This window comes from Pseudomonas sp. MNR3A (assembly GCF_009650575.1).
In the GTDB taxonomy this organism is placed as follows: Bacteria; Pseudomonadota; Gammaproteobacteria; order Pseudomonadales; family Pseudomonadaceae; genus Aquipseudomonas; species Aquipseudomonas machongensis.
The window spans coordinates 1-111,286 of the sequence record NZ_VZZS01000029.1; the positions used below are offsets into that span (position 1 = coordinate 1).

Annotated in this window: 106 protein-coding genes, 1 pseudogene and 1 riboswitch (1 of these 108 cut by a window edge); of the genes and pseudogenes, 61 read left to right on the forward strand and 46 right to left on the reverse strand. The window is 64.8% G+C overall.

The window, feature by feature from the left end:
* Positions 1-199 (forward strand): annotated as a pseudogene (locus tag F6X62_RS25235) (MFS transporter); the annotation flags it as partial.
* Positions 200-248: 49 nt separating this feature from the next.
* On the opposite strand, the gene F6X62_RS19115 reads toward F6X62_RS25235, so the two are convergent.
* The 5 genes from F6X62_RS19115 to F6X62_RS19135 form a co-directional block, all read right to left on the reverse strand.
* Positions 249-932 carry an OmpW family protein gene (locus F6X62_RS19115; protein ID WP_063542509.1) on the reverse strand — a complete coding sequence of 228 codons (684 nt, stop codon included), beginning with the start codon at positions 930-932 and terminating at the stop codon, positions 249-251.
* Between the two features lie 110 nt (positions 933-1,042).
* On the reverse strand, positions 1,043-1,609 hold the full coding sequence (locus F6X62_RS19120) for a DUF3299 domain-containing protein (RefSeq protein ID WP_054893588.1): 567 nt from the start codon (positions 1,607-1,609) through the stop codon (positions 1,043-1,045).
* 9 nt (positions 1,610-1,618) lie between these two features.
* A complete protein-coding gene (locus F6X62_RS19125) occupies positions 1,619-2,884 on the reverse strand; it encodes an ABC transporter permease (protein WP_153774416.1) in 1,266 nt (421 codons plus the stop codon).
* Positions 2,884-3,594, reverse strand: coding sequence for an ATP-binding cassette domain-containing protein (locus F6X62_RS19130; RefSeq protein ID WP_054893590.1), 711 nt, complete (start codon positions 3,592-3,594; stop codon positions 2,884-2,886). Before F6X62_RS19130 ends, F6X62_RS19125 begins: the two co-directional genes overlap by 1 nt.
* Positions 3,595-4,200: a DUF2796 domain-containing protein gene (locus F6X62_RS19135; RefSeq protein ID WP_153774417.1), complete on the reverse strand. Its 606-nt coding sequence runs from the start codon at positions 4,198-4,200 to the stop codon at positions 3,595-3,597. It lies immediately after the preceding gene.
* 133 nt (positions 4,201-4,333) lie between these two features.
* Between F6X62_RS19135 and F6X62_RS19140 the strand changes: the two genes are divergently transcribed.
* The gene (locus F6X62_RS19140; protein WP_153774418.1) at positions 4,334-4,681 is read left to right on the forward strand and encodes a hypothetical protein; all 348 of its coding nucleotides are present in this window, start codon (positions 4,334-4,336) and stop codon (positions 4,679-4,681) included.
* Positions 4,682-4,739: 58 nt separating this feature from the next.
* Here the strand turns inward: F6X62_RS19140 and trxA are convergent, their stop codons facing one another.
* The 3 genes from trxA to F6X62_RS19155 are packed head-to-tail and all read right to left on the reverse strand — an operon-like array spanning position 4,740 to position 6,780.
* Positions 4,740-5,627, reverse strand: coding sequence for a thioredoxin (trxA, locus tag F6X62_RS19145; protein ID WP_153774419.1), 888 nt, complete (start codon positions 5,625-5,627; stop codon positions 4,740-4,742).
* Positions 5,628-5,666: 39 nt separating this feature from the next.
* Complete coding sequence (locus F6X62_RS19150; RefSeq protein ID WP_065862365.1) at positions 5,667-6,326, reverse strand: methyltransferase; 660 nt, start codon at positions 6,324-6,326, stop codon at positions 5,667-5,669.
* Position 6,327: 1 nt separating this feature from the next.
* Entirely contained in the window at positions 6,328-6,780 is a 453-nt protein-coding gene (locus F6X62_RS19155) for a YbaY family lipoprotein (RefSeq protein WP_063542517.1), read from the reverse strand.
* Positions 6,781-6,885: 105 nt separating this feature from the next.
* Between F6X62_RS19155 and nrdR the strand changes: the two genes are divergently transcribed.
* From nrdR to F6X62_RS19215, 12 genes are all read left to right on the forward strand, one after another.
* On the forward strand, positions 6,886-7,350 hold the full coding sequence (gene nrdR, locus F6X62_RS19160; protein ID WP_054893595.1) for a transcriptional regulator NrdR: 465 nt from the start codon (positions 6,886-6,888) through the stop codon (positions 7,348-7,350).
* A gap of 2 nt (positions 7,351-7,352) precedes the next feature.
* Positions 7,353-8,483 carry a bifunctional diaminohydroxyphosphoribosylaminopyrimidine deaminase/5-amino-6-(5-phosphoribosylamino)uracil reductase RibD gene (gene ribD, locus F6X62_RS19165; protein ID WP_063542519.1) on the forward strand — a complete coding sequence of 377 codons (1,131 nt, stop codon included), beginning with the start codon at positions 7,353-7,355 and terminating at the stop codon, positions 8,481-8,483.
* Positions 8,484-8,525: 42 nt separating this feature from the next.
* Positions 8,526-9,191, forward strand: coding sequence for a riboflavin synthase (locus tag F6X62_RS19170; RefSeq protein WP_054893597.1), 666 nt, complete (start codon positions 8,526-8,528; stop codon positions 9,189-9,191).
* An 18-nt stretch (positions 9,192-9,209) separates the two neighbouring features.
* Positions 9,210-10,301 (forward strand): bifunctional 3,4-dihydroxy-2-butanone-4-phosphate synthase/GTP cyclohydrolase II, encoded by a 1,092-nt coding sequence (ribBA, locus tag F6X62_RS19175; RefSeq protein ID WP_054893598.1) that lies wholly within the window; start codon positions 9,210-9,212, stop codon positions 10,299-10,301.
* Positions 10,302-10,393: 92 nt separating this feature from the next.
* Positions 10,394-10,870, forward strand: coding sequence for a 6,7-dimethyl-8-ribityllumazine synthase (ribE, locus tag F6X62_RS19180; protein WP_054893599.1), 477 nt, complete (start codon positions 10,394-10,396; stop codon positions 10,868-10,870).
* Complete coding sequence (nusB, locus tag F6X62_RS19185) at positions 10,867-11,367, forward strand: transcription antitermination factor NusB (protein WP_054893600.1); 501 nt, start codon at positions 10,867-10,869, stop codon at positions 11,365-11,367. The genes ribE and nusB overlap by 4 nt, the downstream gene beginning before the upstream one ends.
* A gap of 18 nt (positions 11,368-11,385) precedes the next feature.
* A complete protein-coding gene (gene thiL, locus F6X62_RS19190) occupies positions 11,386-12,354 on the forward strand; it encodes a thiamine-phosphate kinase (RefSeq protein ID WP_153774420.1) in 969 nt (322 codons plus the stop codon).
* Positions 12,351-12,854 (forward strand): phosphatidylglycerophosphatase A, encoded by a 504-nt coding sequence (locus tag F6X62_RS19195; protein ID WP_054893602.1) that lies wholly within the window; start codon positions 12,351-12,353, stop codon positions 12,852-12,854. Before thiL ends, F6X62_RS19195 begins: the two co-directional genes overlap by 4 nt.
* Before the next feature lie 16 nt (positions 12,855-12,870).
* The gene (locus F6X62_RS19200; protein ID WP_153774421.1) at positions 12,871-13,614 is read left to right on the forward strand and encodes an ABC transporter substrate-binding protein; all 744 of its coding nucleotides are present in this window, start codon (positions 12,871-12,873) and stop codon (positions 13,612-13,614) included.
* 149 nt (positions 13,615-13,763) lie between these two features.
* Positions 13,764-14,381 carry a GTP cyclohydrolase II gene (gene ribA, locus F6X62_RS19205; protein ID WP_054893604.1) on the forward strand — a complete coding sequence of 206 codons (618 nt, stop codon included), beginning with the start codon at positions 13,764-13,766 and terminating at the stop codon, positions 14,379-14,381.
* Positions 14,378-14,797: an MFS transporter gene (locus F6X62_RS19210; protein ID WP_153774422.1), complete on the forward strand. Its 420-nt coding sequence runs from the start codon at positions 14,378-14,380 to the stop codon at positions 14,795-14,797. Before ribA ends, F6X62_RS19210 begins: the two co-directional genes overlap by 4 nt.
* Positions 14,797-15,606, forward strand: a complete 810-nt coding sequence (locus tag F6X62_RS19215) for a cobalamin-binding protein (RefSeq protein ID WP_153774423.1) — start codon at positions 14,797-14,799, stop codon at positions 15,604-15,606. The genes F6X62_RS19210 and F6X62_RS19215 overlap by 1 nt, the downstream gene beginning before the upstream one ends.
* On the opposite strand, the gene F6X62_RS19220 is transcribed toward F6X62_RS19215, so the two are convergent.
* The 4 genes from F6X62_RS19220 to F6X62_RS19235 all read right to left on the reverse strand — a co-directional run bounded on the left by F6X62_RS19220 (position 15,584) and on the right by F6X62_RS19235 (position 20,757).
* The gene (locus F6X62_RS19220) at positions 15,584-17,455 is read right to left on the reverse strand and encodes a TonB-dependent receptor domain-containing protein (protein ID WP_153774424.1); all 1,872 of its coding nucleotides are present in this window, start codon (positions 17,453-17,455) and stop codon (positions 15,584-15,586) included. The two genes, F6X62_RS19215 and F6X62_RS19220, sit on opposite strands and share 23 nt — an antisense overlap.
* A 104-nt stretch (positions 17,456-17,559) precedes the next feature.
* Positions 17,560-19,455 (reverse strand): 1-deoxy-D-xylulose-5-phosphate synthase, encoded by a 1,896-nt coding sequence (gene dxs, locus F6X62_RS19225; protein WP_153774425.1) that lies wholly within the window; start codon positions 19,453-19,455, stop codon positions 17,560-17,562.
* Positions 19,456-19,630: 175 nt separating this feature from the next.
* On the reverse strand, positions 19,631-20,518 hold the full coding sequence (gene ispA, locus F6X62_RS19230) for a (2E,6E)-farnesyl diphosphate synthase (protein ID WP_054892756.1): 888 nt from the start codon (positions 20,516-20,518) through the stop codon (positions 19,631-19,633).
* Positions 20,515-20,757 (reverse strand): exodeoxyribonuclease VII small subunit, encoded by a 243-nt coding sequence (locus F6X62_RS19235; protein WP_054892757.1) that lies wholly within the window; start codon positions 20,755-20,757, stop codon positions 20,515-20,517. Before F6X62_RS19235 ends, ispA begins: the two co-directional genes overlap by 4 nt.
* A gap of 255 nt (positions 20,758-21,012) precedes the next feature.
* Here F6X62_RS19235 and F6X62_RS19240 point away from each other — a divergent pair, with 255 nt between their 5' ends.
* The 3 genes from F6X62_RS19240 to F6X62_RS19250 are packed head-to-tail and all read left to right on the forward strand — an operon-like array spanning position 21,013 to position 24,731.
* Positions 21,013-22,416 carry an MBOAT family protein gene (locus tag F6X62_RS19240; RefSeq protein WP_153774426.1) on the forward strand — a complete coding sequence of 468 codons (1,404 nt, stop codon included), beginning with the start codon at positions 21,013-21,015 and terminating at the stop codon, positions 22,414-22,416.
* A complete protein-coding gene (locus F6X62_RS19245) occupies positions 22,403-23,539 on the forward strand; it encodes an SGNH family hydrolase (RefSeq protein WP_153774427.1) in 1,137 nt (378 codons plus the stop codon). The genes F6X62_RS19240 and F6X62_RS19245 overlap by 14 nt, the downstream gene beginning before the upstream one ends.
* A 1-nt stretch (position 23,540) precedes the next feature.
* Positions 23,541-24,731 carry an SGNH/GDSL hydrolase family protein gene (locus F6X62_RS19250; RefSeq protein ID WP_153774428.1) on the forward strand — a complete coding sequence of 397 codons (1,191 nt, stop codon included), beginning with the start codon at positions 23,541-23,543 and terminating at the stop codon, positions 24,729-24,731.
* Between the two features lie 57 nt (positions 24,732-24,788).
* Here F6X62_RS19250 and ribB read toward each other — a convergent pair whose 3' ends face one another.
* From ribB to rtcR, 3 genes are all read right to left on the reverse strand, one after another.
* Entirely contained in the window at positions 24,789-25,439 is a 651-nt protein-coding gene (ribB, locus tag F6X62_RS19255) for a 3,4-dihydroxy-2-butanone-4-phosphate synthase (RefSeq protein ID WP_054892761.1), read from the reverse strand.
* 79 nt (positions 25,440-25,518) lie between these two features.
* Positions 25,519-25,660, reverse strand: a riboswitch (FMN riboswitch).
* A gap of 265 nt (positions 25,661-25,925) precedes the next feature.
* The gene (locus tag F6X62_RS19260) at positions 25,926-26,198 is read right to left on the reverse strand and encodes a DUF3077 domain-containing protein (protein WP_082421015.1); all 273 of its coding nucleotides are present in this window, start codon (positions 26,196-26,198) and stop codon (positions 25,926-25,928) included.
* A 323-nt stretch (positions 26,199-26,521) separates the two neighbouring features.
* Positions 26,522-28,111 (reverse strand): RNA repair transcriptional activator RtcR, encoded by a 1,590-nt coding sequence (gene rtcR / locus F6X62_RS19265; protein ID WP_153774429.1) that lies wholly within the window; start codon positions 28,109-28,111, stop codon positions 26,522-26,524.
* 593 nt (positions 28,112-28,704) lie between these two features.
* Here rtcR and F6X62_RS19270 point away from each other — a divergent pair.
* The 3 genes from F6X62_RS19270 to F6X62_RS19280 are packed head-to-tail and all read left to right on the forward strand — an operon-like array spanning position 28,705 to position 31,908.
* Positions 28,705-29,835, forward strand: coding sequence for a slipin family protein (locus tag F6X62_RS19270; RefSeq protein WP_153774430.1), 1,131 nt, complete (start codon positions 28,705-28,707; stop codon positions 29,833-29,835).
* Between the two features lie 21 nt (positions 29,836-29,856).
* On the forward strand, positions 29,857-31,062 hold the full coding sequence (locus F6X62_RS19275) for an RtcB family protein (RefSeq protein WP_153774431.1): 1,206 nt from the start codon (positions 29,857-29,859) through the stop codon (positions 31,060-31,062).
* A gap of 36 nt (positions 31,063-31,098) precedes the next feature.
* Positions 31,099-31,908: a nucleotidyltransferase domain-containing protein gene (locus F6X62_RS19280; RefSeq protein WP_153774432.1), complete on the forward strand. Its 810-nt coding sequence runs from the start codon at positions 31,099-31,101 to the stop codon at positions 31,906-31,908.
* A 186-nt stretch (positions 31,909-32,094) separates the two neighbouring features.
* Here the strand turns inward: F6X62_RS19280 and F6X62_RS19285 are convergent, their stop codons facing one another.
* Positions 32,095-33,573: a serine hydrolase gene (locus F6X62_RS19285; RefSeq protein ID WP_153774433.1), complete on the reverse strand. Its 1,479-nt coding sequence runs from the start codon at positions 33,571-33,573 to the stop codon at positions 32,095-32,097.
* Between the two features lie 28 nt (positions 33,574-33,601).
* On the reverse strand, positions 33,602-34,519 hold the full coding sequence (locus F6X62_RS19290; protein ID WP_054892768.1) for a LysR family transcriptional regulator: 918 nt from the start codon (positions 34,517-34,519) through the stop codon (positions 33,602-33,604).
* Between the two features lie 416 nt (positions 34,520-34,935).
* On the opposite strand from F6X62_RS19290, the gene F6X62_RS19295 reads away from it, so the two are divergent.
* The 7 genes from F6X62_RS19295 to rocD all read left to right on the forward strand — a co-directional run bounded on the left by F6X62_RS19295 (position 34,936) and on the right by rocD (position 43,718).
* Positions 34,936-36,492: an ABC transporter substrate-binding protein gene (locus tag F6X62_RS19295; RefSeq protein WP_054892856.1), complete on the forward strand. Its 1,557-nt coding sequence runs from the start codon at positions 34,936-34,938 to the stop codon at positions 36,490-36,492.
* A 1-nt stretch (position 36,493) separates the two neighbouring features.
* Complete coding sequence (locus F6X62_RS19300) at positions 36,494-37,435, forward strand: ABC transporter permease (protein WP_153774434.1); 942 nt, start codon at positions 36,494-36,496, stop codon at positions 37,433-37,435.
* A complete protein-coding gene (locus tag F6X62_RS19305; RefSeq protein ID WP_081255193.1) occupies positions 37,432-38,322 on the forward strand; it encodes an ABC transporter permease in 891 nt (296 codons plus the stop codon). Before F6X62_RS19300 ends, F6X62_RS19305 begins: the two co-directional genes overlap by 4 nt.
* Positions 38,319-39,956, forward strand: coding sequence for an ABC transporter ATP-binding protein (locus F6X62_RS19310; RefSeq protein WP_125930873.1), 1,638 nt, complete (start codon positions 38,319-38,321; stop codon positions 39,954-39,956). The genes F6X62_RS19305 and F6X62_RS19310 overlap by 4 nt, the downstream gene beginning before the upstream one ends.
* A gap of 119 nt (positions 39,957-40,075) precedes the next feature.
* A complete protein-coding gene (locus tag F6X62_RS19315) occupies positions 40,076-41,323 on the forward strand; it encodes an OprD family porin (protein WP_153774435.1) in 1,248 nt (415 codons plus the stop codon).
* 73 nt (positions 41,324-41,396) lie between these two features.
* Entirely contained in the window at positions 41,397-42,515 is a 1,119-nt protein-coding gene (locus F6X62_RS19320; RefSeq protein ID WP_153774436.1) for a succinylglutamate desuccinylase/aspartoacylase family protein, read from the forward strand.
* A 12-nt stretch (positions 42,516-42,527) separates the two neighbouring features.
* A complete protein-coding gene (gene rocD / locus F6X62_RS19325) occupies positions 42,528-43,718 on the forward strand; it encodes an ornithine--oxo-acid transaminase (protein ID WP_153774437.1) in 1,191 nt (396 codons plus the stop codon).
* 81 nt (positions 43,719-43,799) lie between these two features.
* On the opposite strand, the gene F6X62_RS19330 is transcribed toward rocD, so the two are convergent.
* Positions 43,800-44,501 carry a response regulator gene (locus tag F6X62_RS19330; RefSeq protein ID WP_063542561.1) on the reverse strand — a complete coding sequence of 234 codons (702 nt, stop codon included), beginning with the start codon at positions 44,499-44,501 and terminating at the stop codon, positions 43,800-43,802.
* Positions 44,476-47,853, reverse strand: coding sequence for an ATP-binding protein (locus F6X62_RS19335; protein WP_153774438.1), 3,378 nt, complete (start codon positions 47,851-47,853; stop codon positions 44,476-44,478). The genes F6X62_RS19330 and F6X62_RS19335 overlap by 26 nt, the downstream gene beginning before the upstream one ends.
* Before the next feature lie 318 nt (positions 47,854-48,171).
* Here F6X62_RS19335 and urtA point away from each other — a divergent pair, with 318 nt between their 5' ends.
* From urtA to F6X62_RS19380, 9 genes are all read left to right on the forward strand, one after another.
* Positions 48,172-49,416 (forward strand): urea ABC transporter substrate-binding protein, encoded by a 1,245-nt coding sequence (gene urtA, locus F6X62_RS19340; RefSeq protein ID WP_153774439.1) that lies wholly within the window; start codon positions 48,172-48,174, stop codon positions 49,414-49,416.
* A gap of 66 nt (positions 49,417-49,482) precedes the next feature.
* Positions 49,483-50,400: an urea ABC transporter permease subunit UrtB gene (gene urtB, locus F6X62_RS19345; protein ID WP_054892777.1), complete on the forward strand. Its 918-nt coding sequence runs from the start codon at positions 49,483-49,485 to the stop codon at positions 50,398-50,400.
* 10 nt (positions 50,401-50,410) lie between these two features.
* Positions 50,411-51,598, forward strand: a complete 1,188-nt coding sequence (gene urtC, locus F6X62_RS19350) for an urea ABC transporter permease subunit UrtC (protein ID WP_153774440.1) — start codon at positions 50,411-50,413, stop codon at positions 51,596-51,598.
* Entirely contained in the window at positions 51,595-52,353 is a 759-nt protein-coding gene (gene urtD, locus F6X62_RS19355; RefSeq protein ID WP_153774441.1) for an urea ABC transporter ATP-binding protein UrtD, read from the forward strand. The genes urtC and urtD overlap by 4 nt, the downstream gene beginning before the upstream one ends.
* Before the next feature lie 10 nt (positions 52,354-52,363).
* Positions 52,364-53,053 carry an urea ABC transporter ATP-binding subunit UrtE gene (gene urtE / locus F6X62_RS19360; RefSeq protein ID WP_054892780.1) on the forward strand — a complete coding sequence of 230 codons (690 nt, stop codon included), beginning with the start codon at positions 52,364-52,366 and terminating at the stop codon, positions 53,051-53,053.
* A 94-nt stretch (positions 53,054-53,147) separates the two neighbouring features.
* Positions 53,148-54,377, forward strand: a complete 1,230-nt coding sequence (gene fmdA / locus F6X62_RS19365) for a formamidase (protein ID WP_063542572.1) — start codon at positions 53,148-53,150, stop codon at positions 54,375-54,377.
* A 12-nt stretch (positions 54,378-54,389) separates the two neighbouring features.
* Positions 54,390-54,734, forward strand: coding sequence for a zinc ribbon domain-containing protein (locus F6X62_RS19370; RefSeq protein WP_125930866.1), 345 nt, complete (start codon positions 54,390-54,392; stop codon positions 54,732-54,734).
* Between the two features lie 15 nt (positions 54,735-54,749).
* On the forward strand, positions 54,750-55,793 hold the full coding sequence (locus F6X62_RS19375; protein ID WP_054892783.1) for an aliphatic amidase: 1,044 nt from the start codon (positions 54,750-54,752) through the stop codon (positions 55,791-55,793).
* A gap of 3 nt (positions 55,794-55,796) precedes the next feature.
* The gene (locus F6X62_RS19380; protein WP_256674053.1) at positions 55,797-56,774 is read left to right on the forward strand and encodes an AAA family ATPase; all 978 of its coding nucleotides are present in this window, start codon (positions 55,797-55,799) and stop codon (positions 56,772-56,774) included.
* A gap of 309 nt (positions 56,775-57,083) precedes the next feature.
* Here the strand turns inward: F6X62_RS19380 and F6X62_RS19385 are convergent, their stop codons facing one another.
* The 9 genes from F6X62_RS19385 to F6X62_RS19425 form a co-directional block, all read right to left on the reverse strand.
* The gene (locus F6X62_RS19385) at positions 57,084-57,770 is read right to left on the reverse strand and encodes a S24 family peptidase (protein WP_112897234.1); all 687 of its coding nucleotides are present in this window, start codon (positions 57,768-57,770) and stop codon (positions 57,084-57,086) included.
* A gap of 223 nt (positions 57,771-57,993) precedes the next feature.
* Positions 57,994-58,521 carry an inorganic diphosphatase gene (gene ppa, locus F6X62_RS19390; protein ID WP_003255365.1) on the reverse strand — a complete coding sequence of 176 codons (528 nt, stop codon included), beginning with the start codon at positions 58,519-58,521 and terminating at the stop codon, positions 57,994-57,996.
* A 93-nt stretch (positions 58,522-58,614) separates the two neighbouring features.
* Positions 58,615-59,430, reverse strand: a complete 816-nt coding sequence (locus tag F6X62_RS19395) for a zinc-dependent peptidase (RefSeq protein ID WP_153774442.1) — start codon at positions 59,428-59,430, stop codon at positions 58,615-58,617.
* 6 nt (positions 59,431-59,436) lie between these two features.
* On the reverse strand, positions 59,437-60,084 hold the full coding sequence (locus tag F6X62_RS19400; protein ID WP_054892787.1) for a DedA family protein: 648 nt from the start codon (positions 60,082-60,084) through the stop codon (positions 59,437-59,439).
* Positions 60,085-60,363: 279 nt separating this feature from the next.
* Complete coding sequence (locus F6X62_RS19405; protein WP_054892789.1) at positions 60,364-60,822, reverse strand: GNAT family N-acetyltransferase; 459 nt, start codon at positions 60,820-60,822, stop codon at positions 60,364-60,366.
* Between the two features lie 107 nt (positions 60,823-60,929).
* Positions 60,930-61,748 (reverse strand): ethanolamine ammonia-lyase subunit EutC, encoded by an 819-nt coding sequence (gene eutC, locus F6X62_RS19410; RefSeq protein ID WP_153774443.1) that lies wholly within the window; start codon positions 61,746-61,748, stop codon positions 60,930-60,932.
* 8 nt (positions 61,749-61,756) lie between these two features.
* Positions 61,757-63,151, reverse strand: a complete 1,395-nt coding sequence (locus F6X62_RS19415; RefSeq protein ID WP_065861503.1) for an ethanolamine ammonia-lyase subunit EutB — start codon at positions 63,149-63,151, stop codon at positions 61,757-61,759.
* A gap of 49 nt (positions 63,152-63,200) precedes the next feature.
* Entirely contained in the window at positions 63,201-64,649 is a 1,449-nt protein-coding gene (gene eat, locus F6X62_RS19420) for an ethanolamine permease (RefSeq protein ID WP_054892792.1), read from the reverse strand.
* Positions 64,650-64,841: 192 nt separating this feature from the next.
* Entirely contained in the window at positions 64,842-66,362 is a 1,521-nt protein-coding gene (locus F6X62_RS19425) for an aldehyde dehydrogenase family protein (RefSeq protein WP_153774444.1), read from the reverse strand.
* A gap of 265 nt (positions 66,363-66,627) precedes the next feature.
* Here F6X62_RS19425 and F6X62_RS19430 point away from each other — a divergent pair, with 265 nt between their 5' ends.
* The 4 genes from F6X62_RS19430 (at position 66,628) to F6X62_RS19445 (ending at position 70,918) form a co-directional block, all read left to right on the forward strand.
* The gene (locus F6X62_RS19430; protein WP_153774445.1) at positions 66,628-68,592 is read left to right on the forward strand and encodes a sigma-54-dependent Fis family transcriptional regulator; all 1,965 of its coding nucleotides are present in this window, start codon (positions 66,628-66,630) and stop codon (positions 68,590-68,592) included.
* Positions 68,593-68,658: 66 nt separating this feature from the next.
* Complete coding sequence (gene mpl, locus F6X62_RS19435) at positions 68,659-70,008, forward strand: UDP-N-acetylmuramate:L-alanyl-gamma-D-glutamyl-meso-diaminopimelate ligase (protein ID WP_065861507.1); 1,350 nt, start codon at positions 68,659-68,661, stop codon at positions 70,006-70,008.
* A complete protein-coding gene (gene ubiX, locus F6X62_RS19440; protein WP_153774446.1) occupies positions 70,005-70,634 on the forward strand; it encodes a flavin prenyltransferase UbiX in 630 nt (209 codons plus the stop codon). Before mpl ends, ubiX begins: the two co-directional genes overlap by 4 nt.
* Entirely contained in the window at positions 70,631-70,918 is a 288-nt protein-coding gene (locus F6X62_RS19445) for a YceK/YidQ family lipoprotein (RefSeq protein ID WP_153774447.1), read from the forward strand. Before ubiX ends, F6X62_RS19445 begins: the two co-directional genes overlap by 4 nt.
* Before the next feature lie 107 nt (positions 70,919-71,025).
* Here F6X62_RS19445 and F6X62_RS19450 read toward each other — a convergent pair whose 3' ends face one another.
* From F6X62_RS19450 to F6X62_RS19460, 3 genes are all read right to left on the reverse strand, one after another.
* Positions 71,026-71,670 (reverse strand): oxidoreductase, encoded by a 645-nt coding sequence (locus tag F6X62_RS19450; RefSeq protein ID WP_054892798.1) that lies wholly within the window; start codon positions 71,668-71,670, stop codon positions 71,026-71,028.
* A 27-nt stretch (positions 71,671-71,697) separates the two neighbouring features.
* Positions 71,698-73,431: a C13 family peptidase gene (locus F6X62_RS19455; protein ID WP_153774448.1), complete on the reverse strand. Its 1,734-nt coding sequence runs from the start codon at positions 73,429-73,431 to the stop codon at positions 71,698-71,700.
* Positions 73,432-73,525: 94 nt separating this feature from the next.
* Positions 73,526-73,981 (reverse strand): MaoC family dehydratase, encoded by a 456-nt coding sequence (locus tag F6X62_RS19460; protein WP_054892800.1) that lies wholly within the window; start codon positions 73,979-73,981, stop codon positions 73,526-73,528.
* 148 nt (positions 73,982-74,129) lie between these two features.
* On the opposite strand from F6X62_RS19460, the gene F6X62_RS19465 reads away from it, so the two are divergent.
* The 3 genes from F6X62_RS19465 to F6X62_RS19475 are packed head-to-tail and all read left to right on the forward strand — an operon-like array spanning position 74,130 to position 75,805.
* The gene (locus F6X62_RS19465) at positions 74,130-74,492 is read left to right on the forward strand and encodes a CidA/LrgA family protein (RefSeq protein ID WP_054892801.1); all 363 of its coding nucleotides are present in this window, start codon (positions 74,130-74,132) and stop codon (positions 74,490-74,492) included.
* Positions 74,489-75,205, forward strand: coding sequence for an LrgB family protein (locus F6X62_RS19470; RefSeq protein WP_153774449.1), 717 nt, complete (start codon positions 74,489-74,491; stop codon positions 75,203-75,205). Before F6X62_RS19465 ends, F6X62_RS19470 begins: the two co-directional genes overlap by 4 nt.
* A gap of 9 nt (positions 75,206-75,214) precedes the next feature.
* Positions 75,215-75,805, forward strand: a complete 591-nt coding sequence (locus F6X62_RS19475) for an LON peptidase substrate-binding domain-containing protein (RefSeq protein ID WP_054892803.1) — start codon at positions 75,215-75,217, stop codon at positions 75,803-75,805.
* A 35-nt stretch (positions 75,806-75,840) separates the two neighbouring features.
* Here the strand turns inward: F6X62_RS19475 and F6X62_RS19480 are convergent, their stop codons facing one another.
* Complete coding sequence (locus F6X62_RS19480; RefSeq protein ID WP_054892804.1) at positions 75,841-77,157, reverse strand: bifunctional DedA family/phosphatase PAP2 family protein; 1,317 nt, start codon at positions 77,155-77,157, stop codon at positions 75,841-75,843.
* 4 nt (positions 77,158-77,161) lie between these two features.
* On the reverse strand, positions 77,162-77,848 hold the full coding sequence (locus F6X62_RS19485; RefSeq protein ID WP_153774450.1) for a DNA-3-methyladenine glycosylase: 687 nt from the start codon (positions 77,846-77,848) through the stop codon (positions 77,162-77,164).
* Between the two features lie 307 nt (positions 77,849-78,155).
* Here F6X62_RS19485 and F6X62_RS19490 point away from each other — a divergent pair, with 307 nt between their 5' ends.
* From F6X62_RS19490 to F6X62_RS19550, 13 genes are all read left to right on the forward strand, one after another.
* Positions 78,156-79,421, forward strand: a complete 1,266-nt coding sequence (locus tag F6X62_RS19490; protein ID WP_153774451.1) for a glutamate-5-semialdehyde dehydrogenase — start codon at positions 78,156-78,158, stop codon at positions 79,419-79,421.
* Between the two features lies 1 nt (position 79,422).
* Positions 79,423-80,082, forward strand: a complete 660-nt coding sequence (gene nadD / locus F6X62_RS19495; protein WP_153774452.1) for a nicotinate-nucleotide adenylyltransferase — start codon at positions 79,423-79,425, stop codon at positions 80,080-80,082.
* 45 nt (positions 80,083-80,127) lie between these two features.
* On the forward strand, positions 80,128-80,550 hold the full coding sequence (gene rsfS, locus F6X62_RS19500; protein WP_054892808.1) for a ribosome silencing factor: 423 nt from the start codon (positions 80,128-80,130) through the stop codon (positions 80,548-80,550).
* Between the two features lie 9 nt (positions 80,551-80,559).
* Complete coding sequence (gene rlmH / locus F6X62_RS19505) at positions 80,560-81,027, forward strand: 23S rRNA (pseudouridine(1915)-N(3))-methyltransferase RlmH (RefSeq protein ID WP_054892809.1); 468 nt, start codon at positions 80,560-80,562, stop codon at positions 81,025-81,027.
* 17 nt (positions 81,028-81,044) lie between these two features.
* Positions 81,045-82,940 (forward strand): penicillin-binding protein 2, encoded by a 1,896-nt coding sequence (gene mrdA / locus F6X62_RS19510; RefSeq protein WP_065861513.1) that lies wholly within the window; start codon positions 81,045-81,047, stop codon positions 82,938-82,940.
* Between the two features lie 38 nt (positions 82,941-82,978).
* A complete protein-coding gene (gene rodA, locus F6X62_RS19515; RefSeq protein ID WP_054892858.1) occupies positions 82,979-84,082 on the forward strand; it encodes a rod shape-determining protein RodA in 1,104 nt (367 codons plus the stop codon).
* A 17-nt stretch (positions 84,083-84,099) separates the two neighbouring features.
* Positions 84,100-85,110, forward strand: coding sequence for a lytic murein transglycosylase B (mltB, locus tag F6X62_RS19520; RefSeq protein WP_153774453.1), 1,011 nt, complete (start codon positions 84,100-84,102; stop codon positions 85,108-85,110).
* Positions 85,110-86,111, forward strand: a complete 1,002-nt coding sequence (locus F6X62_RS19525) for a septal ring lytic transglycosylase RlpA family protein (RefSeq protein ID WP_065861514.1) — start codon at positions 85,110-85,112, stop codon at positions 86,109-86,111. The genes mltB and F6X62_RS19525 overlap by 1 nt, the downstream gene beginning before the upstream one ends.
* Positions 86,112-86,312: 201 nt before the next feature.
* Complete coding sequence (locus tag F6X62_RS19530; RefSeq protein ID WP_054892812.1) at positions 86,313-87,473, forward strand: D-alanyl-D-alanine carboxypeptidase family protein; 1,161 nt, start codon at positions 86,313-86,315, stop codon at positions 87,471-87,473.
* Positions 87,474-87,548: 75 nt separating this feature from the next.
* Positions 87,549-87,824, forward strand: a complete 276-nt coding sequence (locus F6X62_RS19535; protein ID WP_054892813.1) for a DUF493 domain-containing protein — start codon at positions 87,549-87,551, stop codon at positions 87,822-87,824.
* Complete coding sequence (gene lipB / locus F6X62_RS19540) at positions 87,824-88,471, forward strand: lipoyl(octanoyl) transferase LipB (protein WP_153774454.1); 648 nt, start codon at positions 87,824-87,826, stop codon at positions 88,469-88,471. Before F6X62_RS19535 ends, lipB begins: the two co-directional genes overlap by 1 nt.
* A gap of 2 nt (positions 88,472-88,473) precedes the next feature.
* On the forward strand, positions 88,474-89,490 hold the full coding sequence (lipA, locus tag F6X62_RS19545) for a lipoyl synthase (protein WP_063542599.1): 1,017 nt from the start codon (positions 88,474-88,476) through the stop codon (positions 89,488-89,490).
* Between the two features lie 136 nt (positions 89,491-89,626).
* Complete coding sequence (locus F6X62_RS19550) at positions 89,627-90,565, forward strand: LD-carboxypeptidase (RefSeq protein WP_153774455.1); 939 nt, start codon at positions 89,627-89,629, stop codon at positions 90,563-90,565.
* A gap of 35 nt (positions 90,566-90,600) precedes the next feature.
* Here F6X62_RS19550 and F6X62_RS19555 read toward each other — a convergent pair whose 3' ends face one another.
* The 5 genes from F6X62_RS19555 to leuS all read right to left on the reverse strand — a co-directional run bounded on the left by F6X62_RS19555 (position 90,601) and on the right by leuS (position 96,698).
* The gene (locus F6X62_RS19555) at positions 90,601-91,914 is read right to left on the reverse strand and encodes a lytic murein transglycosylase (protein WP_153774456.1); all 1,314 of its coding nucleotides are present in this window, start codon (positions 91,912-91,914) and stop codon (positions 90,601-90,603) included.
* A gap of 54 nt (positions 91,915-91,968) precedes the next feature.
* Positions 91,969-92,133, reverse strand: a complete 165-nt coding sequence (gene arfA / locus F6X62_RS19560; RefSeq protein WP_039580593.1) for an alternative ribosome rescue factor ArfA — start codon at positions 92,131-92,133, stop codon at positions 91,969-91,971.
* A 218-nt stretch (positions 92,134-92,351) separates the two neighbouring features.
* A complete protein-coding gene (gene holA, locus F6X62_RS19565) occupies positions 92,352-93,389 on the reverse strand; it encodes a DNA polymerase III subunit delta (RefSeq protein WP_153774457.1) in 1,038 nt (345 codons plus the stop codon).
* 36 nt (positions 93,390-93,425) lie between these two features.
* Entirely contained in the window at positions 93,426-94,031 is a 606-nt protein-coding gene (gene lptE, locus F6X62_RS19570) for an LPS assembly lipoprotein LptE (protein WP_054892819.1), read from the reverse strand.
* Positions 94,032-94,091: 60 nt separating this feature from the next.
* Entirely contained in the window at positions 94,092-96,698 is a 2,607-nt protein-coding gene (leuS, locus tag F6X62_RS19575) for a leucine--tRNA ligase (RefSeq protein ID WP_153774458.1), read from the reverse strand.
* Between the two features lie 238 nt (positions 96,699-96,936).
* Here leuS and F6X62_RS19580 point away from each other — a divergent pair, with 238 nt between their 5' ends.
* Together F6X62_RS19580 and F6X62_RS19585 are read left to right on the forward strand one after the other, a co-directional pair.
* Positions 96,937-97,251 (forward strand): hypothetical protein, encoded by a 315-nt coding sequence (locus tag F6X62_RS19580; RefSeq protein ID WP_054892821.1) that lies wholly within the window; start codon positions 96,937-96,939, stop codon positions 97,249-97,251.
* Positions 97,252-97,381: 130 nt separating this feature from the next.
* On the forward strand, positions 97,382-98,143 hold the full coding sequence (locus F6X62_RS19585) for a YdcF family protein (protein WP_153774459.1): 762 nt from the start codon (positions 97,382-97,384) through the stop codon (positions 98,141-98,143).
* Between the two features lie 110 nt (positions 98,144-98,253).
* On the opposite strand, the gene lnt is transcribed toward F6X62_RS19585, so the two are convergent.
* The 8 genes from lnt to F6X62_RS19625 form a co-directional block, all read right to left on the reverse strand.
* Complete coding sequence (gene lnt / locus F6X62_RS19590) at positions 98,254-99,771, reverse strand: apolipoprotein N-acyltransferase (protein ID WP_153774460.1); 1,518 nt, start codon at positions 99,769-99,771, stop codon at positions 98,254-98,256.
* Between the two features lie 8 nt (positions 99,772-99,779).
* Positions 99,780-100,619: an HlyC/CorC family transporter gene (locus F6X62_RS19595; protein ID WP_054892824.1), complete on the reverse strand. Its 840-nt coding sequence runs from the start codon at positions 100,617-100,619 to the stop codon at positions 99,780-99,782.
* A 29-nt stretch (positions 100,620-100,648) separates the two neighbouring features.
* Positions 100,649-101,122, reverse strand: coding sequence for an rRNA maturation RNase YbeY (ybeY, locus tag F6X62_RS19600; protein WP_153774461.1), 474 nt, complete (start codon positions 101,120-101,122; stop codon positions 100,649-100,651).
* Positions 101,115-102,113: a PhoH family protein gene (locus F6X62_RS19605; RefSeq protein ID WP_063542619.1), complete on the reverse strand. Its 999-nt coding sequence runs from the start codon at positions 102,111-102,113 to the stop codon at positions 101,115-101,117. The genes ybeY and F6X62_RS19605 overlap by 8 nt, the downstream gene beginning before the upstream one ends.
* Before the next feature lie 131 nt (positions 102,114-102,244).
* Entirely contained in the window at positions 102,245-102,796 is a 552-nt protein-coding gene (locus F6X62_RS19610) for a tetratricopeptide repeat protein (RefSeq protein WP_153774462.1), read from the reverse strand.
* 232 nt (positions 102,797-103,028) lie between these two features.
* Positions 103,029-104,312 (reverse strand): glutamate-1-semialdehyde 2,1-aminomutase, encoded by a 1,284-nt coding sequence (hemL, locus tag F6X62_RS19615; RefSeq protein ID WP_054892828.1) that lies wholly within the window; start codon positions 104,310-104,312, stop codon positions 103,029-103,031.
* 17 nt (positions 104,313-104,329) lie between these two features.
* On the reverse strand, positions 104,330-104,953 hold the full coding sequence (gene thiE, locus F6X62_RS19620) for a thiamine phosphate synthase (RefSeq protein ID WP_153774463.1): 624 nt from the start codon (positions 104,951-104,953) through the stop codon (positions 104,330-104,332).
* A 14-nt stretch (positions 104,954-104,967) separates the two neighbouring features.
* Positions 104,968-105,765 (reverse strand): hydroxymethylpyrimidine/phosphomethylpyrimidine kinase, encoded by a 798-nt coding sequence (locus F6X62_RS19625; protein ID WP_065861613.1) that lies wholly within the window; start codon positions 105,763-105,765, stop codon positions 104,968-104,970.
* Between the two features lie 264 nt (positions 105,766-106,029).
* Here F6X62_RS19625 and F6X62_RS19630 point away from each other — a divergent pair, with 264 nt between their 5' ends.
* From F6X62_RS19630 to amn, 3 genes are all read left to right on the forward strand, one after another.
* Positions 106,030-108,018 carry a hybrid sensor histidine kinase/response regulator gene (locus tag F6X62_RS19630; protein ID WP_153774464.1) on the forward strand — a complete coding sequence of 663 codons (1,989 nt, stop codon included), beginning with the start codon at positions 106,030-106,032 and terminating at the stop codon, positions 108,016-108,018.
* Between the two features lie 99 nt (positions 108,019-108,117).
* The gene (locus F6X62_RS19635; RefSeq protein ID WP_153774465.1) at positions 108,118-109,761 is read left to right on the forward strand and encodes an acyl-CoA dehydrogenase family protein; all 1,644 of its coding nucleotides are present in this window, start codon (positions 108,118-108,120) and stop codon (positions 109,759-109,761) included.
* Between the two features lie 145 nt (positions 109,762-109,906).
* Positions 109,907-111,286, forward strand: partial view of an AMP nucleosidase gene (gene amn / locus F6X62_RS19640; RefSeq protein WP_178117571.1) — the 5' portion only. 123 nt of this gene lie beyond the right edge of the window; only the first 1,380 of its 1,503 coding nucleotides appear in the window; it begins with the start codon at positions 109,907-109,909; the stop codon falls past the right edge of the window.

Genomic DNA, 111,286 nt, shown 5'->3' on the forward strand with positions numbered 1-111,286 from the left:
GCTGCTGGCCGGGCGTGCCGAGATGGCCAGTCGTCTGATTGGCGCGTACATGTGCTGCTATTCGGTCGGTAGTGGGGCGGGGGCGGTGACGGCGAGCTGGGTCTACGGGGCGTGGGGGTGGGGCGCGGTGTGTGGGCTGGGGGCTGGAGTCAGCGCGTTGGCGTGGGGGTATTGGTGGTGGCTGCACCGCCAGGGCTGAGCGGCAGCCAGAGGCCCCGCTGTACGGCGGGGCCTGAGTGCGTTGCGTGTCAGAACTTGTAGCCGATACCGACCATGTAGACCCACGGATCGACATCGACGTTGACCTTGGTCTTGCCCACGCCCAGGGCGCTCGGACCGTCGATGGTGGCCTTGGTGTCGATGTCGACGTACCAGACCGCGGCGTTGACCAGCAGGTTGTCGGTCAGCATGTAGTCCATGCCCAACTGGCCAGCCAGGCCGATGGAGTCCTGCAGCTTCATGTTGCTGAAGCCCTGCTGCTTGCGGGCGCTGCTGAGGTCTTCATCGAAGAACAGCGTGTAGTTGATGCCGATACCGGCATAGGGCTGGAACTTCGACGAGGCTTCCATCGGGTAGTACTGCAGCGACAGGGTCGGTGGCAGTTGCTTGATGTCGGCCAGCTTGCCGTCGAGCCCGCCGCCCAGGCCCTTGACGCCCACGGTGTGCTTGAACGGCGTGGCAGCGAGCAGCTCGATGCCGACGTGGTCGGTGAGCATGTAGGCGAAGGCCAGGCCCAGCTGGGTGTCGCTGTCGAGGGTGGCTTTGGTGCCGGAGACCTTGGCGCCGTCGAGCTTGAGGTCACTGCTACTTTCGTTCGGCGCAGTGGTGATGGCGCCGGCACGCATGATGAAGTCACCCGCCTGGTGGGCGTGGGCAACGGGGGCTGCGAGCGCCAACGCGACGAGCGAGGCACCGAGCAATGTCTTGTTCATGGAAGCTCCCAAAGGACGTAAGTAATCGAGTAGTCCAATGGTAAGGAGCCGTCCAAACACATTGTTTGACTCAGCTCAACGAAGCGGGCTTCACACGGGCGACACAGTTCTCATTTCAGCTCATATGCGTAGATTTTCTCGGCTTCCATCTGGTAACCGGCGTCGGCCAGCTCGCTGCTGGTGTTCTTGACCTGCATGCGTCCCTCGATCCAGTAGGGCTGGTACAGGTCTTCGACGCGCACGCCCATCTCGCTGAAGATGTGCACGATCTGGTTGGACGGCGGCGGCGGCACGTGGATGCAAGCGCCGTAGTAGGGCACCAGGAGAAACTCGGTGGTGCGGCCTTCTTCGCTGACTTCCAGCGGCACGATGTAGCCGGGCAGTTTGACCTGCTGCCCGTCCAGCGCTTTCACCACGGGGGCGTCGGGCGCCTGCTGGCGGGCTGCCGGGGCAGACTCGGCCGCGAGCGCGTCGCCCAGCGAGTTGCCCATCTGCGAGAGGTCATGCAGCGGGGTGAGCTGTGGGGGGATGACTGGCGCGCCCTCGGGGATCAGTGCCGGCCAGTCCAGCTCGCGCGGCTCGTCCGCCCAGGCCGGGATGATCAGCACCAGCAGCAACAGCAGGAGGATCTGTAGTGCTCTCTTCGCGGGCAAGCCCGTTCCCACAGGGATCGACATGACAAACTCTCAGAGGTGGATCGACAGGCCATCGGCCAACGACTGCCGGTAGGCACGCCAGGCCGGAACACTGCCCATCAGCAGCGCCGCACCGAGGATGATCGCCAGCAACGTCCATTCGTGCGGGCTTGGCCAGGCCAGCGGCAGGAACAGCCCGTAGTTGGACTGTACCGCGTCCTGGGCCAAGGCGATTCCCCCATAGAGCAATCCCAGCCCGGCGACGATACCGCTGACCGACAGCGCCAGCGCTTCGAGCACCAGCAGCCCGGCGATATGCCAGGGGCGCGCACCCACCGAGCGGAGGATGGCCATTTCGCGTCGCCGTTCGTTGAGGCTGGTGAGAATCGCCGTGAGCATGCCGATCAAACCGGTCAGTACCACGAACAGCGACACCACGAACAACGCCTGCTCGGCGATGCCCATCATGCTCCACAGCTCTTGCAGGGCCACGCCCGGCAAGATCGCCAGCAGCGGCTCGCTGCGGAATTCGTTGATTTCGCGCTGCACGCTGAAGGTGGCGATCTTGCTGTTCAGGCCGAGCATGAAGGCCGTGATGGCGGTGGGCTGAAGGTCCATGGTGCGCGCCTGGTCGGCGCTGATGCGCGCGGCGCCGCGGGCCGGCACGCCGTTCTGCCAGTCGACGTGGATGGCTTCCATCCCCGCCAGGCTGATGTGCAGGGTGCGGTCCACGGGGGTGCCGGTGCGCTGCAGGATGCCGACCACGGTGAAGGGCTTGTCGTCGTGCTTGACCAGGCTGATGGTGGCGATGCCGTGGGCCAGCACCAGGCTGTCGCCGAGCTTGTAGTGCAGGGCTTCAGCCACTTCGGCGCCGAGCACCACTTCGAACGGGTCGTTGGCGAACTGGCGGCCCTGGCTCAGTTGCAGTTGCTGCTGGCGGCCGTACTGGTAGTGGGTGAAGTAATCGCTGTTGGTGCCCATCACCCGGTAGCCGCGGTGCGAGTCGCCCAGGGAGATCGGGATCGCCCACTTGACCCGCGGGTCCTTGGCGTAGTGCTCGAAGCTGTCCCAGCGGATGTTGTTGGTGGCGTTGCCGATACGGAACACCGAGTACAGCAGCAGGTTGACCGACCCCGAGCGCGCCCCGACGATCAGGTCGGTGCCGCTGATGGTGTTGGCGAAACTGGCGCGGGCTTCGGTACGCACGCGCTCCACGGCCAGCAGCAGGCACACCGACAAGGCGATGGCGAAGGCGGTGAGGAAGGCAGTGAAACGGCGGTTGGCCAGGCTGGCCAGGGCTAGACGGAGCAGGTACATCAGGCCTCCCGAGGCTTGGCGGCGCGGTTGAGCTCGGCCAACGACAGGTCGCGGTCGAACAGGGGCGCCAGGCTCTGGTCATGGCTGACGAACAGCAGGCTGGAGCCTGCGGCGCGGCATTCGTCGAACAGCAGGCGGATGAACACCTCGCGGGTGTCGGCGTCGAGCGCGGAGGTCGGCTCGTCGGCGATCACCAGTTCCGGTTGGCCGATCAGTGCACGCGCAGCGGCGACCCGCTGTTGCTGGCCGATCGACAGGGTGTCGGCGCGCCGGGCGAGCAGATCGGGGTCGCCCAGGCCCAGGTGGGCGAGCAACTGCGCCGCTGCCTGGTGGATGCTGCCATGGCGCTGCGCGGCGCGTTCGGCACGGCTGCGCGAAAAGCGGCAGGGCAACTCGACGTTTTCCTGCACGGAGAGAAACGGCAGCAGGTTGAACTGCTGGAAGATGTAGCCGGTGTGGTCGACACGGAAACGGTCGCGAGCGCCCTGGCCCAGCTCTGCCAGGTTCTGCCCGAGCAGCCGCACTTCGCCCTGGTCGGGCAGGTTGACCCCGCCCAGCAGGCCGAGCAGGGTGGTCTTGCCGCTGCCGCTGGGGCCTTTGAGGAACAGCGCCTCACCGGCCTCCAGGCGGAACTGGGGGATGTTCAGCAACGGCTGCTGGCCTGGCCAGGCAAAGACCAGGTCATGCAGTTCGATCAGCGGCTGGCTCATTCAGAACGCAACCACGGCCTTGGCCGGGGTGCTTTCGAAGCCCTTCTGGCCGTTCGGGCCGACCAACTGCACATTGATCTTCTGGGTTTGCGGGTACGCCTTGTACAGCGGCGACAGGTCGATCTGGGTCAGCTTGGCCGGAGCTGCGCAGGTCAGCTGGTAGTGCGCGTGGATCTCGCTGTGCTGGTGTTCATGCGCGTGGTCATGGTCATGGTCATGGTCGTGATCGTCGTCACCGTCGTCGTCCTTGGCCGATGGCTCGTCACCGAACAGCGGGCTTTCCAGCTCCTGCTGGTCTTCCTTGCAACCGGCCGCGCTGGCCAGGCCGAACAGCTTGAGCGGCTGTTCGAGCTGCTTGCGCACCGCCTCGACCTTGGCCTTGTCGGCATCGCTGCCAGGCATGTGCTCGAAACCGACCAGATTCATCGCCGGGCTCTCCAGCGCCAGCTCCAGGGTATTGCCATCCAGGCCGACGTTCAGACGTGCGACGCCGTGCTCGTGGGCAGGCAAGGTGCCGTGGGCATGATCGTGGTCGTGATCTTCATGGGCCTGGGCAACGGCCAGGGGCAGCAGGGCGAAGGGCAAGGCGAGGAGCAGGCGGCGCATGGACGACTCCGGAAGCGTACGGGAAAGATTTGGTAATGTTATAACAACTTTTCTTGTCGATGCCAGACGCTTGGCGCAGGTTTCATGTCGTGGGAGCATGCGCGTCATCGATCCGCGATTGAAGGAAGGCAGCGTGAGAATCCGAGGACAGATCGGCGACTGGCCGGTGGACCTGACCATCGAGCTGGATCCGGCGGAGTGGGCTCAGCTTGGGCGCAGGCTCGAAGAGGCGCCTGCGGTGACAGAGGTGGCGAGTGCGCCTGTGACTGCGCCAGCGCGGCAGGACGATAGCCAGTGGTCGGCGGCGCGCGAGGTGTTGCGTCAGGCCGGAGCGCTCAGTGGGCCTGAGTTGCTGGAGCGGCTGGAAGGGTTGGCCGGGAGTGTCGCGGCAGGCAAGCGGCTGCTGGTGCGTTTGCGCCACAGCAGTGAAGTGAAGGTGGAAAGCGGTGCGGATGCACCGGTATATCACTGGGTAGGCTAGTTGCCGGGGCCGGTGCGTGGCTGGATGCCACCTCCAGCAGGAGGTGGCGGCTTGGGGCTCAGAACATCGCCGAAGACAACCGGCGGCGGTACACGCCCACCAGCGGATGGTCGCCGCCGAGCAGGTCGAACACCTGCAGCATGGCTTTCTGCGGCAGGCCGTTGTCATAGGCGCGATTGCGCTGGAACAGCTTGAGCAGCCCGTCCAGCGCAGCTTCGTACTGCTGGCGCGCCAGTTGCTGGATGCACAACTGGTAAGCCGCTTCGTCATCCTGCGGGTTCTGCGCCAGGCGGCTCTTGAGCTCGGCAGCCTCCGGCAGGCTGGCGGCCTGGCGCAGGAAGGTCAGTTGCGCCTTGGCACCGGCGAGCGCGGCCTTGTGCTCATCGCTCTTGACTGCGTCCAGCACTTGCTGCGCTGCGTCCAGGTCGCCGCGCTCGGCCAGGCAGCGGCCATAGTAGATCAGCGCCTCGGCGTTGCTGTTGTCTTCACCGAGCAGCGCCTGCAGCAGCGCTTCGGCTTCGCTGAAACGGCTCTCGGCGAACAGCGCCTTGGCCTGCTCCAGCGGCGAAGCGGTCGGGGGGGCAGGCATCTGCACATGCGGCTCGAGCATGGCGCGAATCGCCGACTCCGGCTGGGCACCGGCAAAGCCGTCGACCGGCTGGCCATCCTTGAACAGCACCACGGTCGGCAGGCTGCGGATACCGAACTGGGCCACCACCTGCTGCTCGACATCGCAGTTGATCTTGGCCAGCAGCAGCTCGCCCTGGTAGCCCTCGGCGATCTTCGCCAGCATCGGCATCAGCGCCTTGCAGGGCGCGCACCACTCGGCCCAGAAGTCCACCAGCACGGGCTTGTGGAAGGAATTCTCGATCACCAGTTGCTGGAAGTTGGCATCGGTGGCGTCGAAGATGTAGGGCGTGGCGGTATTAGAAGAAGCTTGGCTCATCGCAACTCTCGCAGCTTTCGCACATTCGGAATGGCACCACTATAAAGGCTCGCGGCTGGCGTGGTACAGGCTGACCCGGCGGAATTCGTGCGGCTCGGCCAGGTCTGGCAGGGTCAGGGCGTCGAGCACGCCGAGCTGGCGATAGAGCGGGTGGCTGAAGTCGCGTACCCGCGAGTCGGCGACCAGTGCCTGGCGACCCCGGCCGAGAAAGGCATCGAGCAAGGGCAGGTTGGCGCGGTCGTACAGCACGTCGGCGACGAGGATCAGGTCGAAGCGGTCGGCTTCGGCGAAAAAATCCTCGCTGTAGCCCAGCGTCACGCCGTTGAGTGCAGCGTTGGCGCGGCATGCGTCCAGGGCCAGCGGGTCGAGGTCGCAGGCGACCACCTCGCGCGCACCGGCACGGGCTGCGGCGATGCCGGCGATCCCCGAACCTGCGCCGAAGTCCAGCACGCGCTTGTCACGTACCCATTCGGGGTGTTGGGCCAGGTAGCGGGCCATGGCCAGGCCGCTGGCCCAGCAGAAGCTCCAGTAGGGGGGCTCGTCGAGGATGCGCCGGGTCTCGTCGGGGCTGAATGCCCGGTCCATGTTCTCGGCGTCGATCAGCCACAGCTTGAGGTCGCAGCCCGGCAATTCGCTAATGACCAGGCGCGCTTCGCCAATCAGGCCGCTGAGGGCCTGTTGCAGGTGTAGCGGTGTCACGTTATGGCGCCTTCTCGAAACGCAGTGGGCCGGTGGTCTGGGTTTCGGCCTGGACGATGCGCTGCGGCGGCAGGTGCATGATCAGTTGGCCGGAGCGGCTGGCGCGCCCGCGCAGCTCGACCCGGGCGCCGGCAGGAAAGGCCTCGGGGTTGAAGCGTAGATGATACGGCAGGGCCTGGCCGGTGCCGGTCAGGTCGCTGCTGGCCAGCAGGCGTTGGGGGCGGCCGCGCTCGTCGATCACCAGCAGTGCCAGCTCGACTTCGGCGCCTGCGGGGATTTCCATCAGGGTGCCGCTGAGTTCGCGCTGGTAGGCCGGCAGCGGGCCCGGTTCGTCGCTCTTCTTGACCGTCTTGGGCGCGCTGGGCGCCACAGGCTGCTCGGGCTTCGGTCGGTCGCTGCCGCAGGCGGCGAGCAGGCCGGCCAGGCACAGGACGACGAGGGCTCGATGGTGCATGGGGTAATCCTTCACAGGCAGATTTCTCTGGATGGTAACCCCTTTGGCTTGTCTTGCCAGTGGGATGCGCTACCATGGCCCTCCCTTTTTTTGTTGCCTGCCACCATGCACTGTCCCTTTTGCGGTGCCAACGACACCAAGGTCATCGATTCGCGACTGGTCGCCGAGGGCGAACAGGTCCGCCGCCGCCGCGAATGCGTCGCCTGCGGCGAGCGCTTCACCACCTTCGAGACCGCCGAACTGGTCTTGCCCCGGCTGATCAAGCAGGACGGCACGCGCCAGCCCTTCGACGAAGACAAACTGCGTGCCGGCATGCAGCGGGCGCTGGAGAAGCGCCCTGTCGGCGTCGAGCGCCTGGAAGCGGCGCTGGCGCACATCAAGAGCCGCCTGCGGGCTACCGGCGAGCGCGAAGTGAAGTCGCTGGTGGTCGGCGAGCTGGTGATGTCCGAGCTGCGCAAGCTCGACGAAGTTGCCTACATCCGCTTCGCTTCGGTGTATCGGCGCTTCCAGGACCTCGACGAATTCCGTGAAGAAATCGACCGCCTGGCCCGTGAGCCAGCCAAAGAGTAAGCATGTCCAGCCAGACCGCGTTGCTTGACGCCCATTACATGGCCCGTGCCCTGGAACTGGCCCGCAAGGGCCTGTACACCACCCACCCCAACCCGCGGGTGGGCTGCGTGATCGTTCGCGACGGCGAAGTGGTCGGCGAGGGCTGGCACGTGCGTGCCGGCGAGCCGCATGCCGAAGTGCATGCCCTGCGCCAGGCCGGTGAGCGTGCGCGTGGCGCCTGCGCCTACGTCACCCTCGAGCCCTGCAGCCACCATGGCCGCACGCCACCGTGCGCCGAGGCGCTGGTCAAGGCAGGTGTGGCGCGGGTGGTGGCGGCGATGCAAGACCCCAACCCGCAGGTGGCCGGGCGTGGCCTGGGTCGGCTGGCCGAAGCCGGTATCGAGGTTGCCAGTGGCGTGCTCGAGGCCGAAGCCCGCGCACTCAACCCGGGCTTTCTCAAGCGCATGGAGCATGGGCTGCCCTTCGTTCGTGCCAAGCTGGCGATGAGCCTGGACGGCCGCACTGCCATGGCCAGCGGCGAGAGCCAGTGGATTACCGGCCCCGCTGCGCGCGCCGCGGTACAGCGCCTGCGCGCCCGCTCCAGCGTGGTGCTGACCAGTGCCCAGAGCGTGCTGGCCGACAACGCGCGGATGACCGTGCGCGCCGCCGAGCTTGGCCTGGACGACGAAATGACTGCGCTGGCCGTGTCGCGCCCGCCGCTGCGGGTGTTGATCGATGGCCGTCTGCGCCTGCCGCTGGACGCCCCGTTCTTTCAGGCCGGTCCGGCGCTGGTGGTCACCGCCGCCGCGCAGGACCCGCGCTACGCCGCCGCCGGCCACGAGTTGCTGGTGCTGCCCGGCAGCGACGGCCAGGTCGACTTGCCTGCGCTGCTGCGCCTGCTGGCCGAGCGCGGTGCCAGCGAGGTCCTGCTCGAAGCGGGCGCCGGTCTGGTCGGCGCCTTCGCTCGCCACGGCCTGATCGACGAATATCAGCTGTTCGTCGCCGGCACTTTCCTCGGTTCCCAGGCCCGCCCGTTGCTGGAGTGGCCGCTGGAGCACATGAGCGAAGCGCCGCGGCTGAAGATCATCGAAATGCGCGCCGTGGGCGATGACTGGCGAGTCACGGCCATCCCCTTGCCCGCGCCCGGCGTATAATGCCGGGCTTGCTTCGCGCAGCCCGTACCTGAGGAGAACACCATGTTCACCGGCATCATCGAATCCATCGGCACCATTCGCAGCATGACCCCCAAGGGCGGTGACGTGCGCGTCTACGTCGAAACCGGCAAGCTCGACCTGGGCGACGTCAAGCTCGGCGACAGTATCGCGGTCAACGGCGTGTGCCTGACCGCCGTGGAACTGCCAGGCGATGGCTTCTGGGCCGACGTCAGCGTCGAGACCCTCAAGCGCACCGCCATGGTCGAGCTCAAGAGCGGCAGCCGCGTCAATCTCGAAAAGGCCCTGACCCCCACCACCCGCCTGGGCGGCCACCTGGTCAGCGGCCATGTCGACGGTGTCGGCGAAATCGTCTCGCGCAGCGATAACGCCCGCGCCATCCAGTTCCGCGTACGCGCCCCGAAAGAGCTGGCCAAGTACATCGCCCACAAGGGCTCGATCACCGTCGATGGCACCAGCCTGACGGTCAATGAGGTCGATGGCGCTGAGTTCGAGCTGACCATCGTCCCGCACACCCTGTCCGAAACCATCATGGCCGACTACCGTGCAGGTCGTCGGGTGAACCTTGAGGTCGACCTGCTGGCCCGTTACCTGGAGCGTCTGCTGCTGGGCGACAAGGCTGCCGAGCCGAGCAAAGGCAGTGGCATCACCGAAAGCTTCCTGGCCGCCAACGGCTTCTTGAAATCCTGATTGAGAAGGGGGTGCCGCGTGGCGCTCAACAGCATCGAAGAACTGGTCGAAGACATCCGCCAGGGCAAAATGGTCATCCTCATGGATGACGAAGACCGCGAAAACGAAGGCGACATCATCATGGCAGCCGAGTGCTGCCTGCCCGAGCACATCAACTTCATGGCCAAGCACGCCCGTGGCCTGATCTGCATGCCGATGACCCGTGAGCGCTGCGAAACGCTCAAGCTGCCGCTGATGGCGCCGCGCAACGGCTCCGGCTTCGGCACCAAGTTCACCGTGTCGATCGAGGCCGCCGAGGGCGTCACCACCGGCATCTCCGCCGCCGACCGCGCCCGCACCGTCCAGGCTGCCGCCGCGAAGGACGCCAAGGCCGAGGATATCGTCAGCCCTGGCCACATCTTCCCGCTGATGGCTCAGCCTGGCGGCACCCTGGCCCGCGCCGGCCACACCGAAGCGGCCTGCGACCTGGCGCGCATGGCCGGTTTCGAGCCGAGTGGCGTCATCTGCGAAGTGATGAACGACGACGGCACCATGTCGCGCCGCGCCGAGCTGGAAGTGTTCGCCGCCGAGCACAACCTCAAGATCGGCACCATCGCCGACCTGATCCACTACCGCATGATCCACGAGCGCACCGTGCAGCGCGTCTCCGAACAGCCGGTCGAAAGCGAGCTGGGCCAGTTCAACCTGGTTACCTATCGTGACTCGGTGGAAGGCGACGTGCACATGGCGCTGACGCTGGGCAAGATCTGCGCCGAAGAGCCGACCCTGGTGCGCGTGCACAACATGGATCCGCTGCGTGACCTGCTGCTGGTCAAGCAGCCTGGCCGTTGGAGCCTGCGCGCGGCCATGGCCGCAGTGGCCGAGGCCGGCAGCGGCGTGGTGCTGCTGCTGGGCCACCCGCTGGACGGCGATGTGCTGCTGGCGCATATCCGCGAAAGCGCGGGCGATGTGCAGGCCAAGGTGCCCAGCACCTACAGCACCGTGGGTGCCGGTTCGCAGATCCTGCGCGACCTCGGTGTGCGCAAGATGCGCCTGATGAGCTCGCCGATGAAGTTCAACGCGATATCCGGATTCGATCTGGAAGTTGTAGAATACGTGCCCTCCGAGTGACACAGGTGCGCCAGCTTTGTCCTGGCGCTCGTGTCCGAACCCTCCCGAAGGCCGCCTGGTGCGGCCTCGCTCTTTAATATGAGAATACCGGAATGACCCTGAAGACCATCGAAGGTACCTTCATCGCCCCCAAAGGTCGCTATGCTTTGGTGGTTGGCCGCTTCAACAGCTTCGTCGTCGAAAGCCTGGTGAGCGGTGCCGTCGATGCCCTGGTTCGCCATGGCGTCAGCGAAAGCGACATCACCATTATCCGTGCCCCGGGTGCCTTCGAGATCCCGCTGGTGGCACAGAAAGTCGCCCAGCAAGGCGATTACAGCGCGATCATCGCCCTGGGTGCAGTGATCCGTGGCGGTACCCCGCACTTCGAATACGTGGCGGGCGAATGCACCAAGGGCCTGGCCCAGGTGTCCATGGAGTTCGGCGTTCCGGTATCCTTCGGCGTGCTGACCGTCGACTCCATCGAGCAAGCCATCGAGCGTTCCGGCACCAAAGCCGGTAACAAAGGTGCCGAAGCTGCCCTGTCCGCCCTGGAAATGGTCAGCCTGCTGGCGCAGTTGGAGGCCAAGTGATTAGCGACGACAGCGATCGTTTCAACCCGCGCGATCCAAAACCTGCGGATGCCGGCAAGCCCTCCAAGAGTGCCAAGCGTCGCGAAGCCCGCAAGCTCGCCACGCAAGCGCTCTACCAGTGGCACATGGCGCAGCATTCGCTGAACGAGATCGAGGCTCAGTTCCGGGTCGATAACGATTTCTCCGATGTCGACGGTGCCTATTTCCGCGAAATCCTCCACGGGGTTCCGGCAATCAAGGGCGAAATCGACAGCGCACTCAGCCCTTGCCTGGACCTGGCACTGGACGAACTCGACCCGGTCGAGCTGGCCGTGCTGCGTCTGTCCACCTGGGAGTTCATCAAGCGCGTCGACGTACCGTACCGCGTGGTGATCAACGAAGGCGTGGAGCTGGCCAAGGTCTTCGGTGCCACCGATGGCCACAAGTTCGTCAACGGTGTGCTCGACAAGCTCGCGCCCAACCTGCGCGAAGCTGAAGTCAAGGCCAACAAGCGCTGATCGCGGCGCTGACGAGCCATGGGTGAGTTCGAGCTGATCCGCCACTTCTTTGCCGCCGCGCCTTGTGCGCAGGGCGGTGACGGCGTGGCCCTGGGGATCGGTGACGATTGCGCCCTGCTGGAGCTGCCGGCCGGCGAACAGCTGGCAGTCTCCACCGACACGCTGGTCGCGGGCGTGCACTTCCCGGCAGTCTGCGACCCCTCGCTGCTCGGCCAGCGCTCGTTGGCCGTGGCCGCGAGCGACCTGGCGGCCATGGGCGCGACTGCCATCGGCTTCACCCTGGCCCTGACCTTGCCCGAGGTCAGCGCGGATTGGCTGCAAGCCTATGCCCAAGGCCTGCAGCGCATGGCCCACCGCTGTCGCATGAGCCTGATCGGCGGCGACACCACCCGCGGCCCGCTGAGCATCACCGTCACCGTGTTTGGCCGGGTTCCGGCCGGGCAGGCCTTGCGCCGTGATGGTGCCAGGCCGGGCGACCTGCTGTGTGTCGGCGGCAACCTGGGCAACGCCGCAGGGGCCTTGCCGCTGGTGTTGGGCGAGCGCCAGGCGCCGGTTGAACAGGCCCAGGCGCTGCTTGCGCAGTACTGGTCGCCGATGCCGCAGCTCACCTTGGGCCAGCTGCTGCGTGGCCAGGCCACGGCGGCGCTGGACGTTTCCGACGGCCTGCTTGCCGACTGCGGTCATATCGCCCGGGCCTCGGGCGTCGCCCTCGAAGTGAACCAGCATCAGGTTCCGGTATCTACCGAACTGGAGGCTTTCCTCGGGCGTGACGCTGCCGTGCACGCGGCGCTCACCGGCGGCGACGACTACGTGCTGGCCTTCACCATCCCCGCCGCGCAACACCAGGCATTGCAGCTGCCGGGGTTCATCCATGTCCATGTCATCGGCCGCGTCCTGGACGGGCAGGGCGTCACGCTGCGTGATCGCCAGGGTCGTGACATCACCCCCACGCAACGGGGCTATCAACATTTCAGGGAGACACCGTGACCGACCACCCCAATCAGGTGCCTGCGGAGTTCGTTCCGCCTTCGGTCTGGCGCAATCCATGGCACTTCATCGCGTTCGGCTTCGGCTCCGGCACCTTGCCCAAGGCGCCGGGCACCTGGGGCTCGCTGGTGGCGCTGCCGTTCATCCCGCTGTGGCAGATGCTGCCGGACTGGGGCTACTGGCTGCTGCTGGGAATCACCATGCTGTTCGGCTTCTGGCTGTGCGGCAAGGTGGCGAACGACCTGCGCGTGCACGATCATGAAGGCATCGTCTGGGACGAGATGGTCGGCATGTGGATCACCTTGTGGCTGGTGCCCGAAGGTTGGCAGTGGTTGCTCGCAGGGTTCCTGATGTTCCGCTTCTTCGACATCCTCAAGCCCTGGCCGATCCGCTGGATCGACCGCCATGTGCACGGCGGTGTCGGCATCATGCTCGACGATATCCTGGCCGGCGTGTTCGCCTGGCTGGGCATGCAAGTGCTGGTTTGGGCGGTAGCCTGATACAGGGAGCGGGTCGATGGCCATACGGACAGTGCTGCTGGCGCTGATGCTGGTTTTCCTGCCCTGGAGTGCCGGGGCCGTTGAGTTGCCGAAGCAGGTGCGGCTGGTCAGCGAGGAGTGGATCGACTACACCAACGCCGATGGCAGCGGGGTTGCCTGGGATGTGCTGCGCAAGGTGTTCGAACCGGCCGGGGTGAAGGTCGAGGTAACGAGCGCGCCTTACAGCCGTGCAGTCGGGCTGGTCAAGCGCGGCGAGGCCGATGCCTGGGTGGGTTCGTACAAGCAGGAGAACGAAGACAACCTCTACCCGCGCTGGCACTTCGATATGGACCATATCTATGCATTGGGGCTCGCCAGCAAGCCGGTTCCGACGCTGAACAGCGTCGGCGAGTACCGCCTGGCGTGGGTGCGCGGCTATGACTACCAGAGCTACCTGCCCGATGTGAAAAACTTCCGCGAGATCCAGCGCCGCGAAGGCATCCTGCCGATGCTGGAGCATGACCGGGTGGATTTCTATATCGATGCCGAAACCGAAGTGGATTACGTGCTGCACCAGACCAGCAAGCCGCAGGACTTCCGCCGCACCCACATCGCTGAGCTGCCGCTGTATCTGGCCTTTACCCGCAGCGATCAAGGCAAGGCCCTGCGCGACCTGTTCGACCAGCGCATGGAGAAGCTGGTACGCAGTGGCGAGCTGCGCTCGATCTTCGAACGCTGGAAGCAGCCGTACCCGTTCGCTTCCGACAGCCAGCCGCATTGATCGCCGAGGCTCCGACCGCGGGGGGCGTATCGGGCGAGCCTATGCATCGAACTTTTCGATCTTAAGCCGCGAGATTCAGCCTGCGCATGCCCGCTGGGCTGCTGATACAATCTGGCCCATTGAAATTTCCTACTTATCAGGAGCACAACGTGCCCGTCGTCTTTGTTGCCGCCTCCAAACTCCCAACGCCCTTTGCGACATTCACCATGCATGGCTTTCTCGACGAAGCCACCGGCCGCGAGCATGTGGTGCTCAGCCTGGGTGATATCGCCGACGGTGAACCGGTGCTCGGGCGTCTGCACTCCGAATGCCTGACCGGCGACGCTCTGTTCAGCCAGCGTTGCGACTGCGGCTCGCAACTGGAAGCCGCGCTGCAGGCCATCGCCCGTGAAGGTCGTGGCGTGCTGCTGTACCTGCGTCAGGAAGGTCGAGGCATCGGCCTGTTGAACAAGATCCGCGCCTATGAGCTGCAGGATGGCGGCGCCGATACCGTCGAGGCCAACGAGCGCCTGGGCTTTGCGGCCGACCAGCGTGACTACGCCATGTGCCTGCCGATGCTCGAGCACCTGGGCGTCAAGTCGCTGCGCCTGATGACCAATAACCCACGCAAGGTCAAAGCCCTGACCGACATGAACATCGTGGTTGCCGAACGCGTGCCGCTGCACACTGGCCACAACCCGCACAACCGCCTGTACCTGGCGACCAAGGCCGACAAGCTCGGTCACATGATGGGCAACCGTCACCAGGGCGAGGCGCCCCAGGCGTGACCCGTGGCCAGGTGAAGCGGCGCCTGGCGCTGGCCTGGTGGCAGTATCTGGCTGTCGGGCTGGTGCCGCTACCGGTCATGGCCTGGGCTTTTGGTGGCAGTGAAGCGCTGATTCCGGTGCTGGCGATGCCACTGTTCATTGCCGGTGCGGCCACCATGTTTCTCAGCCTGCCGCGCTTCGGTGCCTACAAGCGGGCGCTGATCGCCACCTCCAAGGTGCTCGACACCCCCGAAGAGCCCGCCGCCTGGATCGAACTGGCGCGGGTTCGTCGCCTGGCCATGACCTACGCCTGTTTCCCGGCCTGGATCGCCGCGCTCTCGGTGCTGGTGGGGCTGGAGGCGGTGCCTCAGGTGCTGCTGGCGATGTCTACCGTGGTGCTGCTCTACCTCTACCGCATCCCGCGCCAATTGGGCTGATGCGCGCCTTCTTCGTTGCCGTGCTGCTGTCGATCGGTGCATTTGCCGAGGCAGGGCCGCGCGTGATCAGCCTCGGGCCGTCGATGACCGAGATCGTCCTGGAGCTTGAGGCGGACGATTTGCTGGTGGGCGTGCTCGACAGCGGCGAGCGGCCGCAGCGTCTGAAGGATCTGCCATCGGTCGGGCGCTACGGGCAACTGGACATGGAGCACCTGCTGGCGCTCAAGCCCGACCTGCTGCTGCTCTGGCCCGGCAGCGTGCCCCCGGCCCAGCGCGACCAGTTGCGTCAATTGGGGATTGCCACGTTCAGCAGCGAGCCCCAGGACCTTGAGCAACTGATCGGGCAGATCCAGGCCATCGCCGTGCGCCTGGGGCGTGCCGAGCAGGGGCAGCGTTACGCTGAGAGGTTGCGCGAGCGCCTGGCCGAACTGCGCGAGCGCTATCGCCGCGAACAGCCACTCAAGGTGTTCTATCAGGTCTGGGATCAGCCGTTGTACACCCTGGGCGGCCGTCAGGTGGTGAGCGATGCACTGGCGGTCTGTGGGGCGCGCAACGTCTTTGCCGACCTTGAGCAGCCTGCGCCGCAGGTGAACGTCGAGTCGGTGCTGGCGCGCGACCCTGATGTGATCCTGGCCGGTGACGCTGCGCAGTTGGCTGGTTGGAAGGCCTGGCCAAAGCTCAGCGCCGTTGCCGGTGGGCACCTGCTGGTGGTGCCCGACAAGGGCCTGGAGCGTCCCAGCGGACAGATGATCGAAGCGACGGCGCGTCTGTGTGCGCTGCTGGTGTCTACAGCGCCGGTGTCCAGGTAAGGCTCAGCAGCCAGGTGCGGCCTTCTTCGCGGTAGCTGTAGTCATTGCCGTCGTAGTTGTAGAGCGCGCGGCTGTAGCCTTTGTCCAGCAAGTTATCCACCTTGGCCTCGAACTTCAGCGCATCGCTTGCCGCCCAGCTGCCGCGCAGGCCCAGCAGTGCATATCCGCCGAGCCTGTTGCGATTGGCCTCGTCGTCGTAGCTGTTGCTCAATGCCTGCCAGCTCGCCCCCACACTGAAACGCTCGAACTGTCGGTCCAGGTCCAGGCTCAAGGTTCGGCGGGCGCGGCGAGCCAGGGTATGGCCGGTGTCACGGTCACGTGGGTCGATCAGCGCCAGGCCAAGCTGGCTGCGCCAGGGGCCCCAGTCCTGGGTCAGTGACATCTCCATGCCGTTGATCCGCGCCGAGGCAACGTTTCGCGGGATCGAGCCCTCGCCGAAGATGATCGCATCGCGCAGATCGGTGCGGTACAGCGAGGTTTCCAGGCGGCTGCTGCCGCTCAACTGGCTGCGCCATTGCAGTTCATAGCTCCTGGAGCGCTCAGGGTCGAGGTCAGGATTGCTGTACTGCGGGTAGTACAGGTCGTTGAAGGTGGGGGCGCGAAACCCTTCGCTGTACGACAGCAGCAGGTCGTTGTCGATGTTCAGCGGCAGGGTCAGGCTGGCGCTCCAGGTGGTCTGGCCGCCGAACTGCTGGTTCTGGTCGCGCCGCACGCCCATTTCGGTGGAGAAACTTTCGCCGCTGTAGCGATGCTGAAGGAAGGCTGCCCGGTTGTAGCGGCTGTCCTCGGCGAAGTCGGTGCTGCCGTGCACCCGGTCCTGATACCAGTCGGCGCCCAGCGACAGGTGGTTCCGTGCATCAAGGGCGAGATCATTCTGCCAGGTGATCTGGTCGCGATAGGTGTTGAACACGCTGCCATCGTCGCTAAGCTTGTCGCGCTTGCGGTCGCGGTTCTCGCTATGGCCGATCTCCAGGCGCGAATGCCAGAGGTCGCTGAGCTGGGCATCGATATAGGTGCCCAGGCTGCTGACGGTGAAGTCGGTGTAGGGTTTCTGGCCGAAGCTTTCGAAGCTGACTGGGTCGAATCGGCCGAAGGGGTTGTCGTATTCGCTGCGCCCCCGGCTGTCGAGCAGGTTCACCCCGGCCTCGAAGCGCTCACCGAAGGTGTGGCTCAGGCTCAGGTTGAAAGATTTGTTGCGGTAGGCGTCGTGATCGCCATCGCTGGCGAAGGACGGCCCGGTCGAATCGATGCCTGCGGTTTCGTCGAGGCTGGCGCCGAGGTTGAAGCGTGTCTGGCCATCGCCACCGGACAGTCCCAGGCTGCGCTGGAAGGTCTGGTTGCTGCCGGCCGCCAGGCGCAGCCGCGGTTGCAGGCCGGGGCCGCTGGCGCGTCGGGTGAAGATCTGGATCACCCCGCCGATGGCGTCGCTGCCGTAGACCGCCGAGCGCGAGCCGCGCAGCACTTCGACGCGCTCGATCTGGTCGACGTCGAGAAACTGCAGGCCGCTGTCGCCGGAGGTGGCGTTGGCAATGCGTACGCCATCGACCAGCACCAGGCTCTGCGCGGCCTTGGTGCCGCGGATGAAAATCCCGGGCAGGCTGCCGCGGCCACCGGTGGGGGCGACTTGCACGCCGGGCACGCGGGTCAGCAGGTCGGTGACGCTGGAGGGCTGCAGACGGTCGATGTCGGCGCGGGTGAAGACCGTGTTGGCGGCGCTGGTGGCGCTGCGCGATTCGACTTCGCGGTTGGCGCTGATCAGCACGTCGGGGAGCTTCAGGGCGTTGTCGCGTTCGGCGGCCAGCAAGGGCAGAGGGAGGCAGAGCAGCGGTGCAAAGGTCAGGATTTTCATGGGCAGTACAATAGCATTCGCGGGCGAGCCCGCTCCCACAGGGTTTCTACAGTACTCAAATACTGTGCAATCCCTGTGGGAGCGGGCTTGCCCGCGAAAGGGCCTTACAGGCCGAGCTTGGCCATGCGGGCTTTCACCGAGGCCTCGATGCCAGCAGCATCCAGCCCGCACTCGGCCAGCATCTGCGCAGGCTTGGCATGCTCGACATAGATATCCGGCAAGCCCAGGTGCAGCAGTGGCTTGACCACCGCCTCACGCGCCAGGAACTCGCTGACCGCCGCACCGGCGCCGCCCATGATGGCGTTTTCCTCGATGGTCACCAGCAGCTCATGGCTGTCGGCCATCTCCAGTACGAGCGCTTCGTCGAGCGGCTTGACGAAGCGCATGTCGACCACCGTGGCATCGATCTGCTCGGCCACCTGCAGCGCTTCGGTCAGTTGCACGCCGAACACCAGCAGCGCGACTTTCGAACCCTGGCGACGAATCACACCCTTGCCGATTTCCAGTGGCTCCAGGTCCCCGTCGATCGGCGCGTTGGGGCCGGTGCCGCGCGGGTAGCGTACGGCGGCCGGGCCTTTGTACAGGTGCCCGGTGCTGAGCATCTTGCGCAGCTCGTTCTCGTCGCTCGGGGTCATCACCAGCATGCCGGGTATGCAGCGCAGGTACGAGAGGTCGAAGCTGCCAGCGTGGGTCGGGCCGTCCTCGCCGACCAGGCCGGCGCGGTCGATGGCGAACAGCACGTCGAGGTCCTGTACCGCCACGTCGTGGATCAGCTGGTCGTAGGCGCGCTGCAGGAAGGTCGAGTAGATCGCCACCACCGGCTTGGCGCCTTCGCAGGCCATGCCGGCAGCGAAGGTGACGGCGTGCTGCTCGGCGATTGCCACGTCGAAGTAGCGCTCCGGGAAGCGCTCGCTGAAGGCGACCAGGTCCGAACCTTCCTTCATTGCCGGAGTGATGCCCACCAGGCGGTTGTCGGCGCCGGCCATGTCGCACAGCCACTGCCCGAACACGGCGGAATACTTGGGCCCGCTGGGCTTTTTCGGCGCGGCGGGCTTGTCGACAGGTTCGAGCTTGGTGATGGCGTGGTAGCCGATCGGGTCGACCTCGGCGGGGGCGAAACCCTTGCCTTTCTTGGTGACCACGTGCAGGAACTGCGGGCCCTTGAGGTCGCGCATGTTGCGCAGGGTGGCGATCAGCGTCGGCAGGTCATGACCGTCGATCGGGCCGATGTAGTTCCAGCCCAGCTCCTCGAACAGGGTGCCGGGCACCAGCATGCCCTTGGCGTACTCTTCGGTGCGCCGGGCGATCTCCCAGGCGCCGGGCAGGCGCGACAGCACTTTCTTGCTGCCTTCGCGCATGCTCGCGTAGGTGCGGCTGGACAGGATCTTGGCCAGGTAGTTGGACAGCCCGCCGACGTTGCGCGAGATCGACATGTCGTTATCGTTGAGGATCACCAGCATGTCGGCATCGACTTCCTGGGCATGGTTCAACGCTTCGAAGGCCATGCCAGCGGTCAGCGCGCCGTCACCGATCACGGCGATGGACTTGCGCGGGTCGTTCTGCAGACGGGCGGCGATGGCCATGCCCAGTGCGGCGCTGATCGAGGTGCTCGAGTGGCCGACGCCGAAGGTGTCGTACTCGCTCTCGCTGCGGCGCGGGAAGGCAGCGACGCCGTCTTTCTGACGCAGGCTGAGCATGCGCTGGCGACGACCGGTGAGGATCTTGTGCGGGTAGGCCTGATGACCGACGTCCCATACCAGGCGATCGTCCGGGGTGTCAAAGACGTAGTGCAGGGCGATCGTCAGCTCGATGACGCCCAGGCCTGCGCCGAAGTGCCCACCGGTCTGGCCAACTGTATAGAGCAGCTCCTGGCGCAGTTCGTCGGCCAGGCTCTCCAGGTCGGCTTCGGCTAGCCGGCGCAGGCCGGCTGGCGTGTCGGCGCGGTCCAGCAGAGGCGTGACCGGGCGTTCGCGGGGGATCTCTTGAAACGTCGTGGGCATCAGGCGAGTCGTTATAGGTTTGAAGACGCGGCAGTTTACCCCATTGTGGGAAAAGTGCCCATTGGACCACGGGTTACGCCGACCCTGTGGGAGCGGGTTTACCCGCGACGACGGCGGTAGGCCCGGCATCGCATTCGCGGGTAAACCCGCTCCCACAGGGGATTGGCATCAACGCTTAATGGCGGCGCTCGACGATATAGCGCGCCAGCGCCCGCAGCGGCTCGGCGCTTTCGCCGAACCCTTCAAGTGCGACCAGCGCCTGGTCGCGCAGTTCGATCGCATAGGCCTTGGCGGCATCCAGGCCGAGCAGGGCGGGGTAGGTTGGTTTGTCACGAGCGATGTCGGCGCCCTGGCGCTTGCCCAGGGTGGCGGTATCGCTTTCGACGTCGAGGATGTCATCCTGCACCTGGAACGCGAGGCCGATGGCCTGTGCATAAGTCTGCAAGGCATCCAGTTGGGTGGCTTCGGCACGGCCGCTGGCCAGGGCGCCGAGACGCACGCTGGCCTCGATCAGTGCGCCGGTCTTGTGCCGGTGCATGTATTCCAGGGCCTGCTGGTCGAGCTTGACCCCGACCGAACCGAGGTCGATGGCCTGGCCGCCGACCATGCCGGCCGGGCCTGCGGCCTTGGCCAGGGCCTGGACCATGGCCAGGCGGATGGCGTCAGGCTGCGGGCTCAGGTGCGCATCGAGCAGCGCGCTGAAGGCCAGGCTCTGCAGGCCGTCGCCAGCGAGGATCGCGCAGGCTTCGTCAAATGCCTTGTGGGTGGTGGGCTGACCGCGGCGCAGGTCGTCGTCGTCCATGGCCGGCAAGTCGTCATGCACCAGCGAGTAGGCATGGATCAGCTCTACCGCGCAGGCCGCGCCGTTGGCTTGCTCGGGCGCAACGCCAAAGGCTTCGCAAGCGGCGTAGGCGAGCAGCGGGCGTACACGCTTGCCGCCGTTCATCACGCTGTAGCGCATCGCTGCGTAGAGCCGTTCGAGCTCCTTGGACGGCGCCACGAACAGCGGCTCGAGGGCGGCGTCGACGCGCGCCTGGCAGGCGCTCTGGTAGCTGTTGATCATTCCTGCGGTTCCGCGTCGAAGGGCTCGGCGGCCAGTTCGCCGTCACGCTCCAGGAGGATCTGCACCTTCTGTTCGGCCTGGGCCAGCGCGCCCTGGCAGTCGCGGGTCAGGGCGATCCCCTGCTCGAACGCTGCCAGCGACTCTTCCAGCGACAGCTCGCCGGTCTCCAGGCGCTCGACCAGAGCTTGCAGGTCGGCGAGGGATTGTTCGAAATCGATGGAGGTTTTCTTGCGGGCCATGGCGACTGTCTCGGTGGCGTTTTTAACGGCGCGACACTAGCAGAGCGGGGCGGGGGGAGCAAATTGCGGTGCCTCCCGGGCGCCAATCCGTTGGTAGTATTTTGTTGCATTTGCGTGGGAGGTTTCTTATTGCAATTTGAGACGTGGTCGGATTGTGACCCCATGGGGGCTCTGCCATAATCCCGCGCGCTCTGGCCTGGGCATCTTGATGGCCTTGGGCCATCTTCTTCTCGACGTCACGTAACGGACTACGTTGTGAGCTTCCTTTCGATCGAATTCGGCCTCTGTTTCACGCTCTTCTTCATTGTCTACTGGAGCCTGTGCTGGAGCCTGCGCCTGCAGAACCTGCTGCTGCTTGCGGCCAGCTACGGGCTGGTGGCGAGTTTCAGCCTGCAATCGTTGTACATCCTGCTCGGCTACAGCGCGCTGGTGTATCTGCTGGGGTTGCTGGCTGCGCGCCAGCCCGGCCGCTGGCTCAATGGCGTTTTACTGCTGGCGCTGGTATTGGGGTGTTTCTACCTCTTCAAGTACCAGGAGTTCTTCGCCGCCAGTGTGCAGGGCGCATTCACGGCTGTCGGGCTCGAGGTGTCGCTGCCGGTGCTCGAGCTGCTGGTGCCGATTGGCCTGTCGTTCTATGCCTTCCATTCGGTCAGCTACCTGGTGTCGATCAACCGCGGCGAGATGGCCTCGGCGCCGCCGTTGGACCTGGCGCTGTACCTGGCCTTCTTCCCCAGCCTGATCGCAGGCCCGGTCAATCGCGCGGCGCATCTGCTGCCGCAGATCCGCCCGCAGGCCATGCGTGAAGTGCTGGAGCCGCAGCGGGCGCTTGGCCTGATCGCCCTGGCGGTGGTCAAGCTGTTCCTGCTCAGCGGCTGGCTGGGCAGCCAGTGGGTCGATCCGGTATTCGAAACCCCGGGCAGCTTCACGCCCGAGCAGGTGCTGCTCAGCGTCTATGGCTACAGCTTCCTGATCTATTTCAACTTCAGCGGCTATACCAACCTGGTCACCGGCATCGCCCTGCTGCTGGGTTTTCGCCTGCCGGAGAACTTCAACGCGCCTTATGCCGCGCGCAACCTCAAGGAGTTCTGGGGGCGCTGGCACATCAGCCTGTCGCGCTTCATTCGTGACTACATCTACATCCCCCTGGGCGGCAATCGCAAAGGGGTGTGGCGCAGCAACCTGAACATGCTGCTGGCCATGCTGATCTCCGGGCTGTGGCACGGCGCGAGTCTGAATTTCATCCTCTGGGGCGCGCTGCATGGGGTGGGGCTGGCCCTGTACAAGCTGTTCGAGCAGTTGTGGCCGGGCTTTGTGCGCCTGCCGGGCAGCGGGCTGCTGGCGCGCCTGCTGACGTTCCACTACGTCGCCTTCGCCTGGATCTTCTTCCGCAGCCCAACCCTGGATGGCGCCTGGGAGATGCTTGGCGATATCGCCCAGGTCAGCCTGGCCGGGCTCGACTCGGCCACCGGTGTAGCGCTGCTGGCCTGTGTGTTGTACGTCGCCACGTATCCACAGTGGCTGGCGTCCCTGCGCCAGGGCTTCGTAGCTAGCCAGCGCCTGCCCTGGCAACTGTACCCACTGCCACTGGCGATCTTCGTGTCGCTGGTGATCTTCGCGTCGCAATCGGGTGTGCCGGGGTTCATCTATGCAAGCTTCTGATATCCGTCAGCTGGTCCGGGTGCAGATGGGCGCGGCGCGCACGCTGTATGCCATGGTGGTCGCCACAGGCCTGCTGTTCTGGCTGAACCAGGACTCGATCAGCCTGTATTGCCAGCAGAAGTATCACGACAGTTGCGAACTGCCGGTGCTGGGGCAGTTGCCAGCCTGGCGCCTGGGCGCGGGCCTGACCACAGCGCTGGAGCAGGGCCGTGACAGCTTCCTCGACAGCCTCAACGGGCAGGTTGCGGTGGCGAGTACAGAGCCTGTGGTGGAACTGCCGCCGCCGATGCCGGTGGTGAGTGTCGATCTGCAGGCGCCTGTGGCCAGGCCTGAGCATGTCGCTACAGCTGCCCCGCACCCTGTCGCACCGGCACCGGCACCGGCACCGGCACCGGCACCGGCGCCACCGCCCGCTGCCGTGGTCGTGAAGCCACCGCTGCCGCAGATGGTCGCACCGGGCACCCTGGCGTCGTTGGCGGCGGGCGATGAAGTGTTCCTGGTGGGGGACTCGCTGATGCAGGGCGTCGCCCCGCACCTGGCCAACAGCCTGCGCAAGCGCTACCAGATCCACACCATCAACCTCAGTCGGCAAAGCACCGGGCTTGCCTACCCGGGCTTCTTCAACTGGCCGAAGACCGTGGCCGACACGCTCGCCAGCGCGCCGAAGGTCCGCCTGATGGTGGTATTCCTCGGCCCTAACGACCCGTGGGACATGCCCCAGGGCAAGGGCAAGCCGTTCCTGCGTTTCAAGTCGCCGGAGTGGGAAGTGGCCTACCGTGAGCGCATCGACGCGATCCTCGAGCAGGCCCGCGAGCACAATGTCCAGGTGATCTGGGTCGGCCCGCCGAACATGGAGAAGTCGCGGCTGTCGACGGCGATGAGCTACCTCAGTGGCCTTTATCAGGAGCGCACCCAGCAATTCGGCCAGCACTACGTCTCGGCCAACCCGATTCTCGGCTATCCCGACGAGCAGTTCTCGTATACGGTGCAGACGCCGGAGGGCAAGCGGGTCAAGGTCCGGGTCGACGACGGCATTCATTTCACCATCACGGGCCAGAAGATGATCGCCGCGCAGGTACTGTCACTGATCAGCTTCCCGGTCCTGACTGCAACAGGACATTGAGATGCGCCTATGGCATCACCTGCTGGGCGTGGCGCTGCTGATCAGCGCCTTGCCCGCGTGCAGCACCGGCGCCAGCGCGCCACCCCAGCCTGCGGCCAAGCCCGCCGTTGTCGCCAATGTGCGCGACGACGGCAACCTCGCGCTGCTCGCCGGCAAGTTCCGCAACGCCGGCCGTGCGCCCATTTCCATCGTCCAGCTGGGGGATTCGCACACCGCTGCCGACCTGTTCAGCGGTGAGTTGCGCAAGCTGCTGCAGGCCCGCTATGGCGACGGTGGCATTGGCCTGGTGCCGGCTTCGCCCGTGCCGGGAATTCGCAACGACCGCGTGATCGTCAGCAGCGAGCGCCGTCAGTGGGAACTGGTTTCTGCGCGCAACCAGCAGAGCAGCCAGTTTCCGTTGGGTGGCTACCTGTCGCTGCCGGTGGTCGATCGCCCCGGCGTGAAGATCCAGGCCCGTGACCCCGACGCACAACGCTATCGGATCTCGGCCCTTTATCAGGCAACGCGCAGCAGCACGTTGGTGGCCAACGGCAGCCAGCGCCGCATGCTGTCGGCCACCAACGGTGAGTGGCGCTTCAGCCCAGCCTTCATCAATCTCGGCCTGCCGGTGCAACTGAGTGTGGAGGGTGTCCAGGGCGTGGCGCTGGGTGGTTGGTATATCCAGGGCCAGAAAAACGCCGGGGTCACCTATTCGTCGCTGGGTATCAACGGCGCGCGGCTGGAGGTGGTCGACAAGTGGCAGGCGGGTTGGCAAGGCACGCTCAAGGCGCTGCGGCCTGACCTGGTGATCCTGGCCTATGGCACCAACGAAGCCTTCGACGACAAGCTCGATCTTGCCCTGTACCAGTCGCAGTTGGAGGTCACCTTGGCCCGGTTGCGCCAGGAAATGCCCAAGGCGGCCATCCTGCTGGTCGGGCCGCCCGATTCGATCAAGCAGCGCAAGGCCGCCAGTTGCGCTGCGCGCCAGCCACAGCCGCTGGCGAGCGTGATCCGCATCCAGCGCCAGGCGGCGCAGAAGTACAAGGCACTGTTCTGGGATTGGCAGGCAGGGATGGGCGGGCCGTGCTCGATTGTCGCCTGGCAGGCCAGCGGCCTGGGGCGACCAGACCTGGTACACCTGACTGCCGAGGGTTATCGCAAGAGTGCGGCGATGTTGTACGCCTATCTCAAGGGGCAACTGGGGCTGCGCTGAGTGCTGTACTGGTAGGAGCGGGGCAAGCCCGCACCTACCAAAGAGCAGCGCTGCAGATCAGGCGGGTTGTGCCTCAAGCTCCAGCATCGCTTCGCGATAGCGCGCCAGCTCCTCGATGGTCACTACCGGCAGGTTGTACTGGCGCGCATACACGGCCACCTGCTCGCCCCGGGCCATGCTGCCGTCGGGGTTCATCAGCTCGCACAGCACCGCGGCTGGCCGCAACCCGGCCAGCCGCGCCAGGTCCACCGAGCCTTCGGTATGGCCGCGACGGGTCAGCACGCCGCCATCACGCGCACGCAATGGGAACACATGGCCAGGGCTGACGATGTGGCGTTGCTCGGCGGTCGAGCGCAGTGCGGCCTCGATGGTGGTGATCCGGTCCTGTGCCGACACGCCGGTGCTCACGCCCTCGGCCGCCTCGATGGTGACGGTGAAGCCGGTGCCGTGGCGGGCCTGGTTGTTCTGCACCATGGGTGCGAGCTGCAAGGCGTCGACCGTGGCTTCGTCCAGGCACAGGCAGACGATGCCGCTGCAATCGCGAATCATCATGGCCATGGTCTGCAGTGACAGGTTTTCGGCGGCGGCGACGATATCGGCTTCGTCCTCGCGATCGTCGTCGTCGAGCAGCAGCACGGGGCGCCCGGCCTGGAAGGCGGCGATGGCGGCGGTGACGTTAGGGAATTTCGAGTGGTGCAAGGTGGACATGAAACGCTCCTCGTGAATGATCGATGAACGTCTCGGGGCGAACAAAATGCGCGCGCAAGGGCGCCCGATGGCCCCGCGCTTGCGCCTTCTTTCATCCGGACTATGACCGTCGGCTCTGGAGTCTCACCAGATCTGCTGACCCCCGGCATGGCCGGGGCGCTCGCGGGCTCATCTTTCGATTTACCGCCGGTGGGGACTTTCACCCCGCCCTGAAGACCGGGGGAGCATACCGCAAACCGACCGTTTGCTGGCAAGCCCTGCTTAAGTCGACGCCCGCTTCCCCCTCGATCCCTGTAGGAGCGGGCTTGTCCCGCGATCGGGCGCGCAGCGGCCGCAATCCAGGCGACTATCTTTTCCTGAAACACCTCGGGGCCTGGTTTTACGGCCGCTGCGCGCCCGATCGCGGGACTAGTCGGGACGCCGAACCGCCGCACCCACAGGGATTGGGCTGAACTTTAAATTTTGGGTCAGACAGTTGCCCTCGGATCAGTGCAGCCTGCCGCGCTCGACATCCGTCATCAGCGCTTTGGCAAAGGCGCTCAGGTAGTCGGCGGCGGTCAGCAGCCGGGCGTCCTGCTCCATCAGCCCTTCGTGCAGCAGGTGGCGGATGCAGGCAAGCAGGTTCATCACTTCGTCGTAGGCATGTTCGGCGGGAATGCCGGGCAGGATGCGGAACATGTCCACAGGCGGGTTGCCGGATTCATTGAAAGTTTCCAGGCCGGCAGTCAGGAGAGGTGGGTCGGGGACGATCTTTTTCATGGCTTTACTCCTTGGTGCAAGGGAGCCGCCACATCTTTCTCAAGGATTTTGGGTGGCGGCCGCGCGCGGGGTGAGAAAACCGAGGGAGCAAAGAAAACTCGGCCAGACCGAAGTCTGCCCGCGCGCGGCTGCCATAAAGACATGCTCGTTTACTCATCAACGGGTTCTCACACCCGGCCGCAAACATCGCGACCCAGGGACGTTATTCCTGAGGTGATTTCCCGACAACAGAGAAGCTTCGGCAAGGCGCGTAGGATACTTCCCAAGCCTGCTTGGCTCGAAGCATTTGGTTTCAGATTGGGAAACGTCCTACGGCCTAGCTATCACCCCTGACCCTTCACCTGCTGCCAATCCAGCCCGAATCGCGCCAGGTACTTGCGCAGGCGATCGGCGTCGTTGGGGTTGGCCTTCTCCTGGCGCGACACGGCGAACAATTGGCGCCCGGCCTCGGACAGGCTTGTTGCGCGGCGACAAACGTCGATCACCGCCTGCAACTGCACCTGGTCGAACAGGTCCAGTTCGCGCCCGGCCAGTACCGGCTCGCTCTCCGCCTCCAGCCCCCAGGCATGACGCAAACGCTCGATCTCCTCTGCCACCAGGGCTTCGTCTATTCGCCCGCTGTCGGCCAGCGTCGCCATGCGCGTGATCGAGGCCGACAGCTCGCGGAAGTTTCCGGCCCAGCGGGCTTCGCTGGCGTGGGCGAAGGCCAGGTAGCTGCGCTTGGCCTCCAGGTTGAAACGCACCTGCCGGCCTTGTTCGCGGGCATGGCGCTGCAACTCGAAGTCCAGGTTCGGCTCGATGTCTTCGCGCCGCTGCGCAAGCCCCGGCAGGGCGAAGGTCCACAGGTTGATACGGGCGAACAGGTCTTCACGAAACGAGCCTTCGGCGACCTTGGCGCGCAGGTCGCGATGGGTACCGGCGATCAGTTGGAAGTCGCTCTGCACTTCGCGGTCCGAGCCCAGCGGGAAGAAGCGCTTCTCTTCGATGGCCTTGAGCAGCATGGCCTGCTCGTCGGCGCCAAGCTCGCCGATCTCGTCGAGAAACAGCATGCCGCCGTCGGCAGCGCGCAGCAGGCCATCGCGGGCGTTCTGCGCACCGGTAAAGGCGCCCTTGGCATGGCCGAACAGTGCCGACATCGCGCCATCGCCGCGCAAGGTCGCGCAGTTGACCTCGATGAACCGCCCCTGCAACTGGTGCCGGCCGCGCTTGAGCTCGTGAATGCGCCGGGCCAGGAACGACTTGCCGGCGCCGGTAGGCCCGACCAGCAGGATCGGTGCCTTCGAGCGCAGGGCGACGCGTTCGATCTGTTCGATGGTGCGGTTGAACGCCGCGTTGCGCGTGGCAATACCGGACTTGAGCAGCGACTGCGCCTCGACCTGCTCGTGGCGAAAGCGCGAAGCGATCAGGTCGTAGCGCGACAGGTCCAGGTCGATCAGCGTGGCGATACCAGCCGGGTCGCTGGCTTCGTCGTGCTTGCGTGAGGGCGAGGTCTGCACCAGGCGTGCGGGCAGGTAGCGCGCTTCGGTGAGCAGGAACCAGCAGATCTGCGCGACATGGGTGCCGGTGGTGATATGCACGAGATAGTCCTCGCGCTCGGTGTCGAAGGGGTAGCCGCTGGAGAAGTCGTGCAGGGCGCCATAGACCTCTTCGAAATCCCATGGGTTACGCAGGCTGAGCGGGTGCAGTCGCACCTCGGTGTGGGGTGACACCTGCTGGACGTCGGCACGGATGCGTTCGGCCAGGCTGACGTCACGTACGCCGGGGCCGTGAATCAGCTCCAGGCGATCGAGCGGCAGGTCTGGCTGGCGGCACAGGCCGATCGTGGGGCGCCAGCGGTTCCAGCGTGCGGCGCCCTTGCCATTGCGGTCGAGGGTGGTGCCGAGAAAACCGATGGCAACACGGGCTTTGCTCATGGAGTTATCCCAAAAGATAAAGTCTTATTCAAGCATATATGAGTAATCGAGTTTCCTGCTGCCACTAAAATTGCCAGAAAACCAGATTTCAAAAATAAATCGTTAAAAATCAGCTACTTAAAAAAATAACTTGAGCAGTTTCCAAAAGCTGGCACGCCGCTCGCTATATCCCTCTCGACCGAATCGCCAGGCAGGCCCAAGGGCAAGGGGTTGAGACCCCGCTGGTGCACGTACCCACTCAGGTGTCGGTGTCGTGCATGCCGCCGCTGCAACGACCGGTCGCCCTGTGCAGTACCCGTGAAACGGCTGCACAGACGCTCGCCGGGAAGCCCCGGCACTACCCTCCTAAGGTAGCTGTGAACGTAACACCCGCTGGTGCGGTGCAGGTCAGGCAAGCAGGGCCAGGATGGCCCCTCGACGGCCACGGACGCCTGCACCACCGCCGGCCCACCCGGCCTGCCGGCCGGACCTGGCGCAACGAAGGACGCCGCCTGAGCCTTGCTCACGGTGCCTGACTCCGCCAGGTCTCGCCCGCAGTGCCCGGTGCGCCGGCACCACCGGCAACCCTGGATATGGATGAAAAGGATAGAAAGATGAAATTGTTCAAACGCTTTGTCGTGAAGAAGAACGAACGTGGCCTGCTGCTCGATGAAGGCGACTTCGAGGCCATCCTCGAGCCTGGGCAGTATTCGCGTGTCGACTGGCGCGACCGGCTGACGGTGCAGACCTTCAGCCTCAATTCCCCGCTGTTCGACCATCCGCTGGCAGGCTACCTGCGCCAGCACCAGCCGCAGTTGGTCGAGCAGTATTTCGAGCGCATGGACCTGGGCGAGCAAGAGCTGGGCCTGCGTTTCGAGGACGGTCGGCTGGTCGAGCTGCTGGCACCGGACAGCCGTCGCCTGTACTGGAAGGGCCAGGCCCGGCAGACCCTGGAGCGAGTCGACCTGAGTGGCGGACGGCGCGTTGCGCCTGCATTGCTCGCACGCTTGAACCGTCCGGGCATGGCCGGCCTTGAGCATGTGTTGCTGGTCAGCGTGCCGGCGTTCCATGTCGGCGTGCTGAAGATCGACGGCGCCGTGTTCGACTTGCTCGAAGCCGGGCAGTATGGCTTCTGGCGCTGCGGTAGCCAGGTAACGGTGGAAACCGTCGACACCCGTGTGCAGGCGCTGGAGGTCGGCGGCCAGGAAATCCTTACCCGCGACAAGGTGAACCTGCGTCTGAACCTGGTCGCCAACTGGCGCTATGCCGACGTGCTGATGGCCCATGCACGCTTCAGCAAACCGGTGGAGCACCTGTACCGTGAACTGCAATTCGGTCTGCGCGCCGCAGTGGGGACTCGGACCCTGGATGAGTTGCTGGAGGACAAGCAGTTCATCGACGACAGCATCAGCCGCCACCTGCAGACGCAACTGCCGGGCAGCGGTCTGGAAATCAGCAGCCTCGGGGTGCGCGACATCATCCTGCCGGGCGAGATGAAGACCCTGCTGGCGCAGGTAGTGGAGGCGGAAAAGGCGGCGCAGGCCAACGTGATTCGTCGCCGTGAGGAAACCCAGGCGACGCGCTCGCTGCTCAACACCGCCAAGGTGATGGAAGGTAGCCCGACGGCCCTGCGCCTGAAGGAGCTGGAAACCCTGGAGCGGGTGGCCGAACGCATCGACCGGATCTCGGTATTCGGTGGTCTGGATCAGGTATTGAATGGCTTGGTCAGCCTCAAGGCAGGCTGATCGAACACAAGGAACAAGGACATGAACCTGTTGGAAGTGGCCGGCGGCAAGCCGATCAAACTGTGGACCGATGGCGTGCCGGTCGAGGACGACGCGCGTCGGCAACTGATGAACACCGCACGCATGCCGTTCATCTTCAAGCACCTTGCGGTGATGCCGGACGTCCACCTGGGCAAGGGCTCGACCATCGGCAGTGTGATACCCACCGTGGGTGCGATCATCCCGGCAGCGGTTGGCGTGGACATCGGTTGCGGCATGATCGCCGCACGCACCTCGCTGCACGCGCGCGACCTGCCGGACAACTTGCATGGCCTGCGCAGTGCCATCGAGAAGGCCGTGCCCCATGGCAAGACGTTCGGTCGTCGTGACCAGGGCGCCTGGGGCGAAGTGCCGAGCCAGGCCGACCAGACCTGGGGCCGCCTGGCCGGACGTTTCAAGGTGATCACCGACAAGCATCCGCAGCTGGAGAAGACCAACAACCGCAGCCACCTCGGCACCCTGGGCGGCGGCAACCACTTCATCGAAGTCTGCCTGGACGAGGCCGACCGGGTCTGGTTCATGCTGCACAGCGGTTCGCGTGGGGTGGGCAATGCCATCGGTAACCTGTTCATCGAGCTGGCCCAGGCCGACATGCGTCAGCACCTGGCCAACTTGCCGGACAAGGACCTGGCCTATTTCGAGGAAGGTAGCCGGCATTTCGCCGACTATGTCGAGGCGGTGGAGTGGGCGCAGGACTTTGCCCGGCAAAATCGCGAACTGATGATGCAGGCGGTGGTGGCAGCGACCCGCAGGGTGCTGGGCAGGCCTTTCGAGGCCAGCCTGGAGGCGGTCAACTGCCATCACAACTATGTGCAGCGTGAGCAACATTTCGGGCGCGAAGTGCTGGTGACCCGCAAGGGCGCGGTATCGGCGCAGAAGGGTGAGCTGGGCATCATTCCCGGCTCCATGGGCGCGAAGAGCTTCATCGTCCGTGGGTTGGGCAATGAAGAGGCTTTTTGCTCGTGCAGCCACGGTGCAGGGCGGGTGATGAGCCGGACCAAGGCCAAGAACCTGTTCACCGTGGAAGACCAGCAGCGTGCCACGGCCCATGTGGAGTGCCGCAAGGACAAGAGTGTGATCGACGAGATTCCGATGGCCTACAAGGATATCGATGCGGTCATGCATGCCCAGCGCGAGCTGGTGGAGGTTGTGCACACCCTGCGTCAGGTGGTGTGTGTGAAAGGTTGAAGCGGCGCCAGGGGCGCCCTGACAAGGAGTGAAGAGATGTACCAGGACGACCCACATCCACTGTCCGACGCCATGCGCATGCGGGTGCTCGAAGAACTTCAGCGCATCGAGCGCGAGCATGACGTGACTGTGCTGTACGCCTGCGAGTCCGGCAGCCGCGCCTGGGGCTTCGCCTCGCCGGACAGTGACTACGACGTGCGTTTCGTCTATGTGCAGCGTGCCGAGTGGTACCTGCGCGTGGAGGAACCGCGCGATGTGATCGAGCGACCCCTGAGCGATGAGCTGGACGTCAGTGGCTGGGAGTTGCGCAAGGCATTGCGTTTGCTGCGAGGTGCCAATCCGAGCCTGCTCGAGTGGCTGGGCTCGCCGTTGGTGTACCGGGCCGACGAGCAGGCCCGTGAGCAACTGGGCGCGCTGGCTCGTGCGTTCTATTCGCCACGCGCTGTGCGCCATCACTACCTGTCGATGGCCCGCAAGAACCTGCGCGGCTATCTGCTGGGTGACACGGTGCGGCTGAAGAAGTACCTCTACGTGATCCGCCCGTTGCTGGCGGTGCGCTGGATCGACCAGGGCCTGGGTATGCCTCCGACTGCGTTCACGGCACTGCTCGAGCGAACCGTCGATGAGGCGGATGTGCGCCAGGCGATCGATCAGTTGCTCGAGCGCAAGCGCCGGGCGGGCGAGACGCAGCACGGGCCGCGGGATGACGTGCTGCACCGGTTCATCGAGGCCGAGCTGGCGCGGGCCGACACGGTCGAGGTGGCGCGTGGCGAGCGCAGCGACACTGGAGTGCTGGATCGCTTTCTGCTGGAGACGGTCGGGCGGTTTCAGGCGCAGTACGGTTGAGCCTGTGATTTCGAGGCTGGCGCAGCATCTGGGCTGCCCCACAATCTGTGGGAGCGGGCTTGCCCGCGAAAAGGACACCGCGCTGCCTGGCACGGGCTCCGCCCGTGTTCGCGGGACAAGTCGGAGCGCCGAACCGCCGCTCCCACAGGGATTGGGCTGGTCTTTAGATTTTGAGCAAGACAGTTGCTACACGTGTCGGGTCGGGTTGTGGGTGCTCATTCCATACAGCGGCTCCCAAGCACGGATGCCGCTGTTGATGTTCACGCTGCGCTCCAGGCAAACCCGTTCGCCTGCAAAGCTCAGGCACACCCGATCGCGGAATGCCGAGCGCGGGTACACCCATTCCAGCTCCAGTCGATCTGCCGCCACCCAGCGCGCCGTCGCCACCACCGGTGCATCACGCAGTGCATAGCCATGGTGCAGTTGTGCCCCCGGCAACGAGCTGGTGCCCGTGACCCAATGATCGATCCCGGCTTCGATGCGCTCGCTGCCCGTCGCCTCTACCCACTCCATCACCAACCGCTCGCCGGCCTGCAACAGATTCAGCGTTTCGATGCCATACGGATTGGCCTCGAGCGCAAAGCTCATCCGTGCAGGGAGCGGCTGGGGCGGACGTGCGAGCGAGCGCAGTGGTTGCTCTTCGGCGAAACACTGGAGCACCTCGCGTAGCCGTTCGTCACCTGCGGCCCCAGCCTGTTCACCGCGCAGCGCCGCGCTCAGATGACGATCGATGAAGGGCGTCACCTGCGCCGACTTCTCCATTGCGCCGAATACCGCCAGCGTGGCGCGCTCGCCGGGGATCACGGCGGCCATCTGGGCGAACACGCCCACGGCGCTGTAGCCGTTCGCCGGTCGGTCGGTCCACCAGTGATAGCCATAGCGACTGCCCTCGCCACCCTGGGCGCGCGTTGCCGCCTCCACCCACGCCTGCGGCAGAACCTGCTCGCCGTTCCAGCGCCCGCCGTCACGGTGCAGCATGGCCAGCTTGAGGACATCCACAGGCCGCGCCGTCAGGCCGTTGCCGCCGGGGCTGATGCCTTCCGGGCTGATGTCCCAGTGCTGCGCCTCGAAGCCCAGCGGCTCGAGCAGGCGCGGCTTGAGGTAGTCATGCAGGGTGACGCCAGCAACCTGGGTCAGCACTGCGGAGAGCATGTAGCTGGCGGCGCTGGTGTAGACGAAGTCGGTGCCCGGCGCGCTGGTCAGCGGTATGCGGAAGAACTCCTCGACCCAACTGCCGTCGATGCCGCGCCAGATCGAGCCGGAGGTGTTGCCGCCGTGGCCGGTGCGCATGGTCAGCAGGTGCTCGACGGTGATCTGCGCTGCGCGTGGGTCGGTGGCACCTGCCGCCGCTTGCGGGAAGAACTTTGTCAGAGGGTCGTCCAGGCGCAGCAGCCCTTCGTCGATGGCCAGGCCGATGGCGCAGGCGGTGAAGCTCTTGGTGATCGAGTGGGTCACCCGTGGGGTCAGCGAATCGTACGGCCAGCGCCAGGCGTCCACCACCAGCACGCCGTCGCGCTCGAGCATCACCCCGTGCAGTTCGAGCCCGGCCTGTTGCACCGCCTCGAGAAAGGCGGCGACCTCGAAGCCGTCGATGCCGACGCTGGAGGGCAGCCCACGGGGCAGGTCATGGGCGGCAGGCTGATCGGCGGTGATTGGCTGGGGCATGGGTATTCCTCATGATGCGGGGCGTTGTTCAGTCGGCGGTGCGCGGGTGGACCAATCGGCTGTAGGACACCAGCATGCCGATGAAGACCTGGGCCACGCTGGTCAGCGTCGCGTTCTTGCGGGTGATCAGGGCCACGTCGCGGTGGCTCAGGCGCTCCTCGATGGGGATCTTCACCAGCGAGGAGGAGAACAGTTTCAGCGACGGAATGATCGCCGGCTCGATGGTCAGGTAGTCGGTCTCGGCGACGATATGCAGGGTCTCGAGCAGCGATTCGGTGGTGATACCGATCTTCGGCATGCCCAGCCCGTGGGCGCGGAACAGCTCGATCAGGCGGCCCTCGGTGCCGCCGACCAGGCCGTCGCGGCGCACGCTGATCCATTTGCACTGGGTCAGGTCGCGTACCGAGCGGGCATCACGCAGCGGGTGATCCTTGCGTGCGATCACCCCGGCGCGGGACGCGTGCAGGCGCTGGATGGACAGGTCGATTTCATCGACATGGGCGGGCAGGGCGCACAGGGCGAAGTCCAGGCGGCCTTCGCGCAGTTTCTCGATGAGGATCTTGGTCGAACCGCTGGTCACCTCGAGGCGGGTCTGCGGGTGCTGCGAGGTAAAGCTTTCGAACACCGGCACCAGCAGTTCGGCCAGCGGTTCGGAGGTGACGCCCAGGGCCACATGGCCCTGGGGTTCGACCAGTGCACGGACGTCAGCCACGGCGCGGTCGCAGTCCATCAGGATGGCGCGGGCATGAGCGATGAAGCGCTGGCCGGAGTCGCTGAGCCGGATGCCCTGGTTGGTGCGGTGCAGCAACGGGCCGCCGAGCTCGCGCTCTAGGGCCTGGACCGACTGGGTGAGGGTGCTTTGCGCGATGTTCAGTGCGCGGGCCGCAGCCCGGAAGCTGCCCATGTCGACCACGGAGCAGAAGGCGCGCAGGTGGGTCAGGGTCATTATTGTTCGAACTCCGCAGGGTGCGTGGGGGCCGTGCTTGATGCGGCCATGTTAGAGAGCGATCGAATTTGCCGTCAGTGCGCTTTTGCTGATCCCGATAGCTTTATTGGATCAGGTGTTTCTGGGCGAAGAGCCCGTTATGACCAGCGCAGCATGGCCTTTGCCGAAAGTTTTTGGCAGGGGTGCACGGCAAGTCTGCGATCAGCGTGATTGGCTATGCCACTCATGATCGGAATTTGTGTGCTTACGCAGCGACGCTACCTGAGACAGGATGAGCCAGGCATCGCTACCGGGCCTCGGGCGTACGTCACCCCAGAGCCACGGTCATAACAACAACAACGAGTTCCCGGATCGGGGCGCAACCTTTCACGACTCTGCCGCCGACTGCATTGGATCTCGAGCCCGAGGGGAATAACTTGAACAAGACTCTGATTCTGATGACTGGCCTGATGGCCTCCATCTGCGCCAACGCTCAGACACAAAACACCCTGAATGTCGCCCTCAACGCCGACATCCGCAGCACCCAGCCAGGCGTCAACCGCGACACCAACTCCGATGCGGTGGTGCTGCACCTGTTCGAAGGCCTGGTCGCCTTCCGCGAAGACGCAAGCGTCGGCCCGCTGCTGGCCAAGGAAGTCGTCACTTCCGACGACGGCCTGACCTACACCTTCAAGCTGCGCGACGGCGTCACCTTCCACAACGGCAAGCCGCTGACCTCCAAGGAAGTGCTCTGGACCTGGCAGCGCTACATGGACCCGGCCACTCAGTGGCGCTGCACCGCGTCGTTCGACGGCCACAGCGGCGCGAAGATCGTTGATATCAAGGCCCCTGACGCGCAGACCGTGGTCTTCACCCTCGACCAGCCCAACGCCCTGTTCCTGGCCAGCATGGCGCTGCCCGAGTGCGGTGGCAGCGGCATCATGCACCCCGACTCGGTGGTCAATGGTGAATGGACCACGCCGATCGGCACCGGCCCGTTCAAGCTGGCGACCTGGAAGCCGGGTCAATACGTCGACCTGGACCGTTTCGCCGAATACAAGGCGCGTGACGAGGCTGCCGATGGCTATACCGGCAACAAGTCGACCACCCTCGACCGCGTGCACATGACCATCATCCCGGATCCGGCCGCCGCCAAGGCTGCGCTGCTGTCGCGCAACGTCGACATGCTCAACGACGTCAGTGCCCTGGAAGCCAAGGAGCTCGAGGCGCTGCCTGGCGTGCGTATCTCGGCGAGCACCACCATGTCGACCAGCGCCGTGCTGTTCCAGACCAAGGACCCGCTGTTTTCCGACGTGCGCATGCGCCAGGCATTGGCCCATGCGCTGGACACCAGCACCATCGTCACCGCGCTGACCGAAGGCCGCTCCAAGCCCAACCCTTCGATGGTCGCCTTGGGCAGCCGTTACCACACCGCGGCGCAGGACAAGGGCTGGGGCTACTCGCCCGAAGAAAGCAAACGGCTGCTCAAGGAGGCCGGCTACAAAGGCCAGCCGATCCAGCTGATCACCAACAAGCGCTACCCGAACATGTTCGACATCGCCGTCTATGTGCAGGCCATGGCCAGCCAGGTCGGCCTGAACATCCAGTTGCAGACCATGGAATGGGGCACCCAGCTCGAGCGCTACCAGAGCGGTAATTACCAGGTGATGGTTTCCACCTATTCCGAGCGCCTGGACCCGGCGCTGAACTACGACGCTGCCGCCGGCGACAAGAGCAAGGAGCCGCGCAAGGTCTGGGATGACGCCAAGGCCCGCGAACTGATCGCCGAAGCCCGCCGCGAAGGCGAGCCGGCCAAGCGCCAGGCGCTGTTCGACGAGCTGCACAAGGACATGCTGCGCGACCTGCCGCTGATCCCGCTGTACAACGGCAATGCCATCACCGTGACCCGCGAGTACGTGCAGGGCCAGCGCCCATGGCCGGTGTCCAAGCCGCGCCTGTGGATGATCAGCCTCGATAACCAGGGGAAGAGCTGACATGTTTCGGTACATCCTTCAGCGGCTGGGCATGGCGATCCCGACCCTGCTGCTGATCGCGGTAGCGGTGTTCACCATCATTCGGCTGATTCCGGGCGACCCGGCCCTGCTGATGCTCGGTGACATGGCCGACGAACAGAGCCTGGCGAGCACTCGCCAGGCCCTGGGGCTCGACCAGCCGATGGCGGTGCAATTCGTGATCTGGTTCAAGGCCGTGCTCAGTGGCGACCTGGGTCATTCCATCACCACCCGCGAAGCGGTACTGCCGATGATGCTCGAGCGCTTCGGCGTCAGCTCCAGCATCGTGCTGATCGCCGTGCTGCTCGCCAGCCTGATCGCGGTGCCCGCCGGCATGCTGGCGGCCTGGAAACAGAACGGCTCGCTCGACCTGTCGGTGGTGGCGGTGGCCACCTTGCTGCTGTCGATCCCGTCGTTCTGGCTGGGCCTGCTGCTGCTCTATGGTTTCGGCATCAAGCTGGGCTGGTTGCCGATCGTGGGCTACGTGAGCTTCGACCAGGACGCCTGGCAGTCGATGCGCTACATGATCCTGCCGGTGGCGACCCTGACCCTGGTGGAGATCGGTGCGATCACCCGCATGGCCCGGGCCAATGCCATCGAGGTGCTGCGCCTGGAATACATCACCCATGCCCGGGCCAAGGGCCTGCCGGAAAGCGCTGTGCTGTGGAAGCACGCCCTGCGCAACGCCTTCGCCCCGACCATGACCCTGATCGGGCTGATCCTGGGCAACCTGCTGGGCGGTATCGCGGTGCTGGAAACGGTGTTCACCTTGCCTGGAATCGGGCGCCTGATGGTCGATGCGATCTTCGGTCGCGACTATCCCGTGCTGCAGGGCTGCCTGTTGCTGGTCACCTTCATCTTCGTACTGGTCAACCTGCTGGTGGACCTGCTGTACCCACTGTTCGACCCAAGGGTGAAGCTATGAGCAAGCCTCAGACTCCGACCCTGTCCCCTGCGGACATGTCATCCACGCCGGCCCCGCGCGCTCGTCGCCGTCGGCCGCTGCAACTGAACGCGCTGGTCGGCCTGACCCTGCTGGCGATCCTGACCCTGGTGGCCTTGCTCGGCCTGGTCTGGACGCCCCATGATCCGGTGCGCCTGGACCTGTTGACGCGCCTGCAGCCACCTTCGGCCGCGCACTGGCTGGGCACCGACGAATACGGCCGCGATGTGCTCAGCCGCCTGATGGTCGGCGCACACACCAGCCTGTGGGTGAGCCTGCTGACGGTGATCGTCGCGGTGACCTGCGGCACCATTCTCGGTTTGCTCGCCGGCTACCTGCGCGGCAACGTCGACCGGGTGCTGATGATGATCAACGACACCCTGCTGGCCTTCCCGGGGATTCTCATGGCGCTGGCGCTGATGGCGATCATCGGCCCGAGCCAGTACGGCATCATCCTGGCCCTGAGCATCGCCTACACGCCGTCGGTGGTGCGTGTGGTGCGCAGCAGCGTGCTGTCGTTGCGCGAGCGCGAGTTCGTCGAGGCCTCGCGGGTGATCGGCAACTCCGAGCTGTACACCATGCTGCGCCATGTCGCGCCCAATTGCGTGGCGCCGGTGTGTGTGATCGCCACCAGCATGTTCGGCTGGACCATCCTCGCCGAAAGCTCGCTGAGCTTCCTCGGCCTGGGCGTGCCGCCACCCGCTGCGACCTGGGGCAACATGCTTGCCGCCAGCCGTCCGTTCATTGCCTCCGCGGGCTGGCTGGGGCTGTTCCCCGGCATGTGCATTGCCCTTTCGCTGTTGGCCTTCAACCTTGCCGGCGACGCCCTGCGCGACCGCCTCGATCCGCGCATGAGGACGCTGCAATGAGCCAGACCCAACCCTTGCTGGCCGTCGAGGGCCTGAAGATCCGCGCTGGTGTCGATGGCCCGGTGGTGGTCGATGACCTGGCGTTCGACATCGCCCCGGGCCAGATCGTGGCGCTGGTGGGCGAGTCCGGCAGCGGCAAGACCATGGCCGCGCGTGCCGCCATCGGCCTGTTGCCGCCGCCGATGCGGGTATGCGGTGGCAGCATCCGCTTCCAGGGCCAGGACCTTGGCAGCCTGAGCCCGCAAGCCCTGCGCGAGATTCGCGGGGCGAAGATCGGCATGGTGTTCCAGGAACCCATGGTGTCGCTCAACCCGGCACTGCGCATCGGCGAGCAGATGGCCGAAGGCATGCGCCTGCACACCGAGTTCGACGAGCAGACCATTCGCCAGAAATGCCTGCAGATGCTCGGCGACATCGGCATCCGCGACGCCGAGCGCTGCCTGCAGGCCTACCCGCACGAGTTTTCTGGCGGCATGCGTCAGCGCATCATGCTCGCCTCGGTGATGCTGCTGCGCCCGGCGCTGCTGATTGCCGACGAGCCGACCACCGCGCTCGACTGCCTGGCCCAGCTCGATGTGCTCAAGCTGATGCTCGAGCTGACTGCCAAGCAGGGCACCGCCGTGCTGTTCATCAGCCACGACCTGTCGCTGGTCGCACGCTATGCACACAAGGTGGTGGTGATGCGCAATGGCAAGGAGGTCGAGCAGGGCCCAATCGACCAGGTACTGCTCAACCCCCGTGCCGAGTACACCCGTCAGTTGCTCGAAGCACTGCCCAGCCGTGGAGAGTTGCCGCCACTGCCGCAGGCCAACGCGCCGTTGTTGCAGATCGATGGCGTGCAGATCGCCTATCCCGGCCCGCGCCGGATGTGGCGCAAGAGCGAGGCGCGGCGGGTGGTGCATGGCGCCAACCTGCACATCGCGCCGGGCGAGACGCTGGCGCTGGTGGGCGGCAGTGGTTCGGGCAAGACTACCCTGGGTCGGGCCATCGTCGGGCTGGTCAAGCCCAGCGCTGGCGAGATCCGTTTCCAGGGCCACGACATTGCCCAGGCGGCCAATCGCAGCCATCGCCTGCAATGCCAGATGATCTTCCAGGACCCGTTCTCCTCGCTTAACCCGCGCATGAGCATTGGCCAGATTCTCGCCGAGCCGCTGCGCCATGTGCCGGACATGAGCCCGGCCCAGCGTCGCGCTCGAGTGCTGGCGACGCTGAACGACATCAACCTGCCGGAGCGCCTGATCGACCGCTTGCCGCACGAGCTGTCCGGTGGCCAGCGCCAGCGTGTGGCAATCGGCCGGGCGCTGGTGCGCAGGCCCAGCCTGGTGGTGGCCGACGAGCCGATCTCGGCGTTGGACATGACTGTGCAGAAGCAGATCCTCGAGCTGTTCGAGCGCCTGCAGAAGCAGTACGGATTCGCCTGCCTGTTCATCTCCCACGACCTGGCAGCGGTGGAGCGCATCGCTCACCGGGTCGCGGTGATGTGCCAGGGCGATGTGGTGGAAATCGGGCCGCGCGACGAGATCTTCGATCGCCCTCAGCATGCCTATACCCGGCAATTGCTGGCAGCGTCGTGCCCGTTGGAGAAGCTCGAAGGTGGCGGTTTCAGGCTGCGCCAGACGCCTGCGACGAGCTGATCCACAAACCTTGATTCACCTTCCTCGGATGGCGCCAACCCCCGGTTGAGCGCCCAGGGGGAAGTCATGCCTTCAAAACATCCAACAACGAAAAAAGCAAGAAGGTGGGGAGCACAGACATGAACCGAGATTTCAAGACAATCCTGATGGGCGCGAGCGTCGTCACGGTCCTTCCGGGGGCGGCCATGGCCGACTTCTTCAAGGACTCCAGCGCCAACCTGGATACCAAGAACTACTACTTCAACCGCGACTACCGCGAGGCCTCCAAGCAGTCCAAGCGTGACGAATGGGCGCAGGGTTTCACCTTCAACTTCATCTCCGGCTACACCCCAGGCACCGTCGGCTTCGGCCTGGATGTCACCGGCATGCTGGGCGTGAAGCTGGACTCCAGCCCCGACCGTTCCGGCACCGGCCTGCTGCCCAAGGGCAGTGACGGACGTGCCGCCGACGAGTACTCCAAGCTCGGCGTGGCCGGCAAGGTGCGCATCAGCAAGACCGAGCTGCGTGTCGGCGAGCAGGTGCCCAAGCTGCCGGTGCTGCAACCCAACACCAGCCGCCTGTTCCCGCAGACCTTCCAGGGCGCGACCGTCAGCTCCAAGGACATCTCCGACCTGACCCTGGGCCTGGGCCAGTTCGACCGCATGCGTGACCGCGAGTCGACCGACCGCGAAACCATGAGCATGACCGCCCAGAACGGCGCATACAAAGCCGCCACCAGCAATCAGTTCCGCTACGCGGGCGGTGACTACAACCTGCTGCCGGACCTGCAGCTGAGCTACTACTACGGCGAGCTCGAGCGCCTCTACCAGCAGCACTTCTTCGGCCTCAAGCATGCCTTCAAGTTCGGCCCCGGCACCGTGCGCAGCGAGTTGCGCTACTGGGATGCCGACAAGGACGGCGCAGGCCTGGCCGGCAAGGTCGACAACCGCGCGCTGAGCACCCGCTTCAGCTACGAGTGGGCGGGCCACAACTTCGGCGTGGGCTACCAGAAGCAGTACGGCGACACCCCGTTCCCGTATGTCGATGGCGCCAACACCTACCTGTTCACCGAGTATCAATTGGTCAACTTCTCGCAGACCAACGAGCGTGCCTGGCATGCCCGCTACGAGTACGACTTCGCCGCCCTCGGCGTGCCGGGCCTGACCTTCGGCATGCGTTACGCCCAGGGCTGGGGGATCGAAACCACCAAGCTGGTCGGCGAGCAGGGCCGTGAGTGGGAGCGCGACCTGGATATCGGCTACGTGGTGCAGTCCGGCTTGGTCAAGGGCTTGTCCTTGCGCTGGCGCAATGCCCAGCTCAACTCCAGCTATGCCAACGACATCAACGAGAACCGCTTCATCGTGGGGTACACCTGGGCGCTCTGGTAGCGCCGGGTTTCCTGCGGGAGGTGGCTTGCCTTCTGCTTCATGAACGACGCCGCCCGCGGCCATGGAATTCTGTATGAAACGAATCGCACATCCACTGCTCACTGCCACCCACGGCACCCAACGCGAGATCGTCAGCGAGCACTTTGGGCCGGACGTCTACACCAGGAAGGTGTACATCCAGGCCTGCCTGCACGCCGACGAAACGCCGGCGATGCTGGTCGCCACCGACCTGCGCCAGCGCCTGTTGGCGCTGGAGGCGGCAGGCCGGCTGACGGCACAGATCGTCCTGGTGCCGGTGGCCAACCCGGCAGGGCTCGCCCAGTTCGTCATGGGCGCGCCGAGCGGACGTTTCGAACTGGCCAGCGGGCGCAACTACAACCGTGATTTTCCCTTCCCGCTCGAGGCGATCCTGCAGCGGGTGGAAGGGGAACTCACCGACGATGCCCAGCACAACCTCAAGGCTGTGCGCGCCGCCTGGCAGCAAAGCCTGGAGGCGATCGCCCCGCGCGATGAAATGGCGTCGCTGCAGCGTCGGCTGATGCTGCTGGCACACGATGCCGACCTGGTCCTGGACCTGCACTGCTCGCGTGAGGCGGTGATGCACCTGTACACCTCCGAATGGAGCTGGGAGCAGGTCGAGCCGCTGGCCCGCTACATTGGCGCGAAGGCTTCGCTGCTGTCGGTGGACTCCCAGGCGCTGTCGTTCGACGAGGCGCTGAGCCTGATCTGGTGGCGCCTGCGCGAGCGTCTGCAAGGCGCCTACCCGATCCCGCTGGGCAATGCCTGCGTGACCGTCGAGCACCGTGGCCAGCGCGACGTCGATAGCGCCCTGGCGCAACAGGATGCTGGCGCCATCATCGACTACCTGTGCCATGCCGGCTTCATCAGCGGCGAGCCGGCAGCGCTGCCGGAACTGCTGTGGCCGGGCACCCCGCTGGCTGGCAGCGAGCAGTTCATCGCCCCGGTCGGTGGCGTGCTGGTGCACCGCGTTGCCCTGGGCACCCAGGTACAGCCGGGCGAACCGATGTTCGACCTGATCGACCCGCTCAGCGGCGAGGTGACCACGGTCCGCAGCGCCACCGCTGGCGTGTTGTACATGCGCCGCGACGTGCGCTTCGTGCGCCCTGGCGATCCGCTGGGACGCGTCACCGGCACCACCCCCATTCGCACCGGCAAGCTGCTCAGCGCCTGATCAGGAGTTTTCATGAACATCACCCGTATCATCGACCGTGAACAGCGCTTCGGCGCCAACAATTACTCGCCGCTGCCGGTGGCCATCAGCCGTGCCCAGGGTGTCTGGGTCGAGGACTGCGACGGCAAGCGCTACCTGGACATGATGTCGGCCTACTCGGCGGTCAGCCATGGCCACGCCCACCCGCGCATCGTCGCTGCCGCCATCGCCCAGTTGCAGAAGGTCAGCGTGGTATCGCGAGCCTTCCACTCCGAAACCCTCGGTCACTTCCTCGAAGCCCTGTGCGAGATCGCAGGCTTCGAGGCCGCCTTGCCGATGAACAGCGGTGCCGAGGCGGTGGAGACCGCGATCAAGGCTGCGCGTCGCTGGGGTTATCGGGTCAAGGGCATCGCCCGTGACAAGGCGCGAGTCGTCACCGCCACCGACAACTTCCATGGTCGCACCACTACCATCGTCGGGTTCTCCACCGAGCCGCAGTACAAGGATGGCTTCGGCCCGTTCAGCGACGGTTTCGACACGGCGACCTTCGGCGATATCGATAGCTTCCGTGCAGCCATCGGTCCGGATACCTGCGCCGTGCTGATCGAGCCGATCCAGGGCGAGGCCGGCATTCGCGTGCCGCCACAGGGGTTCCTGCGTCAGTTGCGCGAGCTGTGCGACGCCACCAACACCCTGCTGATTCTTGACGAGATCCAGTCCGGCCTTGGGCGTACCGGCAAGACCTTCGCCTTCGAGCACGAGGGCATTCGCCCGGATGGCCTGATCGTCGGCAAGGCGCTGGGCGGCGGGATCCTGCCGGTCTCGGCGTTCATCGCCGACCATGCGCTGATGGACCTGTTCGATGCTGGCAGCCATGGTTCGACCTTCGGCGGCAATCCGCTGGCGGCAGCGGTAGGCCTGGAGGCGCTGCGCGTGCTGGAAGACGAGCAACTGGCGCACAACAGTGCCGAGCTTGGCGCCTACCTGCAACAGCGCTTGCGTGAGATGGCCGTCCCGTTCGTGCGTGATATCCGTGGCCGTGGGCTGTGGGTCGGGATCGAGCTGGATCGCCCTGCGCGGCCATACTGCGAGGCACTGATGGCGCTGGGCGTGCTGGCCAAGGAAACCCACGAGACCGTGCTGCGCATCGCGCCGCCGCTGTGCATCAGCCGCGACGAGTTGGACTGGGGGCTGGAGCGCATCCAGCAGGTCCTGCTGGGCTGAGGTATCGACCCTGTCGCGGGGGCCTCCGTCCTTTGTGGGTGCGACGGTTCGGCGCCCCGACTTGTCCGCAAAGAGGCCCGCTCAGGCAAGCACATTGTCCAGGGTGCTGCCATCGCGGCTCAGCGCCGCCAGCACCACCGCGGTGGCAGCGGTACGGGTTTCCACCCCCAGCTTGATGTACACATGCTCCAGGTGCTTGTTCACGGTGCGTGGGCTCAGGTCGAGGATGGTACCGATGTCGCGGTTGGTCTTGCCGCAGGCCACCCAGCGCAGCACCTCGACTTCGCGTCCGGTCAACTGGAAACGCGCCGACAGCAACCGGCTGGCCGGCGCATCGTCCAGGCTCAGGGTCGCAGGCTGCGAGGCTGCGCGTGCCGACAGCAACGAGCGAGAGGTGCGCAGATGGGCGGCAACACGGGCCAATACTTCGTCGATGCGGATCGGCTTGGTCACGTAGTCGCTGCCACCGACTTCGAAGCCTTGCACCACATGTGCGCTTTCGGTGAGGGCGGTCATGAACAGCACCGGGATGTCGCTGCTGGCGGGCTGCGCCTTGATGCGCCGGCAGGTCTCGAAACCGTCCAGGCCCGGCATCATCGCATCGAGCAGGATCAGGTCAGGGCGTCGGCGTTCGATGCGGTTCAGTGCGCTCAGGCCATCGAGGGCGACCAGCACCATGTGTCCGGCGTCGTTGAGGGCGTCGGACAACAGCGCGAGGTTGTCCGGGGTGTCGTCTACGATCAGCACGACGCCAGGTTCAGGGGCGGTGGTCAGCGCATTCATCTTCGGCCTCCTTGAGGGTGCGGGTGAGTTCGTCCAGGCGAAATTGCCGCAGCAGCGGGCGTAGCGTGTCGAGGAAGGCTGCCGTCTCGGGCGCCTCGGCCTGGATTGCATCGAGCCGGGCCTTGATGCCATGCACATGGCCGATGGCGCTGAGCTCGCCCAGGGCCACCAGCTCGGCGTAGGCCGGCAGCACGCGTTGCGTGCAGGCGCCTGTGGCCTGGCGGCGGCGCCACTGCAGGCCGAGCTGGCGCTGGATGCGCTCGAGCAGGTCGGGGGTGCGCACGGGCTTTGCCAGGTAGTCGTTGCAGGTGCTGGCCAGGGCGCGCTCGTCGTTGAGGGCATTGGCCGAGATGACGATGATCGGAGCCTTGGACAAGGCGTTGCGACGGATCAGCCGACTGGTGTCCCAGCCATCCATGCCGGGCATCGACAGGTCCATGAGGATCAGGTCCGGGCCGAGCAGGGCAACCTGGCGGATCGCTTCATGGCCATTACTGGCCTGCACCACCTCGAACCCCAGCGGCGTGAGCATGCCGCTGAGCACCTTGCGGTGGTCGACGTGGTCGTCCACTACCAGCACGCGCTGCGGGGGGCCGTCGTAGCCGATGATGTCGTGGGCCACGTGCACCACCGCCTGCGGTGCGCGCACCTGGGGCAGATACAGGCGCACCTGGAAGCAGGTGCCTTTGTCCCGCTCGCTGCGCACCTGCAGTTCGCCGCCCATCAGCGAGGTGAGCATGCGGGTGATGGTCAGGCCCAGGCCAACCCCCTTGTCCTGGCGCATCAGGTCGCCGCGCTCGAATGGCTGGAAGAGTCGCTCGAGCTGGCCAGGGTCGATGCCGATGCCGGTGTCGATGATTTCGAAGGTCGCAGTTTCGCGCAGGTAGCCCACACGCAGACGCACTTCACCGCTGTCGGTGAAGTTGACCGCATTGCCGAGCAGGTTGATGAGGATTTGCCGCACTCGTTTCTCGTCGCCGCGTACCACCGCCGGTAGCGCACCGAGCGGCTCCAGGTGAAAGCGCAGGCCTTTGTCGCGTGCTTGCGGGGTGAACATCAGCTCCAGGTCGTGGAGCAGTTCGGGGAAGGGGATCTCGGTCTGCTCCAGGCGCAGCTTGCCGGCCTCGATCTTGGCCACGTCGAGCAGGCCGTCGATCAGCGACAACAGGTGCGAGCCGCTGCGCAGGATGGTCGCCAGGGCATCCTGGTGCTGGGCCGGCATGGCCGCGTCACGCTGCAGGACCTGGGTGAAACCGAGGATGCTATTGAGCGGCGTGCGCAGCTCGTGGGACAACCCGGTGATGTAGCGGCTCTTGGCCGCGTTGGCGGCCTCGGAGGCTTCCTTGGCGTCCTGCAGGGCCTGGTCGGTGACCCGGTGCGCGGCGATCTCCTGCATCAGCAATTGGGTCTGGCGGTTCGACTCTTCCTGGGCCACGTGGCGGCTCTCGCGGGTCAGCACGGTCCACCAGGCGAGGATCGCCGCCAGCACCGACAGCACCAGAAAGGCCTTGAAGAACGCTTGTTGCAGGGTGGCCTGGGCCGAGACGGGCAGGGCCTGCGAGGCCTGGCCGTAGATCAGTGCCAGGGCGCCGCTGAGCAGCAGGATCAACACCAGCAGCAGGCCGAGATAGTGCATCAGGCGCGTGTGCAGGCGCGGCAGTTCGGTGTTGGGCAGCAGCCAGCGCAGCAGGCTCTCGAACTGTGCCGACAGCCGTGCCTGTGGAGGTTTGCAGCGGTCGCCACAACGGGCGTCCAGCGAACAGCACAGCGAGCAGATCGGCGTGGCGTAGGCTGGGCAGAACGCCAGGTCGGCGCTTTCGAACGGGTTGCTGCACAGGCCGCAGGTGACCTGGGCGAGCGGTGTCAGGGGCTGCAACTGCAGCGGGTCGCTGCTGCGGGCGATGTAGTAGCGGCTGCGCGTGAGCACCGCGAGCACGGGGGTCGCCAGCAGCGCCGTGGCCAGGGCGATGAGCGGCGGTGCGGCCTGGGCCAGGGCGCCGAACAGGCCGACGTGGGCGAGCATGGACAGCAGTGAGGCAATCAGCATCGAACCGACGCCCACCGGGTTGATGTCGTACAGGTGCGCGCGTTTGAACTCGATGTGTTTCGGTGACAGCCCCAGGGGTTTGTTGATCACCAGGTCGGCGACCACCGAGCCGATCCAGGCCGTGGCGATGTTGGCGTAGAGCCCGAGTACCTGCTCGATGGCATCGAACACGCCCAGCTCCATCAGCATCAGGGCGATCGCCACGTTGAACACCAGCCATACCACGCGCCCAGGGTGGCTGTGGGTGACCCGGGCGAAGAAGTTCGACCAGGCCAGGGAGCCGGCGTAGGCGTTGGTCAGGTTGATCTTCATCTGCGAGACGAACACGAACAGCACCATCGCCCCCAGTGCCCACTCCGGTGAGGCGAACACGTAATGAAAGGCCACCAGGTACATCTGCGTGGGTTCGGCGGCGTGCTCGATGGGGATCTCGTGCTGCAGGGCAAGAAACGCCAGGAAGGCGCCGCCGGCCATCTTCAGGGCGCCGGGGACGATCCAGCCGGGGCCGGCACACAGCAGTGCGGCCCACCAGCGCTTGCGGTTGGCCGCGGTCTTTTCGGGGAGAAAGCGCAGGTAGTCGACCTGCTCGCCGATCTGCGTCACCAGCGACAGCGCCACGGTACAGGCGGCGCAGAACGCCAGCAGATTGAAATCGCCGCCGCTGGCGCTACGGCCCTGGAAGCTGGTCCAGTCGCTGAAGGCCTGGGGGTTTTTCAGCAGCACGAACAGGTAGGGCAGCACCAGCAGCACCAGCCACAGGGGCTGGGTCCACAGTTGCAGGCGGCTGATCAGGGTCACGCCATAGGCGACCAGCGGAATCACCAGCAGTGAGCAGATGACATAGGCGAAGGCTAGCGGGATGTGGAAGTACATCTCCAGGGCCAGGGCCATGATCGCCGCTTCCAGGGCGAAGAACAGGAAGGTGAAGCTGGCATAGATCAGCGAGGTGATGGTCGAGCCGATGTAACCGAAGCCGGCGCCCCGGGTCAGAAGGTCCATGTCCACACCGTAGCGGGCGGCGTAGTAGCTGATGGGCAGGCCGGTGAAGAAGATCACCAGGCTCGCCGCCAGGATCGCCCAGAAGGTGTTGGTGAAGCCATAGCTCAGCGCCAGTACCCCGCCGATCGCTTCCAGGGCCAGGAACGACACCGCGCCCAGGGCGGTGTTGGCGATGCGGGTTTCCGACCATTTGCGAAACGACTTGGGGGTGTAGCGCAGGGCGTAGTCCTCCATGGTCTCGTCGGCGACCCAGCGGTTGTAGTCGCGGCGGATCTTGGCGATGCGCTGGGTACCGGGGGCTGGCACGGTGAGGTGGCTCCTGCGGTGGTGGCGGTCCGTGCCTGGCGGGTGTGGTTGGGAATCGAGCAAGTTTCATGCCCTGGGATTGTCGGGGCCGCTACCACAGGTACCCCGCAGGCTCCGAAATCAGCGGGGTACCTGTGGGAGCGGGTTTACCCGCGAAGAGGCCGCCACTGACTCACAAAGACAGTCGCCCCGGCATCCTGCCCTATGCTGGTGCAATTCACCCTACGTCAAATGACGTACGCCGCTACGTCAGGCTGCGTATACCTGTCGCTGTCGTGCAGCTCCATGCTGGTGCCACCACCGCATAGGAGTAGCAGCATGGAACCACGATTGATCCGCACCAAAGGTCTGTTGCCGCGCCGCCTGGCGCTGGGCGCCGCCGCGCTGTCGCTGCTGGCGGCGAGCGTGCTCAGCCAGGGCGCACTGGCCGACGAGGCCAATAGCACCGGCCTGGCCGTCACTGCCACCGAAGTCACGGTCGGTCAGTTGCATTCGGCCACCGGCACCATGGCGATTTCCGAAACCGGTTCGATCCAGGCCGAGCGCCTGGCCATCGAGCAGATCAACGCCGCAGGCGGCGTGCTGGGTCGGCAGATCAAGGTGGTCCAGGAAGATGGCGCTTCCGATTGGCCGACCTTCGCCGAAAAAGCCAAGAAGCTGCTGGTCAACGACAAGGTCGCCACGGTGTTCGGCTGCTGGACCTCGGCCTCGCGCAAGGCCGTGCTGCCGATCTTCGAGAAAGAGAACGGCCTGCTGTACTACCCGACCTTCTACGAAGGTCTGGAACAGTCCAAGAACGTCATCTACACCGGCCAGGAGGCGACCCAGCAGATCCTCGCCAGCCTCGACTGGATCGCCAAGACCAAGGGCGCCAAGACCTTCTACCTGGTCGGTTCGGACTACATCTGGCCACGCACCTCGATGAAGATCGCGCGCAAGCACATCGAGAACGTGCTGCACGGCACGGTGGTCGGCGAGGACTACTACCCGCTGGGCAACACCCAGTTCGGCTCGTTGATCAACAAGGTCAAGCTGAAGAAGCCCGACGTGGTGTTCGCCGCCGTGGTCGGTGGCTCCAACGTGGCCTTCTACAAGCAACTCAACGCCGCCGGCGTGAACGCGGCCAAGCAGACCCTGCTGACCCTGTCGGTGACCGAGGACGAACTGCTGGGGATCGGCGGCGAGAACATGGCCGGTTTCTACGCCTCGATGAAGTACTTCCAGAGCCTCGACAACCCCAACAACAAAGCCTTCGTCGAGGCCTTCAAGGCCAAGTACGGCAAGGACGCGGTGATCGGCGACGTGACCCAGGCCGCCTACCTCGGCCCATGGCTGTGGAAGGCCGCGGTGGAGAAGGCCGGCAGCTTCGACGTCGACAAGGTGGTCGCCGCCTCGCCAGGCATCGAGCTCACCACAGCACCGGAAGGCTACGTGAAGGTGCACGAGAACCATCACCTGTGGAGCAAGACGCGCATCGGCGAAGTGCAGCCCAACGGCCAGTTCAAGGTGGTCTACGAGTCCGACCTGATCGAGCCGAACCCCTTCCCCAAGGGCTACCAGTAATCCCTCGGCCCTCGCCCTGGCATGCCGGGGCGCGGCGCTCCCATCCCACAGCAGGAGACCATCATCATGGAATGGCTATCGGAATTTGGTGCCATCGCGGCGATGCAGGGGTTCAACGGCCTGTCCGTGTTCTGCGTGCTGCTGTTGATGGCACTGGGGCTGGCGATCATCTTTGGCCAGATGGGGGTCATCAACATGGCCCACGGCGAGTTCCTGACCATCGGCGCCTACACCACCTACGTCTGCTCCAGCCTGACCAGCCACTTCGCCCCGGGCTTCCAGCCGTACTACTTTTTCTTCGCCATCGCCCTGTCGTTCCTGGTCGCCGGTGCCATCGGCTGGCTGGTGGAGTGGGCGATGATCAGCCGCTTGTACAAGCGCCCGCTCGATACGCTGCTGGCGACCTGGGGCCTGTCGCTGGTCATGCAGCAGACCTTCCGTTCGGTGTTCGGCGCCCGTGAGGTCAGTGCGACGCCGCCGGATTGGCTGATGGGCTCGTTCAACCTCACCGACGCCATCGAGATCCCGCGCAACGGCCTGTTCATGATCGCCCTGACCGTGTTGCTGACGGCGGCCATCTTCGTGCTGCTGTATCGCTCACGCTGGGGCCTGCATGTGCGCGCCACGGTGCAGAACCGCCTGATGAGCCGGGCGGTGGGCATCAACACGCGCAAGGTCGACCGCATGACGTTCGCCCTGGGTTGCGGGGTGGCCGGGGTGGCCGGCGCGGCCTTCACCACCATCGGCTCCACTGGCCCCACCTCGGGCGCGCAGTACATCGTCGACACCTTCCTGGTGGTGGTCTTCGGCGGCGCGCAGAGCCTGTTCGGGACCATGGCCTCGGCCTTCGTCATCGCCCAGACCCAATCGATCTCGGAGTTCTTCCTCAGCGGCTCGATGGCCAAGGTGCTGACCCTCTCCGGGGTGATCCTGATCCTGATGCTGCGCCCGCAAGGATTGTTCTCCATCAAAGTGCGCAAGTAGAGGCGAGCCGATGAACGTTCTGGACAAGATGCTGGCAGGCAAGCCCAACCTGCTGGGCGTGGCGCTGCTGGCGCTGCTGATTTTCGTGGTGTTCCCGCTGACCCTGGACGCCTTCCGCCTGAACATGGTGGGCAAGTACCTGACCTATGCCTTCGTTGCCGTGGGCCTGGTGTTGTGCTGGGGCTACGGCGGCATCCTCAGCCTGGGGCAGGGGGTGTTCTTCGGCGTGGGCGGGTACTGCATGGCGATGTTTCTCAAGCTTGAAGCCTCCGACCCGGTCAGCACCAAGATCCAGACCACGCCGGGCATCCCCGACTTCATGGACTGGAACCAGCTCACCGAGCTGCCGCTGTTCTGGGTGCCGTTCAACAGCTTCGGTTTCACCCTGCTGGCGGTGATCCTGGTGCCGGTGCTGCTGGCCTTCGTGATTGGCATGGCGCTGTTCAAGCGGCGGGTGGGCGACGTGTACTTCTCCATCGTCACCCAGGCCATCGCGCTGATCCTCACCGTGCTGATCATCGGCCAGCAGGGCCTGACCGGTGGCGTCAACGGCATCACCGACCTCAAGACCCTGATGGGCTGGGACCTGCGCACCGACAGCGCCAAGCTGATCCTGTACTTCATCAACGCCGCGCTGCTGTTCGGCTGCATCTTCATTGGCCGCTTCGTGCTGAAGTCCAAGCTGGGCCGGCTGTTGATGGCGATGCGCGACAAGGAGGAGCGGGTCCGGTTCTCCGGTTATGACGTGGCCACCTTCAAGATCTTCGTGTTCTGCATCGCTGCGGCGTTCTCGGCCATTGGCGGGGCGATGTTCGCCCTGCAGGTCGGCTTCATGTCGCCCTCGTTCGTCGGCATCGTGCCCTCTATCGAGATGGTCATCTTCACCGCTGTCGGCGGGCGCATGTCACTGCTGGGCGCGGTGTATGGCGCGCTGCTGGTGAACTACGGCAAGACCTACTTTTCCGAGTCGCTCCCCGAGCTGTGGTTGTACCTGATGGGCGGGCTGTTCATCGCCGTGGTCATGTACTTCCCCAACGGCCTGGCCGGGCTGTGGGACAGCCACGGGCGCCAGGCCCTGGCACGTTGGCTGCGACGTACACCACGACCGGCACCTGTACCCGAGGCCGTGGCGCCGGCGAGCCGTCCTGGCACACCGAGCGTTGCACCTGAACCTGCTTCCCTGGAGACCCAGCCATGAGCCCCATCGGTTTCGAGATGAAGAAGCCGGTCCTGGCCATCGAGGGCCTGACCGTATCCTTCGACGGCTTCAAGGCCGTGGACAACCTCAACCTGTACATCGACCGCAACGAGGTGCGCGTGGTGATCGGCCCCAACGGAGCCGGCAAGACCACGGTCCTCGACCTGATCTGCGGCAAGACCCGCGCCACCAGCGGCAGCATCCTGTTCGACGGCAAGGAGCTGACCCGCATGCGCGAGTTCAACATCGTGCGCGCCGGGGTCGGGCGCAAGTTCCAGAACCCGTCGATCTACGAAAACCTCACGGTGTTCGAGAACCTCGAGATGTCGTATCCGGCCGGGCGCAAGGTGTTCGGCGCGCTGTTCTTCAAGCGCGGTGCGGCGGTCGTGGCGCGGGTCGAGGAGGTGGCGCGGGAGATCTTTCTCGGTGACCTGCTCGAGCAGCAGGCCGACCTGCTGTCCCACGGCCAGAAGCAATGGCTGGAGATCGGCATGCTGCTGATGCAGGACCCGGACCTGCTGATGCTCGACGAGCCGGTCGCCGGCATGAGCGTAGGCGAGCGGGTACAGACCGCCGAGCTGCTCAAGCGCATCAGCCAGGGCCGGTCGGTGCTGGTCATCGAGCACGACATGGAGTTCGTCAAGAGCATCGCGCACAAGGTCACCGTGCTGCACCAGGGCAAGGTCCTGGCCGAAGGCAGCATGGAGGCGGTGCAGAACAACCCGAAGGTCGTCGAAGTCTATCTGGGCCACTGAGGAAGCCGGCATGTTCAACGTCAAGCAACTGTCCTGTGGCTACGGCCAGAGCCAGATCCTCCACGACCTCGACCTGGCGGTGGCCAGGCGCGAAATCGTCGCCGTGATGGGGCGTAACGGCATGGGCAAGACTACGCTGTTCAAGAGCCTGATGGGGCTGCTGCCACAGTGGCGCGGCCAGGTCAGCGTCGATGGCCGGGAAGTCTCCGGCCTGGACACCCATGAACGGGTCGAGCACGGCATTGCCTACGTGCCCCAGGGACGGATGATCTTCCCCAGCATGACCGTGCTGGAAAACATCCAGACCGGTCTGCCTGCCTCGGCCAAGGGCCAGGTGCCCGAGGACCTCTATGCACTGTTCCCGGTGCTTCATGACATGCGCGCACGCAAGGGCGGCAACCTCTCCGGCGGACAACAGCAGCAGTTGGCGATTGCCCGTGCCCTGGCGACCAACCCTAAGGTGCTGCTGCTCGATGAACCGACCGAGGGCATCCAGCCGTCGATCATCAAGGACATCGCCCGCGCCCTGAAAGAGATCCGCGACCTGCGCGACCTGACCATCGTGGTCTCCGAACAGGTGCTGTCGTTCACCCTCGAGATTGCCGACCGCTTTTTGGTGATCGAGAAGGGCCGCTTCGTGATCGAGGAGACCCGCGCCAACGTCGACGAAGCCACCATCAGCCGTTACCTCTCGGTGTAGCGGGCCTGCTACGTCATCCGACGTATTGGCCGATCCGCACCTGCGTTCAAGACTGTCAGCAATGCACTAAACCTTACTGTCCAGGAGCTTTGCCATGACCGATACCCTGATCAAAGTCGACCTCAACCAGCCCGCCACCGAAAACGAGCAGATCCACAACCGCTGGCACCCGGACATCCCCATGGCCTGCTGGGTCAAGCCGGGCGATGACTTCATCCTCGAGACCTACGACTGGACCGCCGGGGCGATCAAGAACAATGACGATGCCTCGGATGTGCGCGATGTCGACCTGTCGACCGTGCACTACCTGTCCGGCCCGGTGGGCGTGCAGGGCGCCGAGCCGGGTGACCTGCTGGTCGTCGACCTGCTCGACATCGGCGCCAAGGCCGACTCGATGTGGGGCTTCAATGGCTTCTTCTCGCGGCAGAACGGCGGCGGTTTCCTCACCGATCACTTCCCCAGCGCACAAAAGGCGATCTGGGATTTCAAGGGGATGTTCACCAGCTCCCGGCACATCCCTGGGGTGAATTTCGCCGGCCTGATCCACCCCGGGCTGATCGGTTGCCTGCCAGACCCGGTGATGCTCGCCGCCTGGAACCGCCGCGAGCAGGAACTGATCGACACCAACCCCACCCGCGTACCGCCGCTGGCCAACCCGCCGCTGGCCGCCACCGCGCACATGGGCAAGCTCAAGGGCCAGGCCCGTGACGATGCCGCCGCCACCGGCGCGCGCACCGTGCCGCCGCGCGAGCATGGCGGCAACTGCGATATCAAGGACCTGTCGCGGGGCTCGAAGATTTTCTTCCCGGTGTACGTCAAGGGTGCCGGGCTGTCGGTGGGCGACCTGCATTTCAGCCAGGGCGATGGCGAGATTACCTTCTGCGGCGCCATCGAGATGGCCGGCTGGGTGCACATGAAAGTCGAGCTGATCAAGGGCGGCATGGCCAAGTACGGCATCAGGAACCCGGTATTCAAGCCCAGCCCGATTACCCCGAACTACAAGAACTACCTGATCTTCGAAGGCATCTCGGTGGATGAAAGCGGCCAGCAGCACTACCTGGACGTCAACGTCGCCTATCGCCAGGCTTGCCTGAACGCCATCAATTACCTGACCAAGTTCGGCTATTCCCCGGCCCAGGGCTACGCCTTGCTGGGCTCGGCGCCGGTGCAGGGGCACATCAGCGGCGTGGTGGACATCCCCAACGCCTGCGCCACCCTGTGGCTGCCGACCGAGATCTTCGATTTCGACATCAATCCCAGCGCCAGCGGCCCGACCAGGCACCTGGACGGCAGCGTCGATCTGCCGATCGCCCCGGACCTGTAAGGAGGCGCCGCCATGCCGACCTACGAATATGCCTGCCCCGAGTGCGGCACCTTCAGCATGCTGCGACCGATCGCCCAGCGCCACGAGCCGTGCCAGTGCCCGTATTGCGGCACGGCCGCCGGCGGATTGCAGGTATCGGCGCCGGCACTGGCCACCCTGTCCGCCAGCCAGCGCCAGGCCATCGCCACCAACGAACGCAGCGCCCATGCGCCGCAGACCGTCGCCGAGTACCAGCAGCGGCGCCATCCGGCCGGCTGTGGTTGTTGTTCGCCAAGCAAGGCGGTGGAGCCGACCAAGGCCAACCCACTCGGCCTCAAGCGCAAGACCGGGCCGCGGCCCTGGATGATCAGCCACTGAACGAGGTTCGTTTTCATGCGCCACGGCGATATTTCCAGCAGCCCCGACACCGTCGGCGTTGCTGTCGTGAACTACAAGATGCCGCGCCTGCACAGCAAGGCCGAAGTCATCGATAACGCCCGCAAGATCGGCGAAATGATCAAGGGCATGAAGCAGGGGTTGCCTGGCATGGACCTGGTGGTCTTCCCCGAGTACAGCACCATGGGCATCCTCTATGACCACGACGAGATGATGGCCACTGCCGCGAGCATACCGGGCGAGGAAACTGCGATCTTCTCGGCGGCCTGCCGCGAGGCCAACACCTGGGGGGTGTTTTCCCTGACCGGCGAGCGTCACGAGGAACACCCGCACAAGGCGCCGTACAACACCCTGGTGCTGATCGACAACCAGGGGCAGATCGTCCAGCGCTATCGCAAGTGCATCCCCTGGTGCCCCATCGAGGGCTGGTACCCGGGCGATCGCACCTACGTCTGCGACGGCCCCAAGGGCATGAAGATCAGCCTGATCATCTGCGACGACGGCAACTACCCGGAGATCTGGCGCGATTGCGCGATGAAGGGCGCCGAACTGATCGTGCGCTGCCAGGGCTACATGTACCCGGCCAAGGAACAGCAGGTGCAGATGTCCAAGAGCATGGCCTGGGCCAACAACTGCTACGTCGCGGTGGCCAACGCCGCGGGGTTCGATGGCGTGTACTCGTACTTTGGCCATTCGGCGATCATCGGCTTCGATGGCCGTACCCTGGGGGAGTGTGGTGAGGAGGAGATGGGTATCCAGTACGCCCAGTTGTCGATCTCGCAGATCCGCGATGCGCGTGCCAACGACCAGTCGCAGAACCACCTGTTCAAGTTGCTGCACCGCGGCTACACCGGGGTGTTCGACTCTGGCGACGGCGACAAGGGCGTGGCCGACTGCCCCTTCGAGTTCTACCGCACCTGGGTACTGGATGCGCAGAAAGCCCAGGAGAATGTCGAGCGCATCACCCGGCGTACGGTCGGCGTAGCCGATTGCCCGGTGGGGCAGTTGCCCCACGAAGGCCAAGAACGCAGCGTGGGTTGAGGCATGTCGTCTCTGCAGGCGTGTGCGCCGGTCTCGCGTTTCGTGTTCGAGCCGCAGCAGGTGATGAGCCTGCTGCGCCAGCGCATCGTCGGGCAGGACGTGGCGCTGGCGGCCGTGGAGGCGCAGCTCAAGGTGCTCAAGGCCGACATCAGCGACCCTGGGCGCCCGCTCGGCGTGAACCTGTTCATGGGCCCGACCGGGGTCGGCAAGACCGAGATCGTGCGTCTGCTCGCCCAGGCCATCCATGGCCGCCCCGACGCGTTGTGTCGCATCGACATGCAGACCCTGGCCCAGGAGCATTACGCCGCGTCGTTGACCGGGGCGCCGCCGGGCTACGTGGGCAGCAAGGAAGGCATCAGCCTGTTCGACGAGACACTGATTGCCGGCAGCTACAGCCGCCCTGGCATCGTGTTGTTCGATGAATTGGAAAAAGCCAGCGACCAGGTGCTGCGCAGCCTGCTGGGCATCCTCGAAAGCGGCCGCCTGACCCTGGCGGGCGGCACCCGCACCCTGGACTTTCGCAACAGCCTGATTTTCATGACCAGCAACGTGGGGGCGCGTGAGGCCGGGCGGCGGATGCGTCGGGGATGGCGGCGATGGCTGGCGCTGTTCGGCGAGTCCGAGGTGCAGGTGCTCGAGCGCGCGCTGCACCAGCGATTCGAACCGGAGTTTCTCAATCGCATCGACCGCATCCTCATGTTCGAGCGCATCGAAGAGCGCTGGCTGGAAGCGTTGCTGGATATCGAGTTGGCCAGGCTGGCGCAGCGCCTGGGGCCTCAGCGCCGCGTGCAGTTGGACGAGTCGGCGCGGGCCTGGCTGATCGCTGGGCACGACGTACGTTTCGGGGCCAGGGCCCTTGGGCGACGCGTGCGGGTGGTGCTGGAGCCGGCGATTGCCGACTGTCTGCTGGACGCTGACGGGAAAGGGGATATGAAGGTGACACTGCGCGGCGAACGGCTACTGGTCACGCGCTGCGCCTGAGCAGGGGCAGGGCCGTGGTAGCGAGTCTACCCGCGTAGCAGACAACGCGAAGGGCAAGGATTGCGCGCTGGATTTCGGGCAGTAAAAAGCCGGCTTGTGGCCGGCTCTCGGGGACGGGCTTGGCTAATTTTTGGTAAGCCGCAACCGCCTTAACAGGTTGGCCATCGAGGCCTGAAAAAGATGACAAACGGCCGTGTGGGGCGTCGTCAGGTACTCTGGGATGCGGCTTGTGCCGACCCTCGGCTAAATGTGCCGCGTAGCATACTAGGGCTCGCCAGGGATGCCCAGCGAAAATTGGCACCGGGTGTTTCATACGGGCCGCTGACGGCTGAACCACGACCACCAGAATACCCACCCCAGTACCTGCATGCCCTGGGCGTGGCGTTGGGCCGGGGTATAGCGCTCGACGGCGTAGTTGCGTCGGTCGTGGCTGTGCAGGCACAGCGTGCCGTTATGGTTCAGGCTGAGGCTGTGCACCCGCAACCGGCCCTCGTGCATCAGCGCGTAGGTCTGCCCGTCGACCACGCGGGTCAGGCTGCGGTCGATGGCCAGGGCGGCGCCAATGGGGATCAGCGGTGCCATGTTGGCGTCTGGCATGTCCAGGCAAATGGCGTTTTCCGGGAGGATGCCGAGCGTCTCCAATGCCTGCGCCGACACCAGCAGGTGGCGCTCCGGATCCGATATGAGCTGGCCGTCGAGCAGGCGGTGGAAATCGACGCATATCTGCCTGCCGCCATGGCCGGGGGGCGCGGTTTCGGGCTGTGGCAGGCCGGGGCGCAGGATCGGACTCGGGTGCTTGGGGCCTTCGCCGCTGCGCAGCCAGTGGCGATAGACGCAGAACAGGTCGGCGATTTCGTCCAGGCGCGCCAGGGGAATACCCCGTTTGAACCAGTTGTTCACGTGCTGGGGTGTGACATTGCGCTGGGCGGCGAAGTCGGAAGGGGTCAGGCCACATTCCTGCAGGAGGGTCTTGAGACGGTCACCGGAATTGTTCATGGCGGCGAGTCTAGATTGTGGCGCGAGGGGAGGAAATAAACAGGGTGTTTATGCTAAGGGTGGGAATCTGGAGATTTTGTCGGCTGCTTTTGCAGGCTGATGTGGGATTTCTCTTTTATTTTTGGATGAGACATTTGACGACCCCGCAAGAAAACGGGGTCTGTATCCGACAGGCATGAAAAAGCCCGGCACGATGGCCGGGCTTTTCATGGCAAGGCGGTCATCAGCCCTTGTAGGCTGCAACCGACTTGGTGATCGCGGCGCGGGCGGCGTCAGCGCCTTCCCAGCCTTCGATCTTGACCCACTTGCCCTTCTCCAGATCCTTGTAGTTGGCGAAGAAGTGCTCGATCTGCTGGATCAGCAGTGCCGGCAGGTCGGTGTACTCTTTCACGTCGACGTACAGCTGCGACAGCTTGTCGTGCGGTACGGCGATGACCTTGGCGTCGCCGCCGCCGTCATCGGTCATGTTCAGTACGCCGACCGGACGGGCGCGGATCACCGAGCCTGGGGCGACCGGGTACGGGGTGACGACCAGCACGTCCAGCGGATCACCGTCGTCGGCCAGGGTGTTGGGGATGAAGCCGTAGTTGGCTGGGTAGAACATCGGGGTCGCCATGAAACGGTCGACGAACAGGGTATCGCTGTCCTTGTCGATCTCGTATTTGATCGGCGCGTGGTTGGCAGGGATCTCGATGGCGACGTAGATGTCGTTCGGCAGGTCCTTGCCCGCAGGAATCTTGCTGTAGCTCATTGGGCTTTGCCCCCGTGATTGACCAAAAAAGTGGCGGCGATTATAGGCACATTCCGCCAGCGCATGCCACGGTCGGCCTGATGTGCGGGCGTATCAGGAGGGGGCGTCGCGGTACTGCGGGTGTTCGGCCTGCAGGCGTGTCAGGCGGGCCAGCGGGTCCTGGCGATAGAACAGCGACAATTGCCGGTACACCTGTGGATAACTCTCGTGCAGCAGGTCTGGAGCACTGAAGAAGTATTCACTGGTCACGGCGAAGAATTCGGCCGGATTTTCCGCAGCGTAGGGATCGATGGCCGTTTCCAGGTCAGGGTTGGCGTCGAGCTGGCGGTTGAGGTCGTCGTAGGCCTGCTGCATGGCGTGGGCCCAGGCATTGACGTCCATGCCCGGGTGCAGGGGCGGCAGGCCGTTGGCGTCGCCGTTGAGCATGTCGAGCTTGTGCGCCAGCTCGTGGATCACCAGGTTGTAGGCTTCCCAACCGCCGCTGGCCTCGACGCCGGCCCAGGCCATGATCACCGGGCCCTGCTGCCAGGCCTCGCCGCTGTGTTCGCCGTCCCACACATGCTCGACACCACTGGCATCGCGGTGGCGCTGGGGGCTCTTGAAGTCGTCGGGGTAGAGGATGATCTCGTGAAAGCCCTGGTACCAGTTCAGCTCGCCCAGGTGCAGCAGTGGAAGCTGGGCCTGGGCCGCGAGGAACAGGCGCTGCTCGTCGTCCAGCTCGACGCCGGGCAGGGTAGTGAGGTGCTTGTCGTAGAGAAACAGCACGCTGGCCTCGCGCAGCCAGCGGTCTTCCTCGTCGCTGATGCCGTCGAGCAGGGGCAGGCGGTCACGGATCGCCTGCCACAGCGCTTGATCGACCTGGTAGCGCGCCAGGGTGCGCTTGCGCCGCCAGGCGCTGAACGACCACATGGACGGTCAGTGGGCCTTGGCGGTACGGCCCAGTCGGCCACGCAGCAGGCCCAGGATCATCGGCACCAGCGACAGGACGATGATGGCCACGACCATCAGCGACAGGTGCTGCTTGATGAATGGCACGTTACCGAAGAAATAGCCCAGGGTGACCAGGCCGCCAACCCACAGCAGGGTGCCGGCGACGCTGAAACCGAGGAAACGCGGGTAGTGCATGTGGGCAATGCCGGCGACGAACGGGGCGAAGGTGCGCAGGATGGGCAGGAAGCGGGCAAGGGTGACGGTCTTGCCGCCGTGGCGTTCGTAGAATTCGTGGGTGCGCTGCAGGTAGTCGCGGCGGAAGATCTTCGAGTTCGGGTTGCGGAACAGGCGTTCCCCGGCCGTTCGTCCGATCACGTAGTTGGTGCTGTCGCCGAGGATCGCGGCGACCATCAGCAGGCCGGCGAGCAGTACCGGATCCATGCCACCGCCCGCGGCCACGGCGCCGGCGATGAACAGCAGCGAATCGCCCGGCAGGAAGGGCATGACCACCAGGCCGGTCTCGCAAAAGATCACCGCGAACAGGATGGCGTAGATCCAGGGACCATAGTTGGTCACCAGCAGGTCGAGGTAGGCATCGAGATGCAGGATAAGGTCCAGCGGGTTGAATTCCATGTACAGCACCTGTTGTCTTGACCCGCTTCCACGGGCGCGCGATGACGGACGACGTCATTTTGCGTGGGCATGTTCACCGGTGGATGGGTAACTTTTCACACATGACGAATGGGGCATTATACGGCGAAGTCGTGAAGATGCCCGGGGAGTTTGTAGCGGGGGGTTACGGGGCGGCGTAAGCCGTCCCCCGCAGGGTGGACGGCACTGGCCTTCAGATCTGCACAGGACTGTTGCTTGCAATAGGAGGCACGTCAAGCAATTTCAGATGAGCCCGGTCGGTCAATCCTGGCTGATCGGCAGGACGTAGTTCTCGAACTCGGTATCCTTGCGAAAGCCCATGGACTCGTAGGTCTTCATCGCTACCTCGTTGTCGCTGCTGGTGGATACGCGCATGCGCACGGCGTTGGTTTCCTTCGCCATCTTCTTGGCTTCGCGCATCAGGTGGTCGGCCACCAGCATGCGTCGGGAATCCTCGGCAACGTAGATATCGTTGAGGATCCACACGCGTTTGAGCGACAGCGAGGAAAAACTCGGGTAGAGCTGGCAGAAACCCAGCAGCTTGCTGTTGTCGTCATCCGGCAGGGCCAGGTAGATCACCGATTCACCGCGTTTCAGGCGCTTCTCGAGAAAACTGCGCGAGGTGTCCGGGTAGGGCAGTTGCCCATAGAACTCGCGATAGGTGACGAACAGCGGGGTGAGCAGGTCGAGGTGTTCCAGGGTTGCCTTGATGATGCGCATGAGCAGGCCTCAGAGTCCATGTGGGAACGGGGGATGCAAGCTGCCTCGTACCGGCATGCTGCCCCAAGGCAGCCTAGAAGCGCAATCCGCCTTGGGTTACATGTTTTCTACCCTTCACCGAGCAGGAAGTTTCCGCATTTGCTGGACGAGTTTTCGCTGTCGATGCTGTGGACCTCGGCTTCATCCTTCAGGTTCACCCCTGAAAGCTGTCGGCGACAGGCCTCGCGCATCAGGTACAGCAAGCGATGCGCGGCCATGCCGTAGCTCAGGCCTTCCAGGCGCACGTTGGAGATGCAGTTGCGGTAGGCGTCGGTCAGGCCCACTTTCGGGGCGTAGGTGAAGTACAGGCCCAGGCTGTCGGGCGAGCTCAGGCCAGGGCGTTCGCCGATCAGCATCACGGTCATCCGCGCACCGAGCAGCTCGCCGACTTCGTCGGCCACCGCGACTCGGCCCTGTTCCACCAGGATCACCGGGGCGCTGCTCCAGCCATCGGCGGCGGCCTGTTCCTCGAAGCGGCTCAGCAAGGGCAGCGTGTGGCGATGCACGGCCAATGCCGAGAGGCCGTCGGCCACCACGATTGCCAGATCGACGCCGCCCGGGTTGGCCTTGGCGTGTTCACGCAGTTTCAGTGCCGAGTCGTCGCTCAGGCGCCGCCCAAGGTCAGGACGCTGCAGATACTGGTGACGATCGGCGGCGGCGCTGTGCAGCAACAGGCTTTCACGGCCACGGTCGCTCAGTTGCTGGCGCAGGCCGGTATGGTCGAAGGGCAGGTGCACCGCATCGCGGGCCTGGGCGTGGGCGAACTGGAAATCCAGCTGCGCCCCGGTCGGCAGGCTGGTACCGGTACGGCCCAGGGCGATGCGCGCGGGCGTCAGGTTGCGCAGGGCCAGCCAGGGGTTGTCATGCGTGGGGGTAGGTCGGTCCATGGTCGTCCCTATGCGAGCTGCGCCAACGCGTGGCGGAAGGCCGGAGGCAGGTTGTCGCCGAAGCGTACCCGGCCGTCGGCCTGGGTGAAGATGCCGGTGCGTTCCAGCCAGGCCTCGAATTCCGGGCCGGGTTTCAGGCCGAGCGTCTGGCGCGCGTAGAGCGCGTCGTGGAACGAGGTGGTCTGGTAGTTGAGCATGATGTCGTCGGAGCCAGGGATGCCCATGATGAAGTTGATCCCGGCGACACCGAGCAGGGTCAGCAAGGTGTCCATGTCATCCTGGTCGGCTTCGGCGTGGTTGGTGTAGCAGATGTCGCAACCCATCGGCACGCCGAGCAGCTTGCCGCAGAAGTGGTCTTCCAGGCCGGCGCGGATGATCTGCTTGCCGTTGTACAGGTACTCCGGGCCGATGAAACCGACCACGGTGTTGACCAGGAATGGCTTGAAATGCCGCGCCACGGCGTAGGCGCGGGTCTCGCAGGTCTGTTGATCGACGCCGTGGTGGGCGTTGGCCGACAGCGCGCTGCCCTGGCCGGTCTCGAAGTACATGAGGTTCTGCCCGAGGGTGCCGCGCTTGAGCGATAGCCCTGCCTCGTAGCCTTCCTGGAGTACGTTGAGGTTGATGCCGAAGCCCGCATTGGCGGCCTCGGTGCCGGCGATGGACTGGAACACCAGGTCCAGCGGCACGCCGCGGTTGATCGCCTCGATCGAGGTGGTGACGTGGGTGAGCACGCAGGCCTGGGTGGGAATGTCGTAGCGCTGGATGATCGCGTCGAGCATTTCCAGCAGTGCACAGATCGAGGCGATGCTGTCGGTCGCCGGGTTGATGCCGATCATGGCGTCGCCGTTGCCATACAGCAGGCCGTCGAGGATGCTGGCGGCGATGCCGGCGGGTTCGTCGGTGGGGTGGTTGGGCTGCAGACGCGTCGACAGCCGCCCGCGCAAGCCCATGGTGCCACGAAACGCGGTGACCACGCGGATCTTCTGTGCCACCAGCACCAGGTCCTGGACGCGCATGATCTTCGACACGGCGGCGGCCATTTCCGGTGTCAGGCCGGGGGCCAGGGCGCGCAGGCTGGCTTCGTCGGCCGCTTCGCTGAGCAGCCAGTCACGCAGGCCGCCGACGGTGAGGTGGCTGACCGGGGCGAACGCGGCGGCGTCATGGGTGTCGATGATCAGCCGGGTGATCTCGTCCTGTTCGTAGGGGATCAGCGCTTCGCTGAGAAAGTGATTGAGCGGGATGTTGGCCAGGGCCATCTGCGCGGCGACCCGTTCGCCGTCGTTGGCGGCGGCGACGCCGGCCAGGAAGTCGCCCGAACGCGCCGGACTGGCCTTGGCCATGACTTCCTTGAGGCTGTCGAAGCGGTAGACCAGATTGCCTACCGTGTGTACGAAACTTGCCATACAGAATCTCCAGAGCGCCGCAGGGCTGGCCTGCGGCGTAAGTCGGCGATCAGTGCAAGGCCTCTTCGGCCTTCTGGATCGCGGCGAATTCCTCTTCCGGCGTCCCGGCCACCAGATGGTGACGACTGTAGAAAGCAAAGTAGGCAATTAATACCGCATAGATCACGGCAGCGCCAATCACCACGCGTGGGTCGACCAGGAAGCCGGCGACCACGGCGATGCAGGCCAGCACCAGGGCTACGCCCGAGGTGAAGATGCCGCCGGGGGTACGGTACGGGCGCTCCATCTTCGGTCGACGGATGCGCAGGGTGATGTGCGCGGCCATCATCAGTACGTAGGACAGGGTGGCGCCGAACACCGCGACCAGGATCAGCAGGTCACCCTGGCCGGTCAGCGACAGGGCGAAACCGATGATGCCGGGGATCACCAGGGCCAGCACCGGCGCCTTGCTCTTGTTGGTTTGCGAGAGCTTGCGAGGCAGGTAGCCCGCGCGCGAAAGCGCGAAGATCTGCCGCGAATAGGCGTAGATGATCGAGAAGAAGCTGGCGATCAGCCCGGCCAGGCCGACCAGGTTGACGAAGCCGCCCATCCAGGTCGAGCCGCCGTAGGCCTTGGACAGCGCCTCGACCAGCGGGTTGCCCGACGCCTTGAGCGCTTCGGAGCCGGCGCCGCCGGGGCCGACCACCAGGATCAGCAGGGCAAAGGCCAGCAGCACCAGCATCGCGCCGATCAGGCCGCGGGGCAGGTCGCGCTTGGGGTTCTTGGTCTCTTCGGCGGCCAGGGGCACGCCTTCGACGGCGAGGAAGAACCAGATCGCATAGGGGATTGCCGCCCAGATGCCGACATAGCCGAACGGCAGGAAGCTGCTGGCGCCGACGGCGTCGGTCTTGGCGATGTCGAACAGGTTGGCTGCATCAAAATGGGGCACCATGCCGATCAGGAACACCGCCAGTGCAATCGCTGCGACGGCGGTGATGATGAACATCAGCTTCAGCGCCTCGCCGACCCCGAAGATGTGGATACCGATGAAAACGATGTAGAACGCCAGGTAGATCATCCAGCCGCCGATGCCGAACAGCGATTGGCAGTAGGCGCCGATGAATACGGCGATGGCGGCGGGGGCGATGGCGTATTCGATGAGGATCGCCGTGCCGGTGAGAAAGCCGCCCCAGGGCCCGAACGCGCTGCGGGCGAAGCCGTAGCCGCCGCCAGCGGTGGGGATCATCGAGGACAGCTCGGCCAGTGAGAAGCACATGCACAGGTACATGGTGGCCATCAGCAATGTGGCCAGGAACATGCCGCCCCAGCCACCTTGGGCGAGGCCGAAGTTCCAGCCGGCGTAGTCGCCGGAAATCACGTAGGCCACGCCCAGGCCCACCAGCAGGACCCAGCCTGCGGCGCCTTTTTTCAGTTCACGCTGCTGGAAATAGTCGGAGCCGACTTTCTCGAAATCTACGGAGGAGCTTGCCGGCGTGCCGGCGGATTGATCGCTTGGCATGGATTCACCTGTTGTTTTTTTGCGGGCCGGAAGGGGTTCCGGACCTTGGTGATTGTGTTGCAGGAAGCGAGCCAGAGCGGTTGGGGTGCGCCAACCGGCCTGAAATCTGGTGTATGCAGGTCGGGCCTCTTCGCGGGCAAGTCGCAGCGGCGGTTCGCCGCTGCGACTTGCCCGCGAAGGGCGCACCTCGGTTTAGAAGAAGCCCAGCGGATTGATGTCGTAGCTCACCAGCAGGTTCTTGGTCTGCTGGTAGTGGTCGAGCATCATCTTGTGGGTTTCACGGCCGACGCCGGACTTCTTGTAGCCACCGAACGCGGCATGCGCCGGGTACAGGTGGTAGCAGTTGGTCCACACGCGGCCGGCCTTGATGCCCCGGCCCATGCGGTAGGCGCGGTTGATGTCACGGGTCCAGACGCCGGCACCCAGGCCAAACTCGGTGTCGTTGGCGATCGCCAGGGCTTCAGCTTCATCCTTGAAGGTGGTGACGCTGACCACCGGGCCGAAGATTTCCTCCTGGAACACACGCATCTTGTTGTTGCCCTTGAGCAGGGTCGGCTGGATGTAATAGCCGGTGGCCAGCGAGCCATCGAGTTGCTCTACCTTGCCGCCTGTCAGCAGCTCGGCGCCCTCTTCCTGGGCAATCTTGAGGTAGGACTGGATCTTCTCGAACTGCTGCTGCGAGGCCTGCGCGCCGACCATGGTGTCGGTGTCCAGAGGGTCGCCGCGCTTGATCTGCAGCACCTTCTTCATCACCACTTCCATGAACTGCGGGTAGATCGACTCCTGCACCAGGGCACGGGACGGGCAGGTGCACACCTCGCCCTGGTTGAAGAAGGCCAGCACCATGCCTTCGGCGGCCTTCTCGATGAAGGTCGGCTCGGCTTGCATGATGTCTTCGAAGTAGACGTTCGGCGACTTGCCGCCCAGCTCCACGGTGGACGGGATGATGTTCTCGGCGGCGCATTTCATGATGTGCGAGCCCACCGGGGTGGAGCCGGTGAAGGCGATCTTGGCGATGCGCTTGCTGGTGGCCAGCGCTTCACCGGCTTCGCGGCCGTAGCCCTGGACCACGTTGAGCACGCCCTTGGGCAGCAGGTCGCCGATCAGTTCGAGCAGTACGGTGATGCCCAGCGGGGTCTGCTCGGCGGGCTTGAGCACCACGCAGTTGCCGGCGGCCAGGGCCGGGGCGAGCTTCCAGGCGGCCATCAGCAGCGGGAAGTTCCACGGGATGATCTGGCCGACCACGCCCAGCGGTTCGTGGATGTGGTAGGCGACAGTGTTTTCGTTGATCTCGGCGGCGCCGCCTTCCTGGGCGCGAATGCAGCCGGCGAAATAGCGGAAATGATCGACCGCCAGCGGGATGTCGGCGTTGAGGGTCTCGCGGATCGGTTTGCCGTTGTCCCAGGTTTCGGTGACGGCCAGTACTTCGAGGTTCTGCTCGATGCGGTCGGCGATCTTCAGCAGAACGTTGGAGCGGTCCTGCACGCTGGTGCGGCCCCAGGCGTCGGCGGCGGCGTGGGCGGCATCCAGGGCTTTGTCGATGTCTTCGGCAGTGGAGCGGGGGAATTCTGCGATCAGCTTGCCATTCACCGGCGAGGTGTTCTCGAAGTATTGCCCTTTGACCGGAGCTACGAACTCGCCGCCGATGTAGTTGCCGTAGCGGCTCTTGAACGAGACTTTGGCGCCCTCGGTACCGGGATGTGCGTAACGCATGGTGTGTCTCCTGGCTATTGTGTTTGTTGGGGAGTTGGAAAGCGTAGAGCAAAGGTCGGGCCAGTGCTTTGCAGCCCTTTGCGATCAATGACTTGGATCAGTTGTCGAGCGACTTCGAGCGGGTGTTGTGCCGAGTGCGGTACAGGCAGGGTGACACTTTGTGCCATTGGCGAGACGTTGCTGACTCGACGGTCGGACCGTCATTGCAAAGCGTTCCCGGGAGGAGGATGCTGGCGGGACGCTTCATCTGCGGAGAACAACAAAAATGCAGAGCAACGCTTTCAGTCGCCATGCCCAGCAGGTACTCACGGTCGCTCGCGGGCAGCCCCACGGCCCGGCCAGCGACCCGTCCATCGCGCGCTCCTGGCTGCGCTGCCTCGAGGACTATCACCTCGACCCTGCGCTGGCCCAGGCTCCGGTGGTGCTCGAGCACGGGCGCCTGCTGGAGAGTCGCGAACGCCTGCAGCAGGTGCTGCAGATCGCCGATGGCGAGATGAACAGCCTGCATCAGCAGTTGTCCGGCTCGGGCCACGCGGTGCTGCTTACCGATGCCCGCGGCGTGATCCTCAACTGCGTCACCGCGCCCAGCGAGCGACGGATCTTCGAGCGTGCGGGGCTGTGGCTGGGTGCAGACTGGAGCGAGGCGCGCGAGGGCACCAATGGCATCGGCACCTGCCTGGTCGAGCGCCAGGCCCTGACCATTCACCAGGACGAACACTTTCGTGGCCGCCATACCGGGCTGACCTGCTCGGCCAGCCCGGTGTTCGATCCGCACGGCGAGCTGCTGGCCGTGCTCGATGTATCCTCGGCGCGCCCGGATGTCTCGCGCCAGAGCCAGTTCCATACCATGGCGCTGGTCAACCTCTCGGCGAAGATGATCGAGAGTTGCTATTTCCTGCGCCACTTCGAGCATCACTGGTTGTTGCGCTTTCATCTGCAGGCCGAGTCGGTCGGGCTGTTCAGCGAGGGGCTGCTGGCCTTTGACGGCGATGGCCGGGTCTGTGCGGTCAACCAGAGCGCGCTGAACCTGTTGGGCAGCATTCGTGGCGGGGTGCTGGGCAAGCCGGTCGGGCGCTTCTTCGCCTGCAGTCACGACGAGCTGTTCAGCCGCGCCACGACGCAAGGCAGCGCGGCCTGGCCGCTGCGGACCCATGACGGGCGTCAGGTCTTTGCCAGCGTGCGCGGGCAGGCGCACAAGCCGGTGTGGTCGGTGCCAGCGTCCTTGCCGCTGGCCACCCCGCGTGCCGAGCCTGGCATCTGCCTGCTCGACCCGGCCCTGCAACGGGATTTTCATCGTGCGTTGCGGGTTTACCAGCGCGACGTACCATTATTGCTGCGTGGCGAAACCGGTTGCGGCAAGGAGGCGTTTGCCCAGGCCGTGCACCAGGCCAGCGAACGTAGCGCCAAGCCGTTCGTGGCGATCAACTGCGCATCGATTCCGGAAAGCCTGATCGAGAGTGAACTGTTCGGCTATCGCGGCGGCAGTTTCACCGGGGCGCGCAAGGAAGGGATGCGCGGCAAGCTGCTGCAAGCGGACGGTGGCACCTTGATGCTGGACGAGATCGGCGACATGCCGCTGGCCCTGCAGACCCGCCTGCTGCGTGTGCTGGAGGAGCGTCAGGTGGTGCCGATCGGGGGTGAGCCGCAGGCGGTGGACCTGCGCATCGTCAGCGCCACTCACCGGGATCTGCTGGAGCGGGTGGCGCAGGGGGCGTTCCGTGAGGATCTGTATTACCGGCTCAATGGGCTGGAAGTTGCGCTGCCAGCGGTGCGTGAGCGCAGCGACAAGGCTCAGTTGCTGGATTTCCTGCTGAGTCAGGAGGCCGAAGGGCAAGCCATCGAAATCGCGCCCGAGGCGCGTGAGGCGTTGTTGGAATTTGCCTGGCCGGGGAACGTGCGGCAGATGCGCAACGTACTGCGGACCTTGGTGGCGTTGTGCGATGGTCAGCGCATCGAGCTGTCGGACCTTCCCCAGACCGTTGTGGGAATGGGATTGCCCCGCGCTGGCTCAAGCGGGGGCAGCGATGTTGACTGTGCTGACGCCATCGCGGGGCAAGCCCGCTCCCACAGTAATGATCTTGCACCGCTGGAAAGTGCCGAGCGCGATGCACTGTTGAGGGTGCTGGAGGCAAACCGCTGGCACATGACCCGTGTCGCCGAACACTTGGGCATCAGCCGCAATACCTTGTATCGAAAACTGCGCAAACACGGTATCGCCAGGGCCAGTTGAGCGAAACAGCGGGTGCGATTTCCCTCGCCCTGGGCTACCCTGCCTCGATGTTTTGCGAGGTCGATCATGCACATTCACATTCTCGGTATTTGCGGCACTTTCATGGGTTCGCTGGCGGTGCTCGCCAAGGAGCTCGGCCATCGCGTCACCGGTTCCGACGCCAACGTCTATCCGCCGATGAGCACTCAGCTCGAGGCTCAGGGCATCGAGCTCACCCAAGGCTACGATCCGGCCCAGCTGGAGCCGGCTCCTGACCTGGTGGTGATCGGCAATGCCATGTCGCGTGGCAACCCTGCCGTGGAATACGTGCTGAACAAGGGCCTGCCCTACGTCTCCGGCCCGCAGTGGCTGGCCGACCACGTGTTGCAGGGCCGCTGGGTGCTGGCCGTGGCCGGCACCCATGGCAAGACCACCACCAGCAGCATGCTGGCCTGGGTGCTGGAGCATGCGGGCATGAGCCCGGGCTTCCTGATCGGCGGCGTGCCGCAGAACTTCTCGGTCTCGGCGCGCCTGGGCGGCACGCCGTTCTTCGTGGTCGAGGCCGACGAATACGACAGCGCCTTCTTCGATAAGCGTTCGAAGTTCGTGCATTACCACCCGCGCACCGCGATCCTCAACAACCTTGAGTTCGATCATGCGGATATCTTCCCGGATCTGGCGTCCATCGAGCGGCAGTTCCACCATTTGGTCCGTACCATTCCGAGCGAGGGGCTGGTCATCCACCCGACCACCGAGCAGGCGCTTGAGCGGGTCATCGGCATGGGCTGCTGGACTCCGGTGCAGACCACCGGCGAGGGCGGTCAGTGGCAGGCACGCTTGCTCAGCCCGGACGGTTCGCGCTTCGAAGTGCTGTTCGAGGGTGAAGCACAAGGCGTGGTGGACTGGGCCCTGACCGGTCAGCACAACGTCGCCAATGCCCTGGCCACGCTCGCGGCGGCGCGCCATGTGGGTGTGGTGCCGGCCATGGGCATCGACGGCCTGAGTGCGTTCAAGAGCGTCAAGCGGCGCATGGAGAAGGTCGCCGAGGTGCAGGGTGTGACCATCTACGACGATTTCGCCCACCACCCGACCGCCATCGCCACCACCCTCGACGGCCTGCGCAAGCGTGTGGGCGAGGCACCGGTGATTGCGGTGATCGAGCCGCGTTCCAACTCCATGAAATTGGGCGCTCACCGTGATGGCCTGCCGGAAAGTGTCAACGACGCCGACCAAGTGATCTGGTACGCGCCGGCCAACCTGGGCTGGGACCTGGCCGCCACGGCAGCGCAGTGCTCGGTGCCGAGCGTGGTGGCCGACAGCCTCGAGGCGATCATCGAGCGGATCAAGGGCCAGGCACGTCCGGGTACCCATGTGGTGATCATGAGCAATGGCGGCTTCGGCGGTCTGCACGGCAAGCTGGCCGAGGCCCTGAAGTGAGCGGCCCGGAGCGCATCACCCTGGCGATGACCGGCGCCTCGGGGGCGCAATACGGCCTGCGCCTGCTCGATTGCCTGGTGCGTGAGGACCGTGAGGTGCACTTCCTCATCTCCAAGGCTGCGCAACTGGTGATGTCCACCGAAACCGACGTGCTGTTGCCGCCCAAGCCACAGGCGATGCAGGCCTTCCTGACCGAATACACTGGCGCTGCCGATGGGCAGATCCGCGTGTATGGCAAGGAAGACTGGATGTCGCCGGTGGCCTCGGGCTCCGGCGCACCTGCGGCGATGGTGGTGGTGCCCTGTTCGACCGGCACGCTGTCGGCAATCGCCACCGGTGCCTGCAACAATTTGATCGAACGGGCAGCGGACGTGACGCTCAAGGAGCGCCGCCAGCTGATCCTGGTGCCGCGTGAAGCGCCGTTCTCCACCATCCACCTGGAGAACATGCTCAAGCTCTCGCAGTTGGGCGCGGTGATCCTGCCGGCGGCGCCGGGTTTCTATCACCAGCCGCAGACCATCGATGACCTGGTGGACTTCGTTGTCGCGCGAGTGCTCAACCTGCTGAACATCCCCCAGGACATGTTGCCGCGCTGGGGCGAGCATCATTACGGGGTCGATGATTGAAGCGCGCGCTGGCAGGCTTGCTGCTGCTGGGCTGCCTGAGTGGTTGCGCGACGGTGCGAACGCTGGATGCCAACCAGCCGGGGGCGCCGGTGGTGTATGCCGGCACTCGGCTGGACCTGTATGTGATGAATGGCGGGTGCTGCCCTGAGGATCGCTTCGGGGCCAAGGCACCGGGCTATCCTGCGCTGGATCTGCCCGGGAGCATGTTGCTCGATACACTGCTGCTGCCGTTGTCGGTGCTGACGGCGCTGGGGGTTGGGTTCAACGCCAGCGGCGGCCTGTAACGGCCCTGTCGCGGGTAAACCCGCTCCCACAGGGATCGCACCGTCTTTGAACCCTGTGCGGGCCTGTGGGAGCGGGTTTACCCGCGAAGAGGCCTTGGAAGGTATTGCTATTTCTTGCCCAGCTTGCGCAACTCGTCAGACTCGACCACGCGGATCCCGTCCTCTTCCTCCAGTGCCAGCCGCCACAGCGCCCGGGCCAGGGTGCAGGCCTCGATACCTTTGTACTTGCCGGGAATCAGCCGGGCGAATGGCCCGGCCAGTCGCTCGGCCAGCCGGGGTTCGAGCCGTTCGCCCAGCAGCAGCGACGGCCGTACGATGGTCAACTGCGGCCAGTCCTGAGCCTTGAGCGCCTCTTCCATCTCGCCCTTGACCCGGTTGTAGAAGATCGATGATTTAGGGTCTGCACCGACTGCACTGATCACCAGCAGATGGCGTGCGCCCAGCTCGCGTGCGCGCTTGCTGAAGGCCACGACCATGTCCAGGTCGACTGCACGGAAGGCGGTTTCGGAGCCGGCCTGCTTGAGTGTGGTGCCCAGGCAGCAGAAGGCGATATCGACGCGCCCGGCCAGTTGCGGGAGAAACACCGCCGGGTCACCCACCGGGTTTTCCAGGTGCGGATGCTCGGCCAGCGGCCTGCGGGTAGGCGCCAGCACACGGCTGATGGTGGGTTCGTTGAGCAGGCGGTCGAGCAGGTGTTCACCTGTAAGACCCGTGGCTCCGGCAAGCAGGACATGCTGAGGCGTCAAGTACATGATGTCTCTCCCTTGTTACAGCTCAGCTTAGCGGGTTCCAGGCTTTTTTGCCTGCTCCGGCGCGGCTGGCTGGGCCTTGTTCTTCAAGGCCTCCTCGGCTTGTTGCCGACGCAGGCGCTGCCAGTGCGCGAGCACCTGTGGCGGTGCCCAGATCTGCGGCTCGGAGGCCTCGAAACCTTCCCTTCGTTCCCGTTCGGCAACGCTTTTGCGCGCCAGTTCAAACGCTTGTTTCAGGTCGTCGGTCTGGTTCAGTGCCTGGGCGAACAGGGCATCGCCGAAATAGGTGAAGTCGGCTTCTTCGGAGCAGCCGAACGAGACTCGGTCAGGGCGCGCTGCCGTCATGATCAGCGTGCGTTCATCCTTGAGCGGGGCGATGTAGCCACCTGAATAGCAGGCGGAGATGACAATCACCTTGTCGCGATCTTTCAGGGGGGAGAGGGCGTTGGCCAGTTCGTCGGCTGACAGGTCGGCCAGTTGCAGGCGCGGCTGGTCGAGTACCAGTTGGTGGTCATGGCTGCCGTGGCTGGTCAGGTAGACGAACACGATATCTTCCGGGCCACTGCGTTCGGCCAGTGTACGGGCTGCACGGGTGAGGTTCTCGCGGGTGGCCATCGGGCGGTCGGCCAGGTGGTCGCGGTGATTGACCAGGGTGACCTGACCGCGGGCGCCGAAACGCACCCTGAGCATGTTGCTGACATAGTCGGCTTCGCGCAGGAACACGCTCTGCTGGCCATCGCCGGCCAGGACCAGGCTGTACAGCTGGATGGGTGGGGCCGAGCGCGGTACTTTGGCCAGGGCCTCGTCGAGCAGCTTGCCCTGGTTGAGCAGGGCAAGGTCCAGAGAATCGGGCAGCAGCGTGCCCTTTTCGTCGCGCACGCGCACGCCATTGATCCACTGGCCGGCCTCGACGCGGCCATCGGCCTGGATCAGCCGACCGCTACCCTGGTAGACGTCGTTGGCGAAGCCACCAATGTACTGGCTGCCGTCGGCCAGGTACAGATGGCCGTTGCCTGAGAAACGCCAGTCCTGGAAGCCGCCCTTGTAGCGGCTGCCGTCGCTGCCCAGCAGCTCGCCCTGGCCGCTGAGCGCACCATCCTTGAAGTCGCCGATCCACACATCGCCGTCGGCGTTTTCGTAGCGGCCGCGGCCTTCGAGGCGGTTTTCCTTGAATTCGCCGATGTACTGCTCGCCTTCGACGCTGTCGAAGGTGCCGGCACCTTCGAGTTGGCCATTGATGAAGTGGCCGCTGAACTGGTTGCCGCTGGCATCGCTGCGCACTCCGGCGCCATTGGGCTTGCCTTTGGCGAACAGGCCTTGGTAGCGGCTGCCGTCAGCCAGTTCGAGTTGGCCGGCGCCGTCGTACTGGTCATCCTTGAACTGGCCGCGGTAGGTCTGGTCGTGCTGCTTGAGGGTGCCTTCGCCGTCGCGCCGGCCATGCTTGAAGGTGCCGGCATAGTGGCTGCCAGGGGTGGTCAGGTCGCCCAGGCCTTCGAACAGCCCGGCGGCGAATTGGCCGCGATAGACCTCGCCATTGCTGCCGTGCCACTCACCCTGGCCGTGCCACTGGCCGTCCTTGAACGTGCCCGCATACCAGCTGCCGTTGGGATAGTCGATGCGGCCTTCGCCCTGCAGCAGACCATTGACCACCTCACCCCGGTAGCGCCCGCCGTCGGGCAGGCGCGCGTCCGGCGGCGACAGCGGTTCGCCTTCGCCGCAGGCAGCGAGCAGCAGGATCAGGGTCAGGGGCAGCAGCGGGCGCATGGCGTAATCCGAGCACAAAGGTGCGCCGAGTATGCCGCAGAATCAGGGCGTGAGACAGCCGTGGCCGGGGCCGCCGAACGGCCCCGGCGCTGCCTCAGACGAAGCAGAGCGACAGTGGCTCGGCGATGTAGGCCGGTTTTTCCTGGCCTTCGATCTCGAGGGTGACGGTGGCCTTGAGCAGCCACTGGCCGGGCTTCTTCTCGGTCGCGTCGGTGAGGTCCACCTTCAGGCGCACGCGGCTGTCGACTTTCACCGGCTGGATGAAACGCACGCTGTCCAGGCCGTAGTTGACCACCATCTTCAAGCCCTCGGGCAGCACGAGGATGTCTTCCATCAGCTTGGGAATCAGCGACAGGCTGAGGAAGCCGTGGGCGATGGTGGAGCCGAAGGGGGTCTTGGCGGCTTTCTCCGGATCGACATGGATGAACTGGAAATCGCCGGTGGCCTCGGCGAACAGGTTGATGCGCTGCTGATCGATCTTCAGCCATTCGGAACGTCCCAGTTCCTTTCCAACGTACTGCGAAAGCTCTGCAACAGGTACATAGGGCATCGCGACTCTCCAGGTTGTCTTTTGGTACGAAGGTGCAAGATCACCACGGTGCACCGTTGCGGTCAAGTTCTTCCCTTTTCGGCGAATATCGCCTTATACAGGCAGGACGCGTGCTTATAATGGCGCCCGATGCCCCAAGGAGATGCTTATGCTGTTGCGTGGATTGACCTGGCTGGTGGTGTTCCAGTTGCTGGGCACGGCGATCAATCACCTGGTACTGCCCATGTTGCCGGGCCCGATCATCGGCCTGCTGTTGCTGCTGGCCTGCCTGATGATCCGCGGCGAAGTTGGCAAACCGCTCAACGAGGCCGCCAGCAGCCTGCTGCGTTACCTGCCGTTGCTGCTGGTGCCGCCAGCCGTCGGCGTGATGGTCTATGCCCGCGACATCGCCGCCGACTTCTGGGCCATTGCCGGTGCGCTGGTGATCTCCTGCCTGGTCACCCTGGTGTTCGTCGGCGTACTGATGCAGAAGCTGATCCATCGCCACGGCAAGCACGAGGAACAGCCATGAGCCTCGACTGGCAGGGTGCATTGCAAGCCGTCATTCACCACCCATTGTTCGGGATTGGTATCACGCTTGGGGTTTACCAACTGGTGCTCGCCGGCTACGAGCGCACCCGTTGGATCTTCCTGCAACCGGTATTGGTGTCGATGCTGGTCCTGATCGGTGTGCTGCTGGCGTGTGGCATCGACTACAGCGAGTACAAGCGCAGCACCGAAATCCTCAATATTCTCCTCGGGCCGGCCACCGTGGCCCTGGCGGTCCCGCTCTATCTCAACCTGAGGCGTATCCGCCAACTGTTCTGGCCGATCTTTACTACGCTGGTAATCGGGGGAGTGTTCGCCACCCTGGCCTGCGTGATGCTGGGCTGGTGGTTCGGCGCCGAACACATGATCCTGATGACCATGGCGCCCAAGTCGGTGACCTCGCCCATCGCCATGCTGGTGGCCGAGCAGATCGGTGGCGTAGCGGCACTGGCGGCGGTATTCGTGCTGATCACCGGGGTGATCGGCGCCATCTTCGGCCCGGCGCTGCTGACGCGCTGTGGTGTGCTCAGCCCCGAGGCGCGGGGTATGGCCCTGGGCGTCACCGCGCACGCGGTGGGCACCTCGGCGGCCTTGCAGGAAAGTGATGAATGCGGCGCTTTCGCCGCGCTGGCGATGAGCCTGATGGGCGTGGCCACGGCGGTGTTCCTGCCGCTGGCAGTCAGTCTGGTGGCTTGAGGAGTCGAGATGACGTTACCGCTGTTCCCCCTCAATACCGTGCTGTTTCCCGGCTGCTTGCTCGACTTGCAGATCTTCGAGGCGCGTTACCTGGACATGATCGGCCGCTGCATGAAGCAGGGCGAAGGTTTCGGGGTGGTGTGCATTCTCGAGGGCGATCAGGTGGGGAAGGCTCCGGCAGGCATCGCTGAGTTCGGCTGCGAGGCGCTGATCCGCGACTTCGTGCAGCAGGACAACGGCCTGCTGGGCATCCGTGTCGAAGGTGTGCGGCGCTTCAGGGTGGAGCAGACCGATGTGCTCAAGGACCAGTTGATGGTCGGCGAGGTGCAGTGGCTGGTCGATCAGGCGGACAGCCCGCTGGGCGAGCAGGACGATGACCTGCTGGCGCTGCTGGTGGCCCTGGGCGAGCACCCGATGGTCGAGGCGCTGGACATGCCGCGCGAGGTGGACGGGCGCCAGTCGCTGGCCAACCAACTGGCGTACCTGCTGCCGTTCATGGAAGAGGACAAGATCGACCTGCTGGCGATCGACTCGCCAGTTCAGCGGCTGGAGGCGATCCAGACGCTGCTGGAACGGATCCAGGGCGAGTTGTTTGCCTGAGGTCGCGGGGGCAACTCCAACTCCCGCGCATCGCTTCAATACTGATAACGCAGCAACGCCTTGGGCAGCGAATGCATGGCGAAGAACGCCAGCAGCGCGATACACGCCGGCAAGATCAGCCACCACACCTTTTGCGGCAGTGCTCTCAGTGGCTCGCGATACTGCACCAGCGTCAGGCTGGCTGCACACACGCAGCACGCCAGCAGGGCGCCGGCCAGGATGTCGGTCGGCCAGTGTGCGCCCAGGTACACCCGTGACAGGGCGATCGACAGCGCTGGCAGCACTCCCAGCAGCACCCACGTCAGGCGCATGCGCGGCGGCTGGCCACGACCGGCCAACACCGCCAGCACCAGGAAGAACGCAAAGGATGCCGAGCTGTGCCCGCTGGGCATGCTGTAGCTGGTCAGCGGATCGACCAGCACTTCCGGGCGTGCCCGAGCGAACAGCCATTTCAGCGAGCCGTTGCACAGCGCGGTACCGATCAATGCGCCGCCGGCGAACAGCGCATGGCGCCATTGCCGTGCCAGTAGCAGGAGGCCGGTCAGCAGGCCACCGAGGAAGAACTGGGTCTTGAAGTCGCCCAGGCGGGTGACGATGACCACGGCACCGTCGATGGCCTTGCTGCGATGCTCCTGCACCAGGGTCATCACGCCCTGGTCGAATTCGTGCAGGTAGGGCCAGCCGAGGAATACGCCCGCCAGGGCCACCAGGCTCAAGCCTGCGATCAGGCGGGTGCCGTGGCGCTGGTCGCGAATGCTGGCGTTGAAACTCAGGCCTACCAGCACGGCCAGACCACCGGCGATGATCCCTGCGTCCAGCCAGAACCCTTCAGGCAGGGGCAGACGCATCGCTGCGCCCGTGGCCCAGCCGGGCAGCAGGTAGGCCACCGACCAGCCGGCACCGGCCACCAGGCTCACGGCGATGAAGCGCGGCAATGGCATGTCGAACATGCCGGCGACCATCGGCAGCATCGGCCGCAGCGGGCCGATGAAGCGGCCCACCAGCAGGCTGGCGATACCGTAGCGCTGGAAGTAGGTTTCGGCGCTGCCGATCCATTCGGGGTGGTGGCGCAGCAGCGGCAGGCGTCGGATGTTCTGATGGAAATACTTGCCGATGGCGTACGACATGGCGTCACCGAGCATGCCGCCGAGAAAACCCAGCAGCAGCGTCTCGCCCAGGCTGAAGGTGCCGCTGCCGGCCAGCACCGCCACAGCGAACAGCAGCACCGTACCGGGCACGATGATGCCAGCGATGGCCAGGCACTCGATGCAGGCGATCAGGAAAATGGCCAGGCCAAGCCACTGCGGGTTGGCGCTGAGCCAGCTGGTCAGGCTGTCGAGCCATTGGCTCATGGTGTCAGTTTCCTTGTTCCAGAATGAAGAAATCCCGTCCTTCGACCTGGCCCCGACGCAGCGGGTTCCGGGTGCAGAAACGGGCGAATTCGGCGTCCACGAAGCGGTACGGCAGGTGCTCGTCGCGGCCGTGAGGGATGCCCAGGCGGGTGGTCTGGATCACGCGCGGCACGCTGACTGCGCAATCTTCGACATAGAGCCGCTGCGGGTCGAAACGGCGGGCGTCCCAGTCCGGCACCTTCAGGCCCAGGGCGCGGCACAGCAGGGTCTGGCCGGCGCACAGGCGCTCTGCCGGGCGCAGGTTACCGCTGGCATCCGGGTTGTTCAGCTGCATCTGCGCCAGGCTGTTGTCATCGGAGAGGGCGTCGACCCAGGGATAGGCCGACTTGATCAGCACGGCGTTGCCCGGCCCGTGGGCGCTGAAGTTCAATGAGTCGCCGCCGCGGGCGTAATACATGTAGATGTGCCCGCCGTCGAGGAACAGCGCCTTGCGCTTTTCCGTATAGCCGAGCGAGGCGTGGCTGCCTTTGTCGGTAAGGTAGTAGGCCTCGGTCTCGATGATGCGAGCGGCCAGCCACAGGTCGCCGTGGCGGTGGCGGATGACCTTGCCCAGTAGCGCGCGGGCGAGGGTCTGGGCGTCGCGGTCGAAGAAGCTGTCGGGCAGGGCAAGGGCCGGGCAGGGGACGGGCATATTGGCGGTTCGTGGTGGTGAGGGCAGGGATGATAGCAATGAACGGCTTAATCGAGGCTGAACCATGTTGTAACTGGGTGGATCTTCCCGGGGTTTCGCCCGCTTCTGCCCAGGCCACGCACCCCTGGTAGGAGCGGGCTTGCCCGCGAAAGAGTCGACGCCATAAACGGCCAGTTCCGATACTGGTAGTTACATCTTTCCTACATATTTCCGCTGCCATCTTCTACCATCCGCCACCCGCCGCTGGGCGTACCCGAGCGCGGCAGTTATAATCAGCCGATTTCCCCTTTGCCAAGACACCGAACCCATGACCGAGTCCGTTCTTGACTACATGACCCGCCTGGGTCGCGCCGCCCGTGAGGCCTCGCGGGTGATCGGCCGCGCCAGCACTGCGCAGAAGAATCGCGCCCTGCAGGCCGCCGCCGACGCGCTCGACGCAGGCCGCGCCGAGCTGACCGCAGCCAACGAACAGGACCTCGCCGCAGGCCGTGCCAATGGCCTTGAGCCACCGCTGCTGGACCGCCTGGCGCTCACCCCGGCGCGTATCGACGGCATGATCACTGGCCTGCGCCAGGTCGCTGCGCTGCCGGATCCGGTCGGTGCGATCCGCGACATGAGCTACCGTCCGTCGGGCATTCAGGTCGGCAAGATGCGCGTCCCGCTCGGTGTGATCGGCATCATCTACGAGTCGCGTCCGAACGTCACCATCGACGCCGCCAGCCTGTGCCTGAAGTCCGGTAACGCCACCATCCTGCGTGGCGGCTCGGAAGCCATCCACTCCAATCGCGCCATCGCTGCCTGCATCCAGCGCGGCCTGGCCGAGGCCGACCTGCCGCCAGCCGTGGTGCAGGTGGTCGAAACCACCGACCGCGAAGCCGTCGGTGCGCTGATCAGCATGCCCGAGTTCGTCGATGTCATCGTTCCGCGTGGTGGTCGTGGCCTGATCGAACGCATCAGCCGCGATGCTCGCGTGCCGGTGATCAAGCACCTGGACGGCATCTGTCACATTTACGTCGATGCGCACGCCGACCTGGAGAAGGCCGCGCGCATCGCCTTCAACGCCAAGACCTACCGCTACGGCATCTGTGGCGCCATGGAGACGCTGCTGGTCGATGCCAGCGTGGCCCAGGCGTTCTTGCCAGACATGGCCCGCCGCTTCGAAGAGAAGGGCGTCGAGCTGCGTGGCTGCGAGCGTACCCAGGCGATCATCGCCGCCAAGCCGGCCACCGAGGACGACTGGCACACCGAGTACCTGGATGCGATCTTGTCGATCCGCATCGTCGATGGCCTGGATCCGGCCATCGAGCACATCAATCACTATGGCTCGCACCACACCGACTCGATCGCCACCGAGCACCAGGGTAACGCCCGGCGCTTCATGGCCGAGGTCGATTCGGCGTCGGTCATGCTCAACACCCCGACCTGCTTTGCCGATGGCTTCGAGTATGGCCTGGGTGCAGAGATCGGCATCTCCACCGACAAGCTGCACGCCCGCGGTCCGGTCGGCCTGGAGGGGCTGACCTGCGAGAAGTACGTGGTGATCGGCGACGGTCAGTTGCGCGGGTCCTGCTGAGTTGAGCAAGGCCCCGGCAGTCCGGCGTATCGGCATTCTCGGCGGCACCTTCGACCCGGTGCACATCGGCCACCTGCGCAGCGCGCTGGAAGTGGCCGAGTTCATGGGGTTGGACGAGCTGCGCCTGTTGCCCAACGCCCGGCCGCCGCACCGCGATACACCGCAGGTGGCCGCCACCGACCGGCTGGCCATGGTGCGCAGTGCGGTACAAGGGGTCGAGGGCTTGAGCGTGGATGCCCGGGAGCTGGCGCGCGACAAACCGTCGTACACCATCGACACCCTGGAGTCGATCCGCAGCGAACTGAACGCGCACGACCAGCTCTACCTGGTGCTGGGCTGGGATGCCTTCTGTGGTCTCCCGGGCTGGCACCGCTGGGAAGAGCTGCTGCAACACTGTCACATCCTGGTGCTGCAACGCCCGGATGCCGATGTCGAACCCCCCGATGAGCTGCGCAACCTTCTGGCTGCGCGCTCGCAGAGCGATCCCACCGCCATGTCCGGCCCGGCGGGGAACATTTCGTTCGTCTGGCAGACGCCGCTTGCGGTGTCCGCCACACAGATCCGGCAGCTGCTGGCCAGCGGCAAGTCGGTTCGGTTCCTGGTGCCGGACGCAGTACTGGCCTACATCGAGGCGCACGGTCTGTACCGTGTGTCCAACTGAGGGCGCTGCAGGGCGCCTCATTACAACGAGTTGAACGAGTTTTATATGACCAAGCAGAAAATCAATGGCGAAGAACTGGTCGAACTGACCAAGGCCGCGCTGGAAGACGTCAAGGCCCAGGATATCCAGGTCATCGACGTGCGCGACAAGCACAGCCTCACCGACTACATGATCATTGCCACCGGTACCTCCAACCGCCAGATCAACGCGATGCTGGAAAAGGTCCGTGAGGCCGTCAAGGCCAAGGGCGCGCAGCCGCTGGGCGAAGAAGGCAAGGGCGACAGCGACTGGGTGCTGCTGGACCTGAACGACGTCATCGTGCACATGATGACCGCCGCCGCCCGTCAGTTCTACGACCTTGAGCGCCTGTGGCTGGGCGCCGAGCAGAGCCGTGCTGCTGATGCCAAGCACCACAGCCCGGAAAACGCCAGCGACTACTTCACCGACAAACTCAAGGATCGGGAATAAGGAAGCGTCGTGCGTCTGCGTCTGATCGCGGTCGGCTCGCGCATGCCGAAGTGGGTCGAGGAAGGCTGGCACGAATACGCCAAGCGCCTCCCCGCCGAGCTGTCGTTGGAGCTGGTTGAAATTCCGCTGAACACCCGTGGCAAGAACGCCGACGTTGCCCGCCTGATCCGTCAGGAGGGCGAGGCGATGCTGGCCAAGGTCCAGCCCGGTGAACGGATCGTCACGCTCGAAGTCCATGGCAAGCCGTGGAGCACCGAGCAGCTGGCGACCGAGCTGGATCGCTGGCGCCTGGATGCGCGTACGGTCAACCTGATGGTGGGCGGCCCGGAAGGGCTGGCGCCGGAAGTCTGCGCCCGCGCCGAGCAGCGCTGGTCACTGTCGCCGCTGACCCTGCCGCACCCGTTGGTGCGGATACTCATCGGTGAACAGATCTATCGCGCCTGGACCGTGTTGTCCGGGCACCCTTACCACAAATGACTTCGTAAGCCTGTCCGATGCCGCAGCAGATCCGCCTCAAGGACCACGAGAAAGACGCACGCCTGGTGCGCAACCGCGTCGTGGTCGGCGCGGTGGCGATCATGCTGCTCGTGTCCGTGCTGATCGCGCGCCTGTATTACCTGCAGATCATCCAGTACGACTACCACTCGACGCTGTCGGAGAACAACCGGGTGCATGTGCAGCCGATCCCGCCGACCCGTGGGCTGATCTTCGACCGCAACGGGGTGATCGTTGCCGATAACCGGCCAAGCTTCAGCCTGACCATGACCCGCGAACGGGCAGGCAAGTGGCAGGAGGTGCTGGATACCATCATCGAGGTGCTCGAACTGAGCGAAGATGATCGTGCCCTGTTCGAGCGCCGCATGAAGCAGGGGCGTCGGCCGTTCGAGCCGGTGCCGATCCTGTTCGAACTGAGCGAGGAGCAGATCGCCCGCGTCGCGGTGAACCAGTTCCGTCTCCCCGGCGTTGAGGTGGCGGCGCAACTGGTGCGGCATTACCCACAAGGGGCGCATTTCGCCCATTCGGTGGGCTATGTCGGGCGGATCAACGAGAAGGAGCTCAAGTCCCTCGATCCGGTGAACTACAGCGGCACCCATCATATCGGCAAGACCGGTATCGAGCGCTTCTACGAGGACGACCTGCACGGCCAGGTTGGCTATGAGGAAGTCGAGACCAACGCTCGCGGCCGTGTATTGCGGGTGCTCAAGCGCACCGACCCGATTCCTGGCAAAGATATTGTCCTGAGCCTGGACATCAAGCTGCAGGAGGCCGCCGAAGAGGCGCTGGCCGGGCGCCGTGGTGCGATCGTCGCCCTCGATCCGCGCACCGGCGAGGTCTTGGCGATGGTCAGCCAGCCGAGCTTCGACCCCAACCTGTTCGTCACCGGTATCAGCTTCAAGGCCTATGCCGAGCTGCGCGATTCGATCGACCGCCCGCTATTCAACCGCGTGCTGCGCGGCCTGTACCCGCCGGGCTCGACCATCAAGCCGGCAGTGGCCATCGCCGGCCTGGACAGCGGCGTGGTCAATGCCAGCAGCCGGGTGTTCGATCCGGGCTATTACCAACTGCCCAACTATGACCACAAGTACCGCAACTGGAACCGTACCGGCGATGGCTGGGTGGATCTGGATGTGGCGATCATGCGCTCGAACGACACCTACTTCTACGATCTTGCACACAAGATGGGGATTGATCGGTTGTCGGCCTACATGAACAAGTTCGGTATCGGCCAAAAAGTCTCGCTGGACATGTTCGAGGAGTCGCCCGGGTTGATGCCATCACGTGAGTGGAAGCGCGCCACCCGCCGCCAGGCCTGGTTCCCCGGCGAAACGCTGATCCTGGGCATTGGCCAGGGCTACATGCAGGCAACGCCCCTGCAACTGGCCCAGGCCACCGCGCTGATCGCCAACAAGGGCAAGTGGAACCGTCCGCACCTGGCCAAGACCATCGAGGGCAAGCAGCCGGTGGATGAGAATCCGATGGAAGACATCGTGCTGCGCGACAAGAACGACTGGGCCCGGGTCACCCATGGCATGGAGCAGGTGATGCACGGCGCGCGCGGTACAGCGCGCAAGGCCGCGCTCGGGTCGCAATACCGCATCGCCGGCAAGAGCGGTACCGCGCAGGTGGTGGCGATCAAGCAGGGCGAGAAGTACGACCGCAACAAACTCCAGGAGCGTCACCGCGACCACGCGCTGTTCGTCGCCTTCGCACCCGCCGAAGATCCGAAGATCGTGGTCTCGGTAATGGTCGAGAACGGCGAGTCCGGCTCCGGCGTCGCCGCCCCCGTGGTGCGCCAGGTCATGGACGCCTGGTTGCTCGACGAAAACGGCCGGCTCAAGCCCGAATTTGGCCCTGCCACTGTCACTGTCGCCCAGGAAACGGCCCCGTGAAGAACAATTTCGATCGCATGCTCTCCAGCGAGGACGTGATGCGCAGGCGCGCCAGCTTCCTGCAGCGCATCCATGTCGACGGTCCACTGCTGCTCATTCTGCTGACGCTCGCCGCCGGCAGCCTGTTCGTCCTCTATTCGGCCAGCGGCAAGAACTGGGACCTGCTGATGAAGCAGGCCAGTTCCTTCGGCATCGGCCTGGTTTCCATGTTCATCATCGCCCAGCTAGAGCCGCGCTTCATGGCGCGCTGGGTGCCGTTGGCCTACGTGGCGGGGGTGCTGTTGCTGGTGGTGGTGGACGTGATGGGCCACAACGCCATGGGCGCCACGCGCTGGATCAACATTCCCGGGGTGATTCGCTTCCAGCCCTCGGAGTTCATGAAGATCATCATGCCGGCGACCATCGCCTGGTACCTGTCCAAGCGCACCCTGCCGCCCCATCTGAAACACGTGGCAATCAGCCTGGTGTTGATCGGTGTGCCGTTCATCCTTATCGTCCGACAACCCGACCTTGGCACGGCTTTGCTCATCCTTGCCTCCGGCGCGTTCGTGCTGTTCATGGGCGGCTTGCGCTGGCGCTGGATCATCAGCGTGGTGACGGCGGCCGTACCGGTGGCTGTGGCGATGTGGTTCTTCGTGATGCATGACTATCAGAAGCAGCGGGTCCTGACCTTCCTCGACCCCGAGAGCGATCCGCTGGGCACTGGCTGGAACATCATCCAGTCCAAGGCCGCGATCGGTTCGGGCGGGGTGTTCGGCAAGGGCTGGCTGCTGGGCACCCAGTCGCACCTGGACTTTCTGCCCGAAAGCCACACCGACTTCATCATTGCCGTACTGGGTGAGGAATTCGGCCTGGTGGGCATCTGTCTGCTGCTGATCATCTACCTGTTGCTGATCGGTCGCGGCCTGGTCATCACCGCGCAGGCTCAGACCCTGTTCGGCAAGTTGCTGGCCGGCAGCCTGACGATGACCTTCTTTGTTTATGTATTCGTCAACATCGGCATGGTAAGTGGCCTGCTGCCCGTGGTGGGTGTGCCGTTGCCCTTTATCAGCTATGGCGGAACTTCGTTGGTGACGCTGCTGTCAGCGTTTGGCGTTTTGATGTCGATCCACACGCACCGCAAATGGATCGCACAGGTTTGAAAAAGGTGAAGAATTTCATGCAAGCAGTGCGTGGCTGGGCTGCCCGTTGTATGCCGTGGATCGGCGCGATGGGGCTGCTCGGCGCTGTCCAGCAGGCCAATGCCGGCGACTATGACGGCTCGCCCAAGGTGGCCGAATTCGTTGGCGAAATGACCCGCGACTACGGCTTTGCCGGCGAGCAACTGATGGGTGTATTCCGCGAGGTGCAGCGCAAGCAGGCGATCCTCGACGCGATCTCGCGTCCGGCCGAGCGGGTCAAGCCCTGGAAGGAATACCGCCCGATGTTCATCACCGATGCGCGCATCGCCCGCGGTGTCGACTTCTGGCGCCAGCACGAAGCCGTGCTGGCCCGCGCCGAGCAGGAATACGGCGTGCCGGCCCAGTACATCGTCGCGATCATTGGCGTGGAAACCTTCTTTGGCCGCAATACCGGCAACTACCGGGTCATCGATGCCTTGTCGACGCTGGGCTTCGACTACCCGCCGCGAGCCGAATTCTTCCGCAAGGAGCTGCGAGAGTTCCTCTTGCTGGCGCGTGAGGAGCAACTCGACCCGCTCACGCTCAAGGGGTCCTATGCTGGCGCCATGGGCCTGCCGCAGTTCATGCCGAGCAGTTTTCGCAATTACGCCGTGGATTTCGACGGCGACGGCCACATCAATATCTGGAACAACCCGGATGATGCCATCGGCAGTGTGGCCAGCTATTTCAAGCGCCACGGCTGGGTTGCCGGGCAGCCCGTGGTCAGCCGGGCCCAGGTCAGTGGCGCGCGTGTCGACGAGGGCCTGACCGCTGGCATCGAGCCTGTGAAGACGGTCGGGGAGTTGCGAGCGCTGGGCTGGTCGAGTCATGATGCGCTGCGCGATGATCTGCCGGTCACGGCGTTCCGGCTCGAAGGCGACAACGGCCCCGAATACTGGATGGGCCTGAAGAACTTCTACGCGATCACGCGTTACAACCGCAGCGTGATGTATGCCATGGCGGTGCATCAGCTCTCGCAACAGCTGGTCCAGGCACGGGGCGTCAAGTAATGCGCGAATTGTTCAAAGCCAATACCTTCAAGTTGCTGACTTGCGCCGCCATCGGCGTATTGCTGGTCAGCTGTTCTTCCAGCCGTCCGACCTCGCAGGGGGGCGGCAACACCGTTCGCTCGCAGCCGGGCCTGGACATCAACCGTGCCCACAAGGACGGTGCACCCTGGTGGGACGTGGACGTCAACAAGATTCCCGACGCTACCCCGACCGTGCACACCGGCAACTACAAGGCCAACCCGTACACCGTGCTGGGCAAAACCTATTACCCGATGCAGGACTCGCGCAACTACCGCGCCGAGGGCACGGCGTCGTGGTACGGCACCAAGTTCCACGGGCAGAACACCGCCAACGGTGAGCTTTACGACCTCTACGGCATGAGCGCGGCGCACAAGACCCTGCCGCTGCCGGCCTATGTGCGGGTGACCAACCTGGCCAACGGCCGCAGCGTGATCCTGCGGGTCAACGACCGCGGGCCATTCTATTCGGATCGCATCATTGACTTGTCGTACGCCGCGGCGAAGAAGCTCGGTTACGCCGAAATCGGCACCGCCCATGTGCGCGTCGAAGGCATCGACCCGCAGCAGTGGTGGGCGCAGAAGGGCCAGCAGCCGCCATTGATGCTCAAGGAGCCGCAGGTCGCCCAGGCGCAGCCGATCCCCGCCAGCACCGGGCGTGTCGAACAATGGACCCCGCCGCCGCAGCAGCACGCTGCTCCCGTGGTGCCGGTGCAGGTGGCCGGCAACAACGTACCGGGCAACAGCGGCGGCAGCTTCCTTCAGGTCGGCGCCTTCGCCAACCCGGACGCCGCCGAGCTGTTGCGTTCGAAGTTGAGCACCATGGTCAGTGCGCCGGTGTTCATCAGTTCCATCGTGCGCAACCAGCAAACGCTGCACCGGGTACGTTTGGGGCCGATCAGCAGCCAGGGTGAAATCCAGCAGGCGCAGGACAGCATTCGCCTGGCGAACCTGGGGCAGGCCAAGCTGGTCACAGCAGACTGAAAGCGCAGTACCTTCCGGCGCGGGTTTGCCCGTGAGCAAGACGATGCCGACCTGTCGGTTTGTTCATGAATTGCCAGGTCCGGCCATGTACAATGGCGGTTTTGCCCCTTGGGGCATGGGCTGTCCGCCAGCCCCGAAGCAGACTGAAACGCCGTGGTCTCCCCACGGAACATCAGACCATTAGCGATTTACGAGAGACGGATGAACATCACCAACCTTGCCAAACGACTTTGCCTGCCCGTACTGCTGCTGATCGTGCCCGCTGCCTTTGCAGCCGAGCAGATGATGCCAGCACCTCCGCAGTTGGCAGCCAAGTCCTATGTACTCATGGATGCGTCCAGCGGCAACGTGCTGGTCGAGAACAACGGTGACGAGCGCCTGCCGCCAGCCAGCCTGACCAAGCTGATGACCGCCTACATCGCCACCCTCGACATCCGTCGTGGCCAGATCGGCGAGAACGACCCGGTGACTGTCAGCGAGAACGCCTGGCGTACCGGCGGTTCGCGCATGTTCATCAAGGTCGGCAGCCAGGTGACCGTCAGCGATCTGCTGCACGGCATCATCATCCAGTCGGGCAACGATGCCTCGGTAGCCCTTTCCGAGCACATCGCCGGCAGTGAAGACGCCTTCGCCGACATGATGAACAAGACTGCCGCCGACCTGGGCATGTCCAATTCGCACTTCATGAACCCGACCGGCCTGCCGAACCCTGAGCACTATTCTTCGGCCCACGACATGGCCCTGCTGGCGCGTGCGATCATCAACGAAGATCCGGCGCACTACGCGATCTACTCGCAGAAAGAGTTCTACTGGAACAACATCAAGCAGCCTAACCGCAACCTGCTGCTGTGGCGCGACAAGACCGTCGACGGTCTGAAGACCGGCCACACCGAGGAAGCCGGCTACTGCATGGTGGCCTCGGCCGTTCGCGATGGCCAGCGTCTGATCGCGGTGGTGTTCGGCACCAACAGCGAGCAGGCCCGTGCCGCCGAAACGCAGAAGCTGCTGACCTACGGTTTCCGCTTCTTCGAAACCCAGACCTTCTACCAGAAGGGTACCGAGCTGACTCAGGCGCCGGTCTGGAAGGGCGCAACCGCTCAAGTCAAGGCGGGTCTGGCCAACGACCTGACCATGACCATGCCTAAAGGCCAATTGAAACGCCTCCAGGCTTCGATGACCATGAACCCGCAGCTGACCGCTCCGATCGCCAAAGGTGACGTGATCGGTAAAGTGGAAGTCAAACTGGACGAGAAAGTGGTGCACAGCGCCGACCTGATCGCCCTGGATGGCGTCGAGGAAGGTGGTTTCTTCCGCCGTATGTGGGATAGCATCCGCCTGTTCTTCTACGGTTTGTTCAACTGATACGTGACCGGCCATGCCCCCGTGCAACCGCTCGGGGGCATTGTTGTTGCCACGCCTTACGAGGGCGTACGCGCCATGAGCGAAGCTGACGTCAAGTCGCACAAAATCGAGTTCCCCTGCGCCGATTACCCGATCAAGGTCATCGGCGATACCGTTGTCGGCTTCAAGGACATGGTCATCGAGGTCCTGAGCAAGCACGCCAAGGTCGACCTGTCCACCCTGGCCGAGCGCCAGAGCAAGGAAGGCAAGTACACCACGGTACAGCTGCACATCGTCGCCGAGAGCGAGAACCAGCTGCACGACATCAACAGTGCCCTGCGTGCCACCGGCATCGTGAAAATGGTACTGTGATGCCCGTGTCCCTCGGTTTTCGCGATCTTGGCCTGCAGCCCTATGAACCGGTGCTGGAAGCCATGCGTCGCTTTACCGAGCAGCGCGGCCCGGACAGCCAGGACGAAGTCTGGCTGGTCGAGCATCCCGCGGTCTTCACCCAGGGCCAGGCCGGCAAGGCCGAGCACCTGCTGATACCGGGCGATATCCCGGTGGTGCAGACCGACCGCGGCGGTCAGGTCACCTACCACGGCCCCGGCCAGTTGGTCGCCTACCTGCTGCTGGACGTGCGTCGCCTGGGTTTTGGCGTGCGCGAGCTGGTCAGCCGCATCGAGAGTACGCTCATCGAACTGCTCGCCAGCTACGGCGTGCAGGCGCTGGCCAAGCCCGACGCCCCTGGCGTCTATGTCGATGGCGCGAAGATCGCGTCACTTGGCCTTCGAATCCGCAATGGCCGTTCGTTCCACGGCCTTGCCCTGAACGTGGACATGGACCTTGCGCCATTCCGCCGAATCAACCCCTGCGGGTATGCGGGGCTGGCCATGACCCAGCTGCGCGACCTGGCAGGCCCGATCGAACTTGACGAGGTCAGGACAAGGCTGCGTGGACAGCTGGTCAGGCACCTCGACTATGCTGAGCAGACGACCCTCACGGGCGGAATCGACTGATTATGACAACTGTGCAAGAAGCCGTGCCGAACTTGATCGCGACGCAAGACGTCACCCCACGCCCTGCCCCCAAGAAAGTGGAAGCCGGGGTCAAGCTGCGTGGCGCCGATAAGGTCGCGCGCATCCCGGTGAAAATCATCCCCACCGACGAACTGCCGAAGAAACCCGACTGGATCCGCGTGCGCATCCCGGTTTCGCCGGAAGTCGACCGCATCAAGCAACTGCTGCGCAAGCACAAGCTGCACAGCGTCTGCGAAGAGGCATCCTGCCCTAACCTGGGCGAGTGCTTCTCCGGTGGTACCGCGACCTTCATGATCATGGGTGATATCTGCACCCGTCGCTGCCCGTTCTGCGACGTTGGCCATGGTCGTCCGAAGCCGCTGGACCTCGATGAGCCGAAGAACTTGGCGGTCGCCATTGCCGATTTGCGCCTGAAGTACGTGGTGATCACCTCGGTAGACCGCGACGACCTGCGTGATGGTGGTGCCCAGCACTTTGCCGATTGCATCCGCGAAATCCGCGCCCTGTCCCCAGGCGTGCAGTTGGAAACCCTGGTACCGGACTACCGCGGGCGTATGGACGTAGCGCTGGAAATCACCGCGCAAACGCCGCCTGATGTGTTCAACCACAACCTCGAGACCGTGCCGCGTCTGTACAAGGCCGCGCGTCCTGGGTCGGACTACGACTGGTCGCTGGACTTGCTGCAGAAGTTCAAGCAACTGGTGCCGCACGTCCCCACCAAGTCGGGCCTGATGCTCGGCCTGGGCGAGACCGACGAGGAGGTCATCGAGGTGATGCACCGCATGCGCGAGCATGACATCGACATGCTGACCCTCGGCCAGTACCTGCAGCCGTCGCGCAGCCACTTGCCGGTGCAGCGTTTCGTGCACCCCGACACCTTCGCCTGGTTCGCCGAGGAAGGCTACAAGATGGGCTTCAAGAACGTGGCCTCCGGCCCGCTGGTGCGCTCGTCCTACCACGCCGACCAGCAGGCTCACGAAGCCAAGATCAAGCTCTGATCGGGGCTGAGCTGAACATGCCGATGCACGCCGGAAGGCGGCATCGGCATTTTTGTTTTCCGGGGCAGCGCTGCCTATGTGCGTCCTTCATTACCCCCGTTAGAGTGGCCAGCCCTCATATGCAAGGAATCGCACGATGAACTGTCTTGAAACCCCGGTCTTCAGCCTGCCCAGGGCATTGCCCGGCAACGCCTGCTTCGCAATTGTCGCGCCAGCGGGGCCTGCACGGCTGGATGTGGGCAAGGCGCGTCAATGGTTCGAGCAGCGCGGCTTGCGTTGCCGCATCTACCCGGGCGCGCTACAGGCGGACGGCTACCTGGCAGGCAGTGACGCGCAACGCGTGCGTGACCTGCACGACGCCTTCGCTGACCCTCGGATCGACGCGATTCTGTGCATGCGAGGTGGCTATGGCAGCATGCGGCTGCTTGATCGGCTGGATTTCGAGCTGATTCGTCGCCACCCCAAACCCTTGATCGGCTACAGCGACATCACCGCCCTGCACACGGCAATCCAGCGCCATGCCGGGTTGCTCACCTTCCATGGCGGGATGCTCAATGCCGACCTGCTCGGTGCCAAGCTCGAGCCGACCGTCAGTTCGTTGTTCCAGCAATTGCAGGGGCAGCTCGGGCGAGGCGATGCCATCGAGCACCCGGCGGCGTTTGGCCTGACGACCGTGGTCCGTGGTGTCGCCAGCGGGCGGTTGGTGGGTGGCAACCTGTCGATGCTTGGGGCGACTCAAGGCACCTTGGCGCAGATCGATACCCACGGCAGCATCCTGTTCATCGAGGACGTCAACGAGCCCCTGTACCGGGTGGACCGCCTGCTGACCCAGTTGCGTCTGGCTGGCACGCTGGAGGGGGTCAAGGGTGTGCTGGTGGGAGACTTTGCGGGGATCACGGTGACGGCGTTGGCGCCATTGCTCAGAGACGTATTCGGGCCGCTTGAGGTGCCGGTACTGGCAGGATGGCGCAGTGGACACTGTGATCCGAATGTCTGCCTGCCGCTGGGGGCGCAGGTGCGGCTGGACAGTGATGTACAGAAGCTTGTGCTGGAGCAGGCGTTGTTCACAGCCTGAAGCTATAGGGGCTGCACAAGCAGCCCCACTACTCTCTAGGGCCGCAGGCTATCGAGCAGCTTGTGCGTCGGATACCCATCAGCCGGCCAGCCTTGGGCCTGCTGAGCATTGCGAATGGCTTTGCGGGTGTTGGCACCGATGATGCCATCGGCGTTACCGGCTTCGTGCCCGCTGGCATTGAGCAGGTTCTGCAGCTCCATGCGCTCGCTGCGGCTCAGTGGCAGGTCGTCCTTCGGCCACGAACCGGCAATGAAACCCCAGCCCGAGAAGCGATCACCCAGCAGGCTTACCGCCAGCGCGTAGGACGAGGAATTGTTGTACTTCAGGATTGCGCGGAAGTTGTCCAGTACCAGGAATGCCGGTCCGCGCGCGCCTGCTGGAAGCAATAGCGCTGCCGAGAGCTGGTTGCTGCCGCTGGGCAGTTGGGTGCCGGTCGGCAGTGTCACACCCAGGCTCAACCATTCGCTGACCGACTTGCGTTGGGCGCCGTCTGCCAGCCAGTAATCGAAGTCTGCCGGCACCTGAACCTCGAAACCCCAAGGCTGGCCACGCTTCCAGCCCGAGCTTTGCAGGTAGTGCGCGGTGGAGGCCAGGGCGTCTGCCGTGCTGTTCCAGATGTCGCGGCGGCCATCGCCGTCGAAGTCCACCGCGTGGGTGTTGTAGGTGGTAGGGATGAACTGGGTCTGCCCCATTGCACCGGCCCAGGAGCCGCGCATGGCCTCGGGCTGAATGTCGCCGTTCTGGAGGATCTGCAGGGCTGCGATCAATTGGTCCTGGGCGAAGGTCGGGCGGCGGCCCTCATAGGCTAGGGTGGCCAGCGAGCGAATCACCGACTTGTTGCCCTGGAACTGTCCGAAATTGCTCTCCATGCCCCATACGGCAACCAGTACCTGGCGGTCGACGCCATAACGTTGCTCGATACGGCCGAGTAGCTCGGCGTGCTGTTCCAGCAGTTTCTTGCCGTTGCGCACGCGCAGGGGCGACAACGCACCGTCGAGATATTCCCAGACCGGGCGGGAGAACTCAGGCTGGCTGCGATCGGCCTTGATCACGTCCATGTCGGGCGTCACGCCAACGAATGCACGGTCGAAGGTGCTTGGGCTGATACCAGCTTGCAGCGCTTGTTGGCGGAAGCCCGCCTGCCATTGGGCGAAGGTCTGCAACGGTTGGATTTCGCTGCTGGCGTCAGTAGCGGTGCCGGGCAGGGTAACGTTCGGAGCGGGCTGGGCAGGGGCCAGCGGCAGGGCGTCGGCAGCGGTGGGTTTTTCCGCGCAGGCGACGAGCAGGATGAAGCTGGAGGCCGCGATCAGCTGGCGGGTGCGCCAGCGCTGGGAAAGACTGAAGGACATGCACAGATCCAGTTTTGCAGTTCAGGTGCCGACCATATCATGCCTGCGCCGTTTTCAGGCGGCCAGAAAGCAAGAAGCCTCCCAATCTCTCGATTGGAAGGCTTCGCGGCGGTAGCTGCCCTTGCCCTTTTCCGGTCGTTCCTGGCGGCAGCGGAACAGGGGTTGGGCGATGATCGACTTGGCCTTGTTGGGGCCGTGTTTTTTCGGCTTCTTGCTCATGGCGGGGTTCCCAGGTTGGATGAACTTGGGGGCGGACTTTATGGCCTAGGCGAACGGGGAGCCAATTGATTGTGTGTATTGACGTTGAGTGACGACCTGTGACACCCCTGTGGGAGCGGGCTCGCCCGCGAACACCGGCGCAGCCGGTGCCACTCACCGCGTTGCCTGGTTCGTGGGCAAGTCGGGGCGCCGAACCGCCGCCCCCACAGTAGTCCCAATTATTCCGAAGGCAGTGCCAGACGCTGCCCGGCCATCAACAGCGACAGCCGCGACAGCCCGGTCCACGGCGAACCCTCGGCCTGGCCTTTGATCTGTGCGTCGATGCGTTGGGCATCCTGCAGCAGTTGCGCCCAACGTTGCGCTGACAGGCGCTGCAGTGCTTTGCTGACCAGAGGACGGCGTTTGTCCCACACGGGCGGGCGCGCCTGGCTGAAGGCCTTGTCCAGCGGTACACCCTGGCTGAACTGCTGGGCCAGCCCCGCCAGCAGGCGCAGCTCGCGGGCCAGCGCCCACAGAATGACCGGCGGCTCGACCCCCTCGCCACGCAGCCCTTCGAGCATGCGCAGGGCATGTCCGGCCTCGCCGTTGAGGATGGCATCGACCAGGCCGAAGACATCGAAGCGGGCGCTGTCGGCGACGGCGGCCTGAACGGTCTCGACGGTGATCTGGTTGCCCTCGGCGAGCAGCTTGAGCTTCTCGATCTCCTGGGCGGCCGCCAGCAGGTTGCCCTCGACCCGTGCGGCGATCAGGTCGACGGCATCGCGCTGTGCCGACAGCCCGGCCTGGGACAGGCGCTGATTGATCCATTGCGGCAATTGCTGGGCGTCCACCGGCCAGATCTGGATGAACTGGCAGTGTTCGCCTTCGATGATGGCCTTGCCCCACTTGGTCTTCTGCGCGCTACCGTCGAGCTTGGGCAGGCTGACCAGCAGCAGCGTGTCTTCGGCAGGATTGGCGCAATACTCCATGAGCGCGGCAGCGCCCTTGTCGCCGGGTTTGCCCGACGGCAGGCGTAACTCCAGCAGACGACGTTGGGCGAACAACGACAGGCTGGCACCGGCCAGCAGCAGGCTGCCCCAGTCGAAATTGGCATCGGCGCTGAACACCTGGCGTTCATCGAAGCCCTGTTGGCGCGCGGCGGTGCGAATGGCGTCGGCGGCTTCCTGGCACAGCAGCGGATCGTCGCCACTGACCACATAGACCGGGGCCAGTGTGCCTTGCAGGTGCTTGTTGAGTTGGGCGGGAGAAAGCTTCATGGGATGGGCGGGGCACCAGCGGTGCCCCGTTCAGGCTCAATGGGCCGGGACTTCCAGCGGCGATTGCTGGGGCGTGTTGTCCTGAATGCGCTGGGCCTCTTTCAGGGCTTCGGCTTCGGCGCGTGCACGCTCGTCAGCCTTGCGCTGAAGGTGCGCCAGGTGTTCCGGAGTAAGCTGCTGCAGGCGGACCATCATGCCCTGCACCAGGTCGCGACGCATTTCCTGGCGAACCTGAGTGGCTTCCTGGGTGGAGCCGGTGATGTTGTTGCCGTCGTAGACATAGATCTTGCGTACTTCCAGCTTGTCTGCGAGCAGTACTGCATCGTTCTGACCTTGAACCTCGTAGTTCAGCACGGTGGTCAGCTCGTATTCAGCAGAGCGGCTGCCGCCGGAGTAGGTCGCCGCGCGCTGGCTGTCCTGCTCGTTGGTCAGTACCAGTTTGTAGGGCGCGCCGGCCTGGACCTTGACACCACTGTTCTGCAGGGTCTGGCGCAGTTGGGTGACGGTCTCGCCGTAGGCGTTACGTGCACCGAGGTCCAGCTCCTTGAGGGCAATTTCGTTGGTGCCGGTACCGCGCAGCTGGAAACCGCAGGCACTGAGCACGGCGGCCAGGCCTATTACCAGCAGATTGCGTTTGATCATGTTGTTGCTCCCTTGTGGGCCTGTTCCGCCCGCCCCGCGTCTAAGGGGCGGGCGTTGCCATCAGTTGGCGACGATGTTGACCAGTTTGCCCGGTACCACGATGACCTTGCGGATGGTCAGGCCATCGAGGAAGCGCAGGACATTGTCGTTGTTACGGGCGGCGGCTTCGATTTCCTCGCGGCTGGCGGCAGCGGGCATTTCGACCTGGCCACGCAGCTTGCCGTTGACCTGGACCACCAGGGTGATGGTGTCCTGTACCAGCGCGCTTTCGTCGACGGTCGGCCAGCCAGCATCGATCACCGCCTGGGTGTGGCCCAGTTCCTTCCACAGTGCGTGAGAGAGGTGCGGGGTGATCGGTGCCAGCAACAGGGTGACGGCCTCCAGGCCTTCCTGCAGCAGGGCGCGATCCTGTTCGCTGGCTTGCGGAGCCTTTTCCAGGACATTCATCAGGGTCATCACCTGGGCGATGGCGGTGTTGAACTTGTGGAACTGACCCACGTCGGTGCTGGCTTGCTTGATTGCTGCGTGGATGCCGCGGCGGATGACCTTCTGTGCGTCGTCCAGGGCAGCGATGTCCAGCTTGCCTGGCAGGCCCTGGGCAACATGGCCGTGAGCCAGGCGCCAGACACGGCGCAGGAAGCGGCTCGCGCCTTCGACACCGGAGTCGGACCACTCCAGGCTCATGTCGGGCGGCGAGGCGAACATCATGAACAGACGGCAGGTGTCGGCGCCGTAGGCGTCGATCATGGCCTGCGGGTCGACGCCGTTGTTCTTCGACTTCGACATCTTCTCGGTGCCGCCGATTTCCACCGGCAGGCCGTCGGTCTTCAGGCGTGCGCCGATGATCTTCGCCTTGGCATCGCGCTCGACCTCGACGTCGGCCGGGTTGAACCAGTCACGGCCGCCGTTGCTGGCGACGCGGTAGTAGGTTTCGGCGACGACCATGCCTTGGGTCAGCAGGTTCTTGAACGGCTCGTTCGAGGTGACCAGGCCTTCGTCGCGCATCAGCTTGTGGAAGAAGCGTGCGTAAAGCAGGTGCAGGATGGCGTGTTCGATACCGCCGATGTACTGGTCGACCGGCAGCCAGTGGTTGGCCGCTTTCGGGTCGACCAGGCCACCCTCGTAGTTGGGCGAGGCGTAGCGGGCGAAGTACCAGGACGATTCGACGAAGGTGTCCATGGTGTCGGTTTCGCGCTTGGCCGCGGTGCCGCATTTCGGGCAGGTGCACTCATAGAACTCGGGCATGCGCGCCAGTGGCGAGCCAGCGCCGTCCGGCACTACGTTCTCTGGCAGCACGACCGGGAGCTGGTCTTCCGGCACCGGCACGTCGCCGCAGGACGGGCAGTGGATGATCGGGATCGGGCAGCCCCAGTAGCGCTGGCGGCTGATACCCCAGTCGCGCAGGCGGAACTGGGTGCGCGACTTGCCGAGGTCCTTGCGGATCAGCGCGGCTTCGATGGCGTCGAAGGCGCCGGCGAAGTCCAGGCCGTCGAACTCGCCGGAGTTGATCAGTTGGCCGTGCTCGCCATAGGCGGCCAGCCATTCGCTGCCGACTTCGTCGCCAGCGCTGGTGCGCACCACGGCCTTGACCGGCAGGTTGTACTTTTGAGCGAACTCGAAGTCGCGCTCGTCATGGGCCGGAACAGCCATCACCGCGCCATCGCCGTAGTGCATCAGCACGTAATTGGCGACCCAGACCGGCAGCTTCTCGCCGGTGAGCGGGTGCTCGACCAGCAGCGAGGTGGCCATGCCTTTCTTTTCTTGCGTGGCCATGTCGGCCTCGGCCACGCTGCCGCTCTTGCATTCGTCGATGAATGCTTGCAGCGCCGGGTTGCCCTGGGCGGCCTGGGTGGCCAGCGGGTGCTCGGCGGCGACGGCAACGTAGGTGGCGCCCATCAGAGTGTCGGGACGCGTGGTGAAGACCTTCAGCGCGCCCTCGTGACCGATGCTCGCCTGGTCGTAGGGGAATTGCACTTCCATGCCACGCGACTTGCCGATCCAGTTGCGCTGCATGGTCTTGACCTGCTCGGGCCAGCCCGGCAGCTCGTCGAGGCTTTCCAGCAGCTCGTCGGCGTAGTCGGTGATGCGGAAGTAGTACATCGGGATTTCGCGCTTCTCGATCAGCGCGCCAGAACGCCAGCCGCGGCCATCGATGACCTGCTCGTTGGCCAGCACGGTCTGGTCGGCCGGGTCCCAGTTCACGGTCCCGTTCTTGCGATAGATCACGCCTTTTTCGAACAGGCGGGTGAACAGCCACTGCTCCCAGCGGTAGTAGTCCGGCTTGCAGGTGGTGACTTCACGCGACCAGTCGAAGGCCAGACCCAGGCTCTTGAGCTGGGTCTTCATGTATTCGATGTTTTCGTAGGTCCACTTGGCCGGGGCGACGTTGTTCTTCATCGCCGCGTTTTCCGCCGGCATGCCGAAGGCATCCCAGCCCATCGGCTGCAGGACATTCTTGCCCAGCATGCGCTGGTAGCGGGCAATGACGTCGCCGATGGTGTAGTTGCGCACGTGGCCCATGTGTAGCTTGCCGCTCGGGTACGGGAACATCGATAGGCAATAGTAAGTATCCTTGCCTTGCTGTTCGGTGACAGCGAACGATTGTTGCTCGTCCCAGAAGTTCTGGGCGGCGGCTTCTAAATCACGGGGCTGGTATTGTTCGTGCATGGCTACTTTTGCTGAGAGTGAAGAGACCTTGTTTCCAGGCAGCGCAACCTCGCTGCGTCCGGCACTCCGGTGTCGATGAGAGTGAACGGCCTAGCATACATGAGCGTCGCGCGTCGTGGGAAACCCAGAATGCGATTGACGCCGCGCGGGCCGTTTGTCGCAGCGGGCTGCTGCTTTTTTCAGTGCCGCTAAGCTCATCTATGGGGGGAGATATTCTTACCTTCAATGAGGTGAACGGATGGGAGAGTCGCAGCTAACCGCAATCAAACCGGAGCTATACGAACGCCTGATCGACCGACTGGGCCTGGCACTCGAAGTGGCCAGAACCTCGGTGCGACTGCGCGACGAAATGCCAGCAGAATTGGAGCTGCGCGGCCTGAGCCCCGCGGAGTTCCAGGTGATCAAGGCTTATCTGGACACGCTTCCGGAGAGCCGTTTCGCCAGTGCCGGCGCCTACCCTCAGCCGGAGTCGGGCAAGGGCAAGATCGTCTGGCTCAAGGACCGGCAGCGCCCCGCTGCAATGGACAGATCCAGAACGCAACCTTCCCGATAGCCGTTCAGGACACCAGGCCCGCGTCGTTTCGTGACGCTTCTTCGATACACCACTCTGATCGACGCCGGTCGCGCACTTGTTGCCCGGCGTCGATCCTCTTAGGCTGCACCTCTTCTATTGAGGTGCGCGCATGCCGATTCGTTTTTTCGTCAAGCAGTGGCTTATGCCGCCGGGCTTGCTGTTCCTGTTGCTGCTGGCAGCTTGGTGGCTGCGCAAGCGCCGCCCGCGCCTGGCCGGGTTGTGCTTTGTCATCGGGCTGGCGGGCTTGTGGCTGATGAGCCTGCCGTTGGTGGTACAGGAGTCGGCACGGGCGTTGGAAACCGAGGCACCCCTGGCACTGGATGAGTGGGCCGGGTTGGCTGCGCGTGCCGATGCCATCGTGATCCTGGGCGCAGGCCGGGAGCGTGGCGATCCGGCCTGGGGCGGACAGGACCAGCCCGCTGGCACGGCGTTGGAGCGCATGCGATATGCGGCGCAGTTGGCCAAGGCTTCGGGCTTGCCGGTGCTGACCACCGGCGGCCTGCACTACGGCACGCCGCCGAGCGAGGCGCAACTGATGGCCGATCGGCTCAAGGCTGACTTCGGGGTGGATGTGGCCTGGAAGGAAGAGGCCAGCCGCACGACCTGGGAAAACGCTCGTTTCAGCGCCGATGTTCTGCAGCCGTTGGGCCTGCGCCGTGTGGTGGTGGTGACCCAGGCCTGGCACATGCAACGCTCACGCTGGAGCTTCGAGCAGGTGGGGTTCGAAGTGGTGCCCGCGCCAGTGGGGTTCCTGGGGGGCGATCATGCACGACCGTTTGCCGGGCTGCTGCCGGAAAGCCGGGCGATCTGGCAGAGCGGGCAGTTGCTCAACGAGGCGGTAGGGCTGCTGGGATATCGATTGTTCTATTGATGTGGCAAACGCTGTGCTGGTCTCTTCAAGGGGAGCGCGCGCCCACAGGCACTGGGTCCTTAAGACCTTGCAGTGCCTGTGGGAGCGGGCTTGCCCATGAAAAAAGCCCGTTAGAGGGCTCTGGCGATCCTGGCTGCCAGCAGCGCCCAGCCCATCAGCAGCACGCAGACGATTGCCAATGGCCACGAGCGCCACTGCAGGTAAGGCGTGAGCTGCTGCATCGGCACCACATCACCATACAGAATCGCCTTCTGGAACTGCGGAATCTGGGTGGTGATCCTGCCGAACGGGTCGATCAGGGCCGTTACACCATTGTTGGTGGCGCGGATCATCCAGCGGCCCGCCTCGAGTGCGCGCATCTGTGCCATCTGCAGGTGCTGTAACGGGCCGATCGAGGTGCCGAACCAGGTGTCGTTGCTGATGGTCAGCAGCAGATCGCTCTGTGCTGCCAGCTCTGCGGCGAATTCCGGGTAGACCACTTCGTAGCAAATGTACGGCGCTATCTGATAGCCCTTGGCCTGCAGCAGAGGCTGGTCTTCCGGCCCGCGGGCGAAGTCGGACATCGGCAGGTTGAAGAACTCGATCAGCCCGCGCAGCACGTCCTGCAGCGGTACGTACTCGCCAAATGGCACCAGCTTCTGCTTGAGGTAGGTGCCGTCGCCTTCGCCGGTCACGGTGATGCCGTTGTAGTAGCGGCGCTGGTGGTGCACCACTTCGCGGATCGGCACCCCGGTGATCAGCGCCGAATGACGGCCAGAGGCGAAGCTGCCCATCATGTCGATGTAGCCCTGGGCCTGGTCCTTGAGCACCGGTACTGCGGTCTCGGGCCAGATCAACAGGTCGACCGGCTTGGAGCTCAGGCTCATGTCGCGGTACAGCGCCAGTTGGGCGTTGACGTGGGCCGGGTCCCATTTCAGGTCCTGCTCGACGTTACCCTGCACCGCAGCCACTTTCAGTGGCTCGCCGGCCGGTCGGGTCCAGGCGTGGTCCTTGAGTGCCAGGCCGATGCCCCACGGGGCGACCAGCAGCAGTGCGCCCACCGCGAGGAAGGCCGGGCGTGCCCGCAAACGGTGCAGGTTGCACAGCAGTGCGGCAGACAGCGCCAGGGCGAAGGAAATCAGCCAGACGCCCCCCAGTGGCGCAAGCCCCGCCAGCGGACCTTCAAGCTGGCTGTAGCCGGCGTAGAGCCAGGGGAAACCAGTCAGGAACCAGCCGCGGAACGCCTCCTGTAACAGCCACAGGGCGGCGAAGCACAGGGCGTCAGCCAGTGGTGCCTCGTTGCGCCGCAGCCAGCGCGCCCAGAGCCAGGCGGGCAGGGCGAAGAACCAGGCGATGGCGGCGAAGAATGCCACCAGCAGCAGGATCGCCAGCAAGGGCGACGCCCCGCCGTAGGTATTGATGCTGACGTAGATCCAGCTGGTGCCAGCGCCATACAGGCCGAACCCATAGCACCAGCCGCGACCCAAAGCCTGGCGCGGGCTGAGCTCGCGCAGGCCAAGGTAGAACAGCATGATCGCCAGCAAGGCGATCGGCCAGATGTCGAAGGGCGCCAGGGCCAGGGAGGTGGAAGCGCCGGCCACCATGGCCAGCAGGTTACCGGGCCAGCCGGGGCGGGTGATCCAGCGCATGTTCGTCCTTAGCGGGTGATCGGGGTCAGGCGCAGCAAGTGTATCCGGCGGCTGTCGGCATTGAGGATGCGGAAGCGATAGGCGCCGATTTCGGTGGTCTCGTTGCGCTTTGGCAGGTGACCAAAGGCGCTCATGACCAGGCCGCCGACAGTGTCGAACTCATCGTCGGAGAACTCGCTGTCGAAGAACTCGTTGAAGTTCTCGATCGGCGTGAGCGCTTTTACCAGGAAGTCGCCACTGGGCAGCGGCTTGATGTAGCTGTCTTCCTCGACGTCGTGCTCGTCCTCGATGTCGCCGACGATCTGCTCGAGCACGTCCTCGATGGTTACCAGGCCCGCGACGCCGCCGTATTCGTCGATGACGATGGCCATGTGATTGTGGTTGGCGCGGAACTCGCGCAGCAGCACGTTCAGGCGCTTGGACTCCGGCACGAAGGTGGCCGGGCGCAGCAGGTCCTTGATGTTGAAGCTGTCGCCGTTCTCCTTGAGGATCAGCGGCAGCAGGTCCTTGGCCAGCAGGATCCCGAGCACATCGTCATGGCTTTCACCGATCACCGGGTAGCGCGAGTGCGCGGCGTCGATCACCGCCGGCAGGAATTCGCGTGGGGACTGGCTGGCCTTGATGCTGATCATCTGCGAGCGCGGGACCATGATGTCGCGTACCTGCAGGTCAGCGACCTGGATGGCACCTTCGACGATGGTCAACGCTTCGCTGTCGAGCAGCTTGTTCTGATGGGCTTCGCGCAGCAGCTCGAGGAGCTCCTGGCGGTTTTTCGGCTCATGGGCAAAAGCCTGGGTCAGTTTACCCAGCCAGGACTTCTGCCCGTTGCTCGATCGATCTTCGCTCATGGCGGTTTACTCGTGTTCCTTTGCAGTGATCAAGGGGTGATTGAATCGGTGTCGTCATCGGCGTACGGGTCAGGATGACCCAGTTCGGCCAGCAATTCGCGTTCCAGGGCTTCCATTTCCTCGGCCTCATCGTCGTCGATGTGGTCGTAGCCGAGCAGGTGCAGGCAGCCGTGAATGACCAGGTGCGCCCAGTGTGCCTCCAGCGCCTTGCCTTGTTCGCTGGCTTCGCGCTCGACCACCGGCACGCAGATGACCAGGTCGCCCAGCAGCGGAATATCCAGCAGTTCATCGGGCACGTCAGCAGGGAAGGACAATACGTTGGTCGCGTAGTCCTTGTGCCGGTAGGTGTTGTTCAGTTCGCGGCCCTCGGCCTCGTCGACCAGGCGGATGGTCATTTCCGAGTCGGCGCTGCGCTGGCGCAATGCCAGCTCGCACCAGCGGCGGAATGCCGCGTCGTCCGGGGCGGGGGTATCGGTGGCCCGTTGCAGATCGAGTTCAAGCATCTTTGGCGGGCGCCTCGGGCTTGGCCTGACGGGCTTCGAAGCGATCGTAGGCTTCGACGATGCGCTGCACCAGCGGATGGCGTACCACGTCCTTGGGCTGGAAATGGGTGAAACTGATGCCCGGGACGTCCCTGAGCACTTCGATCACGTGGGCCAGCCCCGACTTGGTGCCACGCGGCAGGTCGACCTGAGTGATGTCGCCGGTGATCACAGCAGTCGAGCCGAAGCCGATGCGGGTGAGGAACATCTTCATCTGCTCGAGGGTGGTGTTCTGGCTTTCGTCGAGGATGATGAAACTGTTGTTCAGCGTGCGGCCGCGCATGTAGGCCAGCGGGGCGATCTCGATCACCTGGCGCTCGATCAGCTTGGCCACGTGCTCGAAGCCGAGCATCTCGTAGAGGGCGTCGTACAGCGGGCGCAGGTAAGGGTCGATCTTCTGGGCCAGGTCGCCGGGCAGGAAGCCGAGCTTCTCGCCGGCTTCGACCGCCGGGCGTACCAGCAGGATGCGGCGCACCTGCTCGCGCTCCAGCGCATCGACGGCGCAGGCCACGGCCAGGTATGTCTTGCCGGTGCCGGCCGGGCCGATGCCGAAGTTGATGTCGTTGGCCAGGATTTCCTTGACGTAGCGCTGCTGGTTGGCCCCGCGCGGGCGGATGTTGCCCTTGCGCGTGCGCAGCGAGACGCTGACTTCGTTGACGGCGGGATTGTCGATGTTCTCGACCGCCGACTCCTGGAGATAGAGGTGGACCGTTTCCGGCGACAGGTCGGTGGCCTTGGTCTCGCGATAGAGACGGCGCAGCAGCTGTTCGGCGGCGGAGGTGGTCTTGGGCTCGCCGATCAGTTCGAACTGATTGCCGCGGTTGCGGATCTCGATGGCCAGGCGTTGTTCGATCAGGCGCAGGTGCTCGTCGAACTGGCCACACAAGTTGGCGAAACGGTGGGCCTCGAAGGGTTCGAGGGTGAAGCGATGGGGTTGTATGGGTGCGTTCAAGGTCGGTTCAAGGCGCTCGACGAGGGATATGAACTCAAGAATAACCCTTGAGCGACAGTGGCGAAAGATCTGAAACGATCAAGGGCAAGGCTGACAGTCTGCCAGCACCATTTGACGATTGGATGATCGGATCAGGGCAGCGGCGAGAACGGCGTGCGCCCTTCGGCGCTTTGCAGCTCCAGAAGGTACTTGCGGAAGATCTGCCCGAGCACTTGCGTGGCATGCTCGAGTTCGTCGCGGGGCATCTGCTCGGTGACTTCGTCGGCCATGTCCAGCGCGTCTTCGGCGCCGTTGACCGCAGCGATCTTCAGCAGGATATAGGCCTGGACGTTGTTGGCCTTGACCCCCTCGCCATGGAAGAACATGCCGCCCAGACGATACTGGGCCTGGGCGTGGCCCTGCAGCGAGGCTTTCTCGAACCAGTTCAGTGCCTTGTTCAGGTCCTTGGGGGCCTGGTTGCCGGTGTAGTAGAACTCGCCCAGTTCATACTGCGCCTGGGCATCGCCGGATTCCGCACTTTGCGCGCAGGCTTTCAGCGCATTCTCCAGGTCTTGCGGCTGGGCATTGAGAGTGCAGCGGCCCGTCGCTGGAATCAGCAACGAGTTACCGCCCTCTGCCAGGACCAGCAGGGGCTGAAGAAGCAACAGGCAGCCCAGGGTGAGGGCGCGGCCGGTGCGGTTCATGGGGATCGACTTACCTCTGCAAAGCTGCGGCCAATGTCTCTGGTGGCACATTATGGGATAAGCAGCGCCAACCTTACAAAGTTTTACTCGAAATTCTGCATCGAGGTGTATTTGTGCGACTTGTGATGGGGCTCACGTTTTGCTCTGAAGCAGCCTCATCGCGGGACAAACCCACCTCCACAGACGGTAGCAGTGGAGGTGGGCTTGTCCCGCGATGAGGCCATCAGGTGGGTCACTTCAGCTTGGCAAATGCCCGCTCGGCCGCATCCAGGGTGATCTGCAGCTCTTTCTCGCCATGGGCGATGGAGGTGAAGCCCGCTTCGAACGCACTCGGTGCCAGGTACACACCGCCCTCGAGCATCAGGTGGAAGAAGCGCTTGAAGCGCTCTGCGTCGCTGGCCATCACATCGTCGAAGGTGACGATGTCGTCGGCACCGGTGAAGTACAGGCCGAACATCGCACCTGCCTGGGTGGTGACGAACGGCACGCCGGCAGCATCGGCGCGTTGTTGCAGGCCGTCGAGCATGCGGCTGGTGAAGGCGCTCAGCTCGTCGTGGAAGCCCGGGCGGCTGATCAGCTTGAGGGTGGTCAGGCCGGCGGCCATCGCCAGCGGGTTGCCCGACAGGGTGCCTGCCTGGTAGACCGGGCCGAGCGGGGCGATGCAACCCATGATCTCGCGCTTGCCGCCGAAGCAGCCTACCGGCATGCCGCCACCGACGATCTTGCCGAAGGTCGACAGGTCCGGGGTAATGCCGTAGTGGCCCTGGGCGCCACCCAGCGATACGCGGAAACCGGTCATCACTTCATCGAAAATCAGCACCACACCGTGCTTGTCGCACAGCGCGCGCAGGCCTTCGAGGAAGCCTGGCGCCGGCGGTACACAGTTCATGTTGCCGGCTACCGGCTCGACGATGATGCAGGCCACTGTCTGGCCAACGTCGGCGAGGGTCTTCTCGACGGCTGCGATGTCGTTGAACGGCAGGGTCAGTGTGTGCTTGGCGAAGTCGGCCGGCACGCCCGCCGAGCTCGGCACGCCTTGGGTGAGCAGGCCGGAACCGGCTTTGACCAGCAGGCTGTCGGAGTGGCCGTGGTAGCAGCCTTCGAACTTGATGATCGCATCGCGACCGGTGTAGCCACGGGCCAGGCGAATGGCGCTCATGGTGGCTTCGGTGCCCGAACTGACCATGCGCACCATCTCCATGGACGGCACGATCGAGCAGACCAGGTCGGCCATCTCGGTTTCCATGGCGGTCGGCGCACCGTACGACAGGCCGTGCTCCAGCTGACGGCGTACCGCGTCCAGTACGTCCGGGTGACCGTGGCCGAGGATCATCGGGCCCCAGGAACCGACGTAGTCGACGTAGCGCTTGTCGTCTTCATCGACCACATAGGCGCCTTCGGCATGTTTGAAGAACAGCGGGGTGCCGCCGACGCTCTTGAAGGCGCGCACCGGCGAGTTGACGCCGCCGGGAATGTGCTTCTGGGCTTGGGCGAACAGGGTTTCGGAACGGGACATGGGATCTTCTCTCGAAATCAGGAAGCGAACAGGGCGTTGAAGGCGCGGGCGCGGCGGGTGACTTCCTGCGCGCTGTCGGCACCGAACAGGCCGTGGATCACCGCCAGCAGGTCGGCTCCATGGGCGACCAGCGGGGCGGCGTTGTCGAGGGTGATACCACCGATCACTGCGATCGGCAGCTTGACCTGGGCGCGAGCCTGCTCGATCAGTTCGAGGCGGGCGGCCGGGGCGCCGGGCTTGGTCAGGGAATTGAAGAAGCGGCCGAAGGCCACGTAGCTTGCGCCTTCGCTGGCGGCCTGTGCGGCCAGGTCGAGGCTGGCATGGCAGGTCGAGCCAATGATGGCGTTGCGCCCAAGCAAGGCACGGGCGGGTGTGAGCGGGCCGTCGGTCTGCCCCAGATGCACGCCGACGCCCAGGCGCGCGGCCAGCTCGGCGTCATCGTTGATGATCAACTGGGTGCCGTAGCGTTCGCAGAGTCGCATCAGCGCTTCGGCCTCGCGCAGGCGCCGCGCCGCATCGTCACCCTTGTCGCGGTACTGCAGCAGGCAGACACCGCCTTTGAGCGCTGCCTCGACATGCGAAAGGAAACGGCCGGCGAGCAGTTGGCTGTCGGTGATCGCGTACAGGCCGCGTAGCTTCATGTGATGGCCTCGTATCAGGAGCAGAAGTCCAGGGGCAGGCGGCGGGGCACGTACTGGCCCTTGCCCAGTTGCTCGGCGTCGCGCAGCGTGCGCCAGGTGTAGTCCAGGGCGCTGCGCACCGCACTTTCGAGCTGCTCGCCCAACGCCAGGCGACCGGCCAGGGCGCTGGCCAGCGTGCAGCCTGAACCATGGTAGCTGCCGGGCAGGCGCTGGCAGGTCCAAGTGTGTTGCTGGCCGCTGCGGCTGTACAGACGGTTGTGAATTTCCACCTCGTCGCCATGGCCGCCGGTAATCAGAAGATGCTCGCAAAACGGCAGAAGTTTCTCTGCGCATTCGTCTGCGCTGCCGTTCGGCAGTTCGGCAAGGATGCGTGCCTCGGGCAGGTTGGGCGTGGCGATGGTGGCCCGCGGCAGCAGACGCTCGCGTAGGGCGTAGCCGACCTCGTCCTTGCCCAGGCGGCCGCCACCACCGGCACGCAGCACCGGATCGCAGACCAGCGGCAGGTGCGGATGCGCGGCGAGAAGTTCGGCGACGGTATCGACCATCTCGGTCGAGCCGAGCATGCCCAGCTTGACCGCTGCCACGCTGGAGTCGGCCAGCACGGCGTTGGCCTGGGCCAGCACCCACTCGCGGTCGAGCACGCGGAAGTCGGAAACGTTGACGGTATCCTGGACGGTCAGTGCGGTCACGGCAGGGGCGGCGTGACAGCCTTGGGCGATCAGGGCTTCGATATCTGCCTGCAGGCCTGCACCGCCACTGGGGTCGTGGCCGGAGAGACAGAGGACAACGGGGCGGGAGCTGTAGGTATTCATGGTCGGCGAGCTTACCATCAAACCCCTTTGCGCGAATCGGCGAGTGCGGCAATTTAGTTGACCATTTGGTCAACTTGAATCTGTGGTAATGCCTGAAATTACCGTTCTAGAGCGCTTTATGGCAAATTGACAGTGGCTGCTGGACGGCTCCCAAGGCTATGCTAGAGTGCTCGGATAACTCTATTAACGGCGCTGCCGGGTTTCGTCGTCTCAAAGGGATGGGAGGCAATCACGACGCAACCGCGCAGACCATGCTGGGGCTGTATGCGCTATTTCCTGATTGTGCTCTTGGGCTGCCTGCCCCTGCTCGCCGGAGCGGTCGATTTCGACGATGCTACCCGGCAACTCCCCTTGGGCAAGCTGATGCAGGTCTACGAAGACGTGGATGGCAGCGCCAGCATCGACCAGGTCAGCGCGCCAGCGTTCGCCTCGCGCTTTCGCACGCACACCCAGGACGTACTCAATGCCGGCTACTCGACGTCGGTGTTCTGGCTGAAACTCGACCTGCGTCCTGTCGGTCTGCCAGCAGCCGCGCCCCGCCAATGGTTGCTGGAACTGGCCTACCCTCCGTTGGATCACCTGGAACTCTACCTGCCTGACGGGGAGGGCAAATGGCGCCTGGCGCAACGCACCGGCGATGCCTTGCCCTACGCCAGTCGGCAGATCCGGCAGAACAACTACCTGTTCGAGCTGCCTTTGCCCCGCGAGCAGACCACCACGGTCTACCTGCGCCTGCACAGCCAGGGATCGGTGCAGGCGCCGTTGACCCTCTGGTCGGCCGAGGCCTACATCGAGTCGCAGCCGGGGCGCTTCTACGTACTGGGCATGATCTACGGCGTACTGCTGGTGATGTTGGTCTACAACCTGTTCATCTATCTGAGCGTGCGCGATGTCAGCTATCTCTACTACATCCTTTATATAGGTGCGTTCGGCCTGTATCAGATCTCGGTGAACGGTGCCGGGGTCGCTTACTTCTGGCCTGACAGCCCCTGGTGGACCAACGCCGCCACGCCATTGTTCATCGGTGCGGCCGGTCTGTTCGGCTGCCAGTTCACCCGCCACTTCCTGCAGGTGCGTCGCCTCAGCCCGGGGTTCGACCGTCTGTTGTTGCTGTTGATGGCCTGGGGTGTGCTGGTGATGCTGCTGGCCGTAAGCTTCTCCTATGGCGTGGCGCTGCGCATGGCCACGGCGTTGGCGCTGACCTTCACGGTGAGTGTGTTTGCTGTCGGTGTGATGGCCTGGCGGCGTGGCGTGCGCGTTGCGCGCTGGTTCGTCATTGCCTGGACGGCGTTTCTGCTCGGCGGGCTGGTCAATACGGTGATGGTGCTGGGCTACCTGCCCAATGTGTTCCTGACCATGTACGCCAGCCAGATCGGCGCGGCACTGGAAGTAGCGCTGCTGTCGCTGGCCCTGGCCGATCGCATCAACCGCCTGCGCGAGGAACAGTCGCGGGCGTTGCGTGACAGCGGCCGAAAACTCGAGCAGCTCAATCAGCAACTGGCGCGCAGCAATCGACTCAAGGATGAATTCCTCGCCACCGTCACCCATGAGCTGCGCACACCGATGAACGGCGTGATCGGTTCGCTGGAACTGATGCAGACCCTGCCCATGGGCGCCGAGCAGGCGCAATATCACCGCACGGCCGTGGGTTCGGCACAGGACATGATGGCGATGGTCGACGACATCCTGATCCTCACCGAACTCCAGGCGGGCCGTCTGCGCGCTCACGGCGCACCGTTCAGCCTTCGGCGACTGTTGCAGGAGCTGCGGGCAGGGTATGCCGGGCAGGCCCTGGGCAAGGGGTTGTACCTGAGCCTGGACGTGCCTGCGGACCTGCCCGACAGCCTGGTGTGCGATGCGCAAAAGCTTGCCCGCTGCCTCGCCTGCCTGGTGGACAACGGGTTGAAATTCACCCATCAGGGCGGTGTGATGATCCAGGCCCGCGGTCGCCGGATCGGCCCCGACAGCCTGGCGCTGAGTGTGACGGTCAGCGACAGCGGCATCGGCTTCGACGATCTGGACCAGGCCATCCTGTACCAGCGCTTTTTCCAGGTCGATGGTTCCATGACCCGGCGCTATGGCGGCCTGGGGATCGGCTTGTCTATCTGTCGCCAGTTGGGCGAGCTCATCGGCGCGCGCCTGTCCCATGAGTCGACGCGTGGCCTGGGCAGCCGCTTCGAACTGGCGATGACGGTGGCCGTGGCCCAGGTGCAGGCCCCTGCCGGGCGAATGGCTTCCGGGCCTGGGGCTTAGTAGGTCGGGTCACCAGAATCGGCGCTTTTGCCACTTTGACTCATAGGTAATGAGTGCTTCACTGGACCTTCCAGGCCACTTCGGATCCAGGAGCCGCCCATGAACCTGCACCAGTACGCCGAAACCCACGAAGTCACCAACCAGCCGCCGCCGCTCGACGGCGCCAATCTGTACCGCCTCGATGTCCCGTTGCAGGAATGGTCGAGGCGTTTCGGGGCGGGATGGGCCGAGGCGCGGATCGATGCCTATGGTGCCTTGGCGGGCGGGCCGCTGATGGCTGCAGGGTTCCTGGCCAATGCCCACAAACCCGAATTCAGCAGCCACGACCGTTATGGGCACCGCATCGACCTGGTGACCTTCCATCCGGCCTACCACGAGCTGATGCGCACTGCGGTCGAGCATGGCCTGCCCTCGCTGCCGTGGGCGGAGCCGCGCGCTGGCGCCCATGTGGCCCGGGCCTCGATGACCTACCTGCATAGCCAGGCCGAAGCCGGCACCGGCTGCCCCTTGACCATGACCTTTGCCGCCGTGCCGGCGCTGCGCCTGCAGCCGGAGCTGGCCGAATACTGGCTACCCAAGGTACTGGCGCGTGAGTACGATCCGCGCAACATCGGTGACCGGCACAAGGCCGGGGTGACCATTGGCATGGCCATGACCGAGAAGCAGGGCGGCACCGACGTGCGTGCCAACACCACCCGCGCCTATCCGATCGGCACGCCCGGACCGGGGCAGGCCTACGAGCTGGTGGGGCACAAATGGTTTTGTTCGGCGCCGATGTGCGATGCCTTCCTGACCTTGGCGCAGACCGAAAAAGGCCTGAGTTGCTTCCTGCTGCCGCGCCATCGACCGGACGATCAGCGCAACCAGTTCTACATCCAGCGCTTGAAGAACAAACTGGGCAATGTATCGAACGCTTCCAGCGAGGTCGAGTTTCGGGGTGCCCTGGCCTGGATGATCGGTGAGGAGGGGCGCGGCGTGCCGACCATCATCGAGATGGTGGCCATGACCCGCTTCGACTGCATGGTCGGCTCCAGTGCCTTGATGCGCCAGGCCCTGACCCAGGCCACCCATCACTGCGCGCACCGCAAGGTCGGCGGCAAGCTGCTCAGCGAGCAACCCCTGATGCAGAACGTGCTCGCTGATCTGGCGCTGGAAAGCGAAGCAGCGTTGGCCCTGAGTCTGCGCATGGGCCAGGCGCTGGATCAGCTCGACGATCCGCAGCAGGCGCATTTCGCCCGTCTGGTCACGGCGGTGGGCAAGTATTGGATCTGCAAGCGTGCCCCGGCGATGATCAACGAAGCGGCCGAATGCTTGGGCGGCGCCGGTTATGTCGAGGACAGCATCCTGCCACGGCTGTACCGCGAGGCGCCGGTCAACTCCACCTGGGAGGGCTCGGGCAATGTGCAGTGCCTGGATGTGCTGCGTGCGCTGTCCAAGGAGCCGGGCGTGCTCGAGGCCCTGTTCGTCGAGCTGGGGGATGGCCATGGCGATCCGCGGCTGGCTGCGCACATCGGCAACCTCAAGGGGGCCTTCGCCGACACCAGCGACATCCAGTACCGGGCACGCCAGTTGACCGAGGACATCGCCGTGGCGATTCAGGCCAAGCTGCTGCTCGAGGCGGGCAATGCCACCGTGAGTGATGCATTTATCGGCAGTCGCCTGGGCACGGGCGGCCTGGTGTATGGCGCGTTGCCGCGTGGCGTCGATGCCCAGGCCTTGGTGGCGCGGGCCACGCCGCTCTGATTGCGTTGGCCTCTTCGCGGGTAAACCCGCTCCCACACGTTCACCGCTGGTTTCAAATACAGCGCAGCACCTGTGGGAGCGGGTTTACCCGCGAAGGGGTCGCCATTTACCACCGGGGGTGTTTTTAGCGCCGAAGGCAGGCAAGATGGAAACCCTGCATGCACTCCAAGACAGGAAGCCCAGCGTGAGCCAAGCCTTTGTAGTCGTTGATACCCCCGAACAGGCCGTCGATCGTCTGGCGGCCCTGCATGAACAGGCCACCGGGGCCCTCAGCCAGGCCCTCAAGCGTTACCTCAAGGACCGCACCGAGCCGGACGAAGACCAGCGCGCCCAGTTCCGCTATCCGGCCCTGCGCCTCACCTACTACAGCCAGGGCGAAGTTGCCGCCACCACGCGCGCCTATGCCAAGGTGCAGGTCGCCGGGACCTACAGCGTCACCGTCACCCAGCCGGCCGCCTTCCGCGGTTATCTGCTGGAGCAGCTACGCCCGTTGATGAGCGACTACACCGTGACGGTGGAAGTGGGTGTCAGCGAGCAGAACATCCCGTATCCCTATGTGGTCGACCAGGGCGACGAACTGGCCGGCAGCGGCATCACTGCCGCGCAGCTGGCGCGGGTGTTCCCCAGCACCGACCTGTCTGCCGCCACTGACAACATCGCCGATGGCCTGTACGACTGGGAAAGCGCCGAGACGCTGCCACTGGCGCTGTTCGACGCCGCCCGTGTGGACTTTTCGCTACGTCGACTGGTGCACTACACCGGCAGTGACTGGCGCCACATGCAGCCGTGGATCCTGCTGACCAACTACCACCGTTATGTCGACCAGTTCATCGCCCATGGACTCGAGCAGTTGCGCCAGGATCCGCGTTTCGTGCGCATGGTGCTGCCGGGCAATGTCGTGATCGAGAAGGGCATGGACAACGGCGAGGCCCAGGCTCTGGTAGCTGGTGTGGTCTGGCATCGCTACCAGATGCCCGCCTACCACCTGATCGCCGCCGACGGTGATGGCATCACCCTGGTCAACATCGGTGTCGGCCCGTCCAACGCCAAGAACATCACCGACCACCTGGCCGTTCTGCGTCCGCACTGCTGGCTGATGATCGGCCACTGTGGCGGCCTGCGTCAGTCGCAGACCATCGGCGACTACGTGCTGGCCCACGCCTACATGCGTCGCGACGGCATCCTCGATCGCGTGGTGCCGCCGAACATTCCGATCCCGGCCCTGGCCGAGGTGCAGCTGGCGCTGCAGGAAGCGGCGGCGCAGGTGACCGGGGAGCGCGGCGAGCAACTGAAAAAGCGTCTGCGGACCGGCACCGTGCTTACCTACGACGACCGCAACTGGGAGCTGCGCTGGGCCCAGGAGCGCCCGCTGATCAACCTTTCGCGCGCCGTGGCGGTGGACATGGAGAGCGGCACCATCGCGGCACAGGGTTATCGCCTGCGTGTGCCCTACGGCACCTTGCTGTGCGTTTCCGACAAGCCACTGCACAGCGAGATCAAGCTGCCGGGCTCGGCGAACGCCTTC

What these genes read in the sequence shown, in the direction of transcription:
- F6X62_RS19235 (WP_054892757.1), bottom strand. Translation starts at nt 20,757, where the DNA reads ATGGCCCGCAAGAAAACCTCCATCGATTTCGAACAATCCCTCGCCGAC.
- nrdR (WP_054893595.1), top strand. Translation starts at nt 6,886, where the DNA reads ATGCACTGTCCCTTTTGCGGTGCCAACGACACCAAGGTCATCGATTCG.
- F6X62_RS19555 (WP_153774456.1), bottom strand. Translation starts at nt 91,914, where the DNA reads ATGTCCTTCAGTCTTTCCCAGCGCTGGCGCACCCGCCAGCTGATCGCG.
- urtC (WP_153774440.1), top strand. Translation starts at nt 50,411, where the DNA reads ATGAACGTTCTGGACAAGATGCTGGCAGGCAAGCCCAACCTGCTGGGC.
- F6X62_RS19580 (WP_054892821.1), top strand. Translation starts at nt 96,937, where the DNA reads ATGGGAGAGTCGCAGCTAACCGCAATCAAACCGGAGCTATACGAACGC.
- F6X62_RS19370 (WP_125930866.1), top strand. Translation starts at nt 54,390, where the DNA reads ATGCCGACCTACGAATATGCCTGCCCCGAGTGCGGCACCTTCAGCATG.
- F6X62_RS19330 (WP_063542561.1), bottom strand. Translation starts at nt 44,501, where the DNA reads ATGAATGCGCTGACCACCGCCCCTGAACCTGGCGTCGTGCTGATCGTA.
- F6X62_RS19290 (WP_054892768.1), bottom strand. Translation starts at nt 34,519, where the DNA reads ATGACCCTGACCCACCTGCGCGCCTTCTGCTCCGTGGTCGACATGGGC.
- F6X62_RS19275 (WP_153774431.1), top strand. Translation starts at nt 29,857, where the DNA reads ATGAACCTGTTGGAAGTGGCCGGCGGCAAGCCGATCAAACTGTGGACC.
- rtcR (WP_153774429.1), bottom strand. Translation starts at nt 28,111, where the DNA reads ATGAGCAAAGCCCGTGTTGCCATCGGTTTTCTCGGCACCACCCTCGAC.
- F6X62_RS19270 (WP_153774430.1), top strand. Translation starts at nt 28,705, where the DNA reads ATGAAATTGTTCAAACGCTTTGTCGTGAAGAAGAACGAACGTGGCCTG.
- eat (WP_054892792.1), bottom strand. Translation starts at nt 64,649, where the DNA reads ATGCCAAGCGATCAATCCGCCGGCACGCCGGCAAGCTCCTCCGTAGAT.
- F6X62_RS19310 (WP_125930873.1), top strand. Translation starts at nt 38,319, where the DNA reads ATGAGCCAGACCCAACCCTTGCTGGCCGTCGAGGGCCTGAAGATCCGC.
- F6X62_RS19115 (WP_063542509.1), bottom strand. Translation starts at nt 932, where the DNA reads ATGAACAAGACATTGCTCGGTGCCTCGCTCGTCGCGTTGGCGCTCGCA.
- F6X62_RS19465 (WP_054892801.1), top strand. Translation starts at nt 74,130, where the DNA reads ATGCTGTTGCGTGGATTGACCTGGCTGGTGGTGTTCCAGTTGCTGGGC.
- F6X62_RS19550 (WP_153774455.1), top strand. Translation starts at nt 89,627, where the DNA reads ATGAACTGTCTTGAAACCCCGGTCTTCAGCCTGCCCAGGGCATTGCCC.
- rodA (WP_054892858.1), top strand. Translation starts at nt 82,979, where the DNA reads ATGCGCAGGCGCGCCAGCTTCCTGCAGCGCATCCATGTCGACGGTCCA.
- F6X62_RS19220 (WP_153774424.1), bottom strand. Translation starts at nt 17,455, where the DNA reads ATGAAAATCCTGACCTTTGCACCGCTGCTCTGCCTCCCTCTGCCCTTG.
- F6X62_RS19300 (WP_153774434.1), top strand. Translation starts at nt 36,494, where the DNA reads ATGTTTCGGTACATCCTTCAGCGGCTGGGCATGGCGATCCCGACCCTG.
- ribD (WP_063542519.1), top strand. Translation starts at nt 7,353, where the DNA reads ATGTCCAGCCAGACCGCGTTGCTTGACGCCCATTACATGGCCCGTGCC.
- lipA (WP_063542599.1), top strand. Translation starts at nt 88,474, where the DNA reads ATGACAACTGTGCAAGAAGCCGTGCCGAACTTGATCGCGACGCAAGAC.
- arfA (WP_039580593.1), bottom strand. Translation starts at nt 92,133, where the DNA reads ATGAGCAAGAAGCCGAAAAAACACGGCCCCAACAAGGCCAAGTCGATC.
- F6X62_RS19260 (WP_082421015.1), bottom strand. Translation starts at nt 26,198, where the DNA reads ATGAAAAAGATCGTCCCCGACCCACCTCTCCTGACTGCCGGCCTGGAA.
- F6X62_RS19635 (WP_153774465.1), top strand. Translation starts at nt 108,118, where the DNA reads ATGAACCTGCACCAGTACGCCGAAACCCACGAAGTCACCAACCAGCCG.
- urtA (WP_153774439.1), top strand. Translation starts at nt 48,172, where the DNA reads ATGGAACCACGATTGATCCGCACCAAAGGTCTGTTGCCGCGCCGCCTG.
- F6X62_RS19630 (WP_153774464.1), top strand. Translation starts at nt 106,030, where the DNA reads ATGCGCTATTTCCTGATTGTGCTCTTGGGCTGCCTGCCCCTGCTCGCC.
- F6X62_RS19125 (WP_153774416.1), bottom strand. Translation starts at nt 2,884, where the DNA reads ATGTACCTGCTCCGTCTAGCCCTGGCCAGCCTGGCCAACCGCCGTTTC.
- ispA (WP_054892756.1), bottom strand. Translation starts at nt 20,518, where the DNA reads ATGATCAACAGCTACCAGAGCGCCTGCCAGGCGCGCGTCGACGCCGCC.
- F6X62_RS19405 (WP_054892789.1), bottom strand. Translation starts at nt 60,822, where the DNA reads ATGCGCATCATCAAGGCAACCCTGGAACACCTCGACCTGCTCACCCCG.
- F6X62_RS19215 (WP_153774423.1), top strand. Translation starts at nt 14,797, where the DNA reads ATGCGCGCCTTCTTCGTTGCCGTGCTGCTGTCGATCGGTGCATTTGCC.
- F6X62_RS19610 (WP_153774462.1), bottom strand. Translation starts at nt 102,796, where the DNA reads ATGAACCGCACCGGCCGCGCCCTCACCCTGGGCTGCCTGTTGCTTCTT.
- mpl (WP_065861507.1), top strand. Translation starts at nt 68,659, where the DNA reads ATGCACATTCACATTCTCGGTATTTGCGGCACTTTCATGGGTTCGCTG.
- F6X62_RS19455 (WP_153774448.1), bottom strand. Translation starts at nt 73,431, where the DNA reads ATGCGCCCGCTGCTGCCCCTGACCCTGATCCTGCTGCTCGCTGCCTGC.
- mltB (WP_153774453.1), top strand. Translation starts at nt 84,100, where the DNA reads ATGCAAGCAGTGCGTGGCTGGGCTGCCCGTTGTATGCCGTGGATCGGC.
- hemL (WP_054892828.1), bottom strand. Translation starts at nt 104,312, where the DNA reads ATGTCCCGTTCCGAAACCCTGTTCGCCCAAGCCCAGAAGCACATTCCC.
- rocD (WP_153774437.1), top strand. Translation starts at nt 42,528, where the DNA reads ATGAACATCACCCGTATCATCGACCGTGAACAGCGCTTCGGCGCCAAC.
- F6X62_RS19485 (WP_153774450.1), bottom strand. Translation starts at nt 77,848, where the DNA reads ATGCCCGTCCCCTGCCCGGCCCTTGCCCTGCCCGACAGCTTCTTCGAC.
- F6X62_RS19200 (WP_153774421.1), top strand. Translation starts at nt 12,871, where the DNA reads ATGGCCATACGGACAGTGCTGCTGGCGCTGATGCTGGTTTTCCTGCCC.
- F6X62_RS19450 (WP_054892798.1), bottom strand. Translation starts at nt 71,670, where the DNA reads ATGTACTTGACGCCTCAGCATGTCCTGCTTGCCGGAGCCACGGGTCTT.
- ybeY (WP_153774461.1), bottom strand. Translation starts at nt 101,122, where the DNA reads ATGCTTGAACTCGATCTGCAACGGGCCACCGATACCCCCGCCCCGGAC.
- F6X62_RS19595 (WP_054892824.1), bottom strand. Translation starts at nt 100,619, where the DNA reads ATGAGCGAAGATCGATCGAGCAACGGGCAGAAGTCCTGGCTGGGTAAA.
- F6X62_RS19305 (WP_081255193.1), top strand. Translation starts at nt 37,432, where the DNA reads ATGAGCAAGCCTCAGACTCCGACCCTGTCCCCTGCGGACATGTCATCC.
- thiL (WP_153774420.1), top strand. Translation starts at nt 11,386, where the DNA reads ATGGGTGAGTTCGAGCTGATCCGCCACTTCTTTGCCGCCGCGCCTTGT.
- ribB (WP_054892761.1), bottom strand. Translation starts at nt 25,439, where the DNA reads ATGTCCACCTTGCACCACTCGAAATTCCCTAACGTCACCGCCGCCATC.
- mrdA (WP_065861513.1), top strand. Translation starts at nt 81,045, where the DNA reads ATGCCGCAGCAGATCCGCCTCAAGGACCACGAGAAAGACGCACGCCTG.
- urtB (WP_054892777.1), top strand. Translation starts at nt 49,483, where the DNA reads ATGGAATGGCTATCGGAATTTGGTGCCATCGCGGCGATGCAGGGGTTC.
- F6X62_RS19245 (WP_153774427.1), top strand. Translation starts at nt 22,403, where the DNA reads ATGCAAGCTTCTGATATCCGTCAGCTGGTCCGGGTGCAGATGGGCGCG.
- F6X62_RS19395 (WP_153774442.1), bottom strand. Translation starts at nt 59,430, where the DNA reads ATGTGGTCGTTCAGCGCCTGGCGGCGCAAGCGCACCCTGGCGCGCTAC.
- F6X62_RS19400 (WP_054892787.1), bottom strand. Translation starts at nt 60,084, where the DNA reads ATGGAATTCAACCCGCTGGACCTTATCCTGCATCTCGATGCCTACCTC.
- F6X62_RS19320 (WP_153774436.1), top strand. Translation starts at nt 41,397, where the DNA reads ATGAAACGAATCGCACATCCACTGCTCACTGCCACCCACGGCACCCAA.
- F6X62_RS19375 (WP_054892783.1), top strand. Translation starts at nt 54,750, where the DNA reads ATGCGCCACGGCGATATTTCCAGCAGCCCCGACACCGTCGGCGTTGCT.
- F6X62_RS19625 (WP_065861613.1), bottom strand. Translation starts at nt 105,765, where the DNA reads ATGAATACCTACAGCTCCCGCCCCGTTGTCCTCTGTCTCTCCGGCCAC.
- eutC (WP_153774443.1), bottom strand. Translation starts at nt 61,748, where the DNA reads ATGGACCGACCTACCCCCACGCATGACAACCCCTGGCTGGCCCTGCGC.
- F6X62_RS19285 (WP_153774433.1), bottom strand. Translation starts at nt 33,573, where the DNA reads ATGCCCCAGCCAATCACCGCCGATCAGCCTGCCGCCCATGACCTGCCC.
- trxA (WP_153774419.1), bottom strand. Translation starts at nt 5,627, where the DNA reads ATGAGCCAAGCTTCTTCTAATACCGCCACGCCCTACATCTTCGACGCC.
- lnt (WP_153774460.1), bottom strand. Translation starts at nt 99,771, where the DNA reads ATGCGCTGGATCACCCGCCCCGGCTGGCCCGGTAACCTGCTGGCCATG.
- thiE (WP_153774463.1), bottom strand. Translation starts at nt 104,953, where the DNA reads ATGAAGCTACGCGGCCTGTACGCGATCACCGACAGCCAACTGCTCGCC.
- F6X62_RS19155 (WP_063542517.1), bottom strand. Translation starts at nt 6,780, where the DNA reads ATGCACCATCGAGCCCTCGTCGTCCTGTGCCTGGCCGGCCTGCTCGCC.
- F6X62_RS19480 (WP_054892804.1), bottom strand. Translation starts at nt 77,157, where the DNA reads ATGAGCCAATGGCTCGACAGCCTGACCAGCTGGCTCAGCGCCAACCCG.
- urtE (WP_054892780.1), top strand. Translation starts at nt 52,364, where the DNA reads ATGTTCAACGTCAAGCAACTGTCCTGTGGCTACGGCCAGAGCCAGATC.
- F6X62_RS19250 (WP_153774428.1), top strand. Translation starts at nt 23,541, where the DNA reads ATGCGCCTATGGCATCACCTGCTGGGCGTGGCGCTGCTGATCAGCGCC.
- urtD (WP_153774441.1), top strand. Translation starts at nt 51,595, where the DNA reads ATGAGCCCCATCGGTTTCGAGATGAAGAAGCCGGTCCTGGCCATCGAG.
- ppa (WP_003255365.1), bottom strand. Translation starts at nt 58,521, where the DNA reads ATGAGCTACAGCAAGATTCCTGCGGGCAAGGACCTGCCGAACGACATC.
- leuS (WP_153774458.1), bottom strand. Translation starts at nt 96,698, where the DNA reads ATGCACGAACAATACCAGCCCCGTGATTTAGAAGCCGCCGCCCAGAAC.
- F6X62_RS19470 (WP_153774449.1), top strand. Translation starts at nt 74,489, where the DNA reads ATGAGCCTCGACTGGCAGGGTGCATTGCAAGCCGTCATTCACCACCCA.
- F6X62_RS19135 (WP_153774417.1), bottom strand. Translation starts at nt 4,200, where the DNA reads ATGCGCCGCCTGCTCCTCGCCTTGCCCTTCGCCCTGCTGCCCCTGGCC.
- lipB (WP_153774454.1), top strand. Translation starts at nt 87,824, where the DNA reads ATGCCCGTGTCCCTCGGTTTTCGCGATCTTGGCCTGCAGCCCTATGAA.
- F6X62_RS19525 (WP_065861514.1), top strand. Translation starts at nt 85,110, where the DNA reads ATGCGCGAATTGTTCAAAGCCAATACCTTCAAGTTGCTGACTTGCGCC.
- holA (WP_153774457.1), bottom strand. Translation starts at nt 93,389, where the DNA reads ATGAAGCTTTCTCCCGCCCAACTCAACAAGCACCTGCAAGGCACACTG.
- F6X62_RS19315 (WP_153774435.1), top strand. Translation starts at nt 40,076, where the DNA reads ATGAACCGAGATTTCAAGACAATCCTGATGGGCGCGAGCGTCGTCACG.
- F6X62_RS19130 (WP_054893590.1), bottom strand. Translation starts at nt 3,594, where the DNA reads ATGAGCCAGCCGCTGATCGAACTGCATGACCTGGTCTTTGCCTGGCCA.
- F6X62_RS19530 (WP_054892812.1), top strand. Translation starts at nt 86,313, where the DNA reads ATGAACATCACCAACCTTGCCAAACGACTTTGCCTGCCCGTACTGCTG.
- F6X62_RS19490 (WP_153774451.1), top strand. Translation starts at nt 78,156, where the DNA reads ATGACCGAGTCCGTTCTTGACTACATGACCCGCCTGGGTCGCGCCGCC.
- fmdA (WP_063542572.1), top strand. Translation starts at nt 53,148, where the DNA reads ATGACCGATACCCTGATCAAAGTCGACCTCAACCAGCCCGCCACCGAA.
- F6X62_RS19280 (WP_153774432.1), top strand. Translation starts at nt 31,099, where the DNA reads ATGTACCAGGACGACCCACATCCACTGTCCGACGCCATGCGCATGCGG.
- F6X62_RS19415 (WP_065861503.1), bottom strand. Translation starts at nt 63,151, where the DNA reads ATGGCAAGTTTCGTACACACGGTAGGCAATCTGGTCTACCGCTTCGAC.
- F6X62_RS19120 (WP_054893588.1), bottom strand. Translation starts at nt 1,609, where the DNA reads ATGTCGATCCCTGTGGGAACGGGCTTGCCCGCGAAGAGAGCACTACAG.
- rsfS (WP_054892808.1), top strand. Translation starts at nt 80,128, where the DNA reads ATGACCAAGCAGAAAATCAATGGCGAAGAACTGGTCGAACTGACCAAG.
- ribE (WP_054893599.1), top strand. Translation starts at nt 10,394, where the DNA reads ATGACCCTGAAGACCATCGAAGGTACCTTCATCGCCCCCAAAGGTCGC.
- F6X62_RS19170 (WP_054893597.1), top strand. Translation starts at nt 8,526, where the DNA reads ATGTTCACCGGCATCATCGAATCCATCGGCACCATTCGCAGCATGACC.
- F6X62_RS19430 (WP_153774445.1), top strand. Translation starts at nt 66,628, where the DNA reads ATGCAGAGCAACGCTTTCAGTCGCCATGCCCAGCAGGTACTCACGGTC.
- F6X62_RS19385 (WP_112897234.1), bottom strand. Translation starts at nt 57,770, where the DNA reads ATGAACAATTCCGGTGACCGTCTCAAGACCCTCCTGCAGGAATGTGGC.
- lptE (WP_054892819.1), bottom strand. Translation starts at nt 94,031, where the DNA reads ATGATCAAACGCAATCTGCTGGTAATAGGCCTGGCCGCCGTGCTCAGT.
- F6X62_RS19535 (WP_054892813.1), top strand. Translation starts at nt 87,549, where the DNA reads ATGAGCGAAGCTGACGTCAAGTCGCACAAAATCGAGTTCCCCTGCGCC.
- F6X62_RS19475 (WP_054892803.1), top strand. Translation starts at nt 75,215, where the DNA reads ATGACGTTACCGCTGTTCCCCCTCAATACCGTGCTGTTTCCCGGCTGC.
- F6X62_RS19585 (WP_153774459.1), top strand. Translation starts at nt 97,382, where the DNA reads ATGCCGATTCGTTTTTTCGTCAAGCAGTGGCTTATGCCGCCGGGCTTG.
- F6X62_RS19380 (WP_256674053.1), top strand. Translation starts at nt 55,797, where the DNA reads ATGTCGTCTCTGCAGGCGTGTGCGCCGGTCTCGCGTTTCGTGTTCGAG.
- F6X62_RS19425 (WP_153774444.1), bottom strand. Translation starts at nt 66,362, where the DNA reads ATGCGTTACGCACATCCCGGTACCGAGGGCGCCAAAGTCTCGTTCAAG.
- F6X62_RS19460 (WP_054892800.1), bottom strand. Translation starts at nt 73,981, where the DNA reads ATGCCCTATGTACCTGTTGCAGAGCTTTCGCAGTACGTTGGAAAGGAA.
- dxs (WP_153774425.1), bottom strand. Translation starts at nt 19,455, where the DNA reads ATGCCCACGACGTTTCAAGAGATCCCCCGCGAACGCCCGGTCACGCCT.